Origin of the sequence: Pseudomonas sp. SMSB3, from assembly GCF_052041965.1 — a bacterium.
Lineage (GTDB): Bacteria > Pseudomonadota > Gammaproteobacteria > Pseudomonadales > Pseudomonadaceae > Aquipseudomonas.
Genome location: NZ_JBKGGV010000011.1, coordinates 54045 through 167949, shown reverse-complemented (window position 1 = coordinate 167949; position 113905 = coordinate 54045). Strand labels below are relative to the sequence as shown.

Sequence of the window (113905 nt, the reverse complement as noted above, 5' to 3'; positions counted from 1 at the left end):
TTTTGCGTTGCCTGAACTATCGCGCGCTTAGAAGCCAAAGCAACAGCAACAGCAACAGCAACAGCAACAGCAACAGCAACAGCAACAGCAAAAGCAAAAGCAACAGCAAAAGCAACAGCAAAAGCAACAGCAAAATCGATGGCGATGGCGATGGCGAAGATTAAAGCTTGATACGCTGCGAAGGCACGGCGCCTGCAGAGTGTTATCAATGCGGATGCACGGTGATAGCCACCAGTTTCATCACTACTGGGCGCACCATCAACACACAAAAAAACGCCACCGGCATCGCCAACTGGTATGCCTTCAATACATTTCCCAGATAGTCCGGATTCACCCCGGCTGTCGCGGCGGTGATCACGAAACACATCAGCAGCGCCATGATCGACGACATGTAGAACGCGAACACATACGGCGTGGCGCCCGCACGCAGTTTACGCCGGTTACGGGTAGTGGACAGATTGCTCATGCGATCTCCTGATCCATTAGGCTGGAGATCGCAGGTTAGCAACCGTTGCACGCCCCCTGTAGACCCGCGCTACTGAGTTCTTTATAAAGAGAAACTTACGAATCCAATAGGCCCGCCATGGATCTGCTCAATGCCATCCGCAGCTTCATCAAGGTCGCCGAAGCCGGCAGCATCGCCGCTGCTGCTCGCAACCTAGGCCTCAGCCCGGCGGCCGTCAGCCAGAACCTCGCGCGTCTCGAAGCACACCTGCAAGTGCGCCTCATCAGTCGCACCACCCGTAGCCTGTCACTGACCCCCGCCGGGACCCAGTACTACGAACGCGTCCGCTACATCGAGCGCGACCTGGCACTCGCCGAACAAGCCATCAGCACACCCGAGGCCGAACCCCAAGGCCGGCTCTGCATAGCCTCCACCTCAGCCTTCGGCCGCCACATCCTGGCGCCCTTGATACCCGCATTCAGCGCCCGCTACCCTGCACTTTCGATAGAGTTGCTAACGACTGATCGCAAAGTCAATCACACACGTGAAGACGTTGACGTCAGTCTGCGCATCACCCCGCAACTCGAAGATCACCTGCTTGCCCGGCGCATCGCCCGTATCCCGTTCACCTGCTGCGCCTCCCCCGGGTACCTCGCCCGCATGGGTATCCCCACCACCCCAGAGCAACTGCGTGAGCACCGCTGCCTGGTGTTCCGCTACCCGGTCGATGGGCGCTTCCTGCGCTGGGGCTTCGTGCGCGACGGCATGCGCTTCGAGGCGCAGTTCGGCAACGTCCTGATCAGCGACGACATCGATGCCCTCACGCAAATGGCCCTCAACGATGGCGGCATCACCCGTCTGGCTGAATTCATCGTCAAACCGCACCTGGCCAGCGGCGCCCTGGTGCCGCTGTTCGAATACCGCGACAGCCGTCAGGTGTATGCCCAGACCGAGCCCATGGACATCTTCCTGTGTGTGGCAGACCGTTTCGCCATGACCGCAAAAGTTCGTGCCTTCATGGACTACCTGCGTGACTGCCTGGGCGAGGAGTGGCGCGTGCAAGCATGAAAAAAACCGCCACGCGGGCGGTTTTTCCGGTACAGCGGTACGGATCAGAAACGATAGGTCAGCGAAGCACCGACGCCGTGGGCGCTGTTCTCGTACTTGGCCTGGTAACGGCCCTTGGTTGCGCTGACCAGGTTGACCTTGGTGTCTTCTTCCCACAGGTAGGAATAGGCCACATCGATGGTCATGTCTTCGCTTGGGCTCCAGCCTGCGCCCAGGCTGAACACTTTGCGATCACCCGTCGGAATGCGCGGGGAGCGATCGGTGTTGTTGGTCGGCGACTGGTCGACGGTGAAGCCGGTGCGCAGTACCCACTCCTTGTTGACCTTGTACGACGCGCCGATGGCGTGCGCCCAAGTGTCATGCCAGTTCTGCTCTTCGGAAATGGTGCCGAACTGCCCCGCCAGTGGCGCCGGGACTTCGTTGTTGACCGTGATGTCCTTCAGGCGGCTCCAGCGTGTCCAGGTGCTGCCTGCATAGAGCGTCCACTGATCATCCAGCTCGTGGGTGACCGAGAGGTCCACCGACTCTGGCGTCTTGATCTTCAGCTTGGCGTCGAACTTGCTGCCGCTGAATGGCCCGATCAAGGCGTTGTTGATCTTGGTGTCGCCCTCGAGCTTGTAGTCGACCATCGAGTGATACGTCAGGCCGACACGCGTACGGTCAGTGGCCTGGACCAGCACGCCAATATTGTAGCCTACGGCGGTGTCATCACCCTTGATCTTCACTTCACCGTCGTTGCGGCCCGGCGTGAATGGGTTGATGGTGTTGGAACCCAACTCACCTTTGATGCGGTTGATGGTCGGACCGAAGCCGATCGACACCTTGTCATTGAAGGCGTAGCTGACGGTCGGTTGGAAGGTGATGACTTCGACGTGGCTTTTCTTGCCCCAGTAGCGTGCTGCGTCGCCGCTGCCGTAGTCGGTCACCAGGCCGAATGGCACGTAGACGCCGAAACCGACGCTCCAGTGTTCATCGATTGGTTTGACGTAGTAACCCATCGGTACACCGACGACCGGTACCATGTCACCGTCGGTTTCCCCTGGCAGCGGGCTGCTGCCGGCGCCGGAGATATCGGTCTTGGCGATGACGGCAGCGCCCCCTACGGTCATCTGCTGACGCTTGAGCCGGGACATGCCGGCCGGGTTGCCATACACGGTGCTGGCATCTTCGGCAGAGGAAGAACGACCCGCGAAACCTGTCCCCATGCTGCTGATACTTTGTTCATTGAGCGCGAAGCCCGCTGCGAACAGTTGGCTCGAGGCGAGCGCAACGGCTACGCCGAGGGAGGTTTTGAGCATTGCTTTTTTCATTATTAGAAACTCCTTGGGATCTCCGGGGCGAAAAGCTACCAACAAATCACGCGCTGCGCTATAGCCTGGATCACAGGAGATAGAGCGGTTTTGTAGGACAATCCGACCATAATTCCATTTTTAACGGCAACGTTGTAGGAAGCTTCTTAAGATGCCTGTGGTAATTTCTGTTCTATGCAGGCATGCCAGGCACCCGTGAAGTCGCGCAGGCGCCCTTGCGGATGGAAAATCTGCCGCCAGATCCGCGCCAGCCCAAGCAAGTCGTCGGCCGCTGGCAGCACCGTCATCTGCTGCTCGATGAGCATCCAGGCGATGGCAGTGGAGTACCGCAGGTTCACCGTCAGTTCCAGGTGCGGGCCGCCAAGAAAGGCATGCTGGCTGGCCAGGCCGCGGACCAGGCTGGCAAGGTCCGGATCATGGGCCAGAAATTGATCCCATACTGCTTGGTGCCGATGCTCGCCGATGCGGTACAGGCCATGGCCGCGGCGGTCGTGCAGCGCTGAGCCAAGCGCAGACTGGCTGGCCGCGATGCCCAGCAATAGGGCCTCGGCACTGGCACAGTGACGATTGAGGTAGACCAGGGTTGGTCGAATCACATACTGACACAATTCACTAGCCGCAATACCCATGATGGCCTCGAGCGATGAGGTACCGACGGGCGCTGGAGCTTGGCAGCTGGTGAGTGTTCAGGCCCGCCGGAAGCGGCAAGGGCCGCTCGAGTTGAAGTGTAGTGTGATAATCAGCACGTAAAGAGCTGTTTTTAAATCAATTGCAGCATGCTTCACTGGGCTATATGCCTTGCGGCAATTAGTCCAGGAAGCGCTTGACGGTGAAGGGAAAAGGCCATTCAGGCAGCGAATACCGCAGTATTCGCTGCTCACGCGGTCAGTGATTGGCGGGTGCGATCGATGACCGCCTGCAATGGCTCCGAGCGGCTGTACTGTTCAGGGTACAAGCGTTCGGTGTGGCAGGCGATGCCGTGCTCGTCCACCAGGGTAAAACTGAAGCTGCCTTTGCGAGGCGCGACGATAAGGCACTTCAACGGCGAGAAGGCCTGGGATAGGGTGCCAATGGCAGCCTGAATTTGATGATGAGTATGCATGTTGTTTGGAGGTTCCTGCTTGAACACGGAGGATGTGATCCGTGCATGATAGAAACGTTCCAGTGACGTCTTTATTAAGGGACGAGCGAACCTGACTGGAACAGGGCAGCCAGAGGGGGCGCATTCAATAGGTAGGCGCTTGGGCTGACTGGTAGGTACATCAGAAGGCAGGCAACACAACGGGGCCAAGGTTCTAGGCCGTCGGAGTTGAATCCTGATCAATCTGCTCGTGATTCAAGCTTGCACAGCGTGGGCTGGCGAAGGAATCATCAGTGGGCCGGTCCTGGTTTCAGCAGCGACCGCTTGGGGGGCGATGGGCTGCAAGGACGTAGTGGCCAGAATTGACTTTCAGCTGGGGTACTAACGAGACGCACCTTACAGAAAACGCCGTGCCAATGCAAGCACTGTGTTTTCTGCGCTGAGCCGAGCAGTATGCCGCGTCTGCTTGGCTCTGTGAAGAGGGGCGGAGGCTGGCTTGGCACGCCGTTCGATTAAACACGGGCGATGGCGTGAGCGCCCAGCGGGCAGTTGTCAACATCCGCGAGCTCAGTTGTATCGGCACGGCAACAGCTCGGACAGCACTCGCCAATGACTTGACTGGTGGTTTAAGTCAATGAAAAAAAACACTATTTTTTGCTGGTGAAAAAATCGTCAGTTTGACTGTAGGCCCCGTTATTCGGGGCTTTGCGGGCGCAATGAGGGTGTTGTCCACCGAGTTATCCACAGGAACTGTGGATTGTCCGGGGCGCTTGCTCTAGTGCGGGCGCGCCAGCCTCTCGAGGAACTGTCCGGCGATTATTGCGCACTGGTCGACCGTGCGGTCAGTGATGACAAAACGTCAAGAAAAGATCATTTAAAATTTTTTCCATGTTGGCCACCTTGGGTAGGTCAGGTTTGAAAAAAAGAGTAGAGTGGCGCGCTTTTCCAGCTGCCAACCCAGTCGGTCATGAAATTTCGTGGTAAATCGCTCGCCAGCTCCGTAGCTACTCTGCCAGCCCCATCGCCCAAGCGCTTCTCCCTGAAAGTCGCCCTGTGGTTGCTCGACACCCCGCGCCTGGGGGAAAACCAGCAGGTCAAGCACATCGCCGGGCGTCTGCTCAAACAACCTGCACGGCAGGGCGTGGTAGCGGCGCAGAGCCGGTTAGGACAGATGCTGTGCCGCGATTGCGGCAGTGCCCGTGATCGGCGCATTGGCCATGAATTGCTGCGCCAGGCAGCACGCGCTGGCGACCCGCTGGCCCAGCAAGAATATGCGCGGTTGTTCCAGGCCGATGAGCACGACCGGGCGTCCGAGCAAACAGACTGATAAGCTGCACGCACGTGTAGCAGTCTGATCGGGGTAAGCATGGCAGTTGATCTGACCAGCATCGTGCTGGGCTTGGTGGCGGGCGCCTTGCCTTGCCTGGGGTGGGCCTTGCACCTGCAGCGTCGGCACGCCGCCCGGTACAACGAGCAGGCGCTGCTGCAGGAGCGCTTGGGCAGTGCGCAACTGGCCCAGGCCGGTTTGCAGGCGCAACTCGATGCCAGCCGCGACGAAATCAGCGACCTCAGCGAGGCCAATGCGGCCAAGCAGGCGACCCTCGCCGCCCAAGGCCGCGAACTCGAGCTGTTGCAGATCGAGCGCGACAACGCCCGCGATGCCGCCCACGCCTGGCACCTCGAACGCGCTAACCGAGAGGCTGAATTGCGTCGGCTGGAGGCCCAGGCCGCGCGCCTGGAGGCGGAGTTGCGCGAACAGCAGGAAAGCCACCAGCAGCGCCTCGAAGACCTGCAGGAGGCCCGCGACACGCTGCGTGCACAGTTCGCTGACCTGGCCACGAAAATCTTCGATGAACGTGAGCAACGCTTCGCCCAGACCAGCCAGCAGCACCTTGGCCAGTTGCTCGACCCACTCAAGGAGCGCATCCAGGCGTTCGAGAAGCGCGTCGAGGAAAGCTACCAGCAGGAAGCGCGCGAACGCTTCTCGCTGAGCAAGGAGCTTGAGCGCCTGCAGCAGCTGAACCTGCGCCTGTCGGATGAGGCGACCAACCTCACCCAGGCGCTCAAGGGGCAGAAGACCCAAGGCAACTGGGGCGAGCTGATCCTGGAGCGCGTGCTGGAACATGCCGGGCTGGAGAAGGGCCGCGAGTACCGGACCCAGGTCAGCCTCAAGAGCGCCGATGGCGAACGCTTCCAGCCCGATGTGCTGATCATGCTGCCTGGCGACAAGCAGGTGGTAGTCGATGCCAAGGTCAGTCTCACGGCCTACCAGCAGTATGTCAGCAGCAACGACGAAACCGCGCTCAAGCAGCATGTGCAGTCCTTGCGCAACCACGTCAAAGGCTTGTCGAGCAAGGACTACAACCGCCTCGAAGGCCTGCACAGCCTGGACTTCGTGCTGCTGTTCGTGCCCATCGAGGCGGCGTTCTCGGCGGCCTTGCAGGCCGAGCCCAACCTGTTCCAGGAAGCCTTCGACCGGCAGATCGTGATCGTCAGCCCCACCACCTTGCTCGCCACCTTGCGCGTCATCGACAGCTTGTGGAAGCAAGAGCGCCAGGGTCAGAACGCTCGCGAGATCGCTGAGCGGGCAGGCTGGCTGTACGACAAGTTCGTGCTGTTCATCCAGGACCTGGATGAACTGGGCAACCGCCTGCAGCAAGTCGATAAAGCCTATGCGGCGGCGCGCAACAAGCTCTGCGAAGGGCGCGGCAACTTGGTCAGCCGCAGCGAGCAGCTCAAGCTGCTTGGTGCCCGCGCCAGCAAGAGCCTGCCGGCCGAGCTGCTGGAACGGGCACTGAGCGACGATGCCCTGGCGAGCCAGGCGCTCACTGAACCAGACTCAGATGTCGGTTGAGCAAGGCCCGCAGGGCGGCTGGCTTGACCGGCTTGGCTAGGTAGTCCAGGCCCGCGGCATGCACCGTGGCCAGGGTTTCCTTGCTGCCGTCGGCGCTGATCACCACCCCCGGCACGGGCTCGCCCAGCCGCGCACGTAGCCAGCCCATCAGCCCAGTCCCGGTTTCGCCGTCATCGAGGTGAAAGTCCACCAGCGCCAGGTGCGGGCGCATGCCCTGGGCCAGCAAAGCTTCGCATTCGGCCCGGTTGCGCGCGGTCCAGACCTGACAGCCCCAGCGCCTGAGCAGGCTGTTCATGCCGATCAGGATGCTGTCTTCGTTGTCCACGCACAGCACGTGCAAGCCAGCCAGAGGTTGACTCGCCGCCTCCGGCGCGACGGGGGCGGCCACCGCAGCCTGCCTGGCAATCGGCACCTTGACCCGGAACACCGTGCCCTTGCCAGGCCACGAGCGCACCTGCAGGGGATGACCCAGTACCCGGCACAGGCCGTCAGCGATCGCCAGACCCAGGCCCAGGCCTTTTTCGGCACGGGTCTGGTGGCTGTCCAGGCGCTTGAACTCCTGGAAGATGACCTGCAGCTTGTCGTCGGCGATGCCCGGGCCGCGGTCCCACACTTCCAACCACAGATGCTCGCCCTGGCGGCGCACGCCGAGCAGCAGGGGGCTCTTGCCGTAGCGCAGGGCGTTGGTGAGAAAGTTCTGCAGCACCCGCCGCAGCAGCTTCATGTCGCTATCGACGCGTAGCCGGCTGCCGCGCAGGCGGAACTCCAGGTCTTTCTCGGCGGCCAGCACCTTGAACTCGGCGCCCAGGGTGTCGAACAGCTCGTTGAGGGCGAAGGGCTTGGCATCGGGAGTGATCTTGCCGTTTTCCAGGCGCGAGATGTCCAGCAGGTCACTGATCAGCTCCTCGGCCGAGCGCAGTGAGCTGTCCATGTGCTGGACCAGCTGCCGAGCCTCGTCGTTCATGCCTTCGGCCTGCTGCGACAGGGCGGCGGAGAACAGCCGCGCGGCGTTCAACGGCTGCATCAGGTCGTGGCTGACCGCCGCCAGGAAGCGGGTCTTGGACTTGCTCACCGCCTCGGCCTGGCTCTTGGCTTCGGACAGCGCCTGATTGAGCTGCGACAGCTCATGGGTGCGCGCGGCCACGCGCTGTTCCAGCCCTTCATTGGCATCGCGCAACGCCTGCTCGGCCTCGCGGAAAGGGGTGATGTCGGTGAAGCTCATGACGAACCCGCCACCGGGCATCGGGTTGCCGATCAGCTCGATGACCCGGCCGTTGGGGAACAGCCGTTCCGACGAATGCGCACGGCCCTGGCGCATCCAGTGCAGGCGCCGGGCCACGTGGACCTGCGCCTCGCCAGGGCCGCACAAGCCGCGCTCGGCGTTGTAGCGAATGATATCGGCGATCGGCCGTCCGACGCTGATCAGTCCTTCGGGGTAGTTGAACAACTCCAGATAACGGCGGTTCCAGGCCACCAGGTGCAGGTTCTGGTCGACCACGCTGATGCCCTGGTTGATGTTCTCGATGGCGCCCTGCAGCAGCGCGCGGTTGAACTGCAGCACTTCGCTGGCTTCATCGGCGATGCGTACCACGTCTTCGAGCTGCATGTCGCGACCTTCGATAGCGGCCTTGACCACGGCGCGGGTCGATGAGGTGCCGAGCACCCCCGCGAGCAGCCGCTCGGTGTGCTCGATCCAGTCGCCGTCGGCGTTCTGGTTAGGGTTGAAGCCTTTGCCCTGCCGGTAGGCGAAGCGGATGAAGCTCTGTCGCGCACGCTCTTCGCCGACGAAGCGCGAGGCCAGTGTCAGCAGGTCGTCGATCTGCACCGCCAGCAGCGGTTTGCTGCTCGGGTGGGCGCTGGTCTGCTGGCCGATGAAGCGCCCGGCCTGCCAGTGCTCCGATACGCGCGTGCGCGACAGCATCGAAACCCAGGCGAACAAGGTGAAATTGCCGGCGAGCGACAACACCACACCCTGGGTGAGCGGCGTGATCGGCAGGTTCAGCGGGTTGCCATGCAACCAGGCAAGGCCCGGAAACAGCGCCAGCGACAGGCCCAGGCTGTGCGCGATGATCGGCAGCACCAGGGTGTAGAACCACAGGAAAATACCCGCCGTGAGCCCTGCGAACACGCCGCGGCGGTTGGCCTGCTTCCAGTACAGCGCGCCGAGCATGGCCGGGGTCAACTGAGTGACGGCGGCAAAGGCGATCTGGCCGATGGTCGCAAGGCTCGCCGTGGAGCCAAGCAGGCGGTAACTGACGTAGGCCAGCAGCAGGATCACCACGATGGTCACGCGGCGTACCGAAAGCATCCAGTGACGAAACACCTCGAACGGCCGTTCGGCGTTATTGCGCCGCAGCAGCCACGGCAGCAGCATGTCGTTGGAGACCATGGTCGACAGCGCGACGGCTTCGACGATGACCATGCCGGTTGCCGCTGAAGCACCGCCAATGAAGGCCAGCAAGGCCAGGCTCGGATGCGCCTGGGCCAACGGCAGGCTGATGACGAAGGAGTCGGATATCACCGTGCCGGGCAGCAGCATCTGCCCGGCCAGCGCGATCGGCACCACGAACAATGCCGCCAGCGCCAGGTACATCGGAAACACCCAGCGGGCCAGGCGCATGTCCTGTGCTTCGATGTTCTCGACCACGGTGACGTGGAACTGCCGCGGCAGACAGATGATCGCCATCATCGCCACGGCGGTCTGCACCACCATCGACGGCCAGTTGATGGTTTCCTGCCAATAGGTGTCCAGTTGTACCGACTGGCGTGCCTGGGTGAACAGGTCATCGAAGCCGTCGTACAGGTTGAACACCACGAACACGCCGACGGCCAGAAACGCCAGCAGCTTGATCAGCGACTCGAAGGCAATTGCCAGCACCATGCCGCGGTGGTGCTCGGTGACATCCAGGCTGCGCGTGCCGAAGACGATGGCGAACAGCGCCAACACCAGCGACACCACCAGCGCGGTGTCCTGCACGCGGGTGCCCGTGGCGTCGGCATTGGCGCCGATCAGCAGGTTGACGCCGAGCACGATACCCTTGAGCTGCAGGGCGATGTACGGCAGCACGCCGACCAGGCAGATCAGCGCCACCACCACCGCCAGCGACTGCGATTTGCCGTAGCGCGCGGCGATGAAGTCGGCGATCGAGGTGATGTTCTGCTGCTTGCTGATCAACACCATCTTCTGCAGCACCCAAGGGGCGAACAGCAGCAGCAGGATCGGCCCCAGGTAAATCGGCAGAAACGCCCATAGCTGCTCGGCCGCCTGGCCAACCGCCCCGAAGAACGTCCAACTGGTGCAGTACACCGCCAGGGACAGGCTGTACACCCACGCGCGCAGGCGCGGCGGCAGCGGGGTGCTGCGCCGGTCGCCGTAGAAGGCGATGGCGAACATGACGGCCATATAGGCCAGGGCGACCACGGCGATCAGCCCGCTGGACAACGACATGCAATCTCCGCAGCTATAAAGGTCACCTGCAAATGGGTCAGCGGCCCACCAGCCATTGGCAGCAGTCTGGCATGCAGACGGCGGTTAGTCAGCGCCGACGTTGGTCGCAGTGGCAGGTCGTCGCAGGCGCTGCGCCGGCAGGTCAAGGCCACGCATGCCGATCGTACCATCGCGTGTTTGATAGCAAAGCGACAGCCGGAGGATTGACAGCCTGTCGGGCACGGGGAATACTCTGGAAAAATTCATATATATGTCTATATAACAATATGAGAGTCGCCCCATGCCCCCACTGTCCGGTGATGCTCGACTGCCACGCTATCAACAACTGCGCGATCACCTGATCGAGCAAATCGCCAACAATCGTTGGCGCCCGGGCGAAGCCATCGCCACCGAGGCCGCGTTGGCCACCGAGTTCGACATGTCGGTCGGCACGGTGCGCAAGGCGGTCGATGCACTGGTCGCCGAAGGGGTGCTGGAGCGCCAGCAGGGCCGCGGTACCTTCATTCGTCGCCCGCAATTCCAGTCGTCATTGTTCCGCTTCTTCCGTTTCGAAAGTGCCAGCGGCGAGCGGCTCGTGCCGCAGAGCCGCATCCTGTCCATCGAAGCGGTCGTGGCGCCGTCAGCCGTTGCCCAGGCGTTGAGCTTGGCAGCCGGGGCCGAAGTGATCCGCATCGTGCGCACCCGATTGCTGGAAGCGCAACCGGTGCTGGCTGAGGAGATCTGGCTGCCGCGCCAGCCTTTCCAGGCACTGCTGGAGGTAGACCTGGACAGTCACGGCCCGCTGCTTTACCCCATTTTCGAGGCGTTGTGCGGCCAAGTGGTCGCCCATGCCGAAGAAACCCTCACCGCCGAGGCGGTCGATGCCGTCCACGGGCGCTTGCTCCAGGTCGCCCCAGGCAGCCCGGTGGTGGTGATCGAACGCCTGGCCCGTGACTACGCCGGCAAACCCCTGGAATGGCGCCGCTCGCGAGGCCATGCCCAGCACTTCCGGTACCGCGTCGAGATTCGCTGAGCCGGCCACCGGCCTTTCGCATTCACCTGTCTGCGCCGTTCTGCCACGGCGCAGTGGCTTCGCCTGCCCGGTTGCCTGCGCGCCTCGCGCCGTTGGACACCGTGCGTAACACACACAACTAGAAGGATAACAATCATGTTCAGTTGGTATCGCCAGATCACTTCACGGGAGCGCAAGACGTTCTGGGCCTGTTTTGGCGGCTGGTCGCTCGACGCGCTGGAAGTGCAGATGTTCGGCCTGGCCATTCCGGCGTTGATCGCCGCGTTCTCCCTGAGCAAAGGCGATGCCGGTCTGATCAGTGGCGTGACCCTGATCACCTCGGCCATCGGTGGCTGGCTCGGTGGCACCCTGTCGGACCGTTACGGCCGCGTGCGCACGCTGCAATGGATGATCCTCTGGTTCTCCTGCTTCACCTTCCTATCGGCTTTCGTCACCGGCTTCTATCCGCTGCTGTTCGTCAAGGCCATGCAGGGCTTCGGCATCGGCGGCGAGTGGGCGGCTGGCGCGGTGTTGATGGCCGAAACCATCAACCCGAAATACCGCGGCAAGGTCATGGGCACCGTGCAGAGCGCCTGGGCCGTGGGCTGGGGCCTGGCGGTGGCGCTGTTCACCTTGATCTACTCGCTGGTGCCGGCTGAATATGCCTGGCGCGTGATGTTCTTCGTCGGCCTGTTGCCATCGCTGCTGATCATCTGGGTGCGCCGTAACGTTCCTGAACCGGACAGCTTCCAGCGCCTGCAGAAAGACAAGGCGATTCCTGGCAGTTTCTTCAAGTCCATGGCCGGCATCTTCCGCCCGGAGCTGCTGCGCGTGACGCTGCTCGGCGGCCTGCTGGGCCTGGGCGCGCACGGCGGTTACCACGCCGTGATGACCTGGCTGCCGACCTTCCTCAAGACCGAACGCAATCTGTCGGTGCTCAACTCCGGCGGCTACCTGGCGGTGATCATCTTCGCCTTCTGGTGCGGCTGCGTGGTCAGCGGCCTGCTCATCGACCGCATCGGCCGGCGCAAGAACATCCTGTTGTTCGCCCTGTGCTGTGTGCTGACGGTGCAGGCTTACGTGTTCTTCCCGCTGAGCAACACGCAGATGCTGTTCCTGGGCTTCCCGTTGGGCTTCTTCGCCGCAGGCATCCCGGCAAGCCTGGGGGCGTTCTTCAATGAGCTGTATCCGGCGGATGTACGCGGGGCAGGGGTGGGTTTTTGCTACAACTTCGGCCGTGTGCTGTCGGCGGTGTTCCCGTTCCTGGTCGGCCACATGAGCGAATCGATGTCGCTGGGTAGCGCCATCGGCATCGACGCCGGTATCGCCTATGGCGTGGCCATGCTCGCCGCGCTGTGCCTGCCGGAAACCCGTGGCCGCGACCTCGAGGCCACTGCCGCGCCGCATGTGGCTGGCGCTGTTGCCAAGTAACCTGACTGCCTTGTGAAAACCATGCCCGACGCTCCTGCTTCACACCTGACCGCCATCGACAGCCACGCCCATGTGTTCAGCCGCGGGCTGGAACTGGCCACTGGACGGCGTTACGCGCCCAGCTACGATGCGCCCCTGGGCGATTACCTGGCGCAGTTGCAGGCGCACGGTTTCAGCCATGGCGTGCTGGTGCAACCGAGCTTTCTCGGCACCGACAACCGCTATTTGCTCAGTGCATTGCAGAGCGCGCCGGCCAACCTGCGTGGGGTGGTGATGCTCGAGCCTGACGTCGAGCCCGAAAGCCTGGCCGCGATGGCCAGCCTCGGGGTGCGCGGGGTGCGCCTGAACCTGATGGGCCAAGCGCTGCCCGACCTCACCGAGCCCCACTGGCGGCCGCTGCTCGAGCGTATCGGCGAGCAGGGCTGGCATGTCGAGCTGCATCGCCAGGTGGCCGATATGCCAACTTTGGTACGGGCGCTGGAGCCCTATGGCCTGGACATCGTGGTCGACCACTTCGGCCGGCCAGACGCGCGCCTCGGGCTGGGCCAGCCAGGTTTTGCCGAACTGCTGACCCTTGGCGGCAAGGGCAAGGTCTGGGTCAAGGTGTCGGGTATCTACCGCCTGGAAGGCACCGCGCAGCAGAACCTCGTCTTCGCCCGCCAGGCCCTGGGGGCGCTGGAGGCGCATTACGGTGCAGAGCGGCTGATGTGGGGCAGTGACTGGCCGCATACCCAGCATGAGGCCGCAGTCAGTTTCGGCTCGGTGCTCGAGCAGTTCGACGCGCTGGGTTGCTCGGCCGAGTTGCGCCGCGCGCTGATGCGGGAGACAGCCCAGGCGCTGTTCGGCTTCTAGAGCGAGGCCCTGCCCGGGTCGGCACCACGGCCGGCGCGGGCAGGGCGTGTCTCAGCGCTGCCTAGAAGCGAAAGCGGCTGATCATCTGCTGCAATTGGCCGCCCAGACGCGCCAGCTCGACGCTTGAGGCCGAGGTCTGCTGGCTGGCTTCGGCCGTCTGTTCGGAAATATCACGCACCGTCACTACGCTGCGGCTGATCTCCTCGGCCACCGCGCTTTGTTGCTCTGACGCAGCGGCGATCTGCTGGTTCATCAGCTGAATGTTCGATACCCGCTGGGTGATGCCTTCGAGCGCCACGCCGGCTTCGCGCACCAGCGCGACGCTGCTTTGCGTCAGGTTCTGGCTTTGCTCCATCAAGTCGCTGACCGAGCGGGTGCCGTCTTCCAGGCTACCGATGGCCGATTCGATCTCCAGGGTCGAGGCCTGGGTGCGTTGCGCCAGGCTACGCACTTCATCGGCGACCACGGCAAAGCCGCGACCGGCTTCACCGGCACGGGCAGCTTCGATGGCGGCATTGAGCGCCAACAGGTTGGTCTGCTCGGCAACCGCCTTGATCACATCCATGACCTTGCCGATACGCTGGCTCTCGCTGCGCAGCGCGCCCATCGCCTCGCCGGTGGCATCGACCTGGCTGGCCAGGCGGCTGATCTGCGCCACGGCGCGATTGACCACGCTGTCACCCTCGCGGGCTTCTTCATCGGTGGCGCTGGCGGCCGCCGACGCTTCGCCTGCGTTGCGCGCCACCTCGTGCACGGTGGCGGCCATTTCCTGCATGGCGGTGGCCACCTGGTCGGTTTCGACCTTTTGATTGTTGGCCCCGGCGCTGGTCTGCTCGGTGATCGCCGACAGTTCCTCGGTAGCGCTGGCGATCTGCGAGATGCCATCGCGGACCTGGGCGATCAGCTCGCGCAGGTTGCGCGTCATGCCCTGCAGGGCATTCTGCAACTGACCGACTTCGTCGCGCCGACGGCTGGCCGGTTGCTCACTTAAGTCGCCCGCGGCGACCCGTTCCATGGCTTGCAGCACCTGGCGCAGGGGCTGGCTGATCTGTCGGGCGATGAGCAGCGCCGCCGCAGCGCCGATCACCAGGGCGAGCAAGGTGGTGGCGATCTGCAGCGAGCGCGCGAACTGGCTGTCGCTGGCCACCAGGGTTGCCTGGTCGTCGAGCAACTGGCCGATCACGGCGTTGAGCGCGTCGATGTCCTTGGCCATGGCGGCGCGGTAATCGACCAGATGACCCACTTCGCCACGGAAAGCCTCGACGGCACTGGCGTAGGCCTGCACCTGCTGCTGCAACTGCTGGAACTGCTGCGGAAAATTGCCGTTGAAGCGGGCGATCAGGCCGGGCAGGTCGTCGACCGTGGTAGCGATCTGCGCGTTCATCAGGCGTTCGGTTTCGGCAGTGGTATTACCGGTGTAGCCACGTACGTGATAACGCAGCAGGATCAGGTTTTCGCGTATCTGGTTGATCGCTTCGCTGCGCACCACCCGTTGTTCGGCATCGGTCAACGCACGCACCTGGGTGCGAATCTGCTCGATGGTGGCGAACGACTGGGTCGCCAGCACGCCCATCTGCTTCTGTGCCGTGCGCATCTTTTCATAGGCGCCGAAGCTTGCCGCCTGGTTGGCGCTGTAGCCTTGCAGGGCTTGCTCGGCATTGCTCAGCAGCGCCTGGGAGCGTGGCTTGACCATCACCTCGCGCAGCTTGGCCAGGGTCGGCTTGAAAGCTTCCAGTGCCGCCTGCAGCTGCTTGGCTTCATCAGCGCCGCCGTTGGCCATGGCATGGCGCAAGCGTGCCTCGCGCAGGTCGCCCAGTGCGTCATTCAGGCGCGAGACATCGCTGACCACCTGACTGCGCCGGACCAGGCTGCCCATGCCATCCCAGCTGATCAGCGACTGAGCCAGGGTCAGGCACAGCACCAGGCCGAAACCCATGAACAGTTTGTGGGCGATCTTGAGGTCGCCGAACCAGGTAAACATATACTGCCGAGCTCCTTTTCTTATGCGTTGGAGGAGACCTGAGGTCCATCCCTTCTGTCAGATATAGTCGTCTATATGAATTATCGGCAGATGTAACAAAATCTGAATAGCGGCTTCGATGAAAATAATGTCACCGTGATATCAGTGCGCAGGAAAACCCGGCAGAACCTTGCCAGGCAGCGCCAAGCCATGCAGATTTGTGGCTTTTGCCGCAGTGCCGGCCTCCAATGACGAAAGCCCATCAGGAACAAGGACGATGAGTCACTCCTCGCAATTCACCTTGCTCGGCAAGCGACGTTTCCTGCCGTTTTTCATCACCCAGTTGCTGGGTGCCTTCAACGACAACTTGTTCAAGCAGTCGCTGATCCTGGCCATTTTGTTCAAGCTCAGCCTGGGTGATGGTGACCGCTCGATCTGGGTCAACCTGTGCGCACTACTGTTCATCCTGCCGTTCTTTCTGTTCTCGGCGCTGGGTGGTCAGTTCGGTGAGAAGTTCGCCAAGGACGCCTTGATTCGCGCCATCAAGCTGGCCGAGATCGCCATCATGGGCGTCGGCGCCATTGGTTTCGTCACCGATCACCTGGTACTGATGCTGGTAGCCCTGTTCGGCATGGGTACCCACTCGGCGCTGTTCGGCCCGGTAAAGTATTCGATTCTTCCCCAGGCCCTGCGCGAGCAGGAGCTGGTGGGCGGAAACGGCCTGGTCGAGATGGGCACGTTCCTGGCCATCCTGGTCGGCACCATCGGCGCCGGGGTGATGATGGCTCACGATAACTACGCCAGCGTGGTGGCTGGCGGCGTGGTCGGTACCGCAGTGCTGGGCTACCTGGCCAGCCGCTGGATCCCGCGGGCGGCGGCGGCATCGCCGCAGATGGCGCTGGACTGGAACATCTTCAAGCAGTCGTGGCTGATCCTGCGCATGGGCCTGGGCCAGACCCCCGCGGTGTCGCGCTCGATCGTCGGCAACTCGTGGTTCTGGTTCGTCGGCGCCATCTACCTGACGCAGATCCCGACCTACGCCAAGGACTGGCTGCATGGCGATGAGACGGTCGTCACCTTGGTGCTGACTCTGTTCTCCGTGGGCATCGCCGTGGGCTCGCTGCTGTGCGAGCGGCTCAGCGGGCGCAAGGTGGAAATCGGCCTGGTGCCGTTCGGCTCGTTCGGCCTTACGCTGTTCGGCCTGCTCTGGTGGTGGCACTCCGGTGATGTTCCCGCCGCTGCAACGCCGCACGACTGGCTGGCATTGCTGGGCATGCCGCAAGCTTGGTGGATCCTGCTGTCGATCGTCGGGCTCGGGGTGTTCGGCGGCTTCTACATCGTGCCGTTGTACGCGTTGATTCAGGCGCGCACCGCCGAAGATCAGCGCGCACGGGTGATCGCGTCGAACAACATCCTCAATGCGTTGTTCATGGTGGTGTCGGCCGTGCTCACCATCGTGCTGCTGAGCGTGGCCGAGCTGAGCATTCCACAGTTGTTCCTGGTGGTGTCGTTGCTCAACGTGCTGGTCAACGCGTACATCTTCAGCATCGTGCCTGAGTTCACCATGCGGTTTCTGATCTGGCTGCTCAGCCATTCGATGTACCGCGTACAGCACCGAGGGCTTGAGCGGATACCCGACGAGGGAGCGGCGCTGCTGGTGTGCAACCATGTGTCGTTCGTCGATGCGCTGCTGCTGGGCGGGGCGATCCGTCGGCCGATTCGGTTTGTCATGTATTACAAGATCTACAACCTGCCGGTGCTCAATTTCGTCTTCCGCACCGCAGGGGCCATCCCGATCGCCGGGCGCAACGAAGACCCAGCCACCTATGAGCGCGCCTTCGCGCGCATCGCCGAGTACCTGGCTGACGGTGAACTGGTGTGTATCTTCCCGGAAGGCAAGCTGACCGGCGATGGTGAGATCGACGTGTTCAAAGGCGGCGTCAGGCACATTCTCGAACAGACCCCGGTGCCGGTGATTCCGCTGGCCCTGCAGGGGCTGTGGGGCAGCTTTTTCAGTCGCGACCCAGGCAAAGGGCTGTTCAAGCGCCTGTGGTCGCGGGTGACCATCGTCGCCGGAGAGAGCATTGCGGCGCAGGCGGCTCAGCCTGAAGCGCTGCGCGAGCAGGTCAGCCGCTTGCGCGGCGACCTGCGTTAGGGCGGCGATTCAGCTGGCGCTGATTTTCAGGCCGACCAGGCCGGTCACGATCAGCGCCACGCTGACCAAGCGCATCAAGGCCATGGATTCGCCAAACAGGATGATGCCGGCGATTACCGTGCCGACCGCGCCGACGCCGGTCCAGATGGCGTAGGCAGTGCCCAGCGGCAGCTCCTTCATGGCCAGGCCCAGCAGGCCCAGGCTGATGGCCATGGCGGCGACGGTGAGAGCGGTGGGTAGGGGTTTGCTGAAACCGTCGGTGTATTTCAGGCCAACGGCCCAGCCGACCTCGAACAAGCCGGCGAAGAACAGGATGATCCAGGACATGTGCACCTCCATCGTGGCAATGAGGGGCCGTCCCCGAAGTGATCACGCGCTGCGTCGTGAGGTCGTCCTCACTGTGCCGATCATGGTGCACATCTGCCCGCTGGCGAGCAAGCCTGTGCTCGCCTTTTTGCGCCCAAGCAGCATCAAGGCTTGATTGGCTCCACCTCGTCGGCAGCCACAGGTGGGGCCTCCAGGCTGCGGAACCAGGTCGAGAGCAGCGCCCCGGAAATGTTGTGCCAGACGCTGAACAGCGCGCTTGGCACCGCCGCGAGCGGCGAAAAATGCGCTGCAGCCAACGCGGCGCCCAGCCCCGAGTTCTGCATGCCGACCTCCAGCGCCAGCGATTTGCGCTGCGCCAATGGCAGCTTGCACAGCTTGCCGGTCAGGTAACCGAGCAAGAAGCCAAAGCTGTTGTGCAGCACCACCACGGCCATGATCAACAGCCCGGACTCGGCAATCTTGGCCTGGCTGGCCGCAACCACTGCGCAGACGATCATGACGATGCTGACCACCGACACCAGCGGCAGCACCTGCACTGCCAGTTGCACCCGCGCGCCCAGCAAGCGCTGGGCAAGCACGCCGAGCACGATGGGCAGCATCACCAATTGCAGAATCGACCAGAACATGTCCATGAAGGACACCGGTAGCCAGGCTGAAGCCAGGAGCCAGATCAGCGTTGGCGTCAGCAGTGGAGCGAGCAGGGTGGTGACTGCTGCAATGGCCACTGCCAGAGCCAGGTCGCCCTTGGACAGCCAGACCATCACGTTCGATGCCGTGCCGCTTGGGCAGCAGCCAACCAGGATCACGCCTACGGCGATTTCCGCCGGCAGCTGGAACAGTTGGCACAGCAGCCAGGCCATGCCCGGCATGATCACGAAGTGTGCCACCACGCCCAGTGCCACCCGCCAGGGCTGGCGGGCGAGGGCGGCGAAGTCGTCGAGCTTGAGGGTCAAGCCCATGCCGAACATCACCAGCCCCAGGAGCGGCACGATGGCGACTTTCAGGGCAATGAACCACTGCGGCATGAGGAACGCCAGCACGGCAAACACCAGCACCCACAGGGCAAAGGTGTTGCCGACGAACCGGCTAAGGGCGGCGAGGGCACGCATGGGGGAACCTCCGGTTCAGCGACAAGCTACAAGTAGAAGCAGTGCGGGTTTGGGGCAGATGACGCGGCAAGCTACAAGCCGTACACCGCTGGTAGCCATGTCGCGCTACCGCTTTCGACTTTTCTTGCAGCTTGCAGCTTGCAGCTGCGTCAAACGCCCTGGGGGATTTCTTCGCCGCCGAGGGCTTCGAACAGCACCGGCAGGAACTCGCTGAAGGTCATCATCATCAGCTGGAAGCTGGCATCGAACTGCTGCGCAGCTTCATCGCCGCCGTCCTGTTCGGCCTGCTCTTGCAGCAACTCCTCGAACTTCAGGCGCTTGATCACCATCTTGTCGTCCAGCACGAACGACAACTTGTCCTGCCAGGCCAAGGCCAGCTGGGTGACTACCTTGCCCGTGCTCAAGTGCAGCTGTATTTCTTCGCTGGTCAGGTCCTGGCGCTTGCAACGCACGATGCCACCGTCTTCGGCGGTATCACGCAGCTCGCATTCGTCCAGCACGTAGAAGCCCTCGGCAGCCTGTTGCGACTTGACCCAATCGGTCATGGTCGCGGTCGGGGCGATTTTCACCGTGGCCGGGCGTACCGGCAGCGAGCCGATCACTTCACGCAAGGTCGACAACAGGTCTTCGGCGCGCTTGGCGCTGGCCGAGTTGACCAGGATCATGCCCAGGCGCGGGGCGATGGCGGCGAAGATCATCGAGCGGCGGATGAACGCACGCGGCAGGAAGGCCTGAATGATCTCATCCTTGATCTGGTCGCGTTCCTTCTTGTAGACCTTGCGCATCTGCTCGGTCTCGATTTCCTCGACCTTTTCCTTGACTGCGTCATTGACCACGCTGCTAGGCAGAATGCGCTCTTCCTTGCGCGCGGCGATCAGCAGGAACTCACCGCTGACATGCACCAGGGGAGCCTCTTCGCCCTTGCCGAAGGGCGCGATGAAACCGTAGGTGGTCAGCTCCTGGCTGGCACAGGGGCGGGCCGGCTTGCTGGCCAGTGCGGCTTCCAGCGCTTCGGCCTCGAACGGTACTTCCTGGGTCAGGCGATAGGACAACAGGTTCTTGAACCACATGAGGGGCAATCTCTCCTTAATGCATAAGGCGGGCATTATTCTCCGAGCGGCACCGCAAGGCCAACCCTGTCAGAGGGCCATTAGGTGATTTGCCGCAAAGAAACCCCTTGCTGTGCTAGGTCTTTGAAAGCCCTGGAGTTTTTTTTGAGGAAAGTTGAAAAAGTGCTTGCCAGGGTGAAAGGCCCTCCGTAGAATGCGCGCCACACCGAGACGAAGGGTGATTAGCTCAGCCGGGAGAGCATCTGCCTTACAAGCAGAGGGTCGGCGGTTCGATCCCGTCATCACCCACCACTCGATGTATAGCGCAGCGGTAGTTCAGTCGGTTAGAATACCGGCCTGTCACGCCGGGGGTCGCGGGTTCGAGTCCCGTCCGCTGCGCCATATTCCACTTCCAGGGCCCACTGAACACCCGGAAGTTACAAAGAAAGCGACCTTAGGGTCGCTTTTTTTGTGCCTGAAATTTGTTCATGATTTATTTTTAAAAAAACCTGCAAAGACCGCTTGCCAGGCTCTCGGTTGCTCCGTAGAATGCGCGCCTCACCGAGACGAATGGGTGATTAGCTCAGCCGGGAGAGCATCTGCCTTACAAGCAGAGGGTCGGCGGTTCGATCCCGTCATCACCCACCACTCGTTGAATAGCGCAGCGGTAGTTCAGTCGGTTAGAATACCGGCCTGTCACGCCGGGGGTCGCGGGTTCGAGTCCCGTCCGCTGCGCCATATTCCGCTTCCAGGGCCCACTGAACACCCGGAAGCAAAAAAAAGCGACCTTCGGGTCGCTTTTTTTATGGCTGCGCTGTCTGCCCTGGCCCTCAGGGCTGGCGCTCTTCTTCGCGCAACGTCAGCACTTCGACCCCGTCTTCAGTGACCGCCACGGTGTGCTCCCACTGCGCCGACAGGCTGCGGTCACGGGTGATCACGGTCCAGCCATCCTTCAAGCTTCGCGTGCCACGCCCGCCCTGGTTGATCATCGGCTCGATGGTAAAGACCATGCCCGGCTGCAGCTTCATGCCCATGCCGCGTTGGCCGTAATGCAGCACTTCCGGGCCTTCGTGCATCTGTTGGCCGATACCGTGGCCGCAATACTCTCGTACCACGCTGTAGCCCGCCGCCTCGGCATGCGCCTGGATGGCATGGCCGATATCGCCGAGGGTCGCGCCTGGGCGTACCTGGCCGATGCCTTGCCACAGCGCTTCATAGGTGGTGTCCACCAGCCGGTGCGCCTCGTCGCTGATCGAGCCGATTCGGTACATCTTCGAAGAATCGGCTATGTAGCCGCCCTGCTCCAGGGTGATATCGACGTTGACGATCGAGCCTTCCTGCAACACTTCGTCAGCTCTGGGCATGCCGTGGCAGACCACATGGTCCACCGAGGTGTTGAGCGAGTAGGGGAACCCGTACTGGCCCTTGCTTGCCGGGCGCGCCTTGAGCGTCTCGACGATGAACGCATCAGCGCGGTCATTGATCTGCAGGGTGGTCACGCCAGGGCCAATGAAGCGGTCAAGGTCAGCGAACACTTGCGCCAGCAGGCGCCCGGCGTTGCGCATCAAGTCAAGTTGGGCAGGGGTCTTGAGGATTACCTTGGACATGGTGGGCAGGCTGTAACTCTGGCGAAAAGTTGCTCCAGCATAGCGCCAGGGCGCGCCTGCTTGCCACCGTGTGGTGCGTGCCTGCCTGAACGTCGTGCCAACTGCTGGCGTTGGCCGCGCACCTGCAAGGCCGCAGGGGCTGGCCCGGTAATTGCTGGATCGAGGTCTACCCAGGGCCATCAACGTCGATGGCCCGATCCACTCACGACGACGGCGCCGTGTTGCCCACCTGCCTGGCAGGCTCGGGTGACCGGCGCCTTTTTCGTGCTCATGAAAAGGGAATACGGCCCATGACCACCACTGAAGTGCGCAGCGTCTGCCCCTATTGCGGCGTAGGGTGCGGCATCGTCATGCGTGTCGCCGCGGGCGAGGTCAGCAAGATCAGCGGCGACAAGCAGCACCCGAGCAATTTTGGGCGGCTGTGCACCAAGGGCCTGACCGCCCACTTGCCGTTGACCGCCGCCGGACGCATGCAGCACGCCCACTTGCGTTCGCAGCGCGGTCAGCCGCCCGTGCGGAGTGACCTGCAAGAGGCCATCAACCAGATGGCCAAGCGACTGCTGGGCATCATCGACGCCCATGGCCCTGATGCCGTGGCGCTGTATGTATCGGGGCAGATGTCGCTCGAGGCGCAGTACCTGGCCAACAAACTGGCCAAGGGGTACATCCGCACCCGGCATATCGAGTCCAACTCGCGGCTGTGCATGGCCAGCGCCGCCAGCGGCTACAAATTGTCACTGGGCGCCGACGGTCCGCCTGGCAGTTATGAGGACTTCGAGCACGCCGACGTATTCCTGGTCATCGGCGCCAACATGGCCGATTGTCACCCGATCCTGTTTCTGCGCTTGCTCGACCGGGTTCGCGCAGGCGCCAAACTGATCGTCGTCGACCCTCGGCGCACGGCAACGGCCGACAAGGCCGATCTGTTCCTGCAAGTGCGCCCCGGCACCGACCTGGCGCTGCTCAACGGGCTGCTGCATCTGCTGCATCAAAACGCTCAGACCGACCCTGCGTTCATCGCCGCGCACACCGAAGGCTGGGAGCAGTTGCCGGATTTTCTGGATGACTACACGCCGGCGCGCGTTGCCGCCATCACCGGGCTGAGCGAAGCGGACATCCGTCACGCCGCCGCGCTGATCGGCACCGCCCGAGCTTGGATGAGCTGTTGGACCATGGGCCTGAACCAGAGCGTGCAAGGTACCTGGCACACCAATGCGCTGTGCAACCTGCACCTGGCCACCGGCGCCATTTGCCGCCCAGGCAGCGGGCCGTTCTCGCTGACGGGCCAGCCCAATGCCATGGGCGGTCGCGAGATGGGCTACATGGGCGCGGGGTTGCCTGGCCAGCGCTCGGCCCTGGAGCCTGCCGACCGTGCCTTCGTCGAAGCGCAGTGGGGCCTGGCGCCAGGCAGCCTGCGCAATGAGGGCGGTGAAGGAACGATGGCGCTGTTCGAGCAGATGCGGGCCGGCCAGGTGAAAGCCTGCTGGATCATCTGCAGTAATCCGGTGGCCAGTGTCGCCAATCGCCAGCAGGTGATCGACGCGCTGCGCCAGGCCGAATTGGTGATCAGCCAGGACGCCTTCCTCGACAGCGAAACCAACAGCTACGCCGACATTCTGCTGCCTGCGGCGTTGTGGGCCGAGGGCGAAGGGGTGATGGTCAACAGCGAGCGCAACCTCACCTTGATGCCGCGTGTCGTCGCCCCGCCTGGGCAAAGCCTGGCCGACTGGCAGATCATCGCCAAGGTAGCCTGCGCCATGGGTTATGCCGACGCGTTCGACTATGCCGATGCCGAAGCTGTATTCAATGAAATCCGCCGCTTCAACAACCCGCTCACCGGCTACGACCTGCGCGGGATCGACTACCCCGCGTTGCGCCAAAGCCCGCGCCAGTGGCCGTGCCCCGAGGCCCGCGCCGGGCAGCGCAGCCCGCAGCGCTATGTGCAGGATGAAGGCCGCCAGCCACCCCCAGCCGATCGCCTGGGCCACAGGCCTGCGCTGGTCTTCCCCACGGCCACTGGCAAGGCGCGTTTCTACGCCCGACCCTGGCTACCGGCGCCAGAGCAGCCCGACGTCGACTACCCGCTAGTGCTCAATACCGGCCGGGTGCAGCATCAGTGGCATACCTTGACCAAGACCGGCAAGGTGCCGGCTTTGAATCGGCTCGACCCCGGGCCGTTCGTCGAACTGCACCCCGAGGATGCCGCTCGCCTGGGTATTGCCGACCAGGACCAGGTCGCCGTCCGCTCTCGGCGGGGCCAGGCAGTGCTGCCGGCGCGCATCAGCGAGCGGGTGATGGCGGGCAATTGCTTTGCGCCTTTTCACTGGAACGACCTGTTCGGCGCGCAGCTGGCGATCAATGCGGTGACCTCTGACGCGGTCGATCCGCTGTCGCTGCAGCCGTCGTACAAGCACTGTGCAGTGGCCATAGAGCGGGTGGCCGGGGCGCGTATCGCCACGCTCGAGCTGCAGGCCGACAGCGGGCAGCAGGCGGCGCCCTTGGCTGACGCCGCGCCCGCGCACTGGGTGGTGTGGGCTTCGCAAACCGGCAACGGCGAGGCGTTGGCCGCACGCTGCGCGCAGCACCTGCGCAGTGCCGGTCTGCGCATTCAGCTTCAGGAAATGGCGACGCTCAGCCCTCGGCAGTTGCACGGGGCCGCCAGCCTGCTGCTGATCACCAGCACCTTCGGTGACGGTGATGCGCCTGACAGCGCCACGCCGTTTTGGCACATGCTGCAAGGCGAGCAGGGCGGTTTTTGCCAGCATCTCCCGTACGCCGTGCTGGCGCTGGGCGATTCCAGCTACGAGCAGTTCTGCGGTTTTGGCCGTAAACTCGACCAGCGTCTGGCGCAGCTGGGTGGGCGGCGCCTGCTGCCACGGGTGGATTGCGAGCCGGACTTCGAGCACGCCTTCGCCAGTTGGCTCGAAACCTTGTTACCTGAGCTGGGCGGTACCGCTTCAGCGCCTGTGGCTCGCCTGGCGCAGAAGGGATCTGGTTTCACCAAGCAGCGTCCGTGGGCCGCGGCGCTAGTGAGCAATCGGTTGCTGAACGGGCCGGGGGCCAGTAAAGAAACCCGGCAGTTGGTATTTGACCTGGCCGGTAGCGGCTTGACCTACGCTGCCGGCGACGCGCTCGGGGTCTGGCCGCGCAATTGCCCGGCTTTGGTCGATGAATTGCTGGCCCTGATGCAACTCGATGGCCAGACGCCGGTGAGCGTGGCAGGCCAACCCGACCTGCCCCTGGCCGAAGCCATGACGACCCAGCTGGACATCACCCAGGTCACTGCGCAGCACCTGCAGGCATTCAGCGCCCAGTCCATCGACTTGCAGCAGTTGCTGCAACCGGCCTGTAAAGCCGAGCTGCAGCAGTGGCTGTGGGGGCGGCAACTGGTGGATGTGCTGCGAGCCTTCCCCCAGCGCTTGCCGCTGGCCACTTGGCTTGGGCTGCTCAAGCCACTGCAGCCGCGCCTGTACTCGATCAGTTCGAGCCCTCTGGCCCATCCACAGCAGGTGCACCTGACCGTGTCCGTGGTGCGCTATGGGCAGCGCAAAGGGGTCTGCTCCAGCTTCATGGCCGACCGCGCCGAGCACTGCAAAGTGGCGATCTTCCCGCAGGCCTCCAGGCACTTTCGCCTGCCCGAGGATGACCGGGTGGCGGTGATCATGGTGGGTCCGGGGACCGGCATCGCGCCGTTTCGCGCCTTTCTCGAAGAGCGCGAGGCGCGAGGCGCGGCAGGCGCTAACTGGCTGTTCTTCGGCGAGCAGCATGCGGCCAGCGATTTTTATTATCGTGAGCAACTGCAGGCCTGGCAGGCCAGCGGCCACCTGCGCCTGGACACTGCGTTCTCACGCGACCAGGCCGAGAAGATCTATGTGCAGCAGCGCATGCTCGAGCAGGGTGCGCAGTTGTGGGAGTGGTTGCAGGCGGGGGCTTGCTTCTATGTCTGCGGTGATGCCCAGCGCATGGCCAAGGATGTCGACGCTGCGCTGCGCCAGGTGATTGTCGAGCACGGCGCTGTCGATGCCGAGGCGTACATGCAGATGTTGACCCAAACCAAGCGCTATCGACGCGACGTGTACTGAATGTGCGCCAGAATGGGCAGGCCTGCACCGACGCTGTGCGCTGGCCACCCGGCTGGTCGGTTAGCGCCGGCTGACCGACCTGCCTACATGGCCCTCACCGCCCAGGTTTACTTGAGCGAGCCGCGTTGGCACGACTCCTGCTTCAGCCCTCGTCACAACCAAGCCCGCTGATCAACGGCGATCAACCAGGGCATACCGTGATGAACACAGGCAAAGACGCCTGGAGCTTCGGCTCCAGGCGTTTTTTTTTGGATCGAGGATCGGCTTATGAAGGCAACAGCGAACGGGCAACGGCAGCGTTTGATCATCGTCGGCAACGGCATGGTCGGTCACCACTGCGTCGAGCAGTTGATCGAGCGCGGCGCCCTGGCGCGCTTCGAGCTGCACGTGTTCGGCGAGGAGCGCCAGCGCGCCTACGACCGGGTGCACCTGTCGGAATACTTCGCTGGCAGCTGCGCCGAGCGCTTGGCCCTGTGCGGGCAGGATTACTACGGCGCGAACGGCGTGCAGTTGCACTTGGGCGAAGCGGTCGTCGCGATTGACCGTGAGCGTGGCGAAGTGGTGACCGCCGCAGGGCGCTACGCCTATGACCAATTGATTCTGGCCACCGGTTCCTACCCGTTCGTGCCGCCGATCGCCGGCTGCGAGGGTGATGCACGGCTGGTCTATCGCACCTTGGACGACCTGGATGCCATACGCACCGCTGCCGCTGCAGCGCGTCGTGGCGTGGTGGTGGGCGGTGGCCTGCTCGGCCTGGAAGCGGCCAACGCGCTGAAGTCCCTGGGCCTCGAAGCACATGTGGTGGAGTTCGCCCCGCGGCTGATGCCGGTGCAGCTCGACAGCGACGCTGGCGCTGCCTTGAAAGCGCAGATCGAGGCGCTGGGCGTGGGCGTGCATCTGGCGTGTGCGACCCAGTCGGTGACTGCCGGGCAGGACTATCGCTACCGCATGAATTTCGACGGCGCAGCGTATCTGGAAACCGACCTGATCGTGTTCTCTGCCGGTATTCGTCCGCAGGATGCCCTGGCCCGGGCCTGCGGTCTGGAGATCGCAGCGCGTGGCGGCGTGGTCATCGACAACCACTGTCGCAGCAGCGATCCGCGTATTTTCGCCATCGGTGAATGCGCGTCATGGAATGGCAGCGTGTTCGGCCTGGTAGCCCCTGGCTACAGCATGGCGCGCAACCTGGCAGGGCTGCTGCTGGGCGAAAGCGCCAGTGCCTTCAGCGGGGCCGACATGTCGACCAAGCTCAAGCTGCTGGGCGTGGATGTCGGCTCGATCGGCGATGCCCACGGCGCAACCCCCGGCGCCCGCAGCTATCGCTATATCGATGAAGCCAACAACAGCTATCGGCGGCTGGTAGTGGATGCCAGCGGCAAGCACGTGCTCGGCGCAGTGCTGGTGGGCGATAACAGCTATTACGACACCTTGCTGCAATACGCCCAGAACGCCATCGTCCTGCCGGACGATCCGGCCTCCCTGATCCTGCCGCAAGGCAACGGCGCGCCGACACTCGGCGCTGATGCGTTGCCCGCCACTGCGACCCTCTGTTCCTGCCACAACGTCAGCAAGGGCCAGGTCTGCACTGCCATCGACAACGGCTGTGGCGATCTGGCTGCGGTCAAGGGGTGCACCAAGGCCGCCACCGGTTGTGGCGGTTGCGCGGCGCTGCTCAAGCAGGTCGTGGAGCATGAGCTGAGTGCGCGCGGCGTGGCAGTCGACAAAAGCCTGTGCGAGCATTTCGCCTACACCCGCCAGGAGTTGTACGCCTTGGTGCGGGTTGGGGATATCCGCAGCTTCGATGCGCTGCTCGAGCGCCACGGGAAAGGGCAGGTGGGCTGCGCTAGCTGCAAACCGGTGGTGGGTTCGATCCTCGCCTCGTGCTGGAACCAGCCGATCATGGATCCGTCATTGGTGCCGCTGCAGGACACCAACGATACGTTCATGGCCAACATGCAGAAGAACGGGACTTACTCGGTGGTGCCGCGCATTCCCGGTGGCGAGATCACCCCGGACAAGCTCATCGTGATTGGCCAGGTGGCGAAGAAGTACGACCTCTACACCAAGATCACCGGCGGGCAGCGCATCGATCTGTTCGGCGCTCAATTGCATGAGCTGCCGCTGATCTGGGGCGAGTTGATCGAAGCCGGCTTCGAGACCGGGCACGCCTATGGCAAATCGACACGCACGGTCAAATCATGCGTCGGCAGTACGTGGTGCCGCTACGGTGTACAGGACAGCGTCGCCATGGCGTTGCACCTCGAGGACCGTTACAAGGGCTTGCGTAGCCCGCACAAACTCAAGTTCGCCGTGTCGGGCTGCACCCGCGAATGCGCCGAGGCGCAAAGCAAGGACATCGGCGTCATCGCCACGGAAAAAGGCTGGAATCTGTACATCTGCGGCAACGGCGGCATGCGTCCACGCCACGCTGAGCTGTTCGCCACTGATCTGGACGACCAGACGCTGGTGCGCCTGATCGACCGGGTGCTGATGTTCTACATCCGCACCGCCGATAAATTGCAACGCACCTCGGTGTGGCGCGAAGGGCTTGAGGGCGGACTGGACTACCTCAAGCAGGTGATCATCGAAGACAGCCTGGGCCTGGCGGGCGAGCTCGAAGCACAGATGCAGCATGTGGTCGATCGCTACGAATGCGAATGGGCCAATGCGCTGAAAGATCCGGAGAAGCTCAAGCGCTTCCGCACGTTCGTCAATGACCGCCGCGCCGACCCGGACGTGCACTTCGTGCGCGAGCGCGACCAGCGCCGACCGGCAACACCCCTGCACCTGATCCCAACCACCGAGGAGGCTGTCTGATGAATCAATCCGCTGTTGTCGCCAAGCGCTGTGAACGTTGGCAAACGGTCTGCCACACCGATGACCTTGTGGCCGATTCCGGTGTCGTGGCCTGGCTCGATGGCGCTCAGGTGGCGATATTCTATCTACCCGGCGTGGAGCCGAGTGTCTTCGCCGTGGACAACCGCGACCCCCGTTCCGGCGCCAACATCATCGGCCGCGGCCTGGTTGGCAGCCTGCAAGGCGAATTGGTGGTAGCCGCGCCGTTGTACAAGCAGCATTTCAGCTTGCTCAGCGGCGAGTGTCTGGAAGATGCGGGGCAACGGTTGCGTGTATGGCCAGTGCGTATCAACGGCACTGCCGTCGAGTTGGGCGTAGTTTGAGTTCGCTGGAGTCCAGCGCGCCACAGCATTCACTACCAGAGTATGAACGCGATCTTCTTTCGTGGGAGCGGCCTTGTGTCGCGAAAGGGCCGCACAGCGGCCCCGGCAATACCAGAAGTTAAACTGAAATCTGGATCGCGTGGTGCACGCCGTACCCATCAATAAGTTGAGCCCCAACTACCTCATAGTTGCTCGAAACCACTCGGAACGCTACGGGATTCAAGGTCCATCTCCGCTGGCCACTCGACTTTGGGAGCAAGCCGGTCGATTGGGTTGCGATGCTTCATGTTTTCCCGCGTGATAGGGTAAGGAAATTCATTCCAATCTTCCGGCGGATAAGCAAAGGTGGGAAGCGCCGCGGGACCCTCTTGCATGTAGAGGCGGGCGATGGCCCAATATTGAGCACCCTCTTCAAGATCGTCCGCGAGAAATAATCTATCGATGACCTGCTTGGTGCCGGGCAGGCACACGGACAGCATCACCCATTCTTTCAACCCTCCGTGGCCAGGACGAAAGACCCGATAGGCTTCTGCAGTGATGTCATCCCAGTCATAGGCAACAGGCTTGAGACCCCATCGGCTTCGGCTAAAGGGGAAGAGGAAGCTGAATCGGTATTGGTAAAAATAGACTTTCCGGCGAGGCCTGTTGAAGCGTATGGGCTCGTCACGAGGAAAGCCAAGTTCCGTGCGGATATGTGGAGTTAGCAAGATCACAGTTATTGCAGGTATGAATATCGAGGTTAAAATAATCTCCAGGTTTATCGATGGTTGTGTGAACACGTTGCTGTAGATTATTTCTATAGCATACAAGAGGTACCAAGCTATGAGCGTTGGGCCTGTTAGCAACCACGCCCCCCGAATTCTTATCGAGGAGCGCGGTAGTTCCAAGTAGACTTCATTTATCGTGTTAGGAGGAGGGTCTATATCAGGGCGAATCTCTCCTTGAGTGACCGGCGTCTCGGTGTTGGGCAGGTCATGCGTCCAGCCTGGGGCTCGATGTCTCAGGCTCATGCGTTCTCCTCATTTAAAATGTGTTCGGCGTAAGCGCTAGGAATGTCGCGATCCGGCCAATAAACTGTGACTAGCGAGGCGGTGATGATGCTGCGCGGCCTCGGGCGGAACGCCGGCCCTAGCCGCCTCCCGCCCCATCGGTTAGCGTTGCAACTGAAGCTGCGACGCTACCAAGGAACCCATTCTCCGGGCAGTTTGGCCCTTCCTAAACTGATGTAGGAGCTTTCCTTTCGTCCATCACCGCACCAGGCCTTGAGGTGTTTTCCCGGCGATACCAGAAGTTAAGCTAAAGTCTGAGCCGCGTAGCGCACTCCGCACCTATTAATAATTTAGCCTCAATTTACCTCATATTGCTCGTCACCACCCGGTGCGCTGCGAGATTCAAGGTCCATCTCCGCTGGCCATTTGACTTTCGGTGCTCTTTGCTCGAAAGGATTGGAGTATGTGCCTTCGTTCCAGGCCCAGGGTTCGTGCTCAAAGTGTGGTAGTCCCTCTAGGCCGTGCTCCATGAAGTGCTGCGCAAGTTCCCAGTACAATTGGCCTTTTTCGGGATTGCTGGTTAAGAACACTCGATCTATTACTTTGTCGCTGCCAGGCTTGCGCACGGAGATCATGATCTCCTCCTTCAAGCCCGCCGTTGGAACATAAATGCGGTACACCTCTGCTGTTAGATCTTCCCAGTTATAAGCAATTGGCTGCACGCCCCAGTTTTTTCGGCCGAATGGATGCAGGCGATCCATTCTATATTGATAGAAGTAAACCTTGCGGCGATGTCGGTTGAATCGGATAGGTTCGTCGCGAGGCAGTTCGAGATCAGCGCGAATGTACGGGGTCATTGTAAACAGTGCGGTCACCACGATGACGACAGTGATAGATAATTCTTCAAGGTCTGGTGTGTAGGATGTCGATAAGCACAGATATATCAAGAACATAGGAAGAAGCATACACGCGAGGATGCTTATGGATCCAAGCACAAATAAAATCCCTCTAGCGGGTAGCAGTGATCTAGGTATCTCTAGGTAGTTGCAATCAATTGTATTAGGGGGTGGATCCAGCTTGCCGTGAAGCGACTGGCGATTCAAAGGAGCCTTCAAGTAAGGAAGGTCATGGGTCCAACCGACGCGGCGGTGAGGTAGAGACATCAGAGGAGCTCCACTACGGAGTTTTCCGCCACGGCGTCCACAAGGCTGCGGTCTGGCCAGTAGGCAATGCTTAAGGTGGCTGCGCAGATGTCAGGCTTCACGACGCGGCTAGCGATTTCCAAGCTGGCTGAAATGATATGGCAGGAATCTTTGCTGATGGTTTCTATGACAAGCGATTCCGCTTTATAGTGAAGCCTTGATGCCAGCTCCGATGGCCGCAGTGAGGCAAGTTCAGAAGTCTTAGTGTGTAAAGGTGGAGCGAAGTGGCTCTTGTCAACAGCTGTCTCTCCCCGTTCAAAGATCGGGGAGCTACCGTCTTCTGGCCTATGGAGGATAAGAACCCAATGATAAGCGGATGTTTCCTCGATGAATTTAGGGAGTGTCAGGCGAAGCTTCAAAACTATGTTGATATCTGTTTGGACGAGTCCGCCTATCTTGGAGCCAATACCTGGATCTAATCTTGAGGATTCAAATTTCAGACCAAGGTCGAGTCCTAGTATCACTGAATTAAGCTGTGAAAATGCGATGTCAGCTTGGCTGGGAAGCTGCCAGTGAACGCGGGGTTTCTCGTCGGCTTTTCCGAAATAACATCTCCGAGTCCACGTTTCTAGTGGCGTCGATTCTGCTTTGCTCGCTTTTTTTTCAAAAGTGTAGGCCATGAGGCCAAGAACTATGGCAAGTCCCAATGGGCCCAATAGGTAGGGGGTCGTTATAGCTAGTATTGATGAGCCAGGACTAAAAAAACCGGCGACCCCAGCAGCTCTGTACCACCATGCGGCGTCGTCATCGCCCGCTCTATACGATCTTCTTATCGCAATTCCTGTCCTTAAAACATCGAAAAAGCTTGCGGCTGCATTGATAGCTATGCCGGCTTTCGCAATGGTCCTACCCAAGTTGTAGCCAGGGTCAGCGCCAAGCCTCTGCGGTATAAGTAAACCTACGAGTTCAATTCCGCCGCCGATGATACCTAGGCTTGCGCCATACAGAGCCATCATTGCTTCGCTAGAGGTGTTTCCGATCTTTTCGTCTGCCGCCTTCAAACTCTTGGCAAGACTGTCATTCATTAGGTAAATGCCGCCGACGGAAAGCAGCAACTCCCATCCCTTTCCCGTAGTGCGCAACCCCTCAAAACTCCCCTTAACCATCTGCGAAACCTGCCCCGCGCTAATCTGCATCCGTTGCAGCGCCTGCCGCGCCTGCGGTTCCAGTGTTCCTGCCGCCACCTTGATCTCGACCAACGCCGCCTTCGCTGCTTCGTTGAACTGGCCGGCACTGTGCTTCAGCTCGCTGACCAAGCGCTCGCGCACTTCATGCCCCTTGCCCTCGACCCACACGCTGACCGAAATCATCTGGTGGGCGATCTTCGGGTCGAGCACGGCGAGGCTCAGCAGGCCGGTCTGGATGATCGGTTTAACCCGGCCCACCGGCTTGAAGATGCCGGCGCGCACGTCGTCCAGGTCGGGCATCACCTGTTCGCGCAGCTTGGCCAGTTTCACGCTGGCGCTGTTCTGCAGCTCGCGCAGGTGCGCGCTCTGCAAGGCGTAGTATTCGCCGAGCTTCATCTGCACCTGCAGCTCGATCAGGTGTACACCGTTGTAGATCAGTTGATTGACGCTGTTCAGGTGGCGCACGGCCTGATGCACGCCAGGCGCCAAATGCGTATGCAGGCGCAGGCTGGCGCTATTGACGGCGCCTTGCAGGTCGGTGATCGCTTGTTTCAGCGCGCCTCGCAGGGCCGAGCCCAGGTCTTCGCTGGCGATCAGCTTGCTTGCGGCGCTGTAGAGCTTTTCGCTGTCGTTCCAGTCGAGCGCGCCGGAGGTGGAGAAGCTCGGCAGCAAGCCGGCCAGCAAGGCTTTATCGCGCAACAGCAGGGCGCGGTAGGGCGGGCTGTGCGGATCCTGCAGCCAGTCGCGCCACAGCGCGGCGCTGCTGCCAGGGCGTGGTGCATCAGGGGAGGGCGCTTCGGTGATGCCGCCCGCCAGGCATGCGGCCAGGGTCGTGCTGTAGGCAATGCCCGATTCGCGGTCGCGGCCGTCATAGTCGTGACGTTCGATCAGGCGAAAAGCAGCGCTTTCACACACCTGCGCGTAGTGGCTGGCATGCTCGTCGATGTGCGCCTGCAAGCGCGCTTCCTGGCGGTCGTAGTCTGCCTGAAAGGCCGCCCGGCGCGGTTCGTCGTAGCGCGCATCGAGCCGCTCATCCTGCTCGCGCTGCTTTATCTCGACCTGGCGTTGGCGCTCTGCGGCAGGGTTGGCAAAAATCGGTGGACCGTCGCCGGCCTGGGCCTCGAAGTTCGGCACCTGATGCGCCGCCCACTGGCGCTGGGTGGCGCGGATGATCTGCAGGATCTGCGAGGTCTGCAACTGGTAGGCGCGCAGCGGATCATCGCGCCAGGCCTGGCGCTGGACCACCCACTTCAGCCGCTGCTGGTTGTATTCCTGGGCCAGCCCCAGGCTGTCGTCGAGTACCAGCGCCAATACACCGTTGTGCAACTGGTGCTCGGCGATGGCGTTGGTCAGGTAGCCGCGCAAGGCGGCCTTGCGCAGAAAGCGGCTGTGAAAGCCGTGGGCGCTGTCGAACGGGCCGCTGAGCTGCTGGGCGTATTCGAACACCTGGCGGTCGACCTGCAGCTGCTCCGGGGTCATGGCCAGGCCGAGCAGCGCGGGGTTATCGCGCGCCTGGCTCAAGTCGATGCCCTCGAAGCGACTCGCCGGCGCCTGGCCGGACTTGTAGGCATTGAGCACACTCATCGGCCACGGGTCGCTGGCGAAGGCGATCCAGGCCGAGCCGTAGGTGACGGCGTCGAGGGTGAGAAACGCCGAGGGGATGTCATGGTTCTCGTGCACGCAGGTTTCGGGTAACGGCGGGGGCGGTCCAAGTGGCGGTGCATAAGGATCGAAACGGCGCAGGTGGCCGTGCTCGGTCACTTCGAAGGCCTGCCAGACGCGCTGGTCGAGCAGCACGTACAGGTAGCCGCTGCGCAAGGTGCGCAGGCCCAGGCGTGTTTGCGTGGTGGGGTCGCTGCCAAAACGCGTGTCGGGCACCAGCGCCCTGCGCAGCGGCAAGATCGGCAGGCCCTGGCGCTGACAGGCCTTGCAGCGGTGCAAGGGCAGGGAAGACTCGGCCACGGCGATGGCGATGCGTTCGGAGATGTTCATGGGCGGACCTCGGGCGGAACGCCGGCCCTAGCCGCCTCCCGCCCCATCGGTTAGCGTTGCAACTGAAGCTGCGACGCTACCAAGGAACCCATTCTCCGGGCAGTTCGGCCCTTCCTAAACTGATGTAGGAGCCTTCCTTTCGTCCATCACCGCACCAGGCCTTGAGGTGTTTTCCCGGCAAACACATCGACCAGACTGGCCACCACCATCTCGCCCATGCGCGTGCGGGTCTGCAGCGTGGCGCTGGCCCGATGCGGTTGCAACACCACGTCCTCACGCTCGAACAGCGCCTCGGGCGCGCGCGGCTCATCGGCAAACACGTCCAGTGCCGCGCCAGCGATTTCCCCGGCTTGCAAGGCGGCGAGCAACGCCGGCTCATCGACCAGCTTGCCGCGCGCGATATTGATCAGGTAACCCTCAGGCCCAAGCGCTTGCAGCACCTCGCGGGTCACCAGCGCCTCGCCTTTGTCGGCGGCGGCCGCCAAGATCAACGCATCGCAATCCCTGGCCAGTTGCAGCAAGTCCGCTTCGAAGGTGTAGGGCACCTCCAGCGCCTGCAGGTCGGTGTAGTGAATCGGGCACCCGAACGCTGCTGCGCGCTGGGCCACGGCGCGGCCGACCCGGCCCATGCCGACGATGCCCACACGCATGCCCGACACTTGCCGCGCCAGTGGTAGCGGCGCCAGGGGCGTCGGGCTGGTCGCCCAAAGGCCGGCACGAACGAAGCGGTCGCCGCTGCAGATGCCCCGGCAGACGCTGATCAGCAGGCCCATGGCCAGGTCAGCGACATCTTCGGTGAGCGCGCCGATGGTGGCGGTAACCTGGATCCCGCGGTCGCGCGCATAGGCCAGGTCCACTGCATCGGTGCCCACGCCATTGACGGCTACCACTTCCAGCTTCGGTAGGCGCGCCATCAAGTCTTGGCTGATGCCGGTATGGCCACCGGTGACCACGCCACGGATGTGCGCGGCCTGCTCGCTGACGTAGGCCTCTTTGTCGGCTTGCTCGAAGTAGCGGTGCACCGTGAACAGGCTTTCCAGGCGCTCGCGGATGTGCGGGATGAGGATAGGGCTCAGTTGCAGGATGTGCGGTTTCATCGATCGATTCCTCGTAAATAGCGGTCAGCCACGGCCTACGAACGGCATGTAGCTGGCCATCACGGTCATGTTGAGTACGTTGGCGTCCAGCGGCAGCGCGGCGATGTAGCGCACGGCGTCGGCCACGTGGCGCATATCGAGCATTGGTTCGGCGGCGATCTCGCCATTGGCCTGGCGCACTCCACGGGTCATGCGTTCGGACAGCTCGGTCAGGGCATTGCCGATGTCCACCTGGCTGCACACGATGTTGAACGCGCGGCCGTCGAGCGCCAGCGCCTTGGTCAGGCCCAGCACCGCGTGCTTGCTCGCGGTGTACGGGGCAGTGAACGGGCGGGGGGTGTGCGCCGAGATCGAGCCGTTGTTGATGATGCGTCCACCCTGCGGCTGCTGGCGGCGCATCAGGCCAAAGGCGGCGCGCGCGCACAGGTACACGCCATCGACGTTGGTGGCCATGACGTTGCGCCAATGCTCCAAGGCCAGTTCGTCGACCGGCACGGCGGGCGCATTCACCCCAGCGTTGTTGAAGATCAGGTCGAGACGGCCATGCACCTCCTCGATCGTGGCGAACAGCTGCGCGACACTCTGTTCGTCACGCACGTCGGTGGGCACGGCAAGCGCTTCGCCACCCGCTGCGATGGCCTGCTCGGCCAGCGCTTGCAAAGGCTCCAGGCGCCGCCCGGCGAGCACCAGAGAGAAACCGTCGGCCAACAGGCCCAAGGCGACGGCGCGACCGATGCCGCTGCCAGCACCGGTGATCAAGGCGATTTTCTTGTTCGGGTTCATGAAAGCTCCAGGGGGTCAGGCGGCACTGGCGGCTTGCGCGGCGGGGCGGGGGCCGATGTGCACGTGCAATTCGCCGATACCGTCGATGCCGGCGTGAATCGCATCGCCAGGCTTGAGCGGCGCCACGCCAGGTGGGCTGCCGGTCATGATCAGGTCACCGGGACGCAGCGGCAGTTGCCGCGACAAGCGGCTGATCACTTCGGCCAACGCCCAGGTCTGCTGGCTGAGCTCGGCACGCTGGCGCTCCTGGCCATTGACCTGCAACCACAGCGAGCCCTGCAACGGCCATGGACAGTCGCTGGCCGGCACGATCGCGGTCATCGGCGCCGAGGCCTCGAACACCTTGGCCGACTCCCATGGCAAGCCCTCGGCCTTGGCTTTGCGCTGGTGATCGCGACAGGTCAGGTCCAGGCCGACGGCGAAGCCGAACACATGCGTCAGGGCCTGCTCGGCGGCAATGTTGGCCCCGCCTGTGGCAATCGCTGCGACCAGTTCGATTTCATGGCAGAACTCGTCGCTGTGCGCTGGGTAGGGCAGCTCGCCCTGGGCGTGCACTACGTTGCTCGCCGGCTTCATGAAGAACACTGGCTCCTGTGGCGCCGGGCCGTAGGCTTGCGGCCAGGGGTAATTGCGCCCCAGGCAGAACACCCGGCCGACGGGAAAGCGCGCGGCGCTGCCACGAATCGGCAGGCTGACGATCGCGGGCGGATTGAACAGGTAGGTCATGACTCGATCCTCCGAAGTGGAGTGGCCAGCGTAAACAGCCGCTGGCCGGCAAAGTTGGACGAATGCGGGGTGGGCTTGGACTATCCGGGTAACCTGCACTGGCCGATTGCACCGCCTACGCTGCGCTTTTGAGCTCGATCCGGTACAGCTTGCCGAGCAACAACGAGTACGACAGCGTGCCCATCAGCGCCACGCCACCGATGAACCAGAACGCCATGGCGAACGAACCACTGGCATGCACGATGGCGCCGATCACGATCGGGGTGACGATGCCGCCGATGTTGGCCGCCAGGCTGGTCACCCCCCCGGTCAGGCCGATCAGTTGCTTGGGTGCCACCTCCGAGACCGCCGCCCACGACGACGACGCGATCCCTTGGGCGAAGAAGGCCAGGGTCAGGATGGCGATGCACAGCACATTGGAGTCGGTGAAGTTCACCAGCACGATCGACATGCCCAGCATCGAACCCACCACCAGCGGCAACTTGCGCGCGAACGACAGCGTGTAGCCCTTGCGGATCAGCAAGTCCGAAACGATCCCTGCCAGCAGAATGCCCACGGTGGCGCCAATGAACGGCATCACCGCGAAGATGCCGACCTTGATCAGGGTCAGCTGACGCTCTTCGATCAGGTAGGTCGGGAACCAGGTAAGAAAGAAATACAGCGCCGAGGTGCTGGCGAACTTGCCCAGGCAAATCGCCCAGACCTGCCGATAGCGGAACAGCTCGGCCACCTGCCGCCAATCGAAGCGGGTGCGCTCCTGGCTGCTCTTGACCAGGCCGCCGCCATTTTCGATATAGGCCAGTTCTTCCTTGCTGACTTTCTTGCAATTGAGCGGATCGCGGTAGAGGAACAGCCACACCACGCCGAACACGATGCCGACGATCCCGGTGCTGTAGAACACATGGCGCCAGTCATAGGTGGTGGCCAGCCACAGCAGGGCGCCAGTGAACAGCGCGGTGCCCAGGTACTGCCCGCACACATAGATGCTGCTGGCCATGCCGCGCTCGCGGGCAGGGAACCACACGGTCACCGCACGGCTGTTGGCCGGAAACGCCGGCGCTTCCATGGCGCCCACCGCCAGGCGCAGGCCGAACAGCGAGGCGAAGCCGCTGGCCAGGCCCTGGGCCACGGTCACCGCCGACCAGCTGATCAGCGAGACGCCATAGGTCAGCCGCGAACCGAAGCGGTCGGCGATGAAGCCGGCAGGCACCAAGGCCAGGGCATACGTCCAGGCGAACGCGGAGAAGATCAGGCCCATCTCGACCTTGTCCAGGCCCAGGTCCTTGGCCATGAACGGCGCTGCGATGGAGATGTTCACCCGGTCAACGTAGTTGATGATGGTCGCCACCAGCAGCAGCGACAGCATGAACCAGCGCCGGCGGGTGGGCAGGCGCTGGGCAGGGGCCGCGTCCAGCGCGTACGACGACGCGGTGCGGGGGGTAGGCGTGCTCGACATGAGTCGACCTCGTTTGTTGTTGTTGGTAGAGGTAGGGCTGCAGTCCCGCCTCTAAAGTGGTCGTACAACGTTGTGAATGCAATGGCCGGTTTAGACCGTTTTTTCCACAGCGGGCCATGTTGCGCTGCGCTGTCCAAAACATTCGCTGGCGAGGGTTTTTATATGTTTATCGGCGCAATACGCCGTGCTAGAGGCTTCGCCACGAATTAGGCTTGCGTCAGTTTTTGCAGACGGGGTTAAATTACAGAGTTTCGACATCGTACAACCTAAAGCCTGCATACCGGAGATTGCCCATGCCCCCCAAGCGCGAGGTCCCGACCTACGTCATGCAGCAGCGCAGCGAGCTGATGGACTTCTATATCCGCGACCAGCGTGGTCGTCCCGCCGAAACGGCACCTCACCGTCACGAGTACTTCCAGATCCAGATCAACCTCGGTGGCGATACGGTGCAGCACATTGGCAGCGTGCAGCGCCCGTTCAAGCGCAACACCCTGGCGTTCATCCTGCCCCATCGGGTGCATGTGATCCCGCATCCGCCGCACAGCGACTTCGTGGTGATCAACTTCTCCCAGACGTTCCTCCTGCCGCACCTGAGCTGCGATCCGATGGACCTGGAGGAGGTATCGATCCTGCAGGCGCCGGAGCTGTCGCCGTTTCGCTTTCAGGAGCATCTGGATTTCTGCCTGGACAGCGACGCGTTCGCCGAGGTCCAGCGGATCCTCGCGCGCATGCGCGAGCTGGACGCCAACCGCCGTTTTGGCACCCGGGAAATTCTCAAGGGCTTGCTCTTGCAACTGATTGGCCAGGTCTGTGGCTTGTACGCCGAACCCCTGCGCGAACTCGCCGAAAGCAACGCCGCGCAGCTCAGCCGGCGGGCTGCATTGGGGCGCATGAGCGACTACCTGCGGCGGCATATCGACGACCCTGACCTGAGCCTGCAGAAAGTCGCGGCCGCCACCTACCTGTCACCCAGTTACCTGACCCACTGGCTGCGCAAGGAAATCGGCAAGAGTTTCAGCGAACTGGTGCTGGAGCGGCGCATGCATACCGCGCGCAACTACCTGCTCAATGGCAGCCGCCCGGTGGGGGAGGTGGCGCGGCTGTGCGGATTCGCCGACGAGGCGTATTTTTCCAGGCGTTTTCGCCAGATTCACGGCCTGCCGCCAGGGCAGTTCCGGCGCCAGCAGCGCGACCCGGATACGCCGCAGGTGGCGATGCGTTAAGCTTGGCGGCATGAACCTCGACACCCGTATCAAGTACCGCCACCTACTGTGTTTCCTGGAGATTGCCCGGCAAGGCAGCCTGGCCAAGGCTGCCGATACCTTGGCGATCAGTCAGCCGGCGATTTCCAAGACCCTCAAGGAACTCGAAGATCTGCTCGAGACGCGGCTGTTCGCGCGCAGTCGCCAGGGCGTCGAGTTGACTGCAGCCGGCACCCGCTTCATGCGTTATGCCGGGCCCAGCGTGCAGGCGCTGCGCGATGGCGTGAGCAGCCTGCGCAGCCAGGCCCGGGCGCCCTCGCAGGTGCGCATCGGCGTGTTGTCGACGGTCGAGGGGTTGTTGATGCCCGAGGTGCTGTGCCGCTTGCACCAACGCCATGAAGCGCTGGTGGTCAGCGTGGTGACCGGGGTCAGCGCGCAGTTGCTGGGGCAGTTGCACCTGGGCGAACTGGAACTGGTGGTTGGGCGCATGACCGACAGCCCGCAGATTCAGGGCCTGTCCTTCGAGCACCTGTACAGCGAATCGATGGCGGTGGTGGTGCGCCCCGCTCACCCGTTGCTGGCCAGCACTCCGGTGCCGCGGCAGGCGGTTGCCGCGTACCCGTTGGTGCTGCCGCCGCCAGGCACCACCATTCGGCAACACGCTGACAGCCTGTTCGTGCAGTGCGCGATCGAACTGCCGGCCCAGCGCCTGGAAACCCTTTCGCTGGCATTGAGCCGGCGTTACCTGCTGGGCAGCGATGCCCTGTGGGTGGCGCCGCGCGATGCCGTGCTGCTGGATTTGCGCCGGGGAGAGTTGGTCGAACTCGACCTGGGTGTGCGTGAGCCGGGTGGCTCGGTTGGCGTCTGCCGAAATGCGGCGTTGCCACACAGTGTGCCTGCCCAGTGGGTCAGCGAGGTGCTGCGCGAAGTGGCGACCGAGTACCGCGAAAGCCGCTACCCCTGAAACGCTTCAGGGGTGCAGCCGGCCTGTGCATGAACAAGCTTTCACCTACTGAACTTCCTTACCAAAAGCCGCTCCTATGCCGGTAGCCATTGGTGATGGCCGCTGCTAAGCTCGCGGCTTACCCTGATTGCCCTCATGGCGCATGAACAAGGAAATAGCATGAAACAACATCGTCTGGCGGCTGCGGTTGCCCTGGTAGGCCTGGTACTGGCTGGCTGTGATCAACAGACCAGCAGCCCCGAGCTGAAAACTCCGGCACAGAAAGCCTCCTACGGTATCGGCCTGAACATGGGCAAGAGCCTGGCTCAGGAAGGCATGGACGACCTTGATTCCAAAGCCGTCGCCCTTGGCATCGAAGATGCCGTTGGCAAGAAGGAACAGCGCATCAAGGATGAAGAGCTGGTCGAAGCCTTCACCGCCCTACAGAAGCGCGCCGAGGAACGCCTGACCAAAGCCAGCGAAGAAGCGGCCAGCGCCGGCAAGAAATTCCTCGAGGAAAATGCCAAGAAGCCAGGCGTGGTCACCACCGCTTCCGGCCTGCAGTACCAAGTCGTGAAGAAGGCCGATGGCCCGCAGCCCAAGCCTACCGACGTAGTCACCGTTCATTACGAAGGCAAGCTCATCGACGGCAAGGTGTTCGACAGCTCGGTCGAGCGCGGCAGCCCGATCGATCTGCCCGTCAGCGGCGTCATTCCTGGCTGGGTCGAAGGCCTGCAGCTGATGCACGTTGGCGAGAAGTACAAGCTGTTCATCCCGGCTGAACTGGCCTACGGTGCCCAGAGCCCGAGCCCGCTGATCCCGGCCAACTCGGTTCTGGTGTTCGACCTTGAGCTGATCGCCATCAAAGATCCTGCGCAGCTGCAGGGCGGTGAAGCGCCTGAGGCTGCAGCACCAGAGGCGCAAGCGCCTGCAGACGCGCCTGCCCAGCAGTAAGCGCAAGCGTCGTCTCAACGCCCCGTCCCGACGGGGCGTTGTCGTTTCTGCGGCACTGCCTGCGAACCACGGGCGGTGGGTATTGTCGGAGCAAAGACAGCGTGCTGGCGCTGCCAGGCTGCGCGGCAAATCGTTTGCGTGGCTGTAAATACTGTGTAAAAAACGCCCGATCTGACCGCGAGCCTTGCCTTATAGGCGCCTGGCGTCAGAAACTTCACCCTGTTCACAAGGTTATCCACAATAAATGTGGATAACCTTTTCGCCGCTGGAGGCCGTATGAGCGCACCTTGGAATTTTGCCCGCTTCTTGCCTTTGGCCGAACGCCTGCTCAGCCGTGGGCGGTTGCCAGCGCTGCTGTTCGCGGTTGCCCGCAAGGGCCCGAAGCTCGGCCAACTACGCGATGACGTGAAGTTGCTGCAGTCGTTGTGCCTGGCGTGGTGGCGTGGCGAATACCGTGCGATCAGCCCCAAGGCGTTGGTGACCATCGTCGCCGGGCTGCTGTACTTCGTCAGCCCTATCGATGCCATTCCCGACTGGATTCTGGGCGTTGGCTTTCTTGACGACATCGCCGTACTCGGCTGGGTGCTCAAGACCGTAGGCGATGAACTGGCGCGCTTCAAAGCCTGGCGTGACAGCCAGGCGCCTGAGCGTCTGCGCGTGGTCGAGCGCTTGCCGGCGACCCCGCAAGCCCTGTTGCTGGAGCGCAATACACAGTGAAACCCGCCTGATCCTCACACACTTGCGTGGTTGGACATATAATTGGCATAAGGATTATGCCTATGGATTACATGTCGTGATCCTACGTGAGGGGGTTTTATGGGTATTCAGGTCATCAGCCGCGACGGTCAACCCGAGTACGCCGTCGTGCCCTGGGCGCAATACCAGGCTCTGCTCAAGGCGGCCGGACAGGCGCCGGCCGAGGCCGGGGCAGCGGAGCAGGAGCAGGCATCGACACCCGCGCAACTGCCAGCGTTCAGCGAAGTTGCACAGCTGCGCCAGGCCAAGGGTATCGCGCCGGAACAGTTGGCGCGCAACGTCGGCGTCAGTCCGGCGTACCTGGCCATGATCGAATCCGGCGAGCGCGAGCCGGACGCGGCCATCCGTCGTGCATTGGCCTGGCACCTGGGCGTGGCCGGTTGGAGCGAGGCGTCATGAGTCAGGTCAGGATCAGCCGACAGCATTGGCAAAACCTGCTGGACGAGCTCGACCTGGCCCGCCGTCAACGCCATCTGCTCACCTACCGGGCGCTGATCGAGCGCCTGCAGTTGCCCAGCCCAGCCATGCAGACCCTGACCGCGGCGCTGGAGTACCTGGCCCTGCTCGATGCCCGTGCCGAGCAGCCGCTGCGCAGCTCGCTGGTTATCAGCCAGGGCGCCAGTCGCCTGCCACGCACCGGTTTTTTTGAATGCGTGGAGCGGCTCGGGCGTTTTTCCGGTCCGGTCGACGGCATGGAAGCAGCCTCATGGCATGCCTCGGAGGTGGTGCGCGTGTTCGAGTACAGCTATCCCGAAGCGGTTTGAGCGCACGTTTGTCTGGCCCATGAAAAACGCCCGGTGTTTTGCACCGGGCGTTTTCGTAGGGGCCTTCAGGCTTGCGGTGGGGTCACGGGTTATTTCTTGGCGACCTTGGTGCTCGCGCTGAGGTAGTCGATCAGGATGCGACCGGTTTCCGACAGGTAGGCGTCGTCTTCGGGCTTGGTGTTTTCATCTTCGCTTGGCAGCGCATCCTCGTCTTCTTTTTTCAGTTCCTTGAGCGGCTCTTCACCCTTGGCCTTGCGCCGGGTATTTTCCAGCGCCAGTTGCTTGGCCTCGATCTCATCGTGGCGTGCGCGGCGCTCTTGCTCATTGAGGCTGACGGTCTTCTCGTTCATCAGCTTCTGGGTCAGCGCCAGGCGGTCACGGATGTAGGTGAACTCGGCATCCTTGTCGCTGCGTGCTTCGTGCTGCGCCATGAGCTGCGCCAGGTATGGCTTGAACGGATCGGACGCAGGCTTGACCACAGGGCGAATGGTGTCCCACGGCATCGCCTCGGGCAGGGCGCTTTCGCCGATTTCCTTGGTGTCGATGATCGACGGGTAGTCGATGTCCGGCAACACGCCCTGGTGCTGGGTGCTCTGCCCGGAAACCCGGTAGAACTTGGCCAGGGTCAGCTTCAACTCGCCATGGTTAAGTGGCTGGATGGTCTGCACGGTGCCCTTGCCGAAGGTCTGGCCGCCGATGATCAAGGCGCGGTGGTAATCCTGCATGGCGCCGGCGAAGATCTCCGAGGCCGACGCGGACAGGCGGTTGACCAGCAACGCCAGGGGGCCTTTGTAGAAGGCACCAGGGTTTTCGTCTTCGAGCACGTCGACGCGACCATCGCTGTTGCGCACCAGTACGGTCGGGCCTTTCTCGATGAACAGGCTGGTCAGCTCCGTGGCCTCTTGCAGCGAGCCGCCACCGTTGTTGCGCAGGTCGATGACCACGCCGTCGACTTTTTCCTTCTGCAGCTCGGTGAGCAGTTTCTTCACGTCGCGCGTGGTGCTCTTGTACTCCGGATCACCGGCACGGTAAGCCTTGAAGTCAAGGTAGAAGGCCGGGATCTCGATGATGCCGAGCTTGTAGTCACGCCCGTCCTGCTTGAGCTTGAGCACCGACTTTTTCGCCGCCTGCTCTTCGAGCTTGACCGCCTCGCGGGTGATCGAGACGATCTTGCTGGTCTGATCACTCGGCGCGTTGCTGGCCGGGATCACTTCCAGGCGCACGACCGAGCCTTTAGGCCCGCGAATCAGCTTGACCACTTCATCCAGGCGCCAGCCGACCACGTCGACCATTTCCTTGTTGCCCTGGGCCACGCCGATGATCTTGTCGGCCGGCGCAACCTGCTTGGTCTTGGCCGCCGGACCTGCCGGCACCAGGCGCACGATCTTGACCTGGTCGTTATCGCTTTGCAGCACCGCACCGATACCTTCGAGCGACAAGCTCATGTTGATGTCGAAGTTTTCGGCGTTGTCGGGCGACAGGTAGTTGGTGTGCGGGTCGTAGGACTGGGCGAAGGTGTTGATGTAGGCCTGGAAGATGTCCTCGGCGCGGGTCTGGTCCAGGCGCGCCAGTTGGTTCTTGTAGCGCTTGGTCAGGGTTTCCTGGATCTGCTTGGGTTCTTTGCCGGCGATCTTCTGGCGTAGCACCTCATCCTTGACGCGTTTGCGCCACAGCTCATCCAGCGCGGCCTGGTCTTTCAACCACGGCGCATCCTTGCGGTCGATCAGCAAGGTTTCCTGGGTGGTGAAGTCGATCTTGTCGACCCCTTTGCCCAGCTCTGCCAAGGCGAAGTCCAGGCGCTGCTTGACCCGATCGAGGTAGCGTTTGTAGATGGTGAAGCCAGGGTCGAGATTGCCACTTTTGAGGAAGTCGTCGAACTGCGTCTTCCACTTGTCGAACTCGGCGATGTCGGCTGCGGTGAAATAGCTGCGGGCCGGGTCGAGCAGCTTGATATAGCTGTCGTAGATGATTACCGAACGGGCGTCATCGAGGGGCGGCTTGCTGTAGTGGTGACGCTTGAGCAGTTCCACCACATTGAGGCTGGCGACGATTTCGTCGCGGTCCGGCTGCAGGCTGTCCCACTTGTTGGCGGCCGCCGCATTGCCGCCGAGCGTAAGGCTGCCCAGGCCGATCATCAAGGCGAGGGCGGTGCTGGGTAGGAAATGCTTCATGCTGATTCGACGTGGGGGCAATTGATCACGCATAGTAGGCCGTCTTTTCCGTTCGCCGGTTCCATCGGATCCGGGCAAATACTGCAAAAAGCCTGGGGAGCGGGCTCCCCAGGCTCAGTCATGTGATTCAACTATGGAGGCACTGTGAAGGCATTGCAAGGCGTTGACGGACATGTGGCCTGGGTCGAGGCCGAGCGCCCGGCGTGTGATGCGGGGCAGGTACGCATTCGGGTGGCCGCTGCGGGCCTCAACCGGGCTGATCTGTTGCAGATGAGGGGCCTGTATCCACCGCCGCCAGGCGCCAGCCCGTACATGGGCCTGGAATGCGCGGGGGTGATCGAAGAGGTGGGTGCTGGCGCTGCCTGGCGCGTCGGCGACCGAGTCTGCGCGCTGCTGGCAAGCGGCGCCATGGCCGAGCAAGTGGTGGTCGATGCGCGCCATGTACTGCCGGTGCCCGAGGGCTTGAGCCTGCATGAAGCGGCGGCCATTCCGGAGGTGTACGCCACGGCCTGGTTGAACATCTTCCAGCTGGGCGCGGTCAAGGCCGGGGAAAAGGTCCTGGTGCATGCCGGTGCCAGCGGTGTCGGCTCGGCGGCCATCCAGCTATGCAAGGCGTTCGGCAGCCCGGTGTGGGTCAGCGTCGGCTCTCAGGAGCGCCTGGATTACTGTCAGGCCCTGGGCGCTGCCGGGGGTGTGGTGCGCAACCAGAACCTCGATGCGCTGGACGCCATTGGGCCGTTCGACGTGATTCTCGATCCGGTCGGGGCCAGTTACGGCGAGCTCAACCTGAAGCTGCTGGCCCGCGATGGACGCTGGGTGATCATTGGGCTGATGGGTGGGCGCACGTTCGAGCTGGACCTTGCCCAAGTGCTGGGCAAGCGCCTGGAGATCACTGGCTCCACCCTGCGCAACCGCGACGACAGCTTCAAGGCGGAACTGCTGCGCGACCTGCAGCAGCAGGTCTGGCCGCTGTTCAGCGAAGGCCGGCTGTCACCCCAGCTGGTCGATACCTACCCGGTCGAATTCGCCCAGGCGGCGTATGCGGAGCTTGAGAGCAATCAGGTGTCCGGCAAGCTGGTGCTGGTGATCGACCCGAGCCTCACGTAACGCTGCGCAACACCCTTCGCGGGCAAGCCGGAGCGCCGAATCCACTGGGTCAGGCGCTGCCGGTGGCCGTGCACGGTGCGCTCAGGACCAGTCGAGGATCGGCCAGCCGTTGCGCTCGGCATGCTCGCGCAGGGTCGGGTCCGGGTTCACTGCATAGGGGTGATCCACCTTCAACAACAACGGCAGGTCATTGCGCGAGTCGGAGTAGAAACTCGCCCCTTCCAGGTTCTCCTGCTCCTGATCCAGCCACTCCAGCAAGCGCGTGATCTTGCCCTCGCGGTAGGTCAGCACACCGTGGGTCTTGCCGGTGAAGACGCCATTGACCGCCTCGAGCTCGATGGCCAAGTATTCGTCGACCCCCAGGCGCGCCGCGATCGGCCCCACCAGGTGCGCCCCAGAGGCAGAAATGATCAGGATGCGATCGCCACGCTGGCGGTGCTCGGCGATGCAACGACAGGCGTCGCCGTAGATGATCGGCTCGATCACCTCTTCCACCCACGGCTCGACCAGGTGCTCGATCTCTTCCAGGGTGCGCCCGGCGATCGGTTCCAGGCTGAAGTCCATGTAGGCCTCCATCTGCAAATGGCCCTTGCCGTACGCCTCCATCATTGCATGGTCGCGGCGCAGGAATTCCTTGCCATCGACCCAGCCCAGCCGGGCCATCTGCTCACTCCACAGCGATGCGCAGTCACCGTTGATGAGGGTTTCGTCCAGATCGAAAATTGCCAATGCCATCGTCTTGCTTCTCCTTAGGCCACTTCGCGCAGCGCCGTGGGGTCGATCGACAAGGATACCCGTTGGCCGTCGGCATGCAGGTCCGAGGGCGAGCGATTGAGCACGTCGACCACCAGTTCCACCTCGCGTACCTGTACGCGGTAGCGAATGACGTTGCCGAGCAGGCTGTGACTGCGCACCACGGCATCCAGTTCACCGATGAGCCCCAGGCTGATCGACTCGGGGCGGATGGCCAGGCGGCTGGTCACAGGGCGCTGCAACACCCGGCTGGCGCTGTCGGCATCGAGCAGGTTGTAGTTGCCGATGAAACCTGCGGCGAACAGGTCCACGGGCGCGGTATAGAGGGTTTCGGCATCACCGCTCTGGACGATGCGGCCCTGGTTCATCAGGAAGATGCGGTCCGACAGGGTCAGCGCCTCTTCCTGGTCATGGGTGACGAAGATGGTGGTCAAGCCCAGCTCGCGCTGGATCGCGCGGATCTGTTCGCGCAGGTGCTTGCGGATGCGTGCATCGAGCGCCGACAGAGGTTCGTCGAGCAGCAGCAGGCGTGGGCGGGTCACCAGCGAGCGGGCCAATGCTACCCGTTGGCACTGCCCGCCAGAGAGCTGATGCGGATAGCGCGCGGCGAAGCTGCCCAGTTCCACCAGCGCCAGCGCTTCGCGCACCCGCGCCTGGCTTTCGCTGCCCTTGACCTTCTGCATGCGCAGGCCGAAGGCGACGTTCTGCTCCACGGTCATGTTGGGAAACAGCGCGTAGCTCTGGAACACCATGCCGATGCCACGCTTTTGCGGGCTCAGCGGCACGATGTCCTGACCGTCGAGGAGAATCTTGCCAGCATCCACTGGGGTCAACCCGGCGATGCAGCGCAGCAGCGTCGACTTGCCGCAGCCGGAAGGGCCGAGCAGGGTGACGAACTCGCCGCGCTCGATCTGGCAGTCGATGTTCTCGAACACGCTGCTGGCGGCGTAGCTTTTTTGCAGGTTCTGTACGCTGACGAAGCTCATCTCAGGGTTTGTCCTTGTTCAGGCGGTTGGCGACCCAGGTCAGCACCAGCACGAAGGCGAAATACGAGATCACCAGCGCGCTGTTGAAGTGGCCGCTGCTGTTGCGCATGTTGTTCAGGTACACCTGCAGGGTTTCGTAGCGCGTGCCCACCAGCAGGTTGGCGAACACGAACTCACCGAACAGGAACGAGAACGACAGCAGTAACGCCACCATCAGGCCCTTGCGCAGGTTCGGCAGCACCACCAGCACGGCCGCCTGCCAAGTGCTGGCGCCGAGCAGTTGGGCGGCGTCCATCAGGTCGCGCAGATTGATCGCCTGCAAGTTGTTGGTGATCGCGCGGTACATGAACGGCAGGGCGATGGTGAAGTAGCAGCCGATCAGGATCCACGGGGTGCCGACCATGGCCATCGGGCCGCTGCCATAGAGCTGCAGCAGGCCGACCGAGGACACCACCGGCGGCACGGCGAACGGCAGCAGGATCAGGATGTTCATCAACGCGTCCAGGCGCGGGAAGTGGTAGTGCACAACGAACAACAGCGGCAGGATCAGCACCACCGACAGCAGCAGCGCGCCCACGCACACCAGCAGCGATTGGCCGAACGCCGCCAGGAAACGCGGCTCGCTCCACAGCGCGATGTACCACTTGAAGGTCAGTCCGCTGGGCAGCAGGCTGGCCGACCAGCTGGTGGCCAGCGAATAGAGCAGGGTGCCTGCCAGCGGCAGCAGCAGGATCAGAAATAGCAGGTACACCACCAACCGGTGATAGAGCCCGCCAGCGGTTCTTTCAGCGCGCATGGTAGCTCCTTTTCAGCAACCACTGATGGACCACGGTGACCAGCGTCATCAGGCCCACCAGCACCATGGCCAGGGCGCTGGCCAGGTTCGGATCGAGGCTGATGTCGCCGGCCACCAGCCCGGCGATGCGGATCGGCAGCACGTTGAAGTTGCCGGTGGTCAGTGCGTATACGGTGGCGTAGGCGCCCAGGGCGTTGGCCAGCAGGATGACGAAGGTGCCGAGCAGGGCCGGGGTCAGCACCGGCAGGCCGATGTACCGCCAGTACTGCCAGTGATTGGCCCCCAGCAGCGCCGCCGACTCGCGCCAGTCCTCGCGCAGCGCATCGAAGGCCGGGTAGAGCAGCAAAACGCCCAAGGGAATCTGGAAGTAGGTGTACACCAGGATCAGGCCGCTCTTGGAATAGATGCTGAAGTCCTCGAGCAGGCCGATCTGCTTGAGCAGCAGGGTGAGCGCACCGTTGAAACCGAGCAGGATGATGAAGGCGAACGCCAGTGGCACACCGGCAAAATTGCTGGTCATGTTGGCGAATGCACTGACGAAGTCGCGCAGCCTGGAGTCGACCTGGCGCAGGGAATAGGCACCCAGCGTTGCGATGACGATGCCGAACAGGCTCGACCAGAAACTGATCTCCAGGCTGCGCTGCAATGCCTGCAGATAGAATTTGGAGGCGAACACACGACTGAAGTTGGCCACGCCCCAGCCCGCTTCCGACTGCAGGCTGTTGACCGCCACCCAGGCCAGCGGGGCGATCTGGAAGATGATGAAGAACACCGCGAACGGCAGCAGGCAAAGCAGGGCCAGGTAACGCCTACGGCTACCCGTACTCACTTGAGCAGCTCCCGGCATACGCTCTTGTCGTGGGCGGCGCCGAGCAGCTCGCAGATCGTGCCGCACAGTTCGGTCTGCAACGGTTTGGCCGCCGGATCGAGGCTGAAGGCCTCACCGAAGACGAACAGCGGCACCTCGCGTTCCTCGGCCAGCAGGCCATTGTGCGAGCGATCGTTGTTCATGCCGTGGTCGGCGGTCACCAGCACCTGGTAGCCTTCTTCCAGCCAGCCTGGCAGGTAGTCGGCCAGGAGGATGTCGACACTGCGCGCCGCGTTGCGATACTGGCTGCTGTCCAACCCGTGACGGTGCCCGCTGTCGTCGATGCTCATGGGGTGCACCAGGAGAAAGTTCGGCGCATGGCGTCGGCGCAGGTATTCGCCATCGGCCAGCAGGTGCGAGTCGGGGTAGCGATCGTCCCAGTAGAACAGCCCGTGCTGGATGGGCAGCTTGGGTGCATGGGTATGCCGGTCGCGCTGGGCGTTGAAAGGGGAGCGGTTGTACAGCTCGCTCATCCAGTGATACGCCGCCGCCGCCGTGCCCAGGTTGGCCTCGCGGGCATAGTGAAACACGCTGCGCTGGTTGGACAGGCGGTTGATGTTGTTATGCACGATCCCGCTGTCGATTGGCGGCACCCCGGTGAGGATGCATTCGTAGAGCGGGCGCGACAGCGACGGCAGCTCGCATTCGACCCGATACAGCGCGGCCCGATCGGCTTCGACATAGGCATGCAGATGGCCCATGGCGTGGTGGGCGACCTGGTAGTTGAGGCCATCGAGCAGCACCAGGATGACGTTGTGCGACATGTTCTCTCCGTGTGGGGGGGAAGGGCAGCGGGCAAGCAGCGAGCCGCAGACTGCAAGCTGCAAGCTCCAAGCAAAGCGGTTTAGCTTTTGCTTCTGCTTTTATTTGCAGCGTGCAGCTTGCAGCTCGCTCCTCAGGCGCTACTCCATTTCGATGATCACCTGTTCCTGCCACATCTGCGGCAGTTTCTTCGAGGTGGTTTCCCAGACTTCGGCATTCTTGATCGGCTGCGCAGCGCCGTACTGCTCGTTAGGCAGCAGCTTGGCCTGCACGTCTTCTGGCAGCTTCAGGTGCTCGGCGCGGATCGGCCGGGCGTGGCCCTTGGCCAGGTTGATCTGGCCGGCGTCGCTGAAGATGTACTCGCGGGTCAGCTTGGCCGCGTTGGGGTGCTTGGCGTACTTGTTGATGATGGTGGTGTAACCCGAAATCACCGAGCCGTCCGAGGGAATCAGCACCTCGAAGCGCTTGGGATCGATCTGGTCACGGTAGCTCAGGCCGTTGAAGTCCCAGACCACACCCACCTCGACCTCACCTTTCTCCAAGGTCTGGATGGTCGGGTTGGCCAGCGACAGACGCTTTTGCTGGGCCAGCTTGGTGAACAGCTGCAGGCCAGGGGCGACGTTGCCTTCGTCGCCCCGGTAGGCGATGGCCGCAGCCAGCACGCCATTGGCAGCCTGCGCTGCAGTCCCCACGTCACCGATGGCGACCTTGTAGCTGCCGCGCTCCAGGTCGTGCCAGGTTTTCGGACGTTGGTCTTCCTTGACCAGATCCTTGTTGATGATGAACGCGATGGTGCCGGTATAGGCCAGCGCCCAATGCCCATCCTTGTCCTTGGCCCAGTCGGGAATCTGATCCCAGGTGCTGGGTTTGTAGGCTTGGCTGACACCCTTGGCCACGGCAATCGGGCCGAAGGCGGCGCCAACATCGCCGATGTCGGCACTGGCGTTGTCCTTCTCGGCTTCGAACTTGGCGATTTCCTGGGCCGAGCTCATGTCGGTATCGCTGTGCTTGAGGCCGTACTTGCTGGCCAGGTCGTCCCAAGTGCCTTTCCAGTTCGCCCAGGCGTCGGGCATGCCCACGCTGTTGACGCTGCCCTCCTTGCGCGCGGCGTCTTCCAGCGCCTTGAGGTCGGGACCGGCGGCCAGCGCCGAGGTGCACAGGGTAATGGCCGAGCCGAGCAGTGACGCCATGAACAACTTTTTCATCCGAAGCTCCTTGGGTGGGTGCCTAACGTGATCGTTGTTACGACAAACGCGGTGGTTCTGCTGAGTTGGTCTAGGTCAGCAAAGCTTGGGCCAAGGTAGGCGCCTGGCATGACAGTTTGATGTAGCACCAGGTCCGCACCGGCCTTGCTGCTACAGCGTAGACCAGCCACGGGCCCGGCTGGGCGGGCGCACGGCCTTGCCGCGCGCTCGCCGCGGCGGGCCTGTCATGCCATGTTCATCTGCTGTGCCTAGGCTTGCACCACGCTCCACAGGCCCTGACATGGGGCTGGACTAGTCCAGATAGGTAACTTTTCGATGCAATCGACGCCTCCGCGCGCGGTAACAGCCATCTGCCATGCCTTGCAGGAACAGATCGAGCACGGCCTGCTGGCGCCGGGAGGCAAGCTGCCGGCCGAGCGCCAGCTCAGCGAAGTGTTCGCCACCACACGCATCACCCTGCGTGAAGCGTTGCTGCAGCTGGAGGCGCAAGGCCTGATTTACCGCGAGGAGCGGCGTGGCTGGTTCGTCGCCTCGCAGCGCCTGAGTTATGACCTGATCGAGCGCAGCCACTTCCACGCGATGGTGCGTGCCCAAGGCCGGGTGGCCAGCACCGAGTTGCTGTCGGCGCGTCTGCAACCGGCCTCGGCGGCCATCTGCGCGCGCCTGCAGCTGCCGGCCTTGTCGAGCGTGGTGCGTATCTGTCGGCTGCGGCGCATTGACGGGCGCGCCGTGTTGTATGCCGAGCACTACCTGAACCCCCGGCAGTTCCCGGGCATTCTCGATCAGAACCTGGGGCAATCGCTTACCGAGGTCTACGCGCGGGTGTATGGCATCGGTTACGGGCAGGTGTGTTTCGAGGTCCTGCCGACCGCGCTACCCCTGGAGGCAGCGGCGGCGCTGAAAGTCTCGACAGGCAGCCCAGGGCTGCAGATCACCCGGGTCAACAGTGACCAGTATGGCCGGCTGATCGACTGCGACCTGGAGTACTGGCGTCACGACGCGATCTGCATTCGCGCCCACGCAGGCTGACTGCGGTCAATCCGCAGCGCCGGTTTCGGTCATCTGGCCGCCTCCCGCGGTGACCACCTGGACCGACAGGCGTGGTGTCGCCAGGTCCAGGCCGGCCTCGTCGAGCTGGCGCTTCAACGCCAGGTTGAATGCGCGCGACACTTCCCACTGCTTGATAGGCGCGGTCTTCAGGCGCGCCCGCAGGATCGCTGAACCCGACTCGAAGCTCTCCACGCCTTGCAGCTCCAGGGGCGACCAGATGTTGCGCCGCATCAGCGGGTCGTTGCGCAGTTTCTGGCCCACTTCGCGAATCAGCGTGATCGCTTGGTCGATGCCCATGTTGTGCGGGATGGCGACGCGGAAAATGGCGTAGCCGAATTCGCGCGAGTAGTTCTTGATGCTCTTGATTTCGCTGAACGGAATGGTGTGCACGATGCCGTCGATGTCGCGCAGGCGCACGGTACGAATGGTCAGACCTTCGACCGTGCCGAGGTGGCCGCCGACATCGACATAGTCGTCGATCGCCAGCGAATCCTCGATGATGATGAACAAGCCGGTGATCAGGTCTGCCACCAGCGACTGGGCACCAAAACCGATGGCCAGACCGATCACACCGGCACCGGCCAGCAGCGGCGTGACGTTCATGCCCATGTTGGCCAGGGCGACGATCACCGCGATGATGAAGATCACCACGAACATCACGTTGCGGATCAGCGGCATCATGGTCTGCGCGCGGGCGTTGGCCAGGCCGCGACGCGAGCGCACCAGGGCGTGGTGCACGGCGGTGTCGGCCAGGATCCACACCAGCCAGGCAACGATCAGCGTGCCAGCCAGGCCCAGCACGCGCAGGCTCACCTCGTGGCCGTCGCCGTCGGCGAAGCGGATCATCGACAAGCCCCACACGCGCAGCCCCAGTTCGATGAACACCAGCCAGATGAACAGGTGCACCAGCAGGTAACCGAAGTTGCGCAAGCGCTCGGCATACACTGCCTGGCGCTTGCTGGCGCGTTTCGGATTGGCCGCCTGCCGGCGCACCAGGCCATTGAGCACCATGCACACCACCACCAGCACCGTGCACATCAACGATTGACGCAGGGCCGTGCTGGTGTCACCGGCGGAAATGAAGGTGGCAAACAGCGAGATGGCGACCAGGATCAGCGCCGGCACGAACCAGAAGCTGCCGAGGATCTCGATGGTGTCGCTGAGCGTGCGCCGATTCAACCGCCGCGACAGCGGCTGGTTGCGAATCAAATGTGCGATTGGCCGGCGAAAGCGCAGGATGAACAAGCCCGAGGACAGCGCGGCTACCACATTGGCCAAGGTCGCCAGGGCGTGCGCCAGGTGCGTGCCGAGCGCGACCAGCATGCGCGGATCGCTCATGGCCTCGCCAAACGCGGCGAAACTGCCGATCAGCCACAGCGGGCGAAAGGCCTGGTGGCGCAGGATGTGCAGGGCGCGGTGCCGGTGCGGCCCGTCCAGCAGGGAAAAGGCGATCACGCAGATCGCCGAGAAGCAGGTGCCGACTACCAGCGCATAGGCCAGCACCATGGCCAGCGACTTGCCCAGTGACGGCGGCAAGGCAAAGCTCAAGTACACGGTGAAGATCAACGCCACCAACCAGGGCCCGAGCTTACGCAGGGCAAAGCGCACCAGGTCCCAGGTGCGCGGGTGTTGCGGCAGCTCGGCGGTCAGGCCAAAACGCACCCGCACGCGATGGCCGACCCAGTTGAAGGCGTAGGCCAGCAGGCTCCATACCGCGATCACCGCGGCAAAGCCAAACAGGATGGCCGGCCACTGGTGCACTGGCACGATCAGTTCAGCCAGCTCGGCATGGGCTTGTTCGATTTCCTGGGACCAGCGGTAGAACGGGCTCGAGTCGCCGCTGAACTGTTTTTCAAAATCGTGCAGCGCGCCGCCGATCAGGCCGAGCACCCCCTGCTCGACCGAAGGCTGCGATTGCTGCGTGGCATCGCGCAGCTTCTTCAGGTCGGCCAGCAGCTTAGCGCGCTGCTGGTCGTTCTCCAGGCTCTTGATCACCTCGTCCAGTGATTTGCCCAGCGGCTCGGTGGCTTCGGGCTGGGCAGGGGCGCTTGAGCCCAGCAGGCCGGGCAGGCCCGCAGCATGGGCCGGGGTGATGAACAGAAACAGCAGCAGGGCAAGGCAACGCAGGAAGGCTGGCACCGGAAAATCTACCTCAGGTCAAACGATGGACCGAGTGTAGAGGTTTACGTCGGCAGTTTCTCCAGGATCGTCCAGCAGGTCAGGCCAAAGATGCCCAGCGTGCCGATCCACATCATCAGCACCCCGACATTACGCTCGCGCAGGCCGAAGCCGATGGTCAGCAGCATCAGGAACAGAAATACCGGCACGAACAACGTGAGGAAGGGGGACATGGCAGGGGTCCTTCTGCGTGGCGTGGCTGTACCTCAAGCATAGCTGGCGGAGGGCGGTCGGGCGTGACATGCATCACGAAATGTTCAGTGCAGGAGAAATGTAGTGGATCTTTCCTACGCACTAATCAGACCACTTTCCTACATAGAAATTTGGGGACGGGCCGATACAGGAAATACCACAAATTGTGTGGTTTTTCCTTTGGAGGTCATTGTGACTTTAAATTCAAAATTCGGCGGTGCAGGGCTAGTGTTAATAGGGGCGCTATCCAGTGCTGGAGCCGTCGCTGCCAATAATACGGCTACTGTATTGATTGATAATAAAACTACAGATCCGGCTAAGTTTACTTACGAGCAATTGTCGGGTGCCGCTAAGCCGGTATTTAGCGAGGTGCCAGGAAACAAGATAGGCACCTTTGTTGTAACTAGCTTCACCGACAGCGCCTCAGGCATGCGATTCAGCTACAGCGCGGGGGCTAAAAAATGTCGATTCGTCGTCTCCCACACAGCGCCACCACCGTACTACGTCCCCAACTGGAAGAAAGAGGCAACTTCGACGGGCTCGGCCCGCGCCATCTGCACAGTAAAACTCGAGAAAATATCCACAAATCTACCGTACGACTACACGGTACGGTTCACGGTGCAGTGATTGCCAGCGGGCATCATTGATGTCCGCTTTATTATAAGAGGGTCGAATGATGAAAATAATGCCTACGGGGTCGACGTTCCACCTCCGCTCACCGGCCTCGCCTTCGCTACCCACTGGCTTGCCTGAACAGGAGCAGAGCCGTGATCAATCAGTCACGCTTTCCTCGCAGGGCCTGGAAAAAGCCAAGACGAGAAGCGATTTACTGGCTCAACATGCGCGTATCTATGGGAAGGATAGCTTGGCATCCCAGCTCCGGCAAGAGTACCTAGCGCTTGGCGAGGCGCGCTTCCGTCTTATCAGCCCACCCGAACATTACGGTGCCGCAGAAGTCCAGCGATTCAGCAAGACACTGGATTACCTAGTTTCTTTACAGAAGCTCACCGGCACAGAAACCAGATCCGACAAGAATCCGTTCTGGGAGATGAGCCGTGATGAATTAGCGGCGATCGAACTTGATGAAGAGCATTATTCAATGGAGGAGCGTAGTGCGGCACAAAGAGCCAAGTGGCAAAAAGATACTATTTACTTCACCCGCCTCATCGACTACGCCAACAGCACCCATGACTTGAGGCCACTGTATAAAGGCTACCTGGAGTTTCTCGACAATATCACCCCGGTGGAGCGGCTCAACTACCCAGACGGCGAGCGAGAGTCGGTGGCCGCCGAGCTGTTTCAGGCAGAAAAAGAACACGGACGCCTGCCGGAAGCGTTGTCACTATGGCAACTGATCGATTGGCCTGAGGACGGCAAGCTCAACACCGAGCATCTGCTGCAGCCGCCAGCTGCGGAACCCACCTCGGCTGTCGAGACGGGCCCCGCCGAGGGTCAAGGCAATTCGCGGCTGCGGTAGAAGGCGGTCAGCACTTTGACCAGATGCGCCAGGTCATGGCTGCCACACAGTTCGCGTATCGAGTGCATGGCAAAGGTCGGCAGGCCAATGTCGACCGTGCGCACACCTAGATGGCTGGCCGTGATCGGGCCGATGGTCGAACCGCACCCCATGTCGCTGCGTACCACGAAGCTCTGCACCGGCACTTCCTCGGCCATGCACAGGTGGCGGAAGAAGCCGGCGGTTTCGCTGTTGGTGGCGTAGCGCTGGTTGTTGTTGACCTTGATCACCGGGCCGGCGTTGAGCTTGGGCCCATGGTTGCCATCGTGCTTGTCGGCATAGTTGGGGTGCATGCCATGTGCGTTGTCCGCCGAGACCATCAGCGAGCGTTGAATGGTGCGTACATAGGCGTCGCCATCGGGCAGCAGGCGCTGCAAGGTCTGCTCGAGCATCGGGCCATCGGCGCCGCATGCCGAGCAGCTGCCGACTTCCTCGTGGTCGTTGCACACCAGCACGCAGGTCTCGTCGCTGTCAGCGGCGAGCAACGCCTGCAAGCCGGCATAGCACGACAGCAGGTTGTCCAGGCGCGCCCCGGCGATGAAGTCGCCGTTAAGGCCAATCAGTGCAGCGTCCTGTGTGTCGTAGAAGCTCAGTTCGTAGTCCAGCACCACATCGGCGTTCAGGCCGTGCTCGCGGGCCAGTTGCTCGGTGAGCACGGCGCGAAAATCGATGCGTTCATCGCCTGCGACCTGGGCCAGGATCGGCGGCAGCTCGGTCTGCGGGTTGATGTGCCAGCCTTCGTTGGCCGTGCGGTTCAGGTGAATCGCCAGGTTCGGCACGATGGCGATCGGCAGCTTGAAGTCGATCAGTTGGCTCTCGACCTTGCCGTCGCGGCGGAAGGTCACTCGCCCGGCCAGCGACAGGTCGCGGTCGAACCATGGCGCCAGTAGCGCACCGCCGTACACCTCGACCCCGAGTTGCAGAAAGCCCTGGCGCTGCAACTCAGGCTGTGGCTTGACCCGCAGGCACGGGCTGTCGGTGTGCGCGCCGACCATGCGAATGCCGTTTTGCAGCGGCGACTGCTTGCCGAGCTTGATGGCGATGATCGACGAGTCGTTGCGGGTCACGTAGTAGCGCCCGCCGGGTACCGTGGCCCAGCTGTCACGCTCGTCCAGGCGCTGGAAGCCGGCCGCTTCCAAGCGCTGGGCGAGGCTGGCGGTGGCGTGGAAAGGCGTCGGTGAGCCCTTGAGAAATTCGATCAGGCCAGTGTTCAGGGTTTCGCGCATATCTACTCCAGGGCGAACGGCAAGCTTCAAGCTTCAAGCCTCTAGCTGCAAGCTGCAAGCAAAAACAAGCTGCGACGCGGTCCGCCCTTGCTCTTCCTTGCAGCTTGCAGCCTGCAGCTCAAAAGGGTGCGGGGCAGTCGAACTTCAGGCGTTCGCCGCTGACCGGGTGGGTGAAGCTCAGCATCGAGGCATGCAGGCACAGGCGCTCATGGGCTGCCAAGGCTTCAGGGTTGGCGTACAGACGATCGCCGAGCAGCGGATGACCGATCGACAGCATGTGCACGCGCAACTGGTGCGAACGGCCGGTGATCGGCGTCAGCTCGACACGGCAGTGGTCGCCACAGCGCTCGACCACGCGCCAGTAGGTCAGGGCATGCTTGCCCTGCTCGTGGTCGACCACGTGCCGAGGCTTGGTCGGCGGGTCGTAGCGCAGCGGCAGATCGATGCTGCCGCTGTCCAGCGCCGGCTGGCCCCAACACAGCGCCGTGTAGGCCTTTTCGGTTTCGCGGTCGTGGAACTGGCGCGACAGCTCGCGGTGGCTGGCGGCATCGCGGGCGAGCAGGATGATGCCCGAGGTTTCCCAGTCCAGGCGGTGCACGATCAGCGCGTCGGGATAGCCATTGTCCTGCAGGCGGGTGATCAGGCAGTCCTTGTTGTCCTCGGCACGACCCGGCACGGACAACAGCAGCGTCGGCTTGTTGATCACCAAAATGGCGGCGTCTTCGTGAAGGATCTGGATGTTCGACAGCGGCATTGCAAGGTCTCGGTTATATCGGGAAAACCATTGGGGCCACTTTGCGGCCCATCGCGACACAAGGCCGCTTCTGCAGGGGAATGCGTATCCCCTGTAGGAGCGGCCTTGTGTCGCGACGGGCTGCAAAGCAGCCCCGGTTTTTTTGCCGGATCAGCGATCAGGCAAGGTGATGTTCAGCTCCAGGATCGAGCAGCTGCCCTGGTTCTCCAGCTCGATGTGTACGTCGTCGTTGCCGATGTTCACATACTTGCGGATCACTTCCAGCAGTTCTTTCTGCAGCGCCGGCAAGTAGTCCGGTTCGCTGCGCTGGCCGCGCTCGTGCGCCACGATGATCTGTAGACGCTCTTTCGCGACCGATGCGCTGGACTGTTTCTGTCTGCCACGAAAGAAGTCAAAAAGGTTCATGGTTTATTTGCCTCCAAACAGGCGCGCGAAGAATCCTTGCTTCGGCACTTCGATGAAACGCAGGGGTTTCTCTTTGCCCAGGAGGCGGTCGACCGTATCGCTGTAGGCCTGGCCTGCATCGCTCTGGTCGTCGAGGATCACCGGGATGCCCTGGTTGGAAGCCTTGAGTACGGCTTGCGACTCGGGAATCACGCCCTTGAGCTTGATCGCGAGGATCTCTTCGACGTCGGCGATGCTGAGCATTTCGCCTTTTTCGACGCGCTCTGGGTGGTAGCGGGTGATCAGCAGGTGTTCCTTGATCGGCTCCTCGCCGTTCTCGGAGCGACGCGACTTGCTCGACAGGATGCCCAGCATGCGGTCCGAGTCACGTACCGAAGACACTTCAGGGTTGGTCACGACAATGGCTTCGTCGGCAAAGTACATCGCCAGGTGCGCGCCTTTCTCGATACCGGCCGGGGAGTCGCAGATCACGTAGTCGAACTGCTCCTTGAGCTCCATCAGCACTTTTTCCACGCCTTCCTGGGTCAGCGCGTCCTTGTCGCGGGTCTGGCTGGCGGCCAGCACGAACAGGTTCTCCAGGCGCTTGTCCTTGATCAGCGCCTGCTGCAGGTTGGCTTCACCATTGACCACGTTGACGAAGTCGTACACCACGCGACGCTCGCAACCCATGATCAGGTCGAGGTTACGTAAGCCCACGTCGAAGTCGACGATGACAGTCTTGTGGCCGCGCAGTGCGAGGCCGGTGCCGATGGCGGCGCTGGTGGTGGTCTTGCCCACACCCCCTTTGCCGGAAGTGACGACGAGAATCTTGGCCAAGGTGTTTCACCCCTAAATAAGTTGGGACACAAGTCCCTGCAATAAGCAAATAAACGGCAACAGATAAAAAAGTTGCTCTAAAAATGACGGCAAGTATCCGTTAAAGACGGGTGATGTTCAACACGTCACCGGACAGGCTGACTTGCACGCCGGCGCCCCACAGCGGGTCGCGGCGCAGGTCTTCGCAAACCTTGTACTGGCCCGCGATCGAGACCATTTCAGCGGTCATCTGCTGACAGAAGATACGGGCCTTGGTATTGCCTTTTATGCCGGCCAGGGCCCGGCCGCGCATGGCGCCGTACACATGGATGTTGCCATCGGCCAGAAGTTCCGCACCCGGGCTTACCGAAGCCGTGACGATCAGATCGCCGCCCTGGGCGTAGATCTGCTGACCGCCGCGCACCGGCGAGGTGATGATGCGCGTGGGGCGCACGTCCGGCTCAGCGGCCACGGCCGGGGCCGGCGCCGGTTCCGGTTTTTTCGCTTCGGGCTCTGGCTCCAGCGGCCGTTCGCGCGCACCGGAGGGCGGCAGCACCGGCAGGTCGATGGCGATCGCCGCGGCGATGTCCTCGATGCGGTTGGCACGGATCGCCAAGGTTCGCAGGCCATGATGACGGCAGATACGCATCAGCCCCGGCAGGTCGACGGCACCCTCGTCGGCAGGCAGCTTGTCCAGCGCCAGCACCAGCGGCGTATTGCTGAAGAAGTTCGGGGCCTGGGCCACTTTCGCCGCCAGCTGGCGATCGAGGGCTTGCAGGTCGTTACGCCCCAGTTCCAGCACAGTGATGGCGAGCATGCTGCCCTTGAGCTGGAACACGGAGGCGGTGTCGGGTGTGTGGTTTGGGCTCATGGTCTGCATAGACGGCTTGTTGCGAAAAAAGTGCCCTGACTTATAACGATAAGACCGGTTGGCCGCAACCGGTGCCGATCCGATGTAGAATGCTCGGCCCTTGTCTTGCCGGAAGCTTCAATGGAACGCCCGCGTTTTCAACCCTATTTCCTCCATCCGCGCTTCTGGGGCCTGTGGTTGGGCCTGGGCCTGCTGTGGCTGGTGGTGCAGTTGCCTTACCGCGCCCTGCTGTGGCTCGGCAGTGCGTTGGGCGCGCTGATGTACCGCGTCGCCGGTGAACGTCGGCGTATCGCCGCGCGCAACCTCGAGCTGTGTTTTCCCGAGCTGTCCGACGACGAACGGCGGCGCCTGCTCAAGGCCAATTTCGCCTCCACCGGCATCGCCTTCTTCGAAATGGCCATGAGCTGGTGGTGGCCCAAGGCGCGCCTGGCGCGCCTGGCGCACATCGAGGGCATCGAGCACCTGCAGGCGGCGCAACAGGCCGGGCAGGGGGCGATCCTCATGGCCGTGCACTTCACTACCCTGGAAATCGGCGCCGCGCTGCTGGGCCAGGCGCATACCATCGACGGCATGTACCGCGAGCACGGCAACCCGCTGTTCGACTTCATCCAGCGCAGCGGCCGCGAGCGGCACAACCTCGACTCGCTGGCCGTCGAGCGCGACGATGTGCGCGGCATGCTCAAGCTGCTGCGTGCGGGGCGGGCGATCTGGTACGCGCCGGATCAGGACTACGGCGCCAAGCAAAGCATCTTCGTGCCGCTGTTTGGGATTCCTGCGGCGACAGTCACGGCAACCACCAAGTTCGCCCGCCTGGGCAAGGCCCAGGTGATTCCGTTCACCCAGAAGCGCCTGGAAGACGGCAGTGGTTATCGTCTGGTGGTGCATCCGCCGCTGGCGGATTTTCCGGGGGAAAGCGAAGAAGCCGATTGCCTGCGCATCAACCAGTGGGTCGAGCAGGTGCTGCGCGAATGCCCCGAGCAATACTTGTGGGCGCACCGACGCTTCAAGTCGCGCCCGCAAGGGGCGCCCCGGCTCTACGAGAAACGCCCGCGCTGATGGCTGCGGCGCCCGCCCGGGCGCCGCAGCGGCTCACTCGGCGATCTGTAGCTTGCGCGACTGAGTGTAGACGTAGCGCACTTTCTCGTACTCGAACGGCGAGTTGAGTTGGCCATAGCGGAAGTTGGTGGTGTAGCGCTTGTCGACCACGCGCAGGGCGAAGATTTCCGGGTAGCGTTTGCTGGCGTCGGCCACGTTCAGGTAGTTGGCTGCCTGCTCGCCGGCGTAGTCGACCACCAGGCCTGTGGTGTCGCGCAGGTTGGACGGGCCAAACAACGGCAGCATCAGGTACGGCCCATCGGGCACGCCATAGAAGCCCAGGGTCTGGCCAAAATCTTCGCTCTGGCGCGGGATGCCCATCTTGGTCGCCGGATCCCACAAGCCGCCCACCCCGATGATGGTGTTGAACATCAGCCGCGCAGTGATCTCGGCCGAACGCTTGGCCTTGAGCTGCAACACGCTGTTGAACAGGTTCGGCACGTCGCCCAGGTTGTTGAAGAAATTGCTCACTCCGGCGCGCACGAAGCTCGGCGTCACGTACTGGTAGCCGTTGACCAGGGGCAGCAGCACCCATTGGTCGAGACGGTAGTTGAAGTGGTAGATGCGCCGGTTCATCGATTCCAGCGGGTCATACACGTTGAGCGCTTCGAGGGTGGAGCGTTCGAATTCGCGTTGATCCAGGCCGGGGTTGAATTTCAGTGCACGCAGTGGGTCGAGGAAGCCATCGCTTTCCGGCGCCAGGGGCGCCTGGTCGGTGATTTGCGGGTCGCCTTCGACCACGCTGGCGCGCGGCGCGGTTTCCGCCGCCAGGGCATTGCCGGCAACGAGCAGGGCAGCGGCGAGGAGCAGTTTGTTAGCCACGGAAGAACTCCAGCATGGCGTCGCTGTTGACGCGGTAGTTGAGGTTGCCGCAATGGCCGCCATGGGGGTAGAGGGTCAGGCGCTCGCCGAACACCTTGCGCAGGAAACCGATATCGCCAGGGCCGAGGATCACGTCATCGGCGTTGTGCATCACGGCGATCTTGTCGCTTTTGTGCAGGTAGTCTTCCAGGGCGTACAGGCTGACCTGGTTGATCAGTTGCAGGATGCTGTTGCCGTCGGTGCGGGCGCGCCACATCGGGATCACCTGCTCGGTCATGTAGCAGTCGAAGTCGCATTGCAGCGCACGCTTGAAGAACGGTGTCAGGCTGCTGCCCTCGGTGATCGGAAACTTCGGCGGGATGATCAGCCCACGGCGGTTGATCAGGTCCGAGGTAAAGGCGATGTCGGCGGCCGAGAAGCGGAACGAGGTGCCGATGAGCATGGCCATCTGTTCGTTGGACAGGTGCTGGCGCGAGCGCTGGAAGTCATACAGCAGCGCGTCGTTGAGGTCGACGAAGCCCTTGTCCTGGAAATAGCGCGTCAGCTTTTCCAGCATCAGTTCATAGAAGGTGGTGCTGCGATCGATGCCCTTGACCTGGGTTTGCACCAGCTTGTCGAGGTTGTTGATCGAGGTGAACAGGTTGACCGGCGGGTTGAGCAGCAGCACCCGCTTGAAGTTGAAGCTGCGGCGGGTTTCGTCCAGGTGGCTGACGAAGGCGGCGTCCAGGGCGCCTAGGCTGTAGCCGGTCAGGTAATACTCGCTGACCGGTAGGCGCGGATGCTGGGCGCGTACGGCCTGCATCACCCGGTACATGTCCTCGGCGTCTTCCTTGCTGATCCCGGGGGTGGCGAAGCGCGAGGCAGCGCTCATGAAGTCGTAGCTGGTCGGTGAAGACAGTTGTACGACGTGGTAACCGGCTTGGTAGAACAGCTTCTTGAGGTATTCGTTGATGGTGCTGGAATACGGTGCCCCAGTCCCGGCGATGATAAAGATCAGCGGCGCGGCGTGGTCCTGGCGAGCCAGGCGATACTTGAGTTTCTTCACCGCCCAGAAGTTGTCGGGCAAGGTGAACTCGCGCTCCGGGCGCAGGGTAAGGCTGTAATCGGATTGGTCGATTTCATCGTCGCTGGGCAGCGTCGGGCGCTGTTCCGGCGGCGTGGTGGCGATGGTCGCCTCGAACGGGTTGGTCAAGGGGTAGCCGTAGCTGGCGGCGTCGATATCCCGCGCCGACGCGGCCGCAGCCATGAGCAGGCCACCAAGAAGGGCGGCGAGGCGCCAAGATCGAAGCATGTAGTCCCCCAGAAGGATCAAGGTCGAGCAGTATGCAGGCTAGGACCACGCCGGCCTCGGCAAAGTTGCCAGCCGTGATGGCCTTTTGTGTGCCTGTTATCTGCAACATAGCTGCAGGGTTGGCATTTTGCCTTACAACGGGGCTTGGGCGATCATGGATGCTTTCGATTACCGCTATTGGAGAAGGGCATGTCTCGAACGCTGCCGGCCGCTTGGCTTTTGATGGGAGTGGCGCTCTGGCTCGCGGCCAGTTATGGCTTGCGTTATGGCCTGATGGAAGACGCCCGGTGGGTCGGGTTGTGCGGCGCGCCGGGCGAGCATTGGCAATGCCAGGTAAGAGCCTGGTTGGGCTTGAGCATTCATTTCCAGATCATGGCATGGGCCGGGCTTGGGCTTGCCGTGCTGGCCCAGTTCGTCAGAGGGCGCGGTGGCTGGTGGCTGGCCGCGCTGGCGCTGCTGTTCGGCGTGCCGGCATTGGTGCTGTACACCGCCAGCATCGCGGTGTTCGCGGTAGTGCTGGCGGGTCTGCGGCTGGTCAGGCAGCCTGCTGCCTGAGGGCTGCGCGCGCTGTCAGAAGAAATCAAGGCTTGGGTGTGCGGCGCAAGCTACGCCACAGCGCGGCAGTCATCACCACGCTGACCAGCGCCCATGCCCACGCTTGCTGGTTCGCCAGGCCTTCCTGGTACAACTGAGGCAGGACGCCAGCGCCAATCATGAACGCCAGCAGCGCAGCTTCGGCGCGCCGGGTCGCGACCGGCCTGAGCACATACAGCAGGGCTGGCAATGCCAACGCCGCGGTGGGGAAACTGCGGTAGCGCGGGTCGAAGACCATCGCCAACATGCTCACCGCCGCGGCGAATCCAGCAGCCAGCACCAGCCAGCCCGCACGTGCCTGCAACGCGGCGTACAGCCGCTCGCGCCACCCGCTGCGCTGCGCCAGCGCCAGTACGCCGTGCAGCAGCACCAGGGCGTTCAGCCCTATCAATAGCGCAGCCCACAGCCATTCCCCAACGAAGCGTGCGTGGGTGCGCATCAACTCGCCCCACAGGCCCAGGCAACCGGCACCGAAGGCCGCCAGCAACGGCAGCCCCAGCGCTGCCAGCGGAGTCGCCGGGCGCCCGGCGAGCAGCACGGCAACCACCATCAGCAGCGCGCTTGCGAGCAACCACTGTGGCCAGTAGGCGAGGTTGCTCACCGGCCCCTCGAGCGCGCCTTTATCCCTGCGCTCGGCGTCGTACAGCCCCCAGTAACCGCCCACGGCGCCTTCGCTGGCGCGTTTCCAGGGCTGGTCGAAGGCTTCGATCAAGTTGTAGTGCCAGCCGTTGGCCTCGGCCATGGCGACGAAGCCACGGATGAACCGCGCCTCGTTGGCGCGGCTGGGGACGGCGGTCTCGCGCTGGCGGCCTTCGCTGGGCCAGCCGGTTTCGCCAATGAACACATCCTTGGGCGCGAACTGCGTGCCGAATGCCCGGCGCACCTCGGCGACATGGGCCAGGGCATCGTCGATGCCGCTTGGGTCGTCCTCCCAGTACGGCAAAAGATGGATGGTCAGAAAATCCACCGCCGGGGCGATCTGAGGGTGTTGCAGCCAGAATTCCCAGACGTCGGCGTAGGTGACCGGTACCTTGACCTGGCGTTTGACCCGGTCGATCAGTGCGGCCAGGCGTTCGCCGGTGACTTCCTTGCGCAGCAGGGTTTCGTTGCCGACGATGACCGCGCTGACCACATCCGGGTTGGCATTGGCGGCGGCGATCAGCGCTGCGACCTCTTTGTCGGTGTCGAGCGAATTGGCGTTGACCCAGGCCCCGAGCATGACTTTCAGCCCATGTTTGCGCGCCAGTGCCGGGATCGCTTCCAGACCGCTCATGGAATAGGTGCGAATGCACTGAAAACGTGCCGCCAGCAAGGCCAGGTCGGCGTCCATGCGCGCCGGGCGCAAGCGAAAAGGCTGATCGAACGGCGACTGGTCCTTGTCGAACGGGGTATACGACGCACACTGCAACTTATGCGTTGGGCTGGCCGCGTCGGGCAGCAGCACCGGCTTGCCCAGCCCGTACCAGAGCGTCCCCAGCCCGAGCAGGGCCAGCAGGCAGGCGAGCAGGTACAGCGGTAGCAGCAGGCGGGAGGCAACGGGCATCGGGCGGTCCATCTTCAGGTGCAAAGCGCTAGATAGTAGCCCGGCGCCAAAGCTTTGGCATGCAAGGATCGCGCAGACGACGCAGGGCCGTTGCCGCTAATGGCACAGTGCTGTCGCATATGGGGCGGGTACAGGTCGTAGCTGGAGCAGGTCGTCGCAGGTGGCAGGACGATGATGGAATCTCCAACACCTGACGAGGGGATGCATTGATGGCGAAGACAACAAGAATGCGACGTATCCTGGGCGTGGGCAGCGCCCTGGTATTGGCCATGAGCACTGCACAGGCAATGGCCAAGGAAGTCAGCATCGGCTACGTGGACGGTTGGGCCGACAGCGTCGCCACCACCAACGTGGCGGCACAAGTGATCAAGCAGAAACTCGGCTACGACGTGAAGTTGCAGGCTGTGGCCACCGGCATCATGTGGCAGGGGGTTGCCACCGGCAAGCTCGATGCCATGCTCTCGGCCTGGCTCCCGGTGACCCACGGTGAATACTGGAGCAAGAACAAGGACAACGTGGTCGACTACGGCGCCAACTTCAAGGACGCCAAGATCGGCCTGATCGTGCCCGAGTACGTCAAGGCAACGAGCATCGCCGACCTCAAGACCGACACGACCTTCAAACAGAAGATCGTCGGTATCGACGCAGGCTCGGGGGTGATGATCAAGACCGAGCAGGCGATCAAGGACTACGACCTGACCGGCTACAAGTTGCAGGCCAGCTCCGGCGCCGCCATGACCGCCGAACTGGGCCGCGCCTATGCCAAGCAGCAATCGATCGCCGTGACTGGCTGGGTGCCGCACTGGATGTTCGCCAAGTGGAAGTTGAAGTTCCTCGAAGACCCGAAAGGCGTCTATGGCGCGGCCGAAACCGTCAACAGCATCGGCAGCAAGGAGTTGGCGACCAAGGCGCCAGAAGTCGCGGACTTCCTGAAGAAGTTCAGCTGGCAGTCCAAGGATGAGATCGGCGAAGTGATGCTGGCCATCCAGGAGGGCGCCAAGCCCGAAGCCGCAGCCAAGGACTGGGTAGCCAAGCACCCTGAGCGGGTCAAGGAATGGACCGGCAAGTAACCCTTACATAACTACAATTCAATCGTTTTGGAAAAAATCCGCGCCCGCACCGGCGCGGATTTTTTCATGTTTGTTACAGCATTGGTAAAACACCGTTGCATCTAAGACTAAGGTCGTCTGGTTGGCGTGCCATGGCTGCATAAAGTAAGGGTGTGGGTTTTCTCCCTACTTGTGCTGCTAGGACAAAAACAATGAACGACAGCATTTACCTCTCGATACAAAACAGCCCGCGCTTCAAGGAGCTGGTGAGCAAACGTGAACGTTTCGCCTGGATTCTCTCGGCGATCATGCTCGGCCTCTATTGCGCTTTCATCCTTCTGATTGCCTACGGTCCTCAGGTGCTGGGCGCCAAGCTCAGCCCGGAATCGTCGATCACCTGGGGCATTCCCCTGGGCGTCGGTCTGATTCTTTCGGCATTCGTACTGACCGCCATCTACGTACGCCGCGCCAACGGCGAGTTCGATGAGTTGAACAAGGCCATCCTGAAGGAGGCGCAGCAATGATTCGCCACTGCAAAACATTGGCCGTACTGGCCTGCGGTGCCTTTGCACCCGCCGTGTGGGCTGCCGATGCCCTGACCGGCGAGGTGCAGAAACAACCGCTGAACGTCGCCGCGATCGCCATGTTCGTGGCCTTCGTCGCCTTCACCCTGGGCATCACCTATTGGGCCTCGAAGCGCAACAAGTCGGCCGCTGACTATTACGCCGCTGGCGGCAAGATCACCGGTTTCCAGAACGGCCTGGCGATTGCCGGTGACTACATGTCGGCAGCCTCGTTCCTGGGCATTTCCGCGCTGGTATTCACCTCCGGCTACGATGGCCTGATCTACTCGATCGGCTTCCTGGTCGGCTGGCCGATCATCCTGTTCCTGATCGCCGAGCGCCTGCGCAACCTGGGCAAGTACACGTTCGCCGACGTCGCTTCCTATCGTTTGGGGCAGAAAGAAATCCGCACCCTGTCGGCCTCCGGGTCGCTGGTGGTGGTGGCGTTCTACCTGATCGCGCAGATGGTCGGCGCCGGTAAGCTGATCGAGCTGCTGTTTGGCCTCGACTACCACGTCGCGGTCATCCTGGTCGGTATCCTCATGTGCCTGTACGTGCTGTTCGGCGGCATGCTGGCTACTACCTGGGTACAGATCATCAAGGCCGTGCTGTTGCTCTCCGGTGCCAGCTTCATGGCGCTGATGGTGATGAAGCACGTGGGCTTCGACTTCAACACGCTGTTCTCCGAAGCCATCAAGGTGCACGCCAAGGGCGAGGCGATCATGAGCCCTGGCGGTCTGGTCAAGGACCCGATCTCGGCGTTCTCGCTGGGCCTGGCGCTGATGTTCGGTACCGCCGGCCTGCCGCACATCCTGATGCGCTTCTTCACCGTCAGCGATGCCAAGGAAGCACGCAAGAGCGTGCTCTACGCCACCGGCTTCATCGGCTACTTCTACATCCTGACCTTCATCATCGGCTTCGGCGCGATCCTGCTGGTCAGCACCAACCCTGACTTCAAGGACGCCGCTGGTGCCCTGATCGGCGGCAACAACATGGCCGCGGTGCACTTGGCCGATGCGGTGGGCGGTAGCGTGTTCCTGGGCTTCATCTCGGCAGTGGCGTTCGCCACCATTCTTGCGGTGGTGGCTGGTCTGACCCTGGCCGGTGCCTCGGCGGTGTCCCATGACCTGTACGCCAGCGTCTGGCGCAAGGGCAAGGCCAACGACAAGGACGAGATCCGCGTGTCCAAGATCACCACGGTGGCCCTCGGCGTGCTGGCGATCGGCCTGGGCATTCTGTTCGAGAAGCAGAACATCGCCTTCATGGTCGGCCTGGCCTTCTCCATTGCCGCCAGCTGCAACTTCCCGGTGCTGCTGCTCTCGATGTACTGGAAGAAACTGACCACCCGCGGCGCCATGATCGGCGGCTGGCTGGGCTTGGTCAGTGCGGTGGGGCTGATGATCCTGGGCCCGACCATCTGGGTGCAGATCCTTGGCCATGAGAAGGCGATCTACCCGTACGAGTACCCGGCACTGTTCTCGATGCTGATCGCATTCGTGGGTATCTGGTTCTTCTCGGTCACCGACAAGTCCAAGGCGGCCGACGACGAACGTGCCTTGTTCTACCCGCAGTTCGTCCGCTCGCAAACTGGCCTGGGCGCCTCGGGTGCGGTTTCGCACTGATTCATCGCCCATAAAAAAACCGCGCCTAGGCGCGGTTTTTTTATGATTTCGCTAGATCATCCCGAGTAACAGCAACACCAGCAGTACGACCAGCACTGCACCGATGATGCCGGACGGGCCATAGCCCCAGCTGCGCGAGTGAGGGAATACCGGTAAGCCACCGATCAGCAACAAGATCAGGATGATGATGAGAATCGTGGTCATGGCGAAATCCTTGCGTGGTTAGGGGTCAAGGGCCTTGCAACACTGGCCGCTTGTTAATTCCGACCCGTACCGCTTGCAAAAGATTCCATCGCGCTGCGCCGGCCTGTGGCGCACCCGCTCATGCCCACCCATTCACTGCCTTGATAGACCCTGCTGCGCACCGTGGCCTTGATTAGACTCGACCTAACTCCAGTCAGAACAAGGCGTGCCACCATGCAAAATCGCATCATGATCACTGGCGCAGGCTCGGGCCTCGGCCGCGAGATCGCCCTGCGCTGGGCGCGCGAAGGTTGGCGCCTGGCGCTGGCCGATGTCAACGAAGGCGGGCTGCGGGAAACCCTGCAGCAGGTGCGCGAGGCGGGCGGCGAGGGCTTCGTGCAGCGCTGCGATGTCCGCGACTACAGCCAGCTGACCGCGCTGGCCCAGGCCTGCGAAGAGAAGTTCGGCGGCATCGACGTCATCGTCAACAACGCCGGTGTCGCCTCCGGCGGCTTCTTCGCCGAGCTGTCGCTGGAAGACTGGGACTGGCAGATCGCGGTCAACCTCATGGGCGTGGTCAAGGGCTGCAAGGCGTTTCTGCCGCTGCTCGAGCGCAGCAAGGGGCGGATCATCAACGTGGCGTCGATGGCGGCCTTGATGCAAGGCCCGGGCATGAGCAACTACAACGTGGCCAAGGCGGGCGTGCTGGCGCTGTCGGAAAGCTTGCTGGTGGAACTGCGGGCGCTGGATGTGGCGGTGCACGTGGTGTGCCCGTCGTTCTTCCAGACCAACCTGCTCGACTCGTTCCGCGGCCCCAACCCGGCGATGAAGGCGCAGGTCGGCAAGTTGCTGGAGGGCTCACCGATCAGCGCGGCGGACATCGCCGAATGCATTCACCAGCAGGTCGCGGCAGGGGACTTCCTGATCCTGCCCCACGAGGCCGGTCGCCAAGCCTGGTTGCTCAAGCGCGAGGCGCCGCAGCGGCTGTACGATGAAATGGCGCACATGGCAGATAAAATGCGGGCAAAAGCCCAGCCGCGTTGAGCTACAGGGGCATTTCTGTAGGAAAGTTTACCGCCCCGTGTAGGTCCGCTCTGAATTTGCGGCAAAGCCTTGTTCTGTGGAATAACCCCGAGCACTCTGCGGTCTTTTCCTGTTGCGAGGGACCGGAGCATGTTGGTGATCGGAAGAGAGGTGGGCGAAGTCATCCTCATTGGAGACGACATTCGCATCAAGGTGGTGGAGTCGCGTAACGGCATGGTGCGCTTCGGCATCATCGCCCCGCGCCACGTGCCGGTGCACCGCGCCGAAGTCTACCGGCGTATTCAGGAAGCGCAAAAGCGCAAGGAGCAATCCTGAAACGCCGGCATCGCCCCGCCGGCACGCGCCTGTTACTCGAGCAACTCGCGGGGCACGTCATGCCTGGCCAGCAGCTGGCACTGCTGGCTTTCCAGGTCGAAGAGGATGAACGCCTGACCCTTGGCCAACGCCTGGCGTACCCGCAGCACGCGGGTTTCCAGGGGCGTGTCGTCGCCGTTGTCAGTGCCATCGCGGGTGACGAAGTCCTCGATCAGGCGGGTCAGGGTGTCGGCTTCTAGTTGCTCGTAAGGGATCAGCATGGCTCGGGCACAAGTGGCAGGGTGGATAGCGCCATGCTACGCCATTGCGCGGCCATCAGCTTTTGTTTCCCAGCAGGCTGTCCACCGCTGGCACCCGGGTTTCGCTCTCCATTTGCGCATCGTGTTCAAGCTGGTGGCTGAAGCGCTCGAGCGAGGCGTTGGCCGGTTGCGAATCGCTGGCAAATACCGGCGGGCTCAACAGGTAGGCCGAAAGCAGGCGGCTGAGCGCAGCGAGGCTGTCGATGTGCGTGCGTTCGTAGCCATGGGTGGCATCGCAGCCGAAAGCCACCAGTGCGGTACGAATGTCGTGACCTGCGGTCACTGCCGAGTGGGCGTCGCTGAAGTAATAGCGGAACAGGTCGCGGCGTACTGGCAACTCCTGCTCCCCGGCGAGCTTAAGCAAATGCCGCGACAGGTGATAGTCGTAAGGCCCGGACGAATCCTGCATCGCCACGCTCACGGCATGCTCGCTGGAGGCTTGGCCCGGCGCGACCGGGGCGATGTCGATGCCGACGAACTCGCTGACATCCCATGGCAGCGCACCGGCGGCACCGGAGCCGGTTTCTTCGGTGATAGTGAACAGCGGATGGCAGTCGATCAGCGGCTGACGCCCGCTTTCCACCACGACCTTGAGCGCTGCCAGCAGCGCCGCCACGCCCGCCTTGTCATCCAGGTGGCGGGCGCTGATATGGCCGCTTTCGGTGAATTCAGGCAGCGGGTCGAAGGCCACGAAGTCGCCGATGCCGATGCCCAGGGCTTCGCAATCGGCGCGGGTCGCGCAGTAGGCATCCAGGCGCACCTCGACATGCTCCCAGCTGATCGGCATCTGGTCGATTGCGGTGTTGAATGCATGACCGCTGGCCATCAACGGCAGCACGCTGCCGCGAAACACACCGGTGTCGGTGAATACGCTGACCCGGCTACCCTCGGCGAAGCGGCTCGACCAGCAGCCGACCGGGGCCAACGCCAGACGCCCGTTGTCCTGCACTTGGCGGACACTGGCGCCGATGGTGTCCAGGTGCGCCGAGACTGCGCGGTCGGGCGAGCTCTGGCGGCCCTTGAGGGTGGCGCGAATGGTGCCACGGCGGGTCAGTTCGAAGGGAATGCCCAGTTCATCCAGGCGCTCGGCCACATAACGCACGATGGTGTCAGTGAAGCCGGTCGGGCTTGGGATGGCGAGCATTTCCAGCAGGACGCGCTTGAGGTACTCGAGATCGGGTTCTGGAAGTTGTTCGGACATGGGTACTCCTTAGGGTATTGCGCAGTGACTTCTACAGCTACGGCACACGCCGCGCGCCCACAGCGTCGCTGGCGCGCGGGGTGTGAAGGCCGTCAGGGATCTACGCCAATGCCTGGCTGTGCGGAAACAGCAGGTCGACGAAGCGTTCGGCCGTCGGCTGCGGCTCATGGTTGGCAAGCCCGGCGCGCTCGTTGGCTTCGATGATCACGTAGTCAGGCTGCTCGGCATCGCGCACCATGAAATCCAGGCCGACCACCGGAATCTCCAGGGCGCGAGCTGCCCGCACCGCCGCGTCAGCCAGCACGGGATGCAGACGTTCGGTGACATCCTCCAGCGTGCCGCCGGTATGCAGGTTGGCAGTACGCCGCACCGCCAATCGTCGACCCGGCTCCAGCACATCGTCGTAGTTCAGCCCAGCGGCCTGCAGCGTGCGTTCGGTTTCATCATCCATCGGGATGCGGCTTTCTCCGCCGGTGGCCGCCTGGCGACGGCGACTCTGCGCTTCGATCAGTTGCAAGATGGTGTGCTTGCCGTCACCGACCACCTGCGCCGGATGACGAATGGCGGCTGCCACCACTTCGTAGCCGATGACCACGATGCGCAGGTCGTGCCCGGCATGGAAGCTTTCCAGCAGCACCCGACTGTCGAAGCGGCGGGCGTTTTCCACGGCCTGGGTGACGTCTTCGATGCTCGTCAGGTTGACCGCCACGCCTTGACCCTGTTCGCCGTCCACCGGCTTGACCACGATGGCGCCGTGCTCGTCGAGAAAGGCCAGGTTGTCATCGGCATTGCCGGCCAGTTGCTGGGCAGGCACTTGCAGCCCAGCTTGCTGTAGAGCCTGCTGGGTCAGGCGTTTGTCCTGACACAGGGTCATGGTCACAGCGGTGGTCAGGTCGCTCAGCGACTCACGGCAGCGGATCCGCCGACCGCCCAGACTCAGGGTGAACAAGCCAGCCGCCGCGTCGTCCACGTGCACCTCGATACCGCGCCGCAAGGCTTCGTCGACGATGATGCGCGCGTAGGGGTTGAGGCTTGCCTCCGGGCCTGGGCCGAGGAACAGCTGCTGGTTGATGCCGTTCTTGCGCTTGACCGCGAAGGTCGGCAGGTTGCGAAATCCGAGCTTCTCGTACAGCCGCTTGGCCTGGCGGTTATCGTGCAGCACCGACAGGTCCAGGTAGGCCAGGCCACGGCTCATGAAGTGTTCGATCAAGTGGCGCACCAGTACCTCGCCCACCCCAGGGCGGGTGCACTGCGGATCCACCGCCAGGCACCAGAGGCTGCTGCCGTGCTCGGGATCGTCGAAGGCCTTGCAATGGTTCAGGCCCATGACACTGCCGATCACCGCGCCGCTGTCTTCATCCTCGGCGAGCCAGAACACTGGGCCGCCCAAGTGGCGCGGGGTGACCAGTTCAGGGTCGACGGGCAGCATGCCGCGCGCCTGGTACAGGGTGTTGATCGCCTGCCAGTCGCCGGCACTCTGTGCGCGGCGTACGCGAAAGCCGCGGAACACGCGCTGTGCCGGGCGGTAGTCGGTGAACCACAGGCGCAGGGTGTCGGAGGGGTCGAGAAACAGCTGCTGCGGCGCCTGGGCCAGCAGCTGCTGCGGCGCCGCGACATACAGCGCGATATCGCGCTCGCCAGGGCGTTCTTCCTGCAACGCCGCGGCCAGGCTGGCTGGGTCTGGGTAGGTATGGCCGATCAGCAGGCGCCCCCAACCACAGTGCAAGGCCCGCGGTTGATCGTGGGGCTCGCTGCCATCGCCGGCCAGGCGCGCCTGCAGGCGCTCATAGGACGGCGCCTGGCCGCGCAACAAGCGCTGGCCGTAGGCAATTTCATGGGGTTTCATCGGTCAAAGTCCTTGTTCGCTGAGCCACAGGTTCAGAGCCGCCAGTTGCCACAGCTTGGAGCCGCGCAGTGGGGTCAACTGACCATGCGGGTTGCTCAGCAGTCGGTCGATCGTTGCCGGGTTGAACAATCCACGGTCCTGGCTCGGGTCGGTCAGCAGGTCGCGGACCCAGCCAAGGGTGGCGCCCTCCAGGTGCTTGAGACCTGGAACCGGGAAGTAACCCTTCTTGCGGTCGATCACCTCGTGGGGAATGACCCGCCGTGCGGCCTGCTTGAGCACATGCTTGCCGCCGTCCGGCAGCTTGAAGCGTGCCGGGATTCGCGCCGACAACTCGGCCAGGCGATAGTCCAGGAACGGGGTACGCGCCTCCAGGCCCCAGGCCATGGTCATGTTGTCGACGCGCTTGACCGGGTCATCCACCAGCATCACCGTGCTGTCCAGGCGCAGTGCCTTGTCCACCGCATCCGGCGCACCAGGGCGGGCGAAATGCTCGCGCACGAAATCGCCCGCAGCGTCGTTATCCAGCTGCCACGGCGCCTGTACCGTGTCGCGATACTCGTCATGGCTGCGGTCGAAGAACGCCTCGCGGTAAGCCGCAAAGGGATCGCTGGCGCCGTCGACTTTCGGGTACCAGTGGTAACCGGCGAACAGCTCGTCGGCACCCTGGCCGCTCTGCACGCCTTTGCAGTGCTTGGCCACTTCCCGCGACAGCAGGTAGAAGGCGATGCAGTCGTGGCTGACCATCGGCTCGCTCATGGCGCGGAACGCCGCCGGCAGCTGGTCGATGATCTCGTGCTCGGCAATGCGCAGTTGGTGATGGCGCGTGCCGTAGTGCTTGGCGATCAGGTCGGAGTACTGGAACTCATCGCCACGCTCGCCGCCAGCGTCTTCGAAGCCGATGGAGAAGGTCGACAGGTCATCCACGCCGACTTCGCGCAGCAGGCCCACCAACAGGCTGGAGTCGACGCCACCCGATAGCAGTACGCCGACATCGACCGCAGCGCGTTGACGGATGGCCACGGCGTCGCGGGTCGCGTCCAGCACGCGGGTCGTCCAGTCTTCGAGGTCAAGCTCACGCTCGTCCGCGTTGGGGCCGTACTGCAATTGCCACCAGGTCTGGCGCTCGACTTCGCCGTGGCGATCGACGCGCATCCAGGTGCCAGGCTCGAGCTTCTGCACATTTGCCAGCAGCGTACGTGGCGCAGGCACCACGGCGTGGAAGTTGAGGTAATGGTTGAGCGCCACCGGGTCGATGACCGGGTCGATATCGCCGCCCTTGAGCAGCGCTGGCAAGGTCGAGGCGAAGCGCAGGCGCTCGCCGTTGCGCGACAGGTACAGCGGCTTGACACCGAGGCGGTCGCGGGCCAGGAACAGGCGTTGGTTGTCGCGCTCCCAGATGGCCAGGGCGAACATGCCGTTGAGCTTGGGCAGCATCGCTGCGCCCCAGGCGTGATAACCCTTGAGCAGTACTTCGGTGTCGCCATCGGACCAGAAGCTGTAGCCCAGGTCCTGCAATTCCTTGCGCAATTCAGGGAAGTTGTAGATGGCGCCGTTGAAAGCCAGCGATAGGCCCAGGGTGTTATCGGCCATCGGCTGCGCTGAGCCGTCCGACAGGTCCATGATCTTCAGGCGGCGGTGGCCGAGGGCGATCGGGCCGTGGCTATGGAAGCCCCACGCATCCGGCCCACGCGGCGCCAAGTGATGGGTGATGCGCTCTACCGCAGCCAGGTCGGCGGGGCGGGGCGCTTGATCGATGGGGGTGAAACGCAACTCTCCAGCTAATCCGCACATAGGTCCTTACCGGTTGTTCCGTTGGGGAATGAGTGCCCCGGATTAGGGCACCCTGTAAGGAACTGACCTGCGTGCAATAGCGGAGTTTTAGATCAATCTGTTATAACGGCGCGGTCAGGTTCCGCTTACCTGCGCGCCTTGCAGCGTGGCACATGGGCATGCGTTCAGGATTTGCCACGGATCAACTGGCGCAACATGAAGCGGTTCGGATGGCAGGCTTCGGCCACTGCCCGCGGCAACGGTAACGGTTCGCCGCTGGCCCACGCCGCGATCAATTCGCCGCTCAGGGGCGCGGTGATCAAACCGCGCGAGCCGTGACCGGTGTTCACATACAAGCCGTCGAGCCATGGGCAGGCGACGTCCGGTACCTGCCGTGCGTCCTTGCCGAGCCGCGCATACGCGTCGGTGAACCGGACGGGGTCGGCCAACGGCCCGACGATCGGTAGATAATCCGGGCTGGTACAGCGAAACGCGGCGCGCCCGTGCAACTGCGCTGGGTCCAGTGCTTCGACTGCCAGGCGAGCTGCCAGGTCGGCGGAGATTTCATCGAGCAGCGCCAGGTTGCCCTGATGCTCGGCCACTGTTGGGGTCAGGTCGTCGCTGTGAAAGTCGAAGCTGGCACCCAAGGTATGCTCATCGTCGCGAGGCGGCGCGACATAGCCCTCGGCGCATACCACCGTGCGCAGCGCGCGGCTGGCTGCGGTTGCCGGCAGGCGGGTGATCTGCCCGCGAATGCGTTTGAGCGGCAGCTGCGCACAGGGCGCGAAGCGGCGCACGTCGGCAGCGCCGGCCAGCACCACCAGCGGCGCACAGGCGAGCAACCGTGTGCCTGCCCAGGCCTGCCATAATCCATCGGCCTTGCGCAGTTCGATGGCCTCGACGTGCAGTTGCAGGTCGATGTTCGGCTGCCCCAGTTGCGCCCGGCACAGCGCCGGCGGATGCACCCAGCCGCCTTCAGGGTAAAACAGGCCGCCTGCCGCCAGTGCTACCCCGGCAAGCGCCTGGGCCTCAGGCTGAGACACAACGCGCAGCAGGCTGTCGTCGAAGGCCGCTGCCAGCTTGCCCTGGCGCCCTCGCTCCTTGTCATCGAAGGCCAGTTGCAACACGCCGCACGCTTCCCAGTCGCGGCCGCGCTGCAGGCGTTCGAGTTGGCGGCGGGTGTAGCCGAAGCCGGAGAGGATCATCTGCGACAGCGCGGTGCCATGGGCGGACAGCTTCAGGTACAGCACGCCCTGGGGGTTGCCCGACGCTTCCTGCGCCGCCTGGGCATGGCGCTCCAGCACCGTGACCTGCCAGCCGCGTGCCGCCAGGCTGGCAGCCGTGGCGCTGCCAGCCAGACCGGCGCCGATCACCAGGGCCTGACGAGGGCCTGCGAGCGGCGTCGGGCGGGCATACCACGGCGCCGCCTGGCCATGCGCCAGGGGACCTGTGTATTCGCCGCTCATCACCTCCCATTTCTTGCCGATGCCGGGGATCTTCTTCATCCGGAAACCGGCCTCGATCAGGCCCCGGCGAACCCAGCCGGTGGTGGTGAAGGTACCCAACGTAGTGCCGTCGTGGGCCAGCCGGGCCAGTTGCGCGAACAGCTCCGGGGTCCACATGTCGGGGTTCTTGGCCGGGGCGAAACCATCCAGGAACCACACGTCGACAGCAGCATCGAGTTGCGGCAACTGTTGCAGGACGTCGCCAACCAGCAGGGTCAGGGTCACGCGACCGTTGTCGAAGGTGAATTGCTGAAAACCTGGGTGCAGCGCCACGTACTGCCGCAGGAACGGCTCGGTGAACGCTGCCAGCTCCGGCCACAGACACACCGCGCGGGCCATGTCGTCGCGGCTCAGTGGGTACTTTTCGACGCTGATGAAATGCAGGCGCGCCTGGGGCGCGGCCAGTTCGGCGAACAGCTGCCAGGCGCAGAAGAAGTTCATGCCGGTGCCGAAACCGGTTTCGCCGATCACCAGGCAGGCGTGCGGCGCCAGTTCGGTGAAACGCTGGCGCAGGCGGGTCTGCTCAAGGAACACATAGCGGGTTTCCGCGGTACCTTCGTCACGCGAAAAATAGACGTCGTCGTACTGGCGCGAGTGCGGGCGGCCCTGGTCGTCCCAGTCGATCTGGGCGTGCTGGAGGAGGGTGGACATGATTGGCTCGGTTGCAGCGGATGGCCGATTTTATGCCATCTGCAGGTTTTGCGCAGGCCGAACTGGCAGCGCTGCGGTCAATACCGGCACAGCGCAAATCCGCTAGTCTTGCTTATCCATCACAGGAGCCCATGCATGTTCGAATCCGCGCAAATCGGTCACAGCATCGACAAGGACACTTACGACGCCGAGGTGCCGGCGCTGCGCCAGGCGTTGCTCGAGGCGCAGTACGAACTCAAGCAGCAGGCGCGCTTCCCGGTGATCGTGCTGATCAACGGCGTCGAGGGCGCTGGCAAGGGCGAGACGGTCAAGTTGCTCAACGAGTGGATGGACCCGCGCATGATCGACGTGCTCACCTTCGACCAGCAGACCGATGAGGAGCTGGCCCGACCGCCGGCCTGGCGCTACTGGCGGGCGCTGCCGCCGAAAGGGCGGATGGGCGTGTTTTTCGGCAACTGGTACAGCCAGATGTTGCAGGGGCGGGTGCATGGGGTGTTCAAGGATGCTGTGCTCGACCAGGCCATCAACGGTGCCGAGCGCCTGGAACAGATGCTCTGCGACGAAGGCGCGCTGATCATCAAGTTCTGGTTCCACCTGTCCAAGAAGCAGATGAAAGCGCGCCTGAAGTCGCTCAAGGACGATCCGCTGCACAGCTGGAAGATCAGCCCGCTGGACTGGCAACAGTCGCACACCTACGACCGGTTCGTACGCTTCGGCGAGCGGGTGTTACGCCGCACCAGTCGCGATTATGCGCCGTGGCATATCGTTGAAGGCGTCGACCCGTATTACCGCAGCCTGGCGGTTGGGCGCATTCTGCTCGAAAGCTTGCAGGCGGCGCTGGCCAACAACCCCAAGGGCAAGCACAAAGGCAACGTCGCGCCGCTGGGCCGGGCCATCGACCAGCGCAGCCTGCTCGGCGCGCTGGACCTGAGCGTGCGCCTGGACAAGCACGACTATCAGGAGCAGCTGGTGCTCGAGCAGGCGCGCCTGGCCGGCCTGCTGCGTGACAAACGCATGCGTCGGCACGCCCTGGTGGCGGTGTTCGAAGGCAACGACGCGGCGGGCAAGGGCGGGGCAATCCGCCGCGTGGCGGCAGCCCTGGACCCGCGCCAGTACCGCATCGTGCCGATTGCTGCGCCCACCGAAGAGGAGCGCGCGCAGCCCTACCTGTGGCGGTTCTGGCGGCACATTCCGGCACGCGGCAAGTTCACCATCTTCGACCGTTCATGGTACGGACGGGTGCTGGTCGAGCGGGTCGAAGGCTTCTGCAGCCCGGCCGACTGGTTGCGCGCCTACGGTGAAATCAATGACTTCGAAGAGCAATTGAGCAACGCCGGCGTGGTGGTGGTGAAATTCTGGCTGGCCATCGATCAGCAAACCCAGCTGGAGCGCTTCGAGGAGCGCGAGCAGACCCCGTTCAAGCGCTACAAGATCACCGAAGATGACTGGCGCAACCGTGACAAGTGGGATGACTACGTGCAGGCGGTGGGCGACATGGTCGACCGTACCAGCACCGAGATCGCCCCATGGACGCTGGTAGAGGCCAACGACAAGCGCTGGGCGCGGGTGAAAGTGCTGCGCACCCTCAACGAGGCGCTTGAAGCCGCGTTCGCCAAGCACAAGAAATAGCGCGGCGGCGCAGGCCGGCAGCACCGCCGAGCGCCCCAGCCATGCCGTAATCGAATGAGGTGATGAATTCTTTTCTCGCCACGCGGCGCCCGACAAACCCGTAGACTGCATGCACCCCCACCCTGGGATCGAACGGGAACGGTATGCATACGACATCTGGCCGCTGGGTCTACGGCCTGTTTCTGGCGCTGCTGACGGCGCTGCTCTGGGGCATCTTGCCGATCAAGCTCAAGCAGGTGCTGCAAGTGGTCGACCCGGTGACGGTCACCTGGTACCGCCTGCTGGTGTCAGGCGGGCTTTTGTTCGCCTGGCTTGCGGCGCAGCGCCGCTTGCCGTCGCCACGCCGGCTTTCAGCCATGGGTAAAGGCCTGGTGCTGGTGGCTGTGTGCGGGCTGATGGGCAACTACGTGCTGTACCTGATCGGTCTGAACCTGCTCAGCCCGGGGACCGCGCAGCTGGTGGTGCAGGTAGGGCCGGTATTGCTGCTGGTGGCCAGTGTGTTCGTGTTCAAGGAGCGCTTCAGCCTGGGGCAGGGGCTGGGGCTGCTGGTATTGATTGGCGGATTCGCACTGTTCTTCAATCAGCGCCTCGAAGAGCTGCTGACGTCGCTGAGCACCTACACCACTGGCGTGTTGACCATCTTGCTGGCCACCAGCATCTGGGTGTTCTATGCCCTGAGCCAGAAGCAATTGCTGACGGTATGGAATTCGCAGCAGGTGATGATGGTGATCTACCTCAGCTGCGCGGCGCTGCTGACGCCATGGGTACACCCCCTGGAGGCGCTGCAGCTCACCCCTGTGCAGGGCTGGTTGCTGCTGGCGTGCTGCCTGAACACCCTGGTTGCCTACGGCGCCTTCGCCGAAGCGCTGGCGCACTGGGAAGCCTCGCGGGTGAGCGCCACCTTGGCCTTGACCCCGTTGGTGACCTTCGTCGCGGTAGCGCTGGCGGCCCTGGTGTGGCCGGAGTATGTGCATGCCGAAGACATCAACGCCTTGGGTTACATCGGCGCAGTGACCGTGGTGGCGGGTTCGACCCTGGTGGCCTTGGGGCCGTCCTTGGTGGCCGGGTGGAGGGCCAGGCGAGCGCGCCTGGCCTAGCCCTGCTCATCGTCAGATCTACAGCGACCCTTCGAGGGACATCCCAACTTTGTGGAAGCAACTGCGCAGGGCTTTGGGCAGGGTCAGCCTTTGCCGCCGGGTGCCAGCATGTTTTCAGGCCTGACCCATTCATCGAACTGCTCGTTGGTCAGGTACTTCAACTCCAGCGCGGCCTCGCGCAAGGTCTTGCCTTCGGCGTAGGCCTTTTTGGCAATCTCCGCCGCCTTGTCGTAGCCGATGTGCGGGTTCAGCGCGGTTACCAGCATCAGGCCGCGTTCCAGATGCGCCGCCATCTGCTCGGCATCCGGCTCGATGCCGGCCACGCAGTGCTGCTGGAAATTGCGGCAACCGTCAGCGAGCAGGGTGATGGACTGCAACACGTTATGGATGATCACCGGCTTGAACACATTGAGCTGCAGATGCCCCTGGCTGGCGGCGAAGCCGATCGCTGCATCGTTGCCCAGCACCTGGCAGGCCAGCATCGACAGCGCTTCGCACTGGGTCGGGTTGACCTTGCCGGGCATGATCGAGCTGCCCGGCTCGTTGGCCGGCAGGCGCACCTCAGCCAGCCCAGCGCGCGGACCGGAACCGAGCAGGCGCAGGTCGTTGGCGATCTTCATCAGCGCCACGGCCAGGGTTTTCAGCGCGCCGGCAAGGCTGGTCAGCGCTTCGTGGCCGGCCAGGGCGGCGAACTTGTTCGGTGCCGTGACGAATGGCAGCCCGGAAAGCGCCGCCAGTTCCGCCGCCACCGCCTCGGCGAAGCCGTGCGGGGCGTTGAGCCCGGTACCCACGGCCGTGCCACCCTGGGCCAGCTCGTATACCGCTGGCAGGCTGGCGCGGATGGCCCGCTCGGCATAGTCGAGCTGGGCAACATAGGCGGAGACTTCCTGGCCGAAGGTGATCGGCGTGGCGTCCATCATGTGCGTGCGGCCCGTCTTGACCAGTTTCGGGTGGCGCGCCGCCAACTCTGCAAAGCCCGCGGACAGCTCGGCGACTGCCGGCAGCAACTGCTCGTGCACAGCCTGCGCGGCGGCGATGTGCATGGCAGTGGGGAAGCAGTCGTTCGAGCTCTGCGAGCGGTTGACGTGATCGTTGGGGTGTACCGGCGCCTTGCCGCCGCGGCCATTGCCGGCCAGCTCGTTGGCGCGCCCGGCGATGACTTCGTTGACGTTCATGTTGCTCTGCGTGCCGCTGCCGGTCTGCCAGACCACCAGCGGGAACTGATCGTCATGCTCGCCGTCGAGCACTTCATTGGCGGCCTGTTCGATCAGGCGGGCGATGTCGGCGGGCAGATCGCCGTTGCGGTCGTTGACCCGCGCTGCGGCTTTCTTGATCAAGGCCAGGGCGTGCAGCACCGCCAGCGGCATGCGTTCCTGGCCGATGGCAAAGTTGATCAGCGAGCGCTGGGTCTGCGCGCCCCAGTAGGCGTCATCAGGAACTTCGACCGGCCCCAGGCTGTCTGTCTCGATACGGCTCATGCTGCGTTCACTCCATTGTCAGTCAGAATCAGCAGTTTAGGCCCTCATGCGTGCGAGCGGTTCATTCCCTCGACGTGCCACTTGAGCGCTGCGCCCGTGCGGGAGCAGAATGCTCATCTCTGAGGTACCGCCTCCCCCTCCTGAAGGAAATGCAATGACCCGTCTCCGTGTCCTCTGTGCTGCCGTCGCCCTGGCCTGTGCCAGTGGCCAGGTACTCGCTGCCACCGCCAGCCACAATGCTGCCGCCGAGAAATTCCTGAGCCTGGCCAACGCTGACAAGTTGGGTACCCCGGTGTACATGCAGGTCCAGCAGATGTTCGCCCAGCGCTTTGCCCAGACCAAGGCCCCGGCCTCCAAGCAGCCGGTGCTCGAGAGCTACCAGGCCAAGGCCAACGCCGCGCTGGACAACGCCATCGGCTGGAACAAGCTCAAGCCGAAAATGGTCGACCTCTACACCCAGACCTTCACCGAGCAAGAGCTCAAGGACCTGGTCAAGTTCTATGAGTCGCCGCTGGGCAAGAAAGTCCTGCGTGAGATGCCCAAGGTTACCCAGCAGTCCGCCCAGCTGACCCAGACCAGCCTGGAGCCAGCGGTGCCAACGGTCAACAAGCTGCTCGAAGACATGACCAAGGAGCTCGACCCCAACGCTGGCAAGGCCGCCGCCCCAGCCAAGAAGTGAGTTGAGCCAATGAGCATGCAGCAACGCATCGAGCAGCAGCTGAGCGCATTGGCGCCGCAGCACCTTGAAGTGCTCAACGAAAGCCACATGCACAGCCGTGGCCAGGAGACCCACTACAAGGCGGTGATCGTCAGCGATCAGTTCGCCGGGCTCAACAGCGTCAAGCGCCATCAGAGGGTGTACGCCACCATGGCTGAGCTGATGGGCGAGATCCACGCCCTGGCCATTCATACCTACACCGCCGAAGAGTGGGCCAAGGTCGGCGTGGCGCCGGCATCGCCGGTGTGCGCTGGCGGCGGGCACTGAATCCTCTCTGTCGTTCTGGTACAATCCTGCGAAATCCGGGGGCCGCTTTGCGGCCCTTTCGCGATCCAAGGCCGCTCTTACTTAGACTAGGCACCGCCGGTAACCGCGGCGCCTTCTCTGTGGGAGCGGCCTTGGGTCACGATTGGGGCGCAGTGCGCCTCCATGCTTATCAAGTCATGCCCGGTCCACCCCTTACGAGGGTGACCACCTGGAGAACCGATTCAAATGTCCCAAGCTATCGTCGTGGCGGCGCTGTACAAGTTCGTCACCCTCGAAGACTACGTCGAGCTGCGCGAGCCGCTGCTCCAAGCCATGCTCGACAACGGCGTCAAAGGCACCTTGCTGCTGGCCAACGAAGGCATCAATGGCACCGTCTCGGCCAGCCGCGAAGGCATCGACGGCCTGCTCGCGTGGCTGCGTAACGACCCGCGCCTGGTCGATATCGACCACAAGGAGTCCTACTGCGACGAGCAGCCGTTCTACCGCACCAAGGTCAAGCTCAAGAAAGAGATCGTCACGCTGGGCGTGCCAGGCGTCGACCCGAACCAGGCGGTCGGCACCTATGTCGAGCCCAAGGACTGGAACGCCCTGATCAGCGACCCCGAGGTGCTGCTGATCGACACCCGCAACGACTACGAAGTGGCCATCGGCACCTTCAAGGGCGCCATCGACCCTAAGACCGAGTCGTTCCGCGAGTTTCCCGAGTACATCAAGGCCAACTTCGACCCGAGCAAGCACAAGAAAGTGGCGATGTTCTGCACCGGCGGCATCCGCTGCGAAAAAGCTTCGAGCTACATGCTCGGTGAAGGCTTCGAGGCGGTCTATCATCTTAAAGGCGGCATCCTCAAGTACTTCGAGGAAGTGCCCCAGGAACAAAGCCTGTGGGATGGCGACTGCTTCGTCTTCGACAACCGCGTCACGGTGCGCCACGACCTGAGCGAGGGCGAGTACGATCAGTGCCATGCCTGCCGTCATCCGGTCGATGCGCAAGACCGCGCGTCCGAGCACTACTCGCCAGGTGTGAGCTGCCCACATTGCTGGGACAGCCTCAGTGAAAAGACCCGGCGTAGCGCCATCGACCGGCAGAAGCAGATCGAGTTGGCCAAAGCCCGCAACCTGCCACACCCGATCGGTTACAACTACAAAGCCGAGGCTTGAGCCGATGACTGCCCGCCTGCTGTATGTAATGGACCCGATGTGCTCGTGGTGCTGGGGTTTCGCTCCGGTGGCCTCGGCACTCATCGAGCAGGCCGCGCAGGCGGGTATCGCCACGCATCTGGTAGCGGGTGGCTTGCGTAGCGGCGCCACGGCGCTCGATGCTGCGACCCGCAAGTACATCCTCGAGCATTGGCAGGCGGTCGCAGAGGCCAGCGGTCAGTCTTTTCGGTTCGACGGCGCCATGCCCGACGGTTTCGTCTACGACACCGAACCCGCCTGTCGCGCGCTGGTGGCCGCCCGTGGGCTAGACGCCGAACGGGTCTGGCCGTTGCTCGAGCTGATTCAACGCGCCTTCTATGAGCAGGGCGTCGATGTGACCCGCGCGCCGCAACTGGTCGAGCTTGCCGAGCAGGCCGGCTTCGAGCGCGAGCGTTTCGCCCAGCAATTTGCCAGCCATGATGCCCGCGCCGCGACGGCGGCGGATTTTTCCTGGGTGCAAGGCCTGGGCATTGCCGGTTTTCCAACCCTGCTGGCTGAGCGTAACGGCCAGCTGGCACTCTTGACCAATGGCTATCAGCCACTGGGCAACCTGCAACCCCTGTTGGGCCGCTGGCTGCAGCAGGCCGTCTGTGCTTGACCTGCCAGGGTCGCCCGACCCTGTACCAGGGAAACCCGCGGGCGTGGCCGAGCGCTTGAGCTGGGCGGAGATTCGCCGCCTGGCGTTGCACCACAAGAAACACCTCTGGACCGCCAACCTGGTTGCAGTGCTGGCCGCCTGCTGCAGCGTGCCGATCCCGTTGCTGCTGCCACTGTTGGTCGATGAAGTGCTGCTCGGCCATGGCGATAGCGCGTTGAAGTGGATGAACCAAGTGTTGCCCAGCGCTTGGCAGGTCGCGGCCGGCTACATTGGCCTGATGCTGGCGCTGACCCTGTGCCTGCGCGTGGCGGCGCTGGCCTTCAACGTGGTGCAGGCCAAGCTGTTCGCCGGCCTTGCCAAAGACATCGTCTACCGCCTGCGCGTGCGCTTGATCGAGCGCCTCAAGCGCATCTCGCTCAAGGAATATGAAAGCCTGGGCAGCGGCACGGTGACCACGCACCTGGTTACCGACCTGGATACCCTCGACAAATTCGTCGGTGAAACCCTCAGCCGGTTCCTGGTGGCCATGCTGACGCTCACCGGTACCGCCACGATCCTGATCTTCATGCACTGGAAACTGGCGCTGCTGATCTTGCTGTTCAACCCGCTGGTGATCTACTTCACCGTGCAGTTGGGCAAGCGCGTCAAGCACCTGAAGAAGCTGGAGAACGACAGCACCTCGCGCTTCACTCAGGCCTTGACCGAAACCCTCGACGCCATTCAGGAAATCCGCGCCGGCAACCGCCAGGGCTACTTCCTTGGGCGGTTGGGCCTGCGCGCCCGCGAAGTGCGCGACTACGCCGTGGAATCGCAGTGGAAAAGCGACGCCAGCGGACGCGCCAGCGGGCTGTTGTTCCAGTTCGGTATCGATATCTTCCGCGCCGCGGCGATGCTCACGGTGCTGTTCTCGGACCTGTCGATCGGCCAGATGCTGGCGGTATTCAGCTACCTGTGGTTCATGATCGGGCCAGTCGAGCAGCTGCTCAATCTGCAATACGCCTACTACGCTGCGGGCGGGGCCCTGAGCCGGCTCAACGAATTGCTCGCACGCGCCGACGAGCCCCAGTATGCGGCTGCCAGCGACCCGTTCGGCGGTCGTGAAACGGTGGGCATCGACGTGCGCGATGTGAGTTTTGCCTATGCCGACGAACCGGTGCTGGATCAGTTGAACCTGAGCATTGCCGCGGGTGAAAAGGTCGCGATCGTCGGTGCCAGCGGCGGTGGCAAGAGCACCCTGGTGCAGTTGTTGCTGGGCCTGTACAGCGCCCAGGCTGGCACCATCCGCTTCGGCGGTGCCAGCCTGCAGGAAATCGGCCTGGAAACCCTGCGCGAAAACGTGGCAGTGGTGCTGCAGCACCCGTCGCTGTTCAACGACAGCGTGCGCGCCAACCTGACCATGGGCCGCGATTGCAGCGATGAGGCATGCTGGCAGGCCCTGCGCATTGCCCAGCTGGACGCCACCATCGCCGCGTTGCCGCAGGGCCTGGACAGCGTGGTAGGGCGCTCAGGCGTGCGCCTGTCCGGCGGCCAGCGCCAGCGCCTGGCCATCGCGCGCATGGTCTTGGCCGAGCCGAAGGTGGTGATCCTCGATGAGGCCACCTCGGCCCTGGACGCCGCTACCGAATACAACCTGCATCTGGCGCTGGCGAAGTTTCTCAGTGGCCGCACCACCTTGATCATCGCCCACCGCTTGTCTGCCGTAAAACAGGCCGACCGTGTGCTGGTGTTCGATGGCGGGCGCGTCGCTGAAGACGGCGACCACCAGCAGTTGATCGCAGAAGGTGGGTTGTATGCCAAACTCTACGGCCACTTGCAGCAGAGTTGAGCGGCAAGCGGCAAGCGGCAAGCGGCAAGTAAAAGCAAAAGCAGAAGCAACGAGCGCGGGATGGCTTTTTCTTGTAGCTTGCAGCTTGCAGCGTGCAGCTGCCGTTCTGAGCTACGCTGTGCTTGTCTGGGTTGATTCTGGGTCTTATCTGCTCTGCGACAGGGACTAAATGAAGGGAAATCGCACTCAAGAAGCGCCAAGGTTGATAGGTATCATCTGGCCCTTCATCGCCGTGGTGGTGTTGCAGGTGCTGCTAGGTAGCCTCAGCCTCTACGCGCTATCGGCGGTTCGTGCCTACGTGGCCGGCGAAAGCCTTTGGTCCAAGGCGCAGAAAGACGCCATCTACTACCTCAACCTGTATGCCGACGACCGCGACGAGCGTACCTACCAGCGCTATCGCCAGGCCATGAGCGTGCCCCAGGGCGATCACGAAGTGCGCCAGTTGCTCGATCAACCGGATCCCGACATCGAAGGCGCTCGCCAGGCGGTGCTGCGCGGGGGCAACCACCCTGACGACGTCGAGCGCATCATCTGGTTCTACCGCAACTTCCGCCAGATCAGCTACATGCAGACCGCCATCGACTACTGGAACATTGGCGATGAATTTCTGCTCAAGCTCGATGTGCTCGCCCGCGAGATGCACGCAGGCTTTGCCGCCGGCCAGGTCGGCAGCGCTCGGCTCGATGAATGGAAAGGCCGCATCGTTGCCATCAACGAAGGCGTGACCCCGGCGGCAAAAGCCTTCAGCGACGCCCTTGGCGAGGGCTCGCGGATGCTTTTGCGCGTACTGCTGTTCACCAATCTGCTCACCGCGCTGTTCCTGATCGCCATCGCCTGGCGCCGCTCGAGCAAGCTGCTGGCCCAGCGTCAGGCATTCGCCAGCGCCCTGCAGGCCGAGAAGGAACGGGCGCAGATCACCCTCGAATCGATTGGCGATGCCGTCATCACTGCCGACGTCGACGGCAATATCGTCTACATGAACCCTGCAGCCGAGCAATTGACCCACTGGCAGTCCGGCCAAGCCCTCGGTTTGCCGCTGGGGGCCTTGTTCAACCTGCTCGACGAGCAGGAGCAGGGCCTTGGCTGCACCTTGGTGGAGCAGGTGCTCAGCGGCAGCCTCATGGGCGGCGCCGAACATGCACGGCTGATCCAGCGCCTGGACGGCAGCACGGTGTCGGTCAACCTGGTCGGCTCGCCGATCATCAACAACGGCCAGGTCGCCGGTATCGTGCTGGTGCTGCACGACATGACCCAGGAGCGCCAGTACATCGCCAACCTGTCCTGGCAGGCTACCCACGATGCCCTGACCGGGCTGGCCAACCGCCGTGAGTTCGAATACCGCCTGGAGCAGGCGCTCAACGGCCTGGCGCGGCAAAGTGCGCGGCATACCCTGATGTTCCTCGACCTCGATCAATTCAAGTTGGTCAATGACACCTGCGGCCATGCAGCCGGTGACGAGCTGCTCCGGCACATTTGCGCGGTGCTGCAATCGGCGCTGCGCGAAGGCGATACCCTGGCCCGCCTGGGCGGTGACGAGTTCGGCGTATTGCTCGAGAACTGCCCGCCCGACCAGGCTGAACGCATCGGCGAAAACCTGCGCCAGTCCGTGCAGAGCCTGCACTTCGTGTGGAAAGGCAGGCCGTTCGTGACCACCGTCAGTATCGGCCTGGTGCACATGCCGCAAGCCCCTGGCACGCTCGAGGCGTCGTTGCGTGCTGCCGACATGGCGTGCTACATGGCCAAGGAGAAGGGCCGCAACCGCGTGCAGGTCTATCACGCCGACGACAGCGAATTGTCCATGCGCTTTGGCGAAATGGCCTGGATCCAGCGTCTGCACGTCGCCCTCGAGGAAAACCGTTTCTGTCTGTACTGCCAGGAGATCGCTGCGCTGACGCCCATGGACGGCGCTGGCCATATCGAGATCCTGCTGCGCCTGCACGACGAAAGCGGGCGGACCATCCTGCCGGACAGCTTCATTCCCGCCGCCGAGCGTTACGGGCTGATGACTGCCCTGGACCGTTGGGTGGTGCGCAGCGTGTTCGAAGTCATTCGCCAGTGCCTGGACCAGGAGCGCGAGGGGCCGTTGTCGATGTGCGCCATCAACTTGTCCGGGTCGAGCATCGGCGATGACAAGTTCCTCGACTATCTGCAACGCTTGTTCGTCGAGTTCGACATTCCGCCGCGCATGATCTGCTTCGAGATCACCGAAACCAGCGCCATCGCCAACCTCGGCAGCGCGATTCGCTTCATCAATGAATTGAAGGGACTAGGCTGCAAGTTCTCGCTGGATGACTTCTGTGCCGGAATGTCGTCATTCGCCTATTTGAAACATTTACCTGTCGACTTCTTGAAGATCGACGGAAGTTTCGTCAAAGATATGCTCGACGACCCGGTCAACCGTGCCATGGTCGAGGTGATCAATCACATCGGCCACGTCATGGGTAAGCGGACCATTGCCGAGTTCGTTGAAACACCGTTGATCGAGCAGGCCTTGCAGGAGATCGGCGTGGACTACGCCCAGGGCTATCTGATCGAAAGACCGCAGGTGTTCACCTGCGACAGTCTGCAGCGCCAACGGATTGCCGCGCGGCCCTTGTTGCACCGGGCGCCTGGTACGTTTCGCTGATAACACGTCCGCTAAATCACAAGGATCAAGGAGCTGAAAGTGATTGATGCATTCGTACGTATCGGGCCCTTGATGGACCCGGCCAGCTATCCCCAGTGGGCCCAGCAGTTGATCGAGGACTGCCGAGAGAGCAAGCGCCGAGTGGTCGAACATGAGTTCTACCAGCGCCTGCGCGATGGCCAGCTGCGCCAGTCGACCATCCGCCAGTACCTGATCGGTGGCTGGCCGGTGGTCGAGCAGTTTTCCCTGTACATGGCCCACAACCTGACCAAGACCCGCTATGCCCGCCACCCTGGCGAGGACATGGCGCGGCGCTGGCTGATGCGCAACATCCGGGTCGAGCTCAACCATGCCGACTATTGGGTGAACTGGTGCCATGCCCATGGCGTGCACGTGCACGACCTGCAGGCGCAGGATGTGCCGCCGGAACTCAATGGCCTCAATGACTGGTGCTGGCGCGTGTGCGCCACCGAGTCGCTGGCCATCGCCATGGCGGCGACCAACTATGCGATCGAAGGCGCGACCGGTGAATGGTCGGCTGTGGTCTGCGCCGACGACACCTACGCCATGGGTTTCCCGGAAGACCAGCGCAAGCGCGCGATGAAATGGCTGAAGATGCACGCCCAGTACGATGATGCGCATCCGTGGGAGGCGCTGGAGATCATCTGCACGCTGGCCGGTGAGAACCCGACCCAGGGGCTGCGCAACGAACTGCGCAAGGCCATTTGCAAGAGCTACGACTGCATGTACCTGTTCCTGGAGCGGTGCATGCAATTGGAGGGGCAGCAGGGCCAGCAGCAAGGTCGCCTGCGCCCGGCCTTGGCCGCTGGTTGAACGCCACTGGGGCCGCATTCGCGGCCCCAGTTATTTTATGCTGCTACTGGGCGTTGAACGCCTGGCCGTTGACGGCTTTGCTGTCAGGCCCCATCAGGTACAGATACACCGGCATGATCTGCTCCGGCAGCGGGTTGTTCTGCGGGTTCTCGCTCGGATACGCCTGCGCGCGCATCGCGGTGCGGGTGGCGCCCGGGTTGATGCTGTTGGAGCGCACCGCCGCCACCCCTTCAAGCTCGTCGGCGAGGGTCTGCATCAGCCCTTCGGTGGCGAACTTCGACACCCCGTAAGCGCCCCAGTAAGCCCGCCCCACGCGCCCGACACTGCTGGAGGTGAACACCACCGAGGCGTCCTCGGAAAGCTTGAGCAGCGGCAGCAGTGTGCTGGTCAGCATGAAGGTGGCGTTGACGTTGATGTGCATGACGCGCATGAAATTGTCGCCGGACAGCTGCTCCAGCGGCGTGCGCGGGCCAATGATCGATGCGTTGTTGAGCAGCCCGTCGAGGCGACCGAACTGGGTTTCGATCATCGCCGCCAGCTCGTCGTACTGGTGAGGCAGGGCAGTCTCGAGGTTGAACGGAATGACCGCCGCCTGCGGATGCCCGGCTGCTTCGATCTGGTCGTAGACTTCGTTGAGGTTGGCTTCGGTCTTGCCCAGCAGCAGTACGGTTGCGCCCAGGGCTGCATAGGCCTTGGCCGCTGCAGCGCCGATCCCCCGGCCAGCGCCGGTTACCAGAATGATGCGCCCTGCGAGCAGGTCGGGACGCGCGGTATAGTCGAACATGATTCTGTCCTTGGCTTGAGCTGCAAGTGGCCTTGAGCTGCACGATGAAAGCGCTGGTGACTGCAGCTTTTCACGTGCAGGTCGCAGCTCGCCACTTGCCACTTTGGAGGTATCAGCAACCGCAGAGGGCGCCGTCGATGACCTTGCGCAGGTCTTGCGGATGGTCCACCACTACGTCGGCACCCCAGTTGTTCGGGTTGTCCTCCGGGTGAATGTAACCGTAGCGCACGGCGGCGGTGCGGGTGCCGGCATCGCGCCCGGATTCGATGTCGCGCAGATCGTCACCGACGAACAGTACGCTGGCCGGGTCCAGCTTCAGGGTAGTGCAGGCCAGGATCAGTGGTTCAGGATCGGGCTTGCTGTTTTTTACATGGTCGGGGCAGATCAGCAGGGCCGAACGTTCGGCCAGGCCCAGGCGCTGCATGATCGGCTCGGCGAAGCGCAGCGGCTTGTTGGTGACCACGCCCCACAGCAGGTTGCCTTTTTCGATATCGGCCAGCAGCTCGGCCATGCCATCGAACAGCTTGCTGTGCACCGCGCAGTCACGCTGGTAGCGCTCGAGAAACTCCAGGCGCAAGGCCTCGAAGCCCTCGGCGTCAGGGTCCATGGCGAAGGTCGCGGCCACCATGGCGCGCGCACCGCCGGAGATCACCCCGCGAATCAACTGGCCGTCGACCGCCGGCAAGCCGCGGTCGGCCAGCATGGCCTGGCAGATGGCGATGAAGTCTGGCGCCGTGTCGAGCAAGGTGCCGTCCATGTCGAAGAGTACCGCTCGCAAACGCATGCTCATTCCTCGCGCAGGGTCTGGATCATGTAGTTGACGTCGACGTCGCTGCTGAGCTTGTAGTGCTTGGTCAGCGGGTTGTAGGTCAGGCCGATGATGTCCTTGACCTCGAGCCCGGCCAAACGGCTCCAGGCGCCCAGCTCGGAAGGGCGGATGAATTTCTTGAAGTCGTGGGTGCCGCGCGGCAGCATCTTGAGGATGTACTCGGCGCCGACGATCGCCAGCAGGTAGGCCTTGGGGTTGCGGTTGATGGTCGAGAAGAACACCTGGCCGCCGGGCTTGACCAGGCGATGACAGGCGCGGATCACCGAGGACGGATCAGGCACGTGCTCGAGCATCTCGAGGCAGGTGACCACATCGAACTGCCCGGGCATCTCGTCGGCCAGCGCTTCGGCGGTGATCTGCCGGTAATCCACCTCGACGCCCGATTCGAGCTGGTGCAGCTGGGCCACTGCCAGGGGCGCCTCGCCCATGTCGATACCGGTGACGGTGGCGCCGCGCAGGGCCATGGCTTCGCTGAGAATGCCGCCGCCGCAACCGACGTCCAGGACTTTCTTGCCGGCCAGGGCGACGCGCTCGTCGATCCAGTTGACGCGCAGCGGGTTGATGTCGTGCAGGGGCTTGAACTCGCTTTCACGGTCCCACCAGCGGTGGGCCAAGGCTTCGAACTTGGCGATTTCTGCGTGATCGACGTTGCTCATTGAACAATCCTCTGGAACGGAGTCTGAGCGGCAAGTGGCGAGCTGCAAGCGGCAAGAAAAGACGGGTTGGCGCGCGTTCGGCGGTTTCTTGCAGGCTGTGGCTCGTAGCTTGCGCTCCAAAGGGTCGCAGTATACCCGAGCGTCTGCGGCCCAGGGTCGCTATAATCGCCCGCTTTTGATATCCAAACGACGGGGAGAGGCGATGCGCGAGCAACTATTGGCGGCGGAGAAGGTGACCGGGATGCGCTGGCAAGGCCGCGCCCTGCACCTGCTCGACCAACGCCTGTTGCCGTCGCAGGAGCGTTGGTTGACCTGCGACAATGTCGCGCAGGTGGTGGCAGCGATTCGCGACATGGCGGTGCGGGGCGCTGCCGCCATCGGCATCGCCGCCGCCTATGGCCTGGTGCTGGCCCTCGAAGAGCGCCTGGCTGAAGGCGGCGATTGGGAGATGGACCTGGAAGAGGATTTTCTCAGCCTGGCCGAAGCTCGGCCGACCGCTGCCAACCTGTTCTGGGCGCTGAACCGCATGCGCGAGCGTCTACAGCGCCTGCGTGGCGCAGAAGACCCGCTGGCAGCGCTGGAGGCAGAAGCCATCGCCATCCATCAAAGCGATCGCGAGGCCAACCTGACCATGGCCCAGTACGGCATCGAGCTGATCCGCCGGCACCAGGGCAATGAGCAGACCTTGCTCACCTACGGCAATGCCGGCGCCCTGGCCAGCGGTGGTATCGGCACCGCCCTGGGGGTGATCCGCGCGGGCTACCTCGAAGGCATGGTCGAGCGGGTGTACGCCGGCGAAACCCGGCCTTGGCTGCAGGGTTCGCGCCTGACGGCCTGGGAGCTGGCCAACGAAGGCATCCCGGTGACCCTGTGCGCCGACTCGGCGCTGGCTCACCTGATGAAGACCAAGGGCATCACCTGGGTGGTGGTCGGCGCCGACTGCATCGCTGCCAATGGTGATGTCGCCAGCAAGATCGGCACCTACCAGCTGGCTGTCGGCGCCATGCACCATGGCGTGCGCTTCATGGTGGTGGCGCCGAGCAGCAGCATCGACCTGAACCTGGCCAGCGGCGAGGATATCGCCCTGGAAGAGCGCGAGGCCGATGAGTTGCTCGACTACGCTGGCACCCGCGTGGCGCCGCCGGTGCAGGCATTCAATCCGGTATTCGACGTGACCCCGGCAGACCTGATCGACGTGATCGTCACCGAACGCGGCATCGTCGAGCGGCCCGATGCCGCCAAGCTGGCCCAGCTGGTGTGCCGCAAGCGCCTGCATTGATGGCTGGGTGCCGTCCCTGGTACGCACAAGCCAAGGGCGGCGCGCTGGATCGATACCGGTTCGCGGCCACCTGCCACATCTCCCCACCGCCCCGGCTTTGTGGTAACATCCGGCAGTTTCCAAGACCGCTCACACAGGCGGTCTTCATTGCGCAGATCCATGCAACAACTCATTGATTTGTCGTAAGTCGTCGCACCTTATGCGCTGCGGCAACGAGCTTCGTTCGGCCCTTGATGGAGCTGCGAAGTTTCACCAGAAAAAGGAATCAGGCTTCTCATGGGCGAACTGGCCAAAGAAATCCTCCCGGTCAATATCGAAGACGAACTGAGACAGTCTTACCTCGACTACGCGATGAGCGTGATTGTCGGGCGAGCGCTGCCCGATGCGCGTGATGGCTTGAAGCCCGTGCATCGTCGCGTCCTCTATGCAATGAGCGAACTGGGCAACGACTGGAACAAGCCGTACAAGAAATCCGCCCGTGTGGTCGGTGACGTGATCGGTAAGTACCACCCGCACGGCGACACTGCGGTCTACGACACCATCGTGCGTATGGCCCAGCCGTTCTCGCTGCGCTACCTGCTGGTCGACGGTCAGGGCAACTTCGGTTCGGTCGACGGCGACAACGCCGCAGCGATGCGATACACCGAAGTGCGCATGGCCAAGCTGGCCCACGAGCTGCTGGCCGACCTGCACAAGGAAACCGTGGACTGGGTGCCCAACTATGATGGCACCGAGCAGATCCCGGCGGTCATGCCGACCCGTATCCCCAACCTGCTGGTCAACGGTTCCAGCGGTATCGCCGTGGGCATGGCGACCAACATCCCGCCGCACAACCTCGGCGAAGTCATCGACGGCTGCCTGGCGCTGATCGACAACCCCGATGTCACCGTCGACGAGCTGATGCAGTACATCCCCGGTCCCGACTTCCCGACCGCGGGCATGATCAACGGTCGCCAGGGCATCATCGAGGCCTACCGCACCGGCCGTGGCCGCATCTACATGCGCGCCCGCTCGCAGATCGAGGACATCGACAAGGTCGGTGGCCGCCAGCAGATCGTGGTCACCGAGCTGCCGTACCAGCTGAACAAGGCGCGTCTGATCGAGAAGATCGCCGAGCTGGTCAAAGAGAAGAAGATCGAAGGTATCACCGAGCTGCGCGATGAGTCCGACAAGGACGGCATGCGCATCGTCATCGAGCTGCGTCGCGGTGAGGTGCCGGAAGTGGTGCTCAACAACCTCTACCAGCAAACCCAGCTGCAGAGCGTGTTCGGCATCAACGTGGTGGCCCTCATCGACGGTCGTCCACGCCTGCTCAACCTCAAGGACCTGCTCGAAGCGTTCGTCCGTCACCGCCGCGAAGTGGTGACCCGCCGTACCGTGTTCGAGCTGCGCAAGGCTCGCGAGCGTGGCCATATCCTCGAAGGCCAGGCGGTTGCGCTGTCCAACATCGACCCGGTCATCGCCCTGATCAAGGCTTCGCCGACGCCGTCGGAAGCCAAGGAAGCGCTGATCGCCCAGGCCTGGGAATCCAGTGCCGTGCAAGTGATGGTCGAGCGTGCCGGCGCCGAGTCGTGCCGCCCGCAGGACCTGCCCGAGCAATACGGTCTGCGTGACGGCAAGTACTACCTGTCGCCGGAGCAGGCCCAGGCCATTCTCGACCTGCGCCTGCACCGCCTGACTGGCCTGGAGCACGAGAAGCTGCTGGCCGAGTACCAGGAGATCCTCGAGCAGATCGGCGAGCTGATCCGCATCCTCAACAGCGCCCAGCGCCTGATGGAAGTGATCCGCGAAGAGCTCGAAGCCATCCGCGCCGAATACGGCGATGCCCGTCGCACGGAAATCCTCGATGCCCGTCACGACCTCAACTACGGCGACATGATCCCCGAAGAAGAGCGCGTGGTGACCATCTCCCACGGCGGCTATGCCAAGACCCAGCCGCTGTCGGCCTACCAGGCCCAGCGCCGGGGTGGCAAAGGCAAGTCGGCCACTGGGGTCAAGGACGAGGACTACATCGAGCACCTGCTGGTCGCCAACAGCCACGCCACCCTGTTGCTGTTCTCCAGCAAGGGCAAGGTGTACTGGCTCAAGACCTACGACATTCCCGAAGCTTCCCGCGCCGCCCGCGGTCGCCCGCTGGTCAACCTGCTGCCGCTGGAAGAAGGTGAGCGCATCACCGCCATGCTGCAGATCGACCTCGAGGCCCTGCAGCAGCAAGCCGACCCTGACGAAGAGCTCGAAGACGGTGATGACGGCGTCATCGAAGGCGTGCTCGAAGGCGAAATCGTCGAGCCTGAAGAGATCGACGAAGAAGACGGCGACACCCCAGAGTGGGCAGCCGAGCCAACCGGCGCCTACATCTTCATGGCCACCGCGTCAGGTACCGTGAAGAAGACCCCGCTGGTGCAGTTCGCCCGTCCGCGCTCCAATGGCCTGATCGCCTTGAAGCTCAAGGAAGGCGACACCCTGATCGCAGCGGCGATCACCGACGGCGCCAAGGAAGTCATGATGTTCTCCGACGCCGGCAAGGTGATCCGCTTCGCCGAAAGCGTGGTGCGTCAGATGGGCCGTACCGCCCGTGGCGTGCGCGGTATGAAGCTGGGCAAGGGCCAGCAGATCATCTCGATGCTGATCCCCGAGTCCGGTGCGCAGATCCTCACCGCCTCCGAGCGCGGGTTCGGCAAGCGCACGCCGCTGTCGAAGTTCCCGCGTCGCGGTCGCGGTGGCCAGGGCGTGATCGCCATGGGTACCAAGGGGCGTAACGGTCTGCTGATCGGCGCCATCCAGGTGCAGGAAGGCGAGGAGATCATGCTGATCTCCGACCAGGGCACATTGGTGCGCACCCGCGTGGGTGAAGTCTCCAGCCTGGGTCGAAATACCCAGGGCGTGACCCTGATCAAGCTCGCCAGCGACGAGACATTGGTGGGGCTGGAGCGGATCCAGGAGCCGTCCGAGGAGGAACTCGACGAGCTGCTCGAGACGGACGAGGAGGGCGTCGAGGCTCAAGCGCCAGACAACGACGACGCTGCCGGTGCCGAAGAGGCTCCGCAAGAGTAAGCAAGCGTAAAACCCGAACGGGGCGACCAAGGTCGCCCCGTTTGACTGAGTAGGGCCGCTATCACCTGGTTTTAGCAGCGCGGTGTGTGCAACAACGATTTAGTACCATTTGGCAGAGCGAGAGTGGATGTGAGCAAACGAGCCTTTAACTTCTGCGCAGGCCCAGCCGCGCTTCCTGACGCTGTGTTGCAGCGCGCCCAGGCCGAAATGCTGGACTGGAACGGCAAGGGCCTGTCGGTGATGGAGATGAGCCATCGCAGCGACGACTACGTGGCCATCGCCGAGAAGGCCGAGCAGGACCTGCGTGACCTGCTGTCCATCCCCTCCAACTACAAGGTGCTGTTCCTGCAAGGCGGCGCCAGCCAGCAGTTCGCCGAAATTCCGCTGAACCTGCTCCCGGAAAACGGCACCGCCGACTACATCGAAACCGGTATCTGGTCGAAAAAGGCCATCGAGGAAGCGCGTCGCTTCGGCAGCGTCAACGTGGCCGCCAGCGCCAAGCCCTACGATTACCTGGCCATTCCTGGGCAGAACGAATGGCAGCTGACGAACAACGCCGCCTACGTGCACTACGCCTCCAACGAAACCATCGGCGGCCTGCAGTTTGACTGGGTGCCGCAGACCGGTGACGTGCCGTTGGTCGTGGACATGTCCTCCGACATTCTGTCGCGCGGCATCGATGTCTCGCAGTACGGCATGATCTACGCCGGTGCCCAGAAGAACATCGGCCCCAGCGGCCTGGTGGTGGTGATCGTGCGCGAAGACCTGATCGGCCATGCTCGCAGCAGCTGCCCGACCATGCTCGACTACAAGATCGCCGCCGACAACGGCTCGATGTACAACACCCCGGCGACCTATTCCTGGTACCTCTCCGGCCTGGTGTTCGAGTGGCTCAAGGAGCAGGGCGGTGTCGAGGCCATGGAGCAGCGCAACCGCGCCAAGAAAGACCGCCTGTACGGTTTCATCGATGCCAGCGAGTTCTACACCAACCCGATCAGCCACAACGCCCGTTCCTGGATGAACGTGCCATTCCGCCTGGCCGACGAGCGCCTCGACAAGGCCTTCCTGGCCGGTGCCGATGCGCGTGGCCTGCTCAACCTCAAGGGTCACCGCTCGGTGGGTGGCATGCGTGCCTCGATCTACAACGCCTTGGGCCTTGAAGCGGTGGAAGCACTGGTCGCCTACATGGCCGAATTCGAGAAGGAGCACGGCTGATGTCCGAACAGGAACTCAAAGCCCTGCGCGTGCGCATCGACAGCCTCGACGAGAAGATCCTCGAGCTGATCAGCGACCGCGCCCGCTGCGCCGAAGAAGTGGCGCGGGTCAAGACCGCCTCGCTGCCGGAGGGCGAGAAGCCGGTGTTCTACCGTCCCGAGCGCGAAGCTGCGGTGCTCAAGCGGGTGATGGAGCGCAACAAGGGTCCGCTGGGCAATGAAGAGATGGCGCGGCTGTTCCGCGAGATCATGTCCTCGTGCCTGGCCCTTGAAGAGCCGCTCAAGGTCGCCTATCTCGGCCCTGAAGGCACCTTCACCCAGGCGGCGGCGATGAAGCATTTCGGTCATGCCGTGGTCAGTCGGCCGATGGCTGCCATCGATGAAGTGTTCCGCGAAGTGGCGGCCGGGGCCGTCAACTTCGGCGTGGTGCCGGTCGAGAACTCCACCGAGGGTGCGGTCAGTCACACCCTGGACAGCTTCCTCGAGCACGACATGGTGATCTGCGGCGAAGTCGAGCTGCGTATCCACCACCACCTGCTGGTGGGCGAGAACACCAAGACCAACAGCATTACCCGCATCTATTCCCACGCCCAGTCCCTGGCCCAGTGCCGCAAGTGGCTGGACGCCCATTACCCGAACGTTGAGCGCGTGGCGGTTTCCAGCAACGCCGAAGCGGCCAAGCGGGTCAAGGGCGAGTGGAACTCGGCGGCGATTGCTGGCGACATGGCGGCCAATCTGTACGGTCTGACCCGCCTGGCGGAAAAGATCGAGGACCGCCCGGACAACTCCACGCGCTTCTTGATGATTGGGCAGCAAGAAGTGCCGCCAACGGGCGACGACAAGACGTCGATCATCGTATCGATGAGCAACAAGCCAGGTGCCCTGCACGAACTGCTGGTGCCGTTCCACGAAAACGGCATCGACCTGACCCGCATCGAGACCCGTCCGTCACGCAGCGGCAAGTGGACCTACGTGTTCTTCATCGACTTCGTCGGCCATCACCGTGACCCGTTGATCAAGGCGGTGCTGGAGCAGATCAGCCAGGAGGCCGTGGCGCTGAAAGTGCTGGGCTCTTATCCAAAAGCAGTGCTGTGATCCGAGGTCGGCGGGCCTGTGGCAGCGGCCTTGCGTCGCGATGGGCTGCCAAGCAGCCCCAACGGGCTTCACTGACCGCCTAGATTTTTGAACAGGGTTCGCACCAGTGGTAAATGCAGCAAACACCAAACCCGCGCCTATCCTCGACCGCCTGGTCGTGGTGGGTCTGGGCCTGATTGGCGGCTCGTTCGCCAAGGGCCTGCGTGAGAGCGGCTTGTGCCGCGAAGTGGTTGGCGTCGATCTCGATGCGCCATCGCGCAAGCTCGCCGTAGAACTGGGCGTGGTCGACCGCTGTGAAGCCGACCTCGCCACCGCCTGTGTCGGCGCCGATGTCATCCAGCTGGCGGTGCCGATCCTGGCCATGGAAAAAGTCCTGGCGCGTCTGGCGCAGCTCGACCTCGGCGGGGCGATCATCACCGACGTCGGTAGCGCCAAGGGCAATGTCGTGCGCGAAGCGCGTGCTGTGTTCGGCGAACGCCTGCCACGTTTCGTGCCCGGTCACCCGATTGCCGGCTCCGAGCAGAGCGGGGTAGAAGCCGCCAACCCGAGCCTGTTCCGCCGTCACAAAGTCATCCTTACCCCGTTGCCGGAAACCGACCCGGCCGCCCTGACCTTGATCGACCGCCTTTGGCGGGCGCTGGAGGCCGACGTCGAGCACATGCCGGTCGAGCGCCATGACGAAGTGCTGGCCGCGACCAGCCACCTGCCGCACCTGCTGGCCTTTGGTTTGGTCGACTCGTTGGCCAAGCGCAATGAAAACCTCGAGATCTTCCGGTACGCTGCCGGAGGGTTTCGTGATTTCACCCGTATCGCTGGCAGCGATCCGACCATGTGGCATGACATCTTCCTCGCCAACCGCGAGGCCGTCCTGCGCACCCTGGACACTTTTCGCAGCGATCTCGACGCCTTGCGCGACGCGGTCGATGCTGGGGACGGGCACCAGTTGCTGGGGGTATTCACCCGCGCACGGGTGGCCCGCGAGCATTTCAGTAAAATCCTGGCCCGCCGGGCCTATGTGGACGCTATGAACGCCAACGATCTGATTTTCCTGGCCCAACCGGGTGGCCGCCTGACTGGGCGAATCCGCGTACCGGGCGACAAGTCGATTTCCCACCGTTCGATCATGCTCGGCTCGCTGGCCGAAGGCACGACCGAAGTCGAAGGCTTCCTCGAAGGCGAGGATGCCCTGGCGACCCTGCAGGCATTTCGCGACATGGGTGTGGTCATCGAAGGCCCCAACCACGGCCGCGTGACCATCCACGGCGTTGGCCTGCATGGCTTGAAGCCGCCACCCGGCCCCCTGTATGTCGGTAACTCCGGGACCTCGATGCGCCTGCTGTCCGGCTTGCTGGCCGGTCAGTCGTTCGATGTGACCATGACTGGCGATGCGTCGCTGTCCAAGCGCCCGATGAACCGCGTGGCCAATCCGCTGCGGGAAATGGGCGCAGTGGTCGAGACCGGCCCTGAAGGCCGTCCGCCGCTGACCATCCGCGGTGGCAGCAAGCTCAAGGCGCTGACCTATACGCTGCCGATGGCCAGTGCCCAGGTCAAATCGTGCCTGCTGCTGGCCGGCCTGTACGCCGAAGGCAAGACCACCGTCACCGAACCTGCCCCAACCCGTGACCACACCGAGCGCATGCTGCGCGGCTTTGGTTATGCGGTCGAAAGCAATGGCCCGGTTGCCTCGCTGCAGTCCGGTGGCACACTGACGGCAACCCGCATCGAAGTGCCTGCGGACATTTCCTCGGCAGCGTTCTTCCTGGTCGCGGCATCGATCGCCGAAGGCTCCGAGCTGGTGCTCGAGCACGTTGGTATCAACCCTACGCGCACCGGCGTGATCGACATCCTGCGCCTGATGGGCGGCGACATCACCCTGGAAAACCAGCGTGAAGTCGGCGGCGAGCCGGTGGCCGACCTGCGCGTGCGCGGCGCCAAGCTCAAGGGGATCGACATTCCTGAAGAACTGGTGCCGTTGGCCATCGACGAATTCCCGGTGCTGTTCGTGGCCGCCGCGTGCGCCGAAGGGCGCACCGTGCTGCGCGGCGCCGAAGAGCTGCGGGTCAAGGAATCGGACCGCATCCAGGTCATGGCCGACGGCCTGATCACGCTTGGGGTGAAGTGCGAGCCGACCCCGGACGGCATCATCATCGACGGCGGCCTGATCGGTGGCGGCGAAGTGCACGGTCACGGTGACCACCGCATCGCCATGGCCTTCAGCGTCGCCTCGCTGCGCGCCAGTGCGCCCATTCGCATTCACGACTGCGCCAACGTCGCCACCTCGTTCCCCAACTTCCTCACGCTGTGCGCCGACGTCGGCATTCGCGTTGCCGAAGAGGGCAAGTCGTGAATACCCCGGCCCCGGTCATCACCATCGACGGCCCGAGCGGCTCGGGCAAGGGCACTGTCGCCGGGCTGCTGGCGCGCGAACTGGGCTGGCGGCTGCTCGACTCGGGTGCGCTGTACCGCTTGCTCGCGTTCAATGCCAGCAACCACGGTGTCGACCTGACCAACGAAGAGCTGCTCAAGGCCCTGGCCGCCCATCTGGATGTGCAGTTCATCGCTGCCGAGCCAGGTAAGCTGCAGCAGATCATCCTCGAGGGTGAAGACGTCAGTAACGTGATTCGCACCGAAACGGTCGGCGCCGGCGCCTCGATGGTCGCCTCGCTGCCAGCGGTGCGCGAAGCCTTGCTGCAGCGTCAGCGTGCCTTTCGCGAAACGCCCGGGCTGATCGCCGATGGCCGCGACATGGGCACCGTGGTCTTTCCAGACGCGCCGCTGAAGGTGTTCCTCACCGCCAGCGCCGAGGAGCGTGCCCGTCGCCGTTACCTGCAGTTGAAGGGCAAAGGCGAAGATGTTAGTCTGTCGAGTCTGATAGATGAGATTAAGGCGCGTGATGAGCGCGATACCCAGCGCGCAGTGGCCCCGCTGAAACCAGCGGCCGATGCCATTCAGCTGGATTCCACCGAGTTGTCTATCGAGCAGGTGCTGCAACGTATCAGGAGCGAGCTCGCCCAGCGCGGCTTGGTCTGATAACCAGGAGAGCAGGCAGGGGCACCAGTCAACGTCCTGCCGGCTTTCCTTTACTTAAAACAAACCCACATTGTCTGGAATGTGGCGATGGGCGTCTGTTTCGCCCGAATCTACAGGAATTAAAATGAGCGAAAGCTTTGCAGAACTCTTTGAAGAAAGCCTGAAAACCCTCAATCTTCAGCCGGGTGCCATCATCTCCGGTATCGTTGTCGACATCGACGGCGACTGGGTTACCGTACACGCTGGCCTGAAGTCCGAGGGCGTCATCCCGCTCGAGCAGTTCTACAACGAAGCTGGCGAGCTGACCATCAAGGTCGGTGACGAAGTGCACGTTGCGCTGGACGCGGTCGAAGACGGCTTTGGCGAAACCAAACTGTCCCGTGAAAAAGCCAAGCGCGCTGAGTGCTGGATTGTTCTGGAAGCAGCTTTCGCCGCCGAAGAAGTGGTCAAGGGCGTTATCAACGGTAAGGTTAAGGGCGGCTTCACTGTCGACGTTAACGGCATCCGTGCGTTCCTGCCGGGCTCCCTGGTTGATGTCCGCCCAGTGCGCGACACCACCCACCTCGAAGGCAAAGAGCTGGAATTCAAGGTCATCAAGCTGGACCAGAAGCGCAACAACGTTGTCGTTTCCCGTCGCAGCGTGCTGGAAGCCGAGAACTCCGCCGAGCGCGAAGCCCTGCTGGAAACCCTGCAGGAAGGCCAGCAAGTCAAAGGTATCGTCAAGAACCTCACCGACTACGGCGCATTCGTGGACCTGGGCGGTATCGACGGCCTGCTGCACATCACCGACATGGCTTGGAAGCGCATCAAGCACCCGTCGGAAATCGTTAACGTTGGCGACGAAGTCGACGTACGCGTTCTGAAGTTCGACCGTGAGCGCAACCGCGTTTCGCTGGGTCTGAAGCAGATGGGCGAAGATCCGTGGGTAGCTATCACTTCGCGTTACCCAGAAGGTACTCGCGTACAGGCTCGCGTTACCAACCTGACCGACTACGGCTGCTTCGCTGAGCTGGAAGAAGGCGTTGAAGGTCTGGTACACGTTTCCGAAATGGACTGGACCAACAAGAACATCCACCCGTCGAAAGTCGTTCAGGTTGGCGACGAAGTGGAAGTCATGGTTCTGGACATCGACGAAGAGCGTCGTCGTATCTCCCTGGGCATCAAGCAGTGCAAGTCCAACCCATGGGAAGACTTCTCCGGCCAGTTCAACAAGGGTGACAAGATCACCGGTACCATCAAGTCGATCACCGACTTCGGTATCTTCATCGGTCTGGACGGCGGCATCGACGGCCTGGTTCACCTGTCCGACATCTCCTGGAACGAAACCGGCGAAGAAGCCGTACGTCGTTTCAAGAAGGGCGACGAGCTGGAAACCGTCATCCTGTCGGTCGACCCAGAGCGCGAGCGCATCTCCCTGGGCATCAAGCAGCTGGAAGACGATCCGTTCTCCAACTTCGTTGCTGTCAATGACAAGGGCGCTATCGTCAAGGGCATCGTGAAAGAAGTTGACGCCAAAGGTGCCATCGTCACCCTGGCCGACGACATCGAAGCCACTCTGAAAGCTTCCGAAATCAGCCGTGACCGCGTTGAAGACGCGCGTAACGTCCTGAAGGAAGGTGAAGAGATCGAAGCCAAGATCATCAGCGTTGACCGCAAATCGCGCGTCATCAGCCTGTCGATCAAGTCGAAAGACGACGCTGAAGAGCGTGAAGCCATCCAGAGCCTGAAAAACGCTCCGGAAGCGGCTGCCGACACCACCATGGCCGCGCTGCTGCGCGAAGCTATGGCCAAGCAGAACTGAGTTCTGTTTGATCGGTAAAAAGGGGTGGCCTTCGGGCCACCCTTTTTTTTCGCGCTGGAAATGTGTTTAGGGTTTGGGGGTCGCCGTGCGGGGGTTGGCGTTTGTGAGATTGAGCGCCGCCCATGCGGCGCATCGCGAGCTTTGCTCGCTCCTACGTTTGTTTGGGCCAGTAAAACCTGTCGCAGGCACGCGCGACCGCCTCGTTGGTGCGACGTAAAATCGGATGCGCGAAAGCGCACACCCACAAATATCCAGGAATCATTGGCCTGCGCGAACCGTAGGAGCGAGCAAAGCTCGCGATGCGCCGCATGGGCGGCGCTCGATCTCACAGCGCCATACTCCCCGACTGCACCCGCCAGCCACACCGCGTCCCAATGTGAATATTCCCCGATCCTTGCTCCTAGCAATGCCCGCGTTGGATTGGTAATGCTATACCTGGATCGTGTCCCGAGAAGTGGTGTAACTGAAGCAACCGAAGATGCCCTGCAGGCGAAAGAGGATGGTCATCGTAGTTCTAGGCTAACGTGAAGCAGTCAGCGATAATTCACAGGCCAGGCTTTAGGCCATGATCAACTAAACGGCAAACTCAATGGCCAGAGCCATGATGAGTTACACCACTTCCTTGGACACGATCCACCTATCCGACTTGTGACACTCTGAGCACTGTCAGTTAAACAGGCCACAGCGCCCACCGACGGGGCTAGGCATCCTTTTTTTAGCAATGCGTTCTTGAATTTTTTTATTAAGTCAAGACGCGCTCTGTTCAAATCCCTCCGAGCGTGCTACAACCTGATTGAGCAATGATCTAGCTGCTTGATAACGAAGGGAAAAATATGACGAAGTCGGAGCTGATCGAACGTATTGTCACCCATCAAGGGCTGCTCTCGTCCAAGGACGTGGAGTTGGCCATCAAGACCATGCTTGAGCAGATGTCCCAATGCCTGGCCACTGGCGACCGTATCGAGATCCGCGGATTCGGCAGCTTCTCACTGCACTACCGCGCGCCGCGCGTGGGGCGCAACCCTAAGACTGGCCAGTCTGTCGAGCTCGAAGGCAAGTTCGTTCCCCATTTCAAACCCGGGAAAGAGCTGCGCGACCGGGTCAATGAAGAAGAAGAGCACGAAGTTTAAGCAAGGAGCATCCCAATGCGTAACCTCAAGCGCGCCTTCGCGGCGTTGTTCGTGCTGCTGCTGGCGGCCGTAGTGATGTTCTTCGTACTGGAAAATCAGCAGACGGTGGCGCTTGTGCTGTTCGGCTGGTCAGCGCCGGCGGTGCCGGTAGCAGTGCCTGTGTTGGGAGCATTGGTCGTCGGCTTGGCAATTGGGCCGTTGCTCGGGGCATATGGTGTGCAGCGCAGTAAGCGCAAGATTCGTGCATCGGCTCGTCAGGCGGCGCTCAGTGGAAATTGAAGAATCTGCCTACCAGTATATAGGCAGACCTCAACTAGGCAGGAAAGCCGGCAAAGTGGGCTAATGGGCATCCTTTGCGCTGCCTCGACGAGCGTTTTGCCATGCCATTTCCCTGCATTTCACATCACGGTGGCACCGAAGGTGTTACGGGGTCTTGCCACCAACTCCACCTGAATCCGATGTTGAGCCTCCTGGTTGACTGCGGTCTAGCGCAAGGCTCGGACGCCCGGCCCGGAACCGATGCGGAGCCGGTCGGCTTCGAGATCAATGGTATATGCGCGCTGATCGTCACACACGTTCATCTGGACCATGTGGGTCGCATACCGGCGCTTCTCGCAGCTGGCTACCGCGGGCCGGTCATTTGCAGTGAACCCTCTGCAGCGTTGTTGCCACTGGTATTGGAAGATGCCTACAGGCTGACCATCAGCAACGATTCTGCTCATATCGAGCACTACCTAGGTATCGTTCGAGCGCTCATAGTGCCTTTAGCATACGACCGCTGGCATTTCGTGGTGCAGCGTGGTGACTTGTCGTGTGCCATACGCTTGAGGTGCGCTGGGCATCTGCTTGGTTCCAGCTATGTGGAATGCGATGTGCGGTCCCAACAATCGGACCTGCGGATTGTATTCTCTGGCGATATTGGGCCTCACGGCAATCCACTGCTGAATCCGGTACAGCCTCCCGAGCGGGCAGACGTTTTGGTGCTCGAGAGTACTTACGGCGATCGCCTTCATCCGCCTCGCGATTGCAGGCGCGAGCAGCTCGAGCATCTGATCGACCGCGCCCTTCAAGATCGCGGCACGATTCTAATACCTGCATTCAGCCTGGGCCGCACGCAGGAGCTGCTATTTGAGATCGAAGACATCCTTCATCAAAAAGCGTTGGTGGGAGATCCTCACGTCCTCATGGGTGCCGATGCATTCAGATGGTCACAGCTACCCATCATTCTGGACTCGCCGCTGGCGCAGCGAATAACGGCTGTCTATCGACAGCTGCACCAGCACTGGAATGAACAGGCGAGGACGAAGATCGTCCAGGGACGTGACCCCTTGGGTTTTGGTCAACTTGTGACAGTCGACAGCCATTCACGTCATCTGCAGGTTGTGAACTATCTACGTAGCACGGGGCGGCCGGCGATCGTTATTGCTGGAAATGGAATGTGTTCGGGAGGGCGTATCGTACGGTACTTGAAGGCGATGTTGCCTGAACCCCGCCACGAAGTGATGTTTGTGGGCTATCAGGTAAAGGGTACGCCAGGGGCCGCAATTCAGGCTAGCCAAGGTGCGCAAGGACCTGGGCGTGTTGAACTGGATGGAGAATTTGTTGAGATACAAGCCAAGGTGATGACCATGAGCGGGTATTCAGGGCATGCCGACCAAGCAGGGCTTTCACACTTCGCACTCTGCACCCTACGGCCGCCCAGCAGGATTGTCCTTGTGCATGGCACAGCAGGGGCCAAATCGGCGTTGCGTGATCGTCTTATTGGCATCTTTGAAAGCATGGGTCGGGAAGTTGCTGTCAGCATTCCTTGAGCTCGCGCGGGCGGGACGACTTGCTCTTCGCTGCGCTCGCGCACACGAAAGATGAGAAAAGGGAACTGAGCGTGAGGTCGGTGCTCGGATGCGGCATGCTCGGCCGCCAGGTGTTGAAGCGGACCGCTCAAGGTAGTAGGTTGTCTGGCTAAATTTTCCGTTTGCTCTTCACCTGTCTCCCTCAGCGATGTTCTAAAGGTGGCGGCTAAAGGACAACTGCAATAATATGCGCCGGTATCTGCAGCATCGCTAGCGTCAGAGTCTCGATGCTGGCCTCTCGATTTTTGATCCCTGCGCGCTGGCAGTCTTGGTACACGGATTTCACGGGCATCATGAGCTATTGCAAGACCCACAAGGATAAGCCGGCGTGACGCTGAGACCATTGAAAATTGCTGTCGTAAGCCAATATTTTTATCCCGAGAATTTCATCATCAACGATATCGTGCTCGAGCTCAGGGCATTGGGTGTCGATGTTGAGGTCTTTACAGGTAAGCCAAACTATCCTTCTGGCGAGGTTTTTTCCGGCTATTGCGCAGAAGGTACAGTCCAGGAGCAGTTCGCTGAGGCGATCACAGTGCATCGGGCCCCACTGCGCCCCCGCGGACCTGGCGGCGCAAAAAATCTGCTCTTGAATTACCTGTCGTTCGCAGTCAATGGTTCAAGACACTTTTGGTCTCACGCAAAGCGTGGTGAGTTTGATCTGTACTTCGTCTTCGCGCCCTCGCCGATTACTTCTGTCATACCTGCCTTGGCGATGAAGTGCGCGCGGCGCGCGCCGGTGTATCTGTGGGTGCAGGACCTATGGCCTGAAAGTCTGGAGGCGACCGGCTTCATTAAAAACAAATGGGTGCTTCGCGGCGTAGGCCAGTTTGTGCGGGCCTTGTACTGGGGTGTGGACGTATTGTTGGTCCAATCCAAGGCATTCATCGACCCTGTGAAGCGTTATGCCAAGGCTGAGAAGATTGTTTACTACCCAAATTCTTATCTTCAGCAAACAGCATCTGGCCAGAACAATTTGCTTCCCGCTTGGTTGATCGAGACGCTGCAATCAAGATTTTGCGTGGTGTTCGCTGGCAATTTGGGAAGCGCGCAGGCACTGCCAACCATCGTCGATGCGGCGCGCGCATTGAAAGCTCGCCAGTCACAAGCTGCGATTGTCGTAGTGGGCACCGGCAGCAGAGCATCATGGCTGCAAGAGGAAACAACCCGACTGGGGTTGGATAACTTGATTATTGCCGGCGCCTACCCGCGTGAGGCGATGGCGCAACTGTTTGCGCTCAGCGGTGCCCTGTTGGTCACCCTCAACCGTGACAAGATATTCGGCTTCACCATTCCAAGCAAAGTCCAGGCCTATCTGGCCGCGGGCCGACCGATCATCGGGTGCCTGGATGGCGAAGGCGCACGCGTTATCAATGAGGCTGGTGCTGGTGTAACGTGTCCTGCGGAAAATAGTGAACAGCTTGCGACGTGCATTAGCACGCTGCAGGCGTTGCCGGCTGAAGCGCGGGAATCTATGGGGGCTCAAGGGCGGGCCTATTTCTCAGAAAATTTTGAACTCAAGGCGCAGTGCATGGCACTGCTGCAGATGTTCGAGCAAAGGATTGGAAAGGACAGGGCTATACCATGAATGTTTTGGTTTTGGGTGTTTCTGGCATGCTGGGGAGTGCCGTTTTTCGGTATTTGTCAGCTAATTCTCCTCATCGCGTAACAGGCACCGTTCGATCGCGAGCCGCCGATAAGTTTTTCTCGCGCGCTGAGCAGGGCTGCCTATCGGCGGGTGTCGACGTTCTTGACCCGGATGCACTGGCAGCTGCTTTCGCCAAGGCCAAGCCAGATGTCGTGATCAACTGTGTGGGTTTGATCAAGCAACTGGCGGATGCTAAAGATCCGCTGACCGCATTGCCCATCAACGCCATGTTGCCGCATCGGCTGGCGACGCTCTGCAAGGTGGCGGGCGCACGGCTGATTCACATCAGCACGGATTGCGTTTTCTCCGGTAGCAAAGGTATGTACACGGAAAGCGATGAATCAGATTGCACTGATCTGTATGGCAAATCCAAATTCATCGGAGAGCTGCATCATCTAGATCACGCGGTGACGTTGCGTACGTCGATCATTGGTCACGAGCTGCAGAGCAGCGCCTCGCTGATCGACTGGTTCCTCTCGCAGGAAGGCAGCACCAGGGGCTTCACCAAAGCGATTTTTTCGGGCTTGCCCACTGCGGAATTGGCACGAGTCATCCTCGATTACGTCATTCCCAACCCTTCGCTGAAGGGTCTTTACCATGTGTCTGCCGAGCCCATCGACAAATACACGTTGCTTGAACTCGTGGCGCGGATTTACGGCAAGTCTATCGAGATCAGCCCTGATGCGAAGCTGGTGATTGATCGCTCACTGGACTCTACCCGCTTCCGCACCACTACTGGTTATCAGCCGCCGGCCTGGCCAGCGCTCATCGAATTCATGCACGCACAGCGCGTTTAACTAATTTATAAGGACTTATCTGTGTTCGATAACAAGATTCTCATGATTACCGGTGGCACTGGCTCGTTTGGTAATACCGTACTCAAGCGCTTTCTCAACACCAATGTAAAAGAAATCCGGGTCTTCAGCCGCGACGAAAAGAAGCAGGAAGACATGCGCATTGCTTTGTCCAATGACAAGGTCAAGTTCTACATCGGCGACGTCCGCGATTATCAGAGTGTGTCCGAGGCAATGGTAGGGGTCGACTATATCTTCCACGCGGCCGCCCTCAAGCAGGTTCCATCCTGCGAGTTCTATCCAATGGAGGCGGTCAAAACCAACGTGCTGGGTACAGAGAACGTGCTGAATGCCGCTATCGCCAACGGCGTCAAGCGTGTAGTGGTGCTCAGCACCGATAAAGCCGTGTATCCGATCAATGCGATGGGTATTTCCAAGGCAATGGCCGAGAAGCTGATGGTCGCGAAGTCGCGCATGATCCCTCAGCAAGGTCCTGTGATTTGCGCAACACGCTATGGCAACGTCATGGCCTCGCGTGGTTCGGTCATTCCGCTGTTCGTCGATCAGCTCAAGGCTGGTAACGAGCTAACTGTGACCGACCCCAACATGACCCGTTTCCTCATGTCGCTGGAAGACTCCGTGGATCTAGTGCTGCACGCGTTCGAGCACGCCGAGCAAGGCGATATTTTCGTACAAAAAGCACCAGCGTCCACCGTTGCCGATCTGGCAGAGTCGCTGAAGCAGCTGTTCAAGCGAGAGAACCCGGTGAAGGTGATTGGCACCCGCCACGGTGAGAAGCTGTATGAGTCGCTGATCTCCCGCGAAGAGATGGCCAAAGCGGATGACATGGGGCGCTACTATCGGATTCCAGCGGATAACCGTGACCTTAACTACAAAAAATATTTCGTCGAAGGCGAGCAGCATATTTCTGAGCTCGATGACTATACCTCGCATAACACGGAACGCTTGGACATCGAAGGCATCAAAACCCTGCTCTTGAAGCTCGACTACGTCCGGGAAGAACTCAATGCTTAAGGTTATGACGCTGGTCGGCACCCGACCTGAACTGATCAAGATGAGCCGCGTCATCGCGGAACTCGATGAGCAGACTCATCATGTACTCGTGCATTCCGGGCAGAACTACGACTTCGAGCTGAATCAGGTTTTCTTCGATGACCTCGGCATTCGAAAGCCTGACCATTTCCTGGGTGCAGTCGGCGCCACGGCAGCCGGTACCATTGCAGAGGTTATCGCCAAATCGGATGCAATCTTCGAGTTGGAAAAGCCCGATGCGTTGCTGCTGTACGGTGACACCAATACCTGTTTGGCCGTCATTGCGGCCAAGCGCCGCAAGATCCCGGTGTTCCACATGGAGGCTGGCAACCGCTGCTTCGACCAGCGAGTGCCGGAAGAGCTGAACCGCAAAGTGCTCGACCACCTCAGCGACATCAACATGGTCCTCACCGAGCATGCCCGTCGCTATTTGCTGGACGAAGGTATTCGGCCGGAGACCATCATCAAGACCGGCTCGCACATGCACGAAGTGCTCGATTACTACCGGCCGCAAATTGAAGCTTCGACCGTGCTTCAGAAAGAGTCGCTGGAGGAGGGTAAGTACTTCATCGTCAGCACCCATCGTGAAGAAAACGTCGATACTCCGCAAAACCTTCGAGACCTGCTGGCTTCCTTGCGAGCACTGGCCGACGCCTATGGCCACCCGATTATCGTCTCGACACACCCGCGCACGCGTAAACGTTTGGAAGATCTGGGCGAAAGCCTTGAGCATCCACTGATTCGGTTCGTCAAACCGTATGGCTTGCTGGATTACATTCGGCTGCAGATGGGCGCGCTCTGTGTGCTGTCCGACAGTGGCACGATTACCGAAGAGGCCTCGCTGCTCAATCTGCCAGCGGTAACCATCCGGAATGCTCATGAGCGCCCTGAAGGTATGGACGAGGGTACATTGATCATGTGCGGCTTGACCCCTTCTCGGGTGCTGGACGCTGTGCGCGTTGTGGTCAGTCAGCATGACCGTGGTGAGCGCGTGATCCCGGTTGTTCAGGACTACCTCGGCGGACCGGTTTCCAAGCAGGTTGTACGCATCGTTTATAGCTACACCGACTACATCAACCGGACCGTGTGGGCGAAATAGCACCTTCCTCTGCGCATCCCGGCAGGTCACTGCCGGGATGCGCGGGGCAGTTATGCGCCTCAATAGGTTGACCTTCTGCCTCTGGCGGGCCTCGTAGACACATGTCAGCCAAGGCGCTTGGCTAGTGACGCGAGGTTTGCTGCGCCTCACGATGGCACGAGTGCGCACTACTCATATTCGCATGGAGAATCTAGCAGCTCATGAATAAGTTGGTAGTGATTGGTGGCACGGGGTTCGTAGGACGGCATTTGCTCGCTGCGAATAACAGGCCGGCAGGCACTGAAATTGTGTACGCGGTTCACCGTAGTGAGCCGGACTGGCTGATTCAAAGCGACGTCCGTTGCGAACGTTTCGACGTGAGTGATCCGGGATCGTTGACCGCAATCCTGACGCCAGGATGTACAGTCCTGAACCTGCTCAGACCCGATGGCAGCGGTTGGTTCGAACCGGCCATTGTCAACATTCTTCAAGCCTGTGAGCGCTCGCGCATCAAGCGATACGTGCACGTCTCAAGTATCGATGTGTTTGGATCGGCAGCGGCTGATGTCGTGGATGCCCAAACGCCTATCGAGCCGAAAACGCCATATGAACGTGAACATGCAGGCGCCGAGGCGCTAGTGCGTGCCATCGCTGCAGACGCATTCGAGGTCGTAGTGGTGCGCCTTGGCGCCGTATTCGGCGAGGGCGGTTTGAACATCGTGTCCTTCGTCGATGAAGTGAGGCATGCCCCCGCCTGGAAGCTGGGGTTGCGTCGCGCGTTGTACGGCGCGAGGCGCATGCACCTGGTCAGTGTCCAGAAGGTAGTCCAGACGCTGCTCTTCGTGGCCCAGGTCCCGGCTATACGCCAAGGTGAAGTGGTGCTGGTGACCGATGATGCTGCGCCGGATAACAACTTCGGTTATCTGCAGGATGTGCTGATGCAGGCTTTCAATCGGCCTTCTGTAGGCTATCTGCCGCACTTGCCGCAATCTGTGCTGCGCGCGCTGCTGCGCCTGCGCAACATCAGTAACGCCAATCCGATGCGCAGATTCAAGGAGTCGCGATTGAATGAATGGCAGCAGCCTGCGACTGCAGACTTCAATCAGCAGTTACGCTTTTATATAGAGAAACTCAAGGAACAAGCATGAAAGTGCTTCTGGTCAATATCTCTCTGGATGCCGAAAGGGGCGGCGGTACTGCCGAGCGTACCCGCCATTTGGCGACCCATCTGGCCAAGGCAGGTGCATCCTGTGAAGTCATGGGCATGAATGGCAATTCATGGCAGAGTGAGTTCGACGGGCTTGGAGTGAAAACGTATATCACCGGTCACTTGGGAAACCGGTTTCCCTTGCCTTTGCTCAACCCCTGGCGCGCATGGCGGGCGGTGCGCAATGCCGATGTGATTCACATCATGGGGTACTGGAACTTGCTGAGTGTCGCCATAGGATTGCTAGCCTTGATAGGTAGGCGGCCCTATGTTTTGTGTCCAGCCGGCGAATTCGCTTCGGTGGGCTCACCGCGGCCGGTCATGAAAATCTTCCATTTGTGTCTTGGCCGTTGGCTGATAAAAGCTGCTTCGGGATTCATTGCTATCACCCAGCTAGAGCAGCAGATGATTGCTCGCGTCGCCGGCGTGCCACAGGAATCGGTCGCCATTGTCGGGAATGCCGTTTCCGAGCCTGAGGCGTCGGCCGTGGGCGCACCGCTCACGCTTCCAAGCGAGCCTTTCATCCTGTTTATGGGACGGCTTGCACCGGTCAAGGGGCCGGACCTTCTGATCCAGGCTTATATAGATACGCCCGAGGCGCACCCTTATCCATTAGTCATGGCCGGACCCGACTTTGGCATGCAGCATGACCTTCAAGCCCTGGCCAGCGCGTCCGGCCTTCTTGATCGGATTCATTTCATTGGATTTCTCGATGAAACGCAACGGACGCAGGCTTATCGTCGCGCAATGATGCTGGTCATTCCATCAAGGTCGGAGGCAATGTCGCTGGTGGCCCTTGAAGCTGGAGTCGTTGGTCTTCCGGTGTTGCTAACGGATACATGCGGTTTTGAGCAAGTTGAAGAAGTTGGAGGAGGGTTGGTTGTACCTGCCAGTAGCATGGGGATAGCGAAGGGACTGAGAGCAATGCTCGCAGATCATCAGGAACTCAAGTTGCGAGGCGATCGCCTGCGCACGTTAGTTATGGGTCAGTATACCTGGACTGCCACCGTTCAAACCTTGTTACGTCGTTTCCAATCGTTGATAAATAATCGATCGTTGATGGGCTGAAAGACCCGAATCGTGTCATCTATACAAAGCGCTTGCGCCGCCGTATAGCAGTGTTGGGTGATATCAGGTGGCGTAAAGGAATTTTTCGGATAGGGCGCC

Annotated in this window: 97 protein-coding genes, 4 tRNA genes and 1 pseudogene; 56 read left to right on the top strand and 46 right to left on the bottom strand. The window is 62.4% G+C overall.

The annotated features are described in order from the left end of the window. Both ACLEJW_RS18310 and ACLEJW_RS18305 read right to left on the bottom strand, forming a co-directional pair. The coding region (locus ACLEJW_RS18310) for a hypothetical protein (protein WP_440778006.1) at positions 1–209 on the bottom strand (209 nt) is incomplete at its 3' end. After that, a complete protein-coding gene (locus ACLEJW_RS18305; RefSeq protein ID WP_313302383.1) occupies positions 206–466 on the bottom strand; it encodes a DUF2798 domain-containing protein in 261 nt (86 codons plus the stop codon). The genes ACLEJW_RS18310 and ACLEJW_RS18305, both read right to left, overlap by 4 nt. A 117-nt stretch (positions 467–583) precedes the next feature. Between ACLEJW_RS18305 and ACLEJW_RS18300 the strand changes: the two genes are divergently transcribed. Then, complete coding sequence (locus ACLEJW_RS18300) at positions 584–1513, top strand: LysR substrate-binding domain-containing protein (protein WP_440778005.1); 930 nt, start codon at positions 584–586, stop codon at positions 1511–1513. 44 nt (positions 1514–1557) lie between these two features. On the opposite strand, the gene ACLEJW_RS18295 is transcribed toward ACLEJW_RS18300, so the two are convergent. From ACLEJW_RS18295 to ACLEJW_RS18285, 3 genes are all read right to left on the bottom strand, one after another. Then, positions 1558–2823, bottom strand: a complete 1266-nt coding sequence (locus tag ACLEJW_RS18295) for an OmpP1/FadL family transporter (protein WP_440778004.1) — start codon at positions 2821–2823, stop codon at positions 1558–1560. A gap of 146 nt (positions 2824–2969) precedes the next feature. Beyond that, positions 2970–3452 carry a hypothetical protein gene (locus tag ACLEJW_RS18290; RefSeq protein ID WP_145193347.1) on the bottom strand — a complete coding sequence of 161 codons (483 nt, stop codon included), beginning with the start codon at positions 3450–3452 and terminating at the stop codon, positions 2970–2972. 248 nt (positions 3453–3700) lie between these two features. Next, complete coding sequence (locus ACLEJW_RS18285) at positions 3701–3925, bottom strand: hypothetical protein (RefSeq protein ID WP_145193382.1); 225 nt, start codon at positions 3923–3925, stop codon at positions 3701–3703. Between the two features lie 946 nt (positions 3926–4871). Here ACLEJW_RS18285 and ACLEJW_RS18280 point away from each other — a divergent pair. Both ACLEJW_RS18280 and rmuC read left to right on the top strand, forming a co-directional pair. Beyond that, positions 4872–5231, top strand: coding sequence for a sel1 repeat family protein (locus ACLEJW_RS18280; protein WP_313302393.1), 360 nt, complete (start codon positions 4872–4874; stop codon positions 5229–5231). 153 nt (positions 5232–5384) lie between these two features. Continuing rightward, entirely contained in the window at positions 5385–6758 is a 1374-nt protein-coding gene (gene rmuC / locus ACLEJW_RS18275) for a DNA recombination protein RmuC (protein WP_313460062.1), read from the top strand. On the opposite strand, the gene ACLEJW_RS18270 is transcribed toward rmuC, so the two are convergent. After that, a complete protein-coding gene (locus tag ACLEJW_RS18270; RefSeq protein ID WP_313460040.1) occupies positions 6730–10206 on the bottom strand; it encodes a PAS domain-containing hybrid sensor histidine kinase/response regulator in 3477 nt (1158 codons plus the stop codon). The two genes, rmuC and ACLEJW_RS18270, sit on opposite strands and share 29 nt — an antisense overlap. 280 nt (positions 10207–10486) lie before the next feature. On the opposite strand from ACLEJW_RS18270, the gene ACLEJW_RS18265 reads away from it, so the two are divergent. From ACLEJW_RS18265 to ACLEJW_RS18255, 3 genes are all read left to right on the top strand, one after another. Further along, positions 10487–11218, top strand: a complete 732-nt coding sequence (locus ACLEJW_RS18265) for a GntR family transcriptional regulator (RefSeq protein WP_145193355.1) — start codon at positions 10487–10489, stop codon at positions 11216–11218. A 135-nt stretch (positions 11219–11353) separates the two neighbouring features. Then, positions 11354–12628, top strand: coding sequence for an MFS transporter (locus tag ACLEJW_RS18260; protein WP_145193357.1), 1275 nt, complete (start codon positions 11354–11356; stop codon positions 12626–12628). Positions 12629–12649: 21 nt separating this feature from the next. Continuing rightward, positions 12650–13480, top strand: a complete 831-nt coding sequence (locus tag ACLEJW_RS18255; protein ID WP_440778003.1) for an amidohydrolase family protein — start codon at positions 12650–12652, stop codon at positions 13478–13480. A 61-nt stretch (positions 13481–13541) separates the two neighbouring features. On the opposite strand, the gene ACLEJW_RS18250 is transcribed toward ACLEJW_RS18255, so the two are convergent. Further along, positions 13542–14405: a methyl-accepting chemotaxis protein gene (locus ACLEJW_RS18250; RefSeq protein WP_371921314.1), complete on the bottom strand. Its 864-nt coding sequence runs from the start codon at positions 14403–14405 to the stop codon at positions 13542–13544. After that, positions 14397–15356 (bottom strand): annotated as a pseudogene (locus ACLEJW_RS18245) (methyl-accepting chemotaxis protein); the annotation flags it as partial. The pseudogene ACLEJW_RS18245 and the gene ACLEJW_RS18250, both read right to left, overlap by 9 nt. 361 nt (positions 15357–15717) lie before the next feature. Here ACLEJW_RS18245 and ACLEJW_RS18240 point away from each other — a divergent pair. Then, positions 15718–17595, top strand: a complete 1878-nt coding sequence (locus ACLEJW_RS18240) for a 1-acyl-sn-glycerol-3-phosphate acyltransferase (RefSeq protein ID WP_145193362.1) — start codon at positions 15718–15720, stop codon at positions 17593–17595. A gap of 9 nt (positions 17596–17604) precedes the next feature. On the opposite strand, the gene sugE is transcribed toward ACLEJW_RS18240, so the two are convergent. From sugE to rdgC, 3 genes are all read right to left on the bottom strand, one after another. Continuing rightward, positions 17605–17922: a quaternary ammonium compound efflux SMR transporter SugE gene (gene sugE / locus ACLEJW_RS18235; protein ID WP_145193364.1), complete on the bottom strand. Its 318-nt coding sequence runs from the start codon at positions 17920–17922 to the stop codon at positions 17605–17607. A 143-nt stretch (positions 17923–18065) separates the two neighbouring features. Then, positions 18066–19031 carry a bile acid:sodium symporter family protein gene (locus ACLEJW_RS18230; protein ID WP_145193366.1) on the bottom strand — a complete coding sequence of 322 codons (966 nt, stop codon included), beginning with the start codon at positions 19029–19031 and terminating at the stop codon, positions 18066–18068. A 149-nt stretch (positions 19032–19180) separates the two neighbouring features. Beyond that, positions 19181–20101, bottom strand: a complete 921-nt coding sequence (gene rdgC, locus ACLEJW_RS18225; protein WP_440778002.1) for a recombination-associated protein RdgC — start codon at positions 20099–20101, stop codon at positions 19181–19183. Positions 20102–20316: 215 nt separating this feature from the next. Between rdgC and ACLEJW_RS18220 the strand changes: the two genes are divergently transcribed. The 4 genes from ACLEJW_RS18220 (at position 20317) to ACLEJW_RS18205 (ending at position 20818) form a co-directional block, all read left to right on the top strand. Beyond that, positions 20317–20392, top strand: a tRNA-Val gene (locus ACLEJW_RS18220). A gap of 13 nt (positions 20393–20405) precedes the next feature. Then, a tRNA-Asp gene (locus ACLEJW_RS18215) sits at positions 20406–20482 on the top strand. A 170-nt stretch (positions 20483–20652) separates the two neighbouring features. Next, positions 20653–20728 (top strand) — tRNA-Val (locus tag ACLEJW_RS18210). Positions 20729–20741: 13 nt separating this feature from the next. Then, positions 20742–20818, top strand: a tRNA-Asp gene (locus ACLEJW_RS18205). A 92-nt stretch (positions 20819–20910) separates the two neighbouring features. Here the strand turns inward: ACLEJW_RS18205 and map are convergent. Further along, positions 20911–21687 carry a type I methionyl aminopeptidase gene (map, locus tag ACLEJW_RS18200; protein WP_440778001.1) on the bottom strand — a complete coding sequence of 259 codons (777 nt, stop codon included), beginning with the start codon at positions 21685–21687 and terminating at the stop codon, positions 20911–20913. A gap of 290 nt (positions 21688–21977) precedes the next feature. On the opposite strand from map, the gene ACLEJW_RS18195 reads away from it, so the two are divergent. The 3 genes from ACLEJW_RS18195 (at position 21978) to nirD (ending at position 28948) form a co-directional block, all read left to right on the top strand. Next, a complete protein-coding gene (locus ACLEJW_RS18195) occupies positions 21978–25769 on the top strand; it encodes a molybdopterin-dependent oxidoreductase (RefSeq protein ID WP_440778000.1) in 3792 nt (1263 codons plus the stop codon). A 267-nt stretch (positions 25770–26036) separates the two neighbouring features. Then, positions 26037–28586: a nitrite reductase large subunit NirB gene (gene nirB, locus ACLEJW_RS18190; protein WP_313303006.1), complete on the top strand. Its 2550-nt coding sequence runs from the start codon at positions 26037–26039 to the stop codon at positions 28584–28586. Then, a complete protein-coding gene (gene nirD, locus ACLEJW_RS18185; RefSeq protein ID WP_440777999.1) occupies positions 28586–28948 on the top strand; it encodes a nitrite reductase small subunit NirD in 363 nt (120 codons plus the stop codon). The genes nirB and nirD overlap by 1 nt, the downstream gene beginning before the upstream one ends. A 182-nt stretch (positions 28949–29130) precedes the next feature. On the opposite strand, the gene ACLEJW_RS18180 is transcribed toward nirD, so the two are convergent. The 7 genes from ACLEJW_RS18180 to ACLEJW_RS18150 form a co-directional block, all read right to left on the bottom strand. Then, positions 29131–29958, bottom strand: a complete 828-nt coding sequence (locus ACLEJW_RS18180; protein ID WP_440777998.1) for a DUF6708 domain-containing protein — start codon at positions 29956–29958, stop codon at positions 29131–29133. A 335-nt stretch (positions 29959–30293) separates the two neighbouring features. Next, on the bottom strand, positions 30294–31100 hold the full coding sequence (locus ACLEJW_RS18175; RefSeq protein WP_440777997.1) for a DUF6708 domain-containing protein: 807 nt from the start codon (positions 31098–31100) through the stop codon (positions 30294–30296). Further along, complete coding sequence (locus tag ACLEJW_RS18170; protein WP_440777996.1) at positions 31100–34258, bottom strand: T6SS effector BTH_I2691 family protein; 3159 nt, start codon at positions 34256–34258, stop codon at positions 31100–31102. Before ACLEJW_RS18170 ends, ACLEJW_RS18175 begins: the two co-directional genes overlap by 1 nt. 146 nt (positions 34259–34404) lie before the next feature. Beyond that, complete coding sequence (locus ACLEJW_RS18165) at positions 34405–35355, bottom strand: 2-hydroxyacid dehydrogenase (RefSeq protein ID WP_440777995.1); 951 nt, start codon at positions 35353–35355, stop codon at positions 34405–34407. A gap of 24 nt (positions 35356–35379) precedes the next feature. Then, on the bottom strand, positions 35380–36138 hold the full coding sequence (locus ACLEJW_RS18160) for an SDR family oxidoreductase (RefSeq protein ID WP_440777994.1): 759 nt from the start codon (positions 36136–36138) through the stop codon (positions 35380–35382). A 15-nt stretch (positions 36139–36153) separates the two neighbouring features. Next, positions 36154–36864 carry a fumarylacetoacetate hydrolase family protein gene (locus ACLEJW_RS18155; RefSeq protein WP_313300934.1) on the bottom strand — a complete coding sequence of 237 codons (711 nt, stop codon included), beginning with the start codon at positions 36862–36864 and terminating at the stop codon, positions 36154–36156. Positions 36865–36979: 115 nt separating this feature from the next. After that, positions 36980–38320, bottom strand: coding sequence for an MFS transporter (locus tag ACLEJW_RS18150; RefSeq protein ID WP_440777993.1), 1341 nt, complete (start codon positions 38318–38320; stop codon positions 36980–36982). A gap of 293 nt (positions 38321–38613) precedes the next feature. Between ACLEJW_RS18150 and ACLEJW_RS18145 the strand changes: the two genes are divergently transcribed. The 6 genes from ACLEJW_RS18145 (at position 38614) to ACLEJW_RS18120 (ending at position 42939) form a co-directional block, all read left to right on the top strand. Continuing rightward, a complete protein-coding gene (locus ACLEJW_RS18145) occupies positions 38614–39543 on the top strand; it encodes a helix-turn-helix transcriptional regulator (RefSeq protein ID WP_313458710.1) in 930 nt (309 codons plus the stop codon). A 10-nt stretch (positions 39544–39553) separates the two neighbouring features. Then, entirely contained in the window at positions 39554–40486 is a 933-nt protein-coding gene (pcaQ, locus tag ACLEJW_RS18140) for a pca operon transcription factor PcaQ (RefSeq protein ID WP_313458713.1), read from the top strand. A gap of 159 nt (positions 40487–40645) precedes the next feature. Then, a complete protein-coding gene (locus ACLEJW_RS18135; RefSeq protein WP_145192330.1) occupies positions 40646–41419 on the top strand; it encodes an FKBP-type peptidyl-prolyl cis-trans isomerase in 774 nt (257 codons plus the stop codon). Between the two features lie 276 nt (positions 41420–41695). Beyond that, positions 41696–42136 carry a YkvA family protein gene (locus tag ACLEJW_RS18130; protein ID WP_145192327.1) on the top strand — a complete coding sequence of 147 codons (441 nt, stop codon included), beginning with the start codon at positions 41696–41698 and terminating at the stop codon, positions 42134–42136. A 99-nt stretch (positions 42137–42235) separates the two neighbouring features. Continuing rightward, complete coding sequence (locus ACLEJW_RS18125; protein WP_313458717.1) at positions 42236–42574, top strand: helix-turn-helix domain-containing protein; 339 nt, start codon at positions 42236–42238, stop codon at positions 42572–42574. Beyond that, positions 42571–42939: a hypothetical protein gene (locus ACLEJW_RS18120; protein WP_145192320.1), complete on the top strand. Its 369-nt coding sequence runs from the start codon at positions 42571–42573 to the stop codon at positions 42937–42939. Before ACLEJW_RS18125 ends, ACLEJW_RS18120 begins: the two co-directional genes overlap by 4 nt. Positions 42940–43028: 89 nt before the next feature. On the opposite strand, the gene ACLEJW_RS18115 is transcribed toward ACLEJW_RS18120, so the two are convergent. Next, positions 43029–45110, bottom strand: a complete 2082-nt coding sequence (locus ACLEJW_RS18115; RefSeq protein ID WP_440777992.1) for a carboxy terminal-processing peptidase — start codon at positions 45108–45110, stop codon at positions 43029–43031. Positions 45111–45254: 144 nt separating this feature from the next. Here ACLEJW_RS18115 and ACLEJW_RS18110 point away from each other — a divergent pair, with 144 nt between their 5' ends. Continuing rightward, positions 45255–46217, top strand: a complete 963-nt coding sequence (locus ACLEJW_RS18110; RefSeq protein WP_440777991.1) for an NAD(P)H-quinone oxidoreductase — start codon at positions 45255–45257, stop codon at positions 46215–46217. An 81-nt stretch (positions 46218–46298) separates the two neighbouring features. On the opposite strand, the gene ACLEJW_RS18105 is transcribed toward ACLEJW_RS18110, so the two are convergent. The 6 genes from ACLEJW_RS18105 to ACLEJW_RS18080 all read right to left on the bottom strand — a co-directional run bounded on the left by ACLEJW_RS18105 (position 46299) and on the right by ACLEJW_RS18080 (position 51587). Further along, complete coding sequence (locus ACLEJW_RS18105) at positions 46299–46952, bottom strand: HAD family hydrolase (RefSeq protein ID WP_145192311.1); 654 nt, start codon at positions 46950–46952, stop codon at positions 46299–46301. Positions 46953–46966: 14 nt separating this feature from the next. Further along, the gene (locus ACLEJW_RS18100; RefSeq protein WP_145192308.1) at positions 46967–47956 is read right to left on the bottom strand and encodes an ABC transporter ATP-binding protein; all 990 of its coding nucleotides are present in this window, start codon (positions 47954–47956) and stop codon (positions 46967–46969) included. A gap of 1 nt (position 47957) precedes the next feature. Continuing rightward, positions 47958–48752, bottom strand: coding sequence for an ABC transporter permease (locus ACLEJW_RS18095; RefSeq protein WP_145192305.1), 795 nt, complete (start codon positions 48750–48752; stop codon positions 47958–47960). After that, positions 48742–49581, bottom strand: a complete 840-nt coding sequence (locus ACLEJW_RS18090) for an ABC transporter permease (protein ID WP_440777990.1) — start codon at positions 49579–49581, stop codon at positions 48742–48744. Before ACLEJW_RS18090 ends, ACLEJW_RS18095 begins: the two co-directional genes overlap by 11 nt. Beyond that, entirely contained in the window at positions 49578–50384 is an 807-nt protein-coding gene (locus ACLEJW_RS18085) for an alkaline phosphatase family protein (RefSeq protein ID WP_145192299.1), read from the bottom strand. The genes ACLEJW_RS18090 and ACLEJW_RS18085 overlap by 4 nt, the downstream gene beginning before the upstream one ends. 138 nt (positions 50385–50522) lie before the next feature. Next, positions 50523–51587 carry an ABC transporter substrate-binding protein gene (locus ACLEJW_RS18080; protein ID WP_145192296.1) on the bottom strand — a complete coding sequence of 355 codons (1065 nt, stop codon included), beginning with the start codon at positions 51585–51587 and terminating at the stop codon, positions 50523–50525. A 315-nt stretch (positions 51588–51902) separates the two neighbouring features. On the opposite strand from ACLEJW_RS18080, the gene ACLEJW_RS18075 reads away from it, so the two are divergent. Next, positions 51903–52616, top strand: a complete 714-nt coding sequence (locus ACLEJW_RS18075; RefSeq protein WP_440777989.1) for a UTRA domain-containing protein — start codon at positions 51903–51905, stop codon at positions 52614–52616. 6 nt (positions 52617–52622) lie between these two features. Here the strand turns inward: ACLEJW_RS18075 and ACLEJW_RS18070 are convergent, their stop codons facing one another. Together ACLEJW_RS18070 and ACLEJW_RS18065 are read right to left on the bottom strand one after the other, a co-directional pair. Next, on the bottom strand, positions 52623–54776 hold the full coding sequence (locus tag ACLEJW_RS18070) for a mechanosensitive ion channel family protein (RefSeq protein ID WP_145192290.1): 2154 nt from the start codon (positions 54774–54776) through the stop codon (positions 52623–52625). A 44-nt stretch (positions 54777–54820) separates the two neighbouring features. Next, positions 54821–54988, bottom strand: coding sequence for a hypothetical protein (locus tag ACLEJW_RS18065; RefSeq protein ID WP_178108374.1), 168 nt, complete (start codon positions 54986–54988; stop codon positions 54821–54823). 103 nt (positions 54989–55091) lie between these two features. Here ACLEJW_RS18065 and ACLEJW_RS18060 point away from each other — a divergent pair, with 103 nt between their 5' ends. Next, the gene (locus tag ACLEJW_RS18060) at positions 55092–55634 is read left to right on the top strand and encodes a hypothetical protein (protein ID WP_440777988.1); all 543 of its coding nucleotides are present in this window, start codon (positions 55092–55094) and stop codon (positions 55632–55634) included. 46 nt (positions 55635–55680) lie between these two features. Next, positions 55681–56484: a hypothetical protein gene (locus ACLEJW_RS18055; RefSeq protein ID WP_440777987.1), complete on the top strand. Its 804-nt coding sequence runs from the start codon at positions 55681–55683 to the stop codon at positions 56482–56484. On the opposite strand, the gene ACLEJW_RS18050 is transcribed toward ACLEJW_RS18055, so the two are convergent. The 5 genes from ACLEJW_RS18050 to minC form a co-directional block, all read right to left on the bottom strand. Further along, positions 56460–57749, bottom strand: a complete 1290-nt coding sequence (locus tag ACLEJW_RS18050; protein ID WP_440777986.1) for a M18 family aminopeptidase — start codon at positions 57747–57749, stop codon at positions 56460–56462. The two genes, ACLEJW_RS18055 and ACLEJW_RS18050, sit on opposite strands and share 25 nt — an antisense overlap. Positions 57750–57867: 118 nt before the next feature. Next, positions 57868–58503 carry an RluA family pseudouridine synthase gene (locus ACLEJW_RS18045; protein WP_145192278.1) on the bottom strand — a complete coding sequence of 212 codons (636 nt, stop codon included), beginning with the start codon at positions 58501–58503 and terminating at the stop codon, positions 57868–57870. A gap of 150 nt (positions 58504–58653) precedes the next feature. Next, complete coding sequence (minE, locus tag ACLEJW_RS18040) at positions 58654–58908, bottom strand: cell division topological specificity factor MinE (RefSeq protein WP_021782476.1); 255 nt, start codon at positions 58906–58908, stop codon at positions 58654–58656. 3 nt (positions 58909–58911) lie between these two features. Beyond that, entirely contained in the window at positions 58912–59724 is an 813-nt protein-coding gene (minD, locus tag ACLEJW_RS18035) for a septum site-determining protein MinD (RefSeq protein ID WP_054893840.1), read from the bottom strand. 100 nt (positions 59725–59824) lie between these two features. Further along, complete coding sequence (gene minC / locus ACLEJW_RS18030) at positions 59825–60583, bottom strand: septum site-determining protein MinC (RefSeq protein WP_145192275.1); 759 nt, start codon at positions 60581–60583, stop codon at positions 59825–59827. Between the two features lie 111 nt (positions 60584–60694). On the opposite strand from minC, the gene ACLEJW_RS18025 reads away from it, so the two are divergent. Next, positions 60695–61630 (top strand): lipid A biosynthesis lauroyl acyltransferase, encoded by a 936-nt coding sequence (locus ACLEJW_RS18025; RefSeq protein ID WP_145192272.1) that lies wholly within the window; start codon positions 60695–60697, stop codon positions 61628–61630. 33 nt (positions 61631–61663) lie between these two features. Here ACLEJW_RS18025 and ACLEJW_RS18020 read toward each other — a convergent pair whose 3' ends face one another. Together ACLEJW_RS18020 and ACLEJW_RS18015 are read right to left on the bottom strand one after the other, a co-directional pair. Then, positions 61664–62491 carry an MlaA family lipoprotein gene (locus ACLEJW_RS18020; protein WP_313300986.1) on the bottom strand — a complete coding sequence of 276 codons (828 nt, stop codon included), beginning with the start codon at positions 62489–62491 and terminating at the stop codon, positions 61664–61666. After that, the gene (locus tag ACLEJW_RS18015; protein ID WP_145192265.1) at positions 62484–63782 is read right to left on the bottom strand and encodes a serine/threonine protein kinase; all 1299 of its coding nucleotides are present in this window, start codon (positions 63780–63782) and stop codon (positions 62484–62486) included. The genes ACLEJW_RS18020 and ACLEJW_RS18015 overlap by 8 nt, the downstream gene beginning before the upstream one ends. 189 nt (positions 63783–63971) lie before the next feature. On the opposite strand from ACLEJW_RS18015, the gene ACLEJW_RS18010 reads away from it, so the two are divergent. Next, positions 63972–64337, top strand: a complete 366-nt coding sequence (locus ACLEJW_RS18010; RefSeq protein WP_145192263.1) for a hypothetical protein — start codon at positions 63972–63974, stop codon at positions 64335–64337. Between the two features lie 25 nt (positions 64338–64362). Here ACLEJW_RS18010 and ACLEJW_RS18005 read toward each other — a convergent pair whose 3' ends face one another. After that, the gene (locus ACLEJW_RS18005; RefSeq protein ID WP_440777985.1) at positions 64363–65931 is read right to left on the bottom strand and encodes a glycoside hydrolase family 17 protein; all 1569 of its coding nucleotides are present in this window, start codon (positions 65929–65931) and stop codon (positions 64363–64365) included. A 197-nt stretch (positions 65932–66128) separates the two neighbouring features. On the opposite strand from ACLEJW_RS18005, the gene ACLEJW_RS18000 reads away from it, so the two are divergent. The 3 genes from ACLEJW_RS18000 (at position 66129) to ACLEJW_RS17990 (ending at position 69153) form a co-directional block, all read left to right on the top strand. After that, positions 66129–66989 (top strand): glycine betaine ABC transporter substrate-binding protein, encoded by an 861-nt coding sequence (locus ACLEJW_RS18000; protein ID WP_440777984.1) that lies wholly within the window; start codon positions 66129–66131, stop codon positions 66987–66989. 191 nt (positions 66990–67180) lie between these two features. Then, the gene (locus ACLEJW_RS17995; protein ID WP_145192254.1) at positions 67181–67492 is read left to right on the top strand and encodes a DUF485 domain-containing protein; all 312 of its coding nucleotides are present in this window, start codon (positions 67181–67183) and stop codon (positions 67490–67492) included. Next, the gene (locus ACLEJW_RS17990; RefSeq protein ID WP_145192251.1) at positions 67489–69153 is read left to right on the top strand and encodes a cation acetate symporter; all 1665 of its coding nucleotides are present in this window, start codon (positions 67489–67491) and stop codon (positions 69151–69153) included. The genes ACLEJW_RS17995 and ACLEJW_RS17990 overlap by 4 nt, the downstream gene beginning before the upstream one ends. Before the next feature lie 51 nt (positions 69154–69204). Here ACLEJW_RS17990 and ACLEJW_RS17985 read toward each other — a convergent pair whose 3' ends face one another. After that, positions 69205–69357 carry a DUF3309 family protein gene (locus ACLEJW_RS17985; protein WP_103438227.1) on the bottom strand — a complete coding sequence of 51 codons (153 nt, stop codon included), beginning with the start codon at positions 69355–69357 and terminating at the stop codon, positions 69205–69207. Between the two features lie 213 nt (positions 69358–69570). Between ACLEJW_RS17985 and ACLEJW_RS17980 the strand changes: the two genes are divergently transcribed. Together ACLEJW_RS17980 and csrA are read left to right on the top strand one after the other, a co-directional pair. Then, positions 69571–70380, top strand: coding sequence for an SDR family oxidoreductase (locus ACLEJW_RS17980; RefSeq protein WP_145192248.1), 810 nt, complete (start codon positions 69571–69573; stop codon positions 70378–70380). Between the two features lie 129 nt (positions 70381–70509). Further along, positions 70510–70695 carry a carbon storage regulator CsrA gene (csrA, locus tag ACLEJW_RS17975; RefSeq protein WP_145192245.1) on the top strand — a complete coding sequence of 62 codons (186 nt, stop codon included), beginning with the start codon at positions 70510–70512 and terminating at the stop codon, positions 70693–70695. 32 nt (positions 70696–70727) lie between these two features. Here the strand turns inward: csrA and ACLEJW_RS17970 are convergent, their stop codons facing one another. The 5 genes from ACLEJW_RS17970 to mnmC form a co-directional block, all read right to left on the bottom strand. Next, entirely contained in the window at positions 70728–70955 is a 228-nt protein-coding gene (locus ACLEJW_RS17970; RefSeq protein WP_145192242.1) for a YheU family protein, read from the bottom strand. 55 nt (positions 70956–71010) lie between these two features. Next, the gene (locus ACLEJW_RS17965; protein WP_440777983.1) at positions 71011–72195 is read right to left on the bottom strand and encodes an osmoprotectant NAGGN system M42 family peptidase; all 1185 of its coding nucleotides are present in this window, start codon (positions 72193–72195) and stop codon (positions 71011–71013) included. A 100-nt stretch (positions 72196–72295) separates the two neighbouring features. Further along, the gene (ngg, locus tag ACLEJW_RS17960) at positions 72296–74041 is read right to left on the bottom strand and encodes an N-acetylglutaminylglutamine synthetase (RefSeq protein ID WP_313458755.1); all 1746 of its coding nucleotides are present in this window, start codon (positions 74039–74041) and stop codon (positions 72296–72298) included. A gap of 3 nt (positions 74042–74044) precedes the next feature. Next, positions 74045–75832, bottom strand: a complete 1788-nt coding sequence (locus ACLEJW_RS17955; RefSeq protein ID WP_145192234.1) for an N-acetylglutaminylglutamine amidotransferase — start codon at positions 75830–75832, stop codon at positions 74045–74047. A 164-nt stretch (positions 75833–75996) separates the two neighbouring features. Then, positions 75997–77967 carry a bifunctional tRNA (5-methylaminomethyl-2-thiouridine)(34)-methyltransferase MnmD/FAD-dependent 5-carboxymethylaminomethyl-2-thiouridine(34) oxidoreductase MnmC gene (gene mnmC / locus ACLEJW_RS17950; protein WP_440777982.1) on the bottom strand — a complete coding sequence of 657 codons (1971 nt, stop codon included), beginning with the start codon at positions 77965–77967 and terminating at the stop codon, positions 75997–75999. 135 nt (positions 77968–78102) lie between these two features. Here mnmC and pap point away from each other — a divergent pair, with 135 nt between their 5' ends. Continuing rightward, positions 78103–79596: a polyphosphate:AMP phosphotransferase gene (gene pap / locus ACLEJW_RS17945; RefSeq protein ID WP_145192228.1), complete on the top strand. Its 1494-nt coding sequence runs from the start codon at positions 78103–78105 to the stop codon at positions 79594–79596. Between the two features lie 143 nt (positions 79597–79739). Beyond that, positions 79740–80693, top strand: a complete 954-nt coding sequence (locus ACLEJW_RS17940; protein ID WP_313295982.1) for a DMT family transporter — start codon at positions 79740–79742, stop codon at positions 80691–80693. An 83-nt stretch (positions 80694–80776) separates the two neighbouring features. On the opposite strand, the gene ACLEJW_RS17935 is transcribed toward ACLEJW_RS17940, so the two are convergent. Continuing rightward, positions 80777–82171 (bottom strand): class II fumarate hydratase, encoded by a 1395-nt coding sequence (locus ACLEJW_RS17935; protein ID WP_313295984.1) that lies wholly within the window; start codon positions 82169–82171, stop codon positions 80777–80779. Between the two features lie 154 nt (positions 82172–82325). Here ACLEJW_RS17935 and ACLEJW_RS17930 point away from each other — a divergent pair, with 154 nt between their 5' ends. From ACLEJW_RS17930 to ACLEJW_RS17900, 7 genes are all read left to right on the top strand, one after another. Beyond that, positions 82326–82850, top strand: coding sequence for a DUF2059 domain-containing protein (locus ACLEJW_RS17930; RefSeq protein ID WP_145192219.1), 525 nt, complete (start codon positions 82326–82328; stop codon positions 82848–82850). Between the two features lie 9 nt (positions 82851–82859). After that, positions 82860–83156, top strand: coding sequence for a BolA family protein (locus ACLEJW_RS17925; RefSeq protein ID WP_313295987.1), 297 nt, complete (start codon positions 82860–82862; stop codon positions 83154–83156). A gap of 225 nt (positions 83157–83381) precedes the next feature. Beyond that, positions 83382–84314, top strand: coding sequence for an oxygen-dependent tRNA uridine(34) hydroxylase TrhO (trhO, locus tag ACLEJW_RS17920; protein ID WP_145192213.1), 933 nt, complete (start codon positions 83382–83384; stop codon positions 84312–84314). A gap of 4 nt (positions 84315–84318) precedes the next feature. After that, a complete protein-coding gene (locus tag ACLEJW_RS17915; protein ID WP_313295991.1) occupies positions 84319–84951 on the top strand; it encodes a DsbA family protein in 633 nt (210 codons plus the stop codon). Further along, positions 84944–86776, top strand: a complete 1833-nt coding sequence (locus ACLEJW_RS17910; RefSeq protein ID WP_145192207.1) for an ABC transporter ATP-binding protein — start codon at positions 84944–84946, stop codon at positions 86774–86776. The genes ACLEJW_RS17915 and ACLEJW_RS17910 overlap by 8 nt, the downstream gene beginning before the upstream one ends. A gap of 169 nt (positions 86777–86945) precedes the next feature. After that, a complete protein-coding gene (locus ACLEJW_RS17905; RefSeq protein WP_145192204.1) occupies positions 86946–89402 on the top strand; it encodes an EAL domain-containing protein in 2457 nt (818 codons plus the stop codon). A gap of 39 nt (positions 89403–89441) precedes the next feature. Further along, complete coding sequence (locus ACLEJW_RS17900; protein WP_313295996.1) at positions 89442–90236, top strand: TenA family transcriptional regulator; 795 nt, start codon at positions 89442–89444, stop codon at positions 90234–90236. Positions 90237–90279: 43 nt separating this feature from the next. On the opposite strand, the gene ACLEJW_RS17895 is transcribed toward ACLEJW_RS17900, so the two are convergent. From ACLEJW_RS17895 to ubiG, 3 genes are all read right to left on the bottom strand, one after another. Beyond that, on the bottom strand, positions 90280–91020 hold the full coding sequence (locus ACLEJW_RS17895; protein ID WP_145192198.1) for a YciK family oxidoreductase: 741 nt from the start codon (positions 91018–91020) through the stop codon (positions 90280–90282). 112 nt (positions 91021–91132) lie between these two features. Next, complete coding sequence (gene mupP, locus ACLEJW_RS17890; RefSeq protein ID WP_313295998.1) at positions 91133–91804, bottom strand: N-acetylmuramic acid 6-phosphate phosphatase MupP; 672 nt, start codon at positions 91802–91804, stop codon at positions 91133–91135. A gap of 2 nt (positions 91805–91806) precedes the next feature. Then, the gene (gene ubiG / locus ACLEJW_RS17885; protein ID WP_313296000.1) at positions 91807–92505 is read right to left on the bottom strand and encodes a bifunctional 2-polyprenyl-6-hydroxyphenol methylase/3-demethylubiquinol 3-O-methyltransferase UbiG; all 699 of its coding nucleotides are present in this window, start codon (positions 92503–92505) and stop codon (positions 91807–91809) included. Between the two features lie 202 nt (positions 92506–92707). Between ubiG and mtnA the strand changes: the two genes are divergently transcribed. The 16 genes from mtnA to ACLEJW_RS17805 all read left to right on the top strand — a co-directional run bounded on the left by mtnA (position 92708) and on the right by ACLEJW_RS17805 (position 113806). Beyond that, on the top strand, positions 92708–93784 hold the full coding sequence (mtnA, locus tag ACLEJW_RS17880) for an S-methyl-5-thioribose-1-phosphate isomerase (protein ID WP_145192189.1): 1077 nt from the start codon (positions 92708–92710) through the stop codon (positions 93782–93784). Between the two features lie 276 nt (positions 93785–94060). Continuing rightward, a complete protein-coding gene (gene gyrA / locus ACLEJW_RS17875; protein ID WP_313296003.1) occupies positions 94061–96838 on the top strand; it encodes a DNA gyrase subunit A in 2778 nt (925 codons plus the stop codon). 129 nt (positions 96839–96967) lie between these two features. After that, positions 96968–98053, top strand: coding sequence for a 3-phosphoserine/phosphohydroxythreonine transaminase (serC, locus tag ACLEJW_RS17870; protein WP_145192183.1), 1086 nt, complete (start codon positions 96968–96970; stop codon positions 98051–98053). Then, positions 98053–99147, top strand: a complete 1095-nt coding sequence (pheA, locus tag ACLEJW_RS17865) for a prephenate dehydratase (protein ID WP_145192180.1) — start codon at positions 98053–98055, stop codon at positions 99145–99147. The genes serC and pheA overlap by 1 nt, the downstream gene beginning before the upstream one ends. Before the next feature lie 139 nt (positions 99148–99286). Beyond that, positions 99287–101494, top strand: coding sequence for a bifunctional prephenate dehydrogenase/3-phosphoshikimate 1-carboxyvinyltransferase (locus ACLEJW_RS17860; RefSeq protein ID WP_440778007.1), 2208 nt, complete (start codon positions 99287–99289; stop codon positions 101492–101494). Then, entirely contained in the window at positions 101491–102177 is a 687-nt protein-coding gene (gene cmk, locus ACLEJW_RS17855) for a (d)CMP kinase (RefSeq protein WP_440777981.1), read from the top strand. The genes ACLEJW_RS17860 and cmk overlap by 4 nt, the downstream gene beginning before the upstream one ends. Before the next feature lie 124 nt (positions 102178–102301). Then, entirely contained in the window at positions 102302–103978 is a 1677-nt protein-coding gene (rpsA, locus tag ACLEJW_RS17850; protein WP_008095150.1) for a 30S ribosomal protein S1, read from the top strand. 833 nt (positions 103979–104811) lie between these two features. Then, positions 104812–105108, top strand: coding sequence for an integration host factor subunit beta (ihfB, locus tag ACLEJW_RS17845; protein ID WP_145192171.1), 297 nt, complete (start codon positions 104812–104814; stop codon positions 105106–105108). 15 nt (positions 105109–105123) lie between these two features. Continuing rightward, positions 105124–105387 carry a lipopolysaccharide assembly protein LapA domain-containing protein gene (locus ACLEJW_RS17840; protein ID WP_145192168.1) on the top strand — a complete coding sequence of 88 codons (264 nt, stop codon included), beginning with the start codon at positions 105124–105126 and terminating at the stop codon, positions 105385–105387. A 101-nt stretch (positions 105388–105488) separates the two neighbouring features. Continuing rightward, entirely contained in the window at positions 105489–106919 is a 1431-nt protein-coding gene (locus ACLEJW_RS17835; protein ID WP_440777980.1) for an MBL fold metallo-hydrolase, read from the top strand. Positions 106920–107286: 367 nt separating this feature from the next. After that, positions 107287–108546 carry a glycosyltransferase family 4 protein gene (locus ACLEJW_RS17830; RefSeq protein ID WP_256675113.1) on the top strand — a complete coding sequence of 420 codons (1260 nt, stop codon included), beginning with the start codon at positions 107287–107289 and terminating at the stop codon, positions 108544–108546. Further along, positions 108543–109403: a dTDP-4-dehydrorhamnose reductase family protein gene (locus ACLEJW_RS17825; RefSeq protein ID WP_440777979.1), complete on the top strand. Its 861-nt coding sequence runs from the start codon at positions 108543–108545 to the stop codon at positions 109401–109403. Before ACLEJW_RS17830 ends, ACLEJW_RS17825 begins: the two co-directional genes overlap by 4 nt. A 21-nt stretch (positions 109404–109424) precedes the next feature. Then, positions 109425–110435 carry a polysaccharide biosynthesis protein gene (locus tag ACLEJW_RS17820; RefSeq protein WP_145192159.1) on the top strand — a complete coding sequence of 337 codons (1011 nt, stop codon included), beginning with the start codon at positions 109425–109427 and terminating at the stop codon, positions 110433–110435. Next, complete coding sequence (gene wecB, locus ACLEJW_RS17815) at positions 110428–111552, top strand: non-hydrolyzing UDP-N-acetylglucosamine 2-epimerase (RefSeq protein ID WP_145192156.1); 1125 nt, start codon at positions 110428–110430, stop codon at positions 111550–111552. The genes ACLEJW_RS17820 and wecB overlap by 8 nt, the downstream gene beginning before the upstream one ends. Before the next feature lie 200 nt (positions 111553–111752). Next, positions 111753–112679, top strand: a complete 927-nt coding sequence (locus ACLEJW_RS17810) for an NAD-dependent epimerase/dehydratase family protein (RefSeq protein ID WP_145192154.1) — start codon at positions 111753–111755, stop codon at positions 112677–112679. Further along, positions 112676–113806 (top strand): glycosyltransferase, encoded by a 1131-nt coding sequence (locus tag ACLEJW_RS17805; protein ID WP_313458787.1) that lies wholly within the window; start codon positions 112676–112678, stop codon positions 113804–113806. Before ACLEJW_RS17810 ends, ACLEJW_RS17805 begins: the two co-directional genes overlap by 4 nt. The last annotated feature ends 99 nt before the right edge of the window (positions 113807–113905 follow it).

What these genes read in the sequence shown, in the direction of transcription:
- trhO (WP_145192213.1), top strand. Translation starts at nt 83,382, where the DNA reads ATGTCCCAAGCTATCGTCGTGGCGGCGCTGTACAAGTTCGTCACCCTC.
- ACLEJW_RS18285 (WP_145193382.1), bottom strand. Translation starts at nt 3,925, where the DNA reads ATGCATACTCATCATCAAATTCAGGCTGCCATTGGCACCCTATCCCAG.
- ubiG (WP_313296000.1), bottom strand. Translation starts at nt 92,505, where the DNA reads ATGAGCAACGTCGATCACGCAGAAATCGCCAAGTTCGAAGCCTTGGCC.
- pheA (WP_145192180.1), top strand. Translation starts at nt 98,053, where the DNA reads ATGTCCGAACAGGAACTCAAAGCCCTGCGCGTGCGCATCGACAGCCTC.
- minE (WP_021782476.1), bottom strand. Translation starts at nt 58,908, where the DNA reads ATGAACCTTTTTGACTTCTTTCGTGGCAGACAGAAACAGTCCAGCGCA.
- ACLEJW_RS18015 (WP_145192265.1), bottom strand. Translation starts at nt 63,782, where the DNA reads ATGCTTCGATCTTGGCGCCTCGCCGCCCTTCTTGGTGGCCTGCTCATG.
- ACLEJW_RS18000 (WP_440777984.1), top strand. Translation starts at nt 66,129, where the DNA reads ATGGCGAAGACAACAAGAATGCGACGTATCCTGGGCGTGGGCAGCGCC.
- ACLEJW_RS18130 (WP_145192327.1), top strand. Translation starts at nt 41,696, where the DNA reads ATGAGCGCACCTTGGAATTTTGCCCGCTTCTTGCCTTTGGCCGAACGC.
- ACLEJW_RS17970 (WP_145192242.1), bottom strand. Translation starts at nt 70,955, where the DNA reads ATGCTGATCCCTTACGAGCAACTAGAAGCCGACACCCTGACCCGCCTG.
- ACLEJW_RS17930 (WP_145192219.1), top strand. Translation starts at nt 82,326, where the DNA reads ATGACCCGTCTCCGTGTCCTCTGTGCTGCCGTCGCCCTGGCCTGTGCC.
- ACLEJW_RS18270 (WP_313460040.1), bottom strand. Translation starts at nt 10,206, where the DNA reads ATGTCGTTGTCCAGCGGGCTGATCGCCGTGGTCGCCCTGGCCTATATG.
- ACLEJW_RS17895 (WP_145192198.1), bottom strand. Translation starts at nt 91,020, where the DNA reads ATGTTCGACTATACCGCGCGTCCCGACCTGCTCGCAGGGCGCATCATT.
- ACLEJW_RS17940 (WP_313295982.1), top strand. Translation starts at nt 79,740, where the DNA reads ATGCATACGACATCTGGCCGCTGGGTCTACGGCCTGTTTCTGGCGCTG.
- ACLEJW_RS18230 (WP_145193366.1), bottom strand. Translation starts at nt 19,031, where the DNA reads ATGCGTGCCCTCGCCGCCCTTAGCCGGTTCGTCGGCAACACCTTTGCC.
- ACLEJW_RS18065 (WP_178108374.1), bottom strand. Translation starts at nt 54,988, where the DNA reads ATGTCCCCCTTCCTCACGTTGTTCGTGCCGGTATTTCTGTTCCTGATG.
- pap (WP_145192228.1), top strand. Translation starts at nt 78,103, where the DNA reads ATGTTCGAATCCGCGCAAATCGGTCACAGCATCGACAAGGACACTTAC.
- gyrA (WP_313296003.1), top strand. Translation starts at nt 94,061, where the DNA reads ATGGGCGAACTGGCCAAAGAAATCCTCCCGGTCAATATCGAAGACGAA.
- ACLEJW_RS17935 (WP_313295984.1), bottom strand. Translation starts at nt 82,171, where the DNA reads ATGAGCCGTATCGAGACAGACAGCCTGGGGCCGGTCGAAGTTCCTGAT.
- wecB (WP_145192156.1), top strand. Translation starts at nt 110,428, where the DNA reads ATGCTTAAGGTTATGACGCTGGTCGGCACCCGACCTGAACTGATCAAG.
- ACLEJW_RS18025 (WP_145192272.1), top strand. Translation starts at nt 60,695, where the DNA reads ATGGAACGCCCGCGTTTTCAACCCTATTTCCTCCATCCGCGCTTCTGG.
- ACLEJW_RS18170 (WP_440777996.1), bottom strand. Translation starts at nt 34,258, where the DNA reads ATGAACATCTCCGAACGCATCGCCATCGCCGTGGCCGAGTCTTCCCTG.
- ACLEJW_RS18290 (WP_145193347.1), bottom strand. Translation starts at nt 3,452, where the DNA reads ATGGGTATTGCGGCTAGTGAATTGTGTCAGTATGTGATTCGACCAACC.
- ACLEJW_RS17980 (WP_145192248.1), top strand. Translation starts at nt 69,571, where the DNA reads ATGCAAAATCGCATCATGATCACTGGCGCAGGCTCGGGCCTCGGCCGC.
- mnmC (WP_440777982.1), bottom strand. Translation starts at nt 77,967, where the DNA reads ATGTCCACCCTCCTCCAGCACGCCCAGATCGACTGGGACGACCAGGGC.
- pcaQ (WP_313458713.1), top strand. Translation starts at nt 39,554, where the DNA reads ATGAACCTCGACACCCGTATCAAGTACCGCCACCTACTGTGTTTCCTG.
- ACLEJW_RS18050 (WP_440777986.1), bottom strand. Translation starts at nt 57,749, where the DNA reads ATGCGCGAAACCCTGAACACTGGCCTGATCGAATTTCTCAAGGGCTCA.
- nirD (WP_440777999.1), top strand. Translation starts at nt 28,586, where the DNA reads ATGAATCAATCCGCTGTTGTCGCCAAGCGCTGTGAACGTTGGCAAACG.
- ACLEJW_RS17805 (WP_313458787.1), top strand. Translation starts at nt 112,676, where the DNA reads ATGAAAGTGCTTCTGGTCAATATCTCTCTGGATGCCGAAAGGGGCGGC.
- ACLEJW_RS18085 (WP_145192299.1), bottom strand. Translation starts at nt 50,384, where the DNA reads ATGTCGCACAACGTCATCCTGGTGCTGCTCGATGGCCTCAACTACCAG.
- ngg (WP_313458755.1), bottom strand. Translation starts at nt 74,041, where the DNA reads ATGAAACCCCATGAAATTGCCTACGGCCAGCGCTTGTTGCGCGGCCAG.
- ACLEJW_RS18145 (WP_313458710.1), top strand. Translation starts at nt 38,614, where the DNA reads ATGCCCCCCAAGCGCGAGGTCCCGACCTACGTCATGCAGCAGCGCAGC.
- ACLEJW_RS18105 (WP_145192311.1), bottom strand. Translation starts at nt 46,952, where the DNA reads ATGGCATTGGCAATTTTCGATCTGGACGAAACCCTCATCAACGGTGAC.
- mupP (WP_313295998.1), bottom strand. Translation starts at nt 91,804, where the DNA reads ATGCGTTTGCGAGCGGTACTCTTCGACATGGACGGCACCTTGCTCGAC.
- ACLEJW_RS18260 (WP_145193357.1), top strand. Translation starts at nt 11,354, where the DNA reads ATGTTCAGTTGGTATCGCCAGATCACTTCACGGGAGCGCAAGACGTTC.
- ACLEJW_RS17905 (WP_145192204.1), top strand. Translation starts at nt 86,946, where the DNA reads ATGAAGGGAAATCGCACTCAAGAAGCGCCAAGGTTGATAGGTATCATC.
- ACLEJW_RS17810 (WP_145192154.1), top strand. Translation starts at nt 111,753, where the DNA reads ATGAATAAGTTGGTAGTGATTGGTGGCACGGGGTTCGTAGGACGGCAT.
- ACLEJW_RS18095 (WP_145192305.1), bottom strand. Translation starts at nt 48,752, where the DNA reads ATGCGCGCTGAAAGAACCGCTGGCGGGCTCTATCACCGGTTGGTGGTG.
- ACLEJW_RS18055 (WP_440777987.1), top strand. Translation starts at nt 55,681, where the DNA reads ATGATGAAAATAATGCCTACGGGGTCGACGTTCCACCTCCGCTCACCG.
- ACLEJW_RS18115 (WP_440777992.1), bottom strand. Translation starts at nt 45,110, where the DNA reads ATGAAGCATTTCCTACCCAGCACCGCCCTCGCCTTGATGATCGGCCTG.
- ACLEJW_RS18005 (WP_440777985.1), bottom strand. Translation starts at nt 65,931, where the DNA reads ATGGACCGCCCGATGCCCGTTGCCTCCCGCCTGCTGCTACCGCTGTAC.
- minC (WP_145192275.1), bottom strand. Translation starts at nt 60,583, where the DNA reads ATGCAGACCATGAGCCCAAACCACACACCCGACACCGCCTCCGTGTTC.
- ACLEJW_RS18265 (WP_145193355.1), top strand. Translation starts at nt 10,487, where the DNA reads ATGCCCCCACTGTCCGGTGATGCTCGACTGCCACGCTATCAACAACTG.
- ACLEJW_RS18280 (WP_313302393.1), top strand. Translation starts at nt 4,872, where the DNA reads ATGAAATTTCGTGGTAAATCGCTCGCCAGCTCCGTAGCTACTCTGCCA.
- ACLEJW_RS18240 (WP_145193362.1), top strand. Translation starts at nt 15,718, where the DNA reads ATGAGTCACTCCTCGCAATTCACCTTGCTCGGCAAGCGACGTTTCCTG.
- ACLEJW_RS18135 (WP_145192330.1), top strand. Translation starts at nt 40,646, where the DNA reads ATGAAACAACATCGTCTGGCGGCTGCGGTTGCCCTGGTAGGCCTGGTA.
- ACLEJW_RS18010 (WP_145192263.1), top strand. Translation starts at nt 63,972, where the DNA reads ATGTCTCGAACGCTGCCGGCCGCTTGGCTTTTGATGGGAGTGGCGCTC.
- ACLEJW_RS18295 (WP_440778004.1), bottom strand. Translation starts at nt 2,823, where the DNA reads ATGAAAAAAGCAATGCTCAAAACCTCCCTCGGCGTAGCCGTTGCGCTC.
- ACLEJW_RS18100 (WP_145192308.1), bottom strand. Translation starts at nt 47,956, where the DNA reads ATGAGCTTCGTCAGCGTACAGAACCTGCAAAAAAGCTACGCCGCCAGC.
- ACLEJW_RS18180 (WP_440777998.1), bottom strand. Translation starts at nt 29,958, where the DNA reads ATGAGCCTGAGACATCGAGCCCCAGGCTGGACGCATGACCTGCCCAAC.
- ACLEJW_RS18165 (WP_440777995.1), bottom strand. Translation starts at nt 35,355, where the DNA reads ATGAAACCGCACATCCTGCAACTGAGCCCTATCCTCATCCCGCACATC.
- ACLEJW_RS18080 (WP_145192296.1), bottom strand. Translation starts at nt 51,587, where the DNA reads ATGAAAAAGTTGTTCATGGCGTCACTGCTCGGCTCGGCCATTACCCTG.
- ACLEJW_RS18120 (WP_145192320.1), top strand. Translation starts at nt 42,571, where the DNA reads ATGAGTCAGGTCAGGATCAGCCGACAGCATTGGCAAAACCTGCTGGAC.
- ACLEJW_RS18155 (WP_313300934.1), bottom strand. Translation starts at nt 36,864, where the DNA reads ATGACCTACCTGTTCAATCCGCCCGCGATCGTCAGCCTGCCGATTCGT.
- ACLEJW_RS17835 (WP_440777980.1), top strand. Translation starts at nt 105,489, where the DNA reads ATGCCATTTCCCTGCATTTCACATCACGGTGGCACCGAAGGTGTTACG.
- ACLEJW_RS17965 (WP_440777983.1), bottom strand. Translation starts at nt 72,195, where the DNA reads ATGTCCGAACAACTTCCAGAACCCGATCTCGAGTACCTCAAGCGCGTC.
- csrA (WP_145192245.1), top strand. Translation starts at nt 70,510, where the DNA reads ATGTTGGTGATCGGAAGAGAGGTGGGCGAAGTCATCCTCATTGGAGAC.
- ACLEJW_RS18160 (WP_440777994.1), bottom strand. Translation starts at nt 36,138, where the DNA reads ATGAACCCGAACAAGAAAATCGCCTTGATCACCGGTGCTGGCAGCGGC.
- ACLEJW_RS18150 (WP_440777993.1), bottom strand. Translation starts at nt 38,320, where the DNA reads ATGTCGAGCACGCCTACCCCCCGCACCGCGTCGTCGTACGCGCTGGAC.
- ACLEJW_RS17915 (WP_313295991.1), top strand. Translation starts at nt 84,319, where the DNA reads ATGACTGCCCGCCTGCTGTATGTAATGGACCCGATGTGCTCGTGGTGC.
- ACLEJW_RS17840 (WP_145192168.1), top strand. Translation starts at nt 105,124, where the DNA reads ATGCGTAACCTCAAGCGCGCCTTCGCGGCGTTGTTCGTGCTGCTGCTG.
- ihfB (WP_145192171.1), top strand. Translation starts at nt 104,812, where the DNA reads ATGACGAAGTCGGAGCTGATCGAACGTATTGTCACCCATCAAGGGCTG.
- map (WP_440778001.1), bottom strand. Translation starts at nt 21,687, where the DNA reads ATGTCCAAGGTAATCCTCAAGACCCCTGCCCAACTTGACTTGATGCGC.
- rdgC (WP_440778002.1), bottom strand. Translation starts at nt 20,101, where the DNA reads ATGTGGTTCAAGAACCTGTTGTCCTATCGCCTGACCCAGGAAGTACCG.
- ACLEJW_RS18250 (WP_371921314.1), bottom strand. Translation starts at nt 14,405, where the DNA reads ATGACGCGCAACCTGCGCGAGCTGATCGCCCAGGTCCGCGATGGCATC.
- sugE (WP_145193364.1), bottom strand. Translation starts at nt 17,922, where the DNA reads ATGTCCTGGATCATCCTGTTCTTCGCCGGCTTGTTCGAGGTCGGCTGG.
- ACLEJW_RS18305 (WP_313302383.1), bottom strand. Translation starts at nt 466, where the DNA reads ATGAGCAATCTGTCCACTACCCGTAACCGGCGTAAACTGCGTGCGGGC.
- ACLEJW_RS17925 (WP_313295987.1), top strand. Translation starts at nt 82,860, where the DNA reads ATGAGCATGCAGCAACGCATCGAGCAGCAGCTGAGCGCATTGGCGCCG.
- ACLEJW_RS17825 (WP_440777979.1), top strand. Translation starts at nt 108,543, where the DNA reads ATGAATGTTTTGGTTTTGGGTGTTTCTGGCATGCTGGGGAGTGCCGTT.
- nirB (WP_313303006.1), top strand. Translation starts at nt 26,037, where the DNA reads ATGAAGGCAACAGCGAACGGGCAACGGCAGCGTTTGATCATCGTCGGC.
- ACLEJW_RS18255 (WP_440778003.1), top strand. Translation starts at nt 12,650, where the DNA reads ATGCCCGACGCTCCTGCTTCACACCTGACCGCCATCGACAGCCACGCC.
- rpsA (WP_008095150.1), top strand. Translation starts at nt 102,302, where the DNA reads ATGAGCGAAAGCTTTGCAGAACTCTTTGAAGAAAGCCTGAAAACCCTC.
- ACLEJW_RS18175 (WP_440777997.1), bottom strand. Translation starts at nt 31,100, where the DNA reads ATGTCTCTACCTCACCGCCGCGTCGGTTGGACCCATGACCTTCCTTAC.
- ACLEJW_RS17955 (WP_145192234.1), bottom strand. Translation starts at nt 75,832, where the DNA reads ATGTGCGGATTAGCTGGAGAGTTGCGTTTCACCCCCATCGATCAAGCG.
- ACLEJW_RS18300 (WP_440778005.1), top strand. Translation starts at nt 584, where the DNA reads ATGGATCTGCTCAATGCCATCCGCAGCTTCATCAAGGTCGCCGAAGCC.
- ACLEJW_RS17990 (WP_145192251.1), top strand. Translation starts at nt 67,489, where the DNA reads ATGATTCGCCACTGCAAAACATTGGCCGTACTGGCCTGCGGTGCCTTT.
- mtnA (WP_145192189.1), top strand. Translation starts at nt 92,708, where the DNA reads ATGCGCGAGCAACTATTGGCGGCGGAGAAGGTGACCGGGATGCGCTGG.
- ACLEJW_RS18125 (WP_313458717.1), top strand. Translation starts at nt 42,236, where the DNA reads ATGGGTATTCAGGTCATCAGCCGCGACGGTCAACCCGAGTACGCCGTC.
- ACLEJW_RS18195 (WP_440778000.1), top strand. Translation starts at nt 21,978, where the DNA reads ATGACCACCACTGAAGTGCGCAGCGTCTGCCCCTATTGCGGCGTAGGG.
- ACLEJW_RS17985 (WP_103438227.1), bottom strand. Translation starts at nt 69,357, where the DNA reads ATGACCACGATTCTCATCATCATCCTGATCTTGTTGCTGATCGGTGGC.
- ACLEJW_RS18045 (WP_145192278.1), bottom strand. Translation starts at nt 58,503, where the DNA reads ATGCCGCTGTCGAACATCCAGATCCTTCACGAAGACGCCGCCATTTTG.
- ACLEJW_RS17995 (WP_145192254.1), top strand. Translation starts at nt 67,181, where the DNA reads ATGAACGACAGCATTTACCTCTCGATACAAAACAGCCCGCGCTTCAAG.
- ACLEJW_RS18075 (WP_440777989.1), top strand. Translation starts at nt 51,903, where the DNA reads ATGCAATCGACGCCTCCGCGCGCGGTAACAGCCATCTGCCATGCCTTG.